The sequence below is a fragment of the Streptomyces sp. NPDC090119 genome, from assembly GCF_044747085.1.
Lineage (GTDB): Bacteria > Actinomycetota > Actinomycetes > Streptomycetales > Streptomycetaceae > Streptomyces.
In genome coordinates this window covers 1-90,114 of the sequence record NZ_JBIVDK010000009.1, presented here as the reverse complement: position 1 = coordinate 90,114, position 90,114 = coordinate 1, and the positions used below count along the sequence as shown (strand labels likewise).

73 protein-coding genes and 3 pseudogenes are annotated in these 90,114 nt (G+C 70.9%); 47 read left to right on the top strand and 29 right to left on the bottom strand.

Annotation, left to right across the window (positions count from 1 at the left end; translation table 11 throughout):
- A pseudogene (locus ACIPPM_RS30460) lies at positions 1 to 95 on the top strand (IS5/IS1182 family transposase); the annotation flags it as partial.
- A gap of 362 nt (positions 96 to 457) precedes the next feature.
- Here the strand turns inward: ACIPPM_RS30460 and ACIPPM_RS30455 are convergent.
- Both ACIPPM_RS30455 and ACIPPM_RS30450 read right to left on the bottom strand, forming a co-directional pair.
- Positions 458 to 1,147, bottom strand: a complete 690-nt coding sequence (locus ACIPPM_RS30455; protein WP_401453606.1) for a glycerophosphodiester phosphodiesterase — start codon at positions 1,145 to 1,147, stop codon at positions 458 to 460.
- Between the two features lie 165 nt (positions 1,148 to 1,312).
- A pseudogene (locus ACIPPM_RS30450) lies at positions 1,313 to 2,444 on the bottom strand (adenosine deaminase).
- A 132-nt stretch (positions 2,445 to 2,576) separates the two neighbouring features.
- On the opposite strand from ACIPPM_RS30450, the gene ACIPPM_RS30445 reads away from it, so the two are divergent.
- Positions 2,577 to 3,488, top strand: coding sequence for a DUF4190 domain-containing protein (locus ACIPPM_RS30445; protein ID WP_401453604.1), 912 nt, complete (start codon positions 2,577 to 2,579; stop codon positions 3,486 to 3,488).
- Here the strand turns inward: ACIPPM_RS30445 and ACIPPM_RS30440 are convergent.
- Entirely contained in the window at positions 3,474 to 4,037 is a 564-nt protein-coding gene (locus ACIPPM_RS30440) for an NADAR family protein (protein ID WP_401453602.1), read from the bottom strand. The two genes, ACIPPM_RS30445 and ACIPPM_RS30440, sit on opposite strands and share 15 nt — an antisense overlap.
- A 208-nt stretch (positions 4,038 to 4,245) precedes the next feature.
- On the opposite strand from ACIPPM_RS30440, the gene ACIPPM_RS30435 reads away from it, so the two are divergent.
- From ACIPPM_RS30435 to ACIPPM_RS30400, 8 genes are all read left to right on the top strand, one after another.
- Complete coding sequence (locus ACIPPM_RS30435) at positions 4,246 to 5,787, top strand: gamma-aminobutyraldehyde dehydrogenase (RefSeq protein WP_401453600.1); 1,542 nt, start codon at positions 4,246 to 4,248, stop codon at positions 5,785 to 5,787.
- 44 nt (positions 5,788 to 5,831) lie between these two features.
- Positions 5,832 to 7,079, top strand: a complete 1,248-nt coding sequence (locus tag ACIPPM_RS30430; protein ID WP_401453598.1) for a PotD/PotF family extracellular solute-binding protein — start codon at positions 5,832 to 5,834, stop codon at positions 7,077 to 7,079.
- 5 nt (positions 7,080 to 7,084) lie between these two features.
- A complete protein-coding gene (locus ACIPPM_RS30425; RefSeq protein ID WP_401453596.1) occupies positions 7,085 to 8,236 on the top strand; it encodes an ABC transporter ATP-binding protein in 1,152 nt (383 codons plus the stop codon).
- The gene (locus ACIPPM_RS30420; RefSeq protein ID WP_401453594.1) at positions 8,236 to 9,162 is read left to right on the top strand and encodes an ABC transporter permease; all 927 of its coding nucleotides are present in this window, start codon (positions 8,236 to 8,238) and stop codon (positions 9,160 to 9,162) included. The genes ACIPPM_RS30425 and ACIPPM_RS30420 overlap by 1 nt, the downstream gene beginning before the upstream one ends.
- Position 9,163: 1 nt before the next feature.
- Positions 9,164 to 9,964 carry an ABC transporter permease gene (locus ACIPPM_RS30415; protein ID WP_401453592.1) on the top strand — a complete coding sequence of 267 codons (801 nt, stop codon included), beginning with the start codon at positions 9,164 to 9,166 and terminating at the stop codon, positions 9,962 to 9,964.
- Between the two features lie 38 nt (positions 9,965 to 10,002).
- Complete coding sequence (locus ACIPPM_RS30410; protein WP_401453590.1) at positions 10,003 to 11,433, top strand: NAD(P)/FAD-dependent oxidoreductase; 1,431 nt, start codon at positions 10,003 to 10,005, stop codon at positions 11,431 to 11,433.
- Between the two features lie 120 nt (positions 11,434 to 11,553).
- On the top strand, positions 11,554 to 12,015 hold the full coding sequence (locus ACIPPM_RS30405; RefSeq protein ID WP_393599440.1) for a hypothetical protein: 462 nt from the start codon (positions 11,554 to 11,556) through the stop codon (positions 12,013 to 12,015).
- 155 nt (positions 12,016 to 12,170) lie between these two features.
- A complete protein-coding gene (locus ACIPPM_RS30400; protein WP_401453588.1) occupies positions 12,171 to 13,934 on the top strand; it encodes a chitinase in 1,764 nt (587 codons plus the stop codon).
- On the opposite strand, the pseudogene ACIPPM_RS30395 reads toward ACIPPM_RS30400, so the two are convergent.
- Both ACIPPM_RS30395 and gabT read right to left on the bottom strand, forming a co-directional pair.
- Positions 13,876 to 14,544 (bottom strand): annotated as a pseudogene (locus ACIPPM_RS30395) (phosphatase PAP2 family protein); the annotation flags it as partial. The gene ACIPPM_RS30400 and the pseudogene ACIPPM_RS30395 sit on opposite strands and share 59 nt — an antisense overlap.
- A gap of 399 nt (positions 14,545 to 14,943) precedes the next feature.
- A complete protein-coding gene (gene gabT / locus ACIPPM_RS30390) occupies positions 14,944 to 16,278 on the bottom strand; it encodes a 4-aminobutyrate--2-oxoglutarate transaminase (protein WP_393599437.1) in 1,335 nt (444 codons plus the stop codon).
- Positions 16,279 to 16,525: 247 nt separating this feature from the next.
- Here gabT and ACIPPM_RS30385 point away from each other — a divergent pair, with 247 nt between their 5' ends.
- The 3 genes from ACIPPM_RS30385 (at position 16,526) to ACIPPM_RS30375 (ending at position 21,933) form a co-directional block, all read left to right on the top strand.
- On the top strand, positions 16,526 to 18,649 hold the full coding sequence (locus ACIPPM_RS30385) for an ATP-binding protein (RefSeq protein ID WP_401453586.1): 2,124 nt from the start codon (positions 16,526 to 16,528) through the stop codon (positions 18,647 to 18,649).
- Positions 18,650 to 18,770: 121 nt separating this feature from the next.
- Complete coding sequence (locus tag ACIPPM_RS30380; RefSeq protein WP_401453584.1) at positions 18,771 to 20,354, top strand: PucR family transcriptional regulator; 1,584 nt, start codon at positions 18,771 to 18,773, stop codon at positions 20,352 to 20,354.
- A gap of 133 nt (positions 20,355 to 20,487) precedes the next feature.
- Positions 20,488 to 21,933, top strand: coding sequence for an aldehyde dehydrogenase family protein (locus ACIPPM_RS30375; RefSeq protein ID WP_401453582.1), 1,446 nt, complete (start codon positions 20,488 to 20,490; stop codon positions 21,931 to 21,933).
- Positions 21,934 to 21,997: 64 nt separating this feature from the next.
- Here ACIPPM_RS30375 and ACIPPM_RS30370 read toward each other — a convergent pair whose 3' ends face one another.
- Positions 21,998 to 22,414, bottom strand: coding sequence for a winged helix-turn-helix transcriptional regulator (locus ACIPPM_RS30370; protein WP_401453580.1), 417 nt, complete (start codon positions 22,412 to 22,414; stop codon positions 21,998 to 22,000).
- A gap of 82 nt (positions 22,415 to 22,496) precedes the next feature.
- Between ACIPPM_RS30370 and ACIPPM_RS30365 the strand changes: the two genes are divergently transcribed.
- The 3 genes from ACIPPM_RS30365 (at position 22,497) to ACIPPM_RS30355 (ending at position 27,070) form a co-directional block, all read left to right on the top strand.
- Entirely contained in the window at positions 22,497 to 23,957 is a 1,461-nt protein-coding gene (locus tag ACIPPM_RS30365) for an MFS transporter (RefSeq protein WP_401453578.1), read from the top strand.
- Between the two features lie 175 nt (positions 23,958 to 24,132).
- Positions 24,133 to 24,984: a formate/nitrite transporter family protein gene (locus ACIPPM_RS30360; protein ID WP_401453576.1), complete on the top strand. Its 852-nt coding sequence runs from the start codon at positions 24,133 to 24,135 to the stop codon at positions 24,982 to 24,984.
- 148 nt (positions 24,985 to 25,132) lie between these two features.
- Positions 25,133 to 27,070, top strand: coding sequence for an acyl-CoA dehydrogenase family protein (locus tag ACIPPM_RS30355; protein ID WP_401453574.1), 1,938 nt, complete (start codon positions 25,133 to 25,135; stop codon positions 27,068 to 27,070).
- A gap of 4 nt (positions 27,071 to 27,074) precedes the next feature.
- Here ACIPPM_RS30355 and ACIPPM_RS30350 read toward each other — a convergent pair whose 3' ends face one another.
- The 3 genes from ACIPPM_RS30350 to ACIPPM_RS30340 form a co-directional block, all read right to left on the bottom strand.
- Positions 27,075 to 27,494 carry a PIN domain nuclease gene (locus ACIPPM_RS30350; RefSeq protein ID WP_401453572.1) on the bottom strand — a complete coding sequence of 140 codons (420 nt, stop codon included), beginning with the start codon at positions 27,492 to 27,494 and terminating at the stop codon, positions 27,075 to 27,077.
- Positions 27,491 to 27,700, bottom strand: a complete 210-nt coding sequence (locus ACIPPM_RS30345; RefSeq protein ID WP_161189590.1) for a type II toxin-antitoxin system VapB family antitoxin — start codon at positions 27,698 to 27,700, stop codon at positions 27,491 to 27,493. The genes ACIPPM_RS30350 and ACIPPM_RS30345 overlap by 4 nt, the downstream gene beginning before the upstream one ends.
- 93 nt (positions 27,701 to 27,793) lie before the next feature.
- Positions 27,794 to 28,252 (bottom strand): lamin tail domain-containing protein, encoded by a 459-nt coding sequence (locus tag ACIPPM_RS30340; protein ID WP_401453570.1) that lies wholly within the window; start codon positions 28,250 to 28,252, stop codon positions 27,794 to 27,796.
- Positions 28,253 to 28,450: 198 nt separating this feature from the next.
- Between ACIPPM_RS30340 and dxr the strand changes: the two genes are divergently transcribed.
- From dxr to ispG, 3 genes are all read left to right on the top strand, one after another.
- The gene (gene dxr, locus ACIPPM_RS30335) at positions 28,451 to 29,719 is read left to right on the top strand and encodes a 1-deoxy-D-xylulose-5-phosphate reductoisomerase (protein WP_401453568.1); all 1,269 of its coding nucleotides are present in this window, start codon (positions 28,451 to 28,453) and stop codon (positions 29,717 to 29,719) included.
- Positions 29,716 to 31,020 carry a M50 family metallopeptidase gene (locus ACIPPM_RS30330; RefSeq protein WP_401453566.1) on the top strand — a complete coding sequence of 435 codons (1,305 nt, stop codon included), beginning with the start codon at positions 29,716 to 29,718 and terminating at the stop codon, positions 31,018 to 31,020. Before dxr ends, ACIPPM_RS30330 begins: the two co-directional genes overlap by 4 nt.
- Before the next feature lie 172 nt (positions 31,021 to 31,192).
- Positions 31,193 to 32,350, top strand: coding sequence for a flavodoxin-dependent (E)-4-hydroxy-3-methylbut-2-enyl-diphosphate synthase (gene ispG, locus ACIPPM_RS30325; protein ID WP_401453564.1), 1,158 nt, complete (start codon positions 31,193 to 31,195; stop codon positions 32,348 to 32,350).
- Between the two features lie 23 nt (positions 32,351 to 32,373).
- Here ispG and ACIPPM_RS30320 read toward each other — a convergent pair whose 3' ends face one another.
- Entirely contained in the window at positions 32,374 to 32,760 is a 387-nt protein-coding gene (locus ACIPPM_RS30320; protein WP_401453562.1) for an ATP-binding protein, read from the bottom strand.
- A 168-nt stretch (positions 32,761 to 32,928) separates the two neighbouring features.
- Here ACIPPM_RS30320 and ACIPPM_RS30315 point away from each other — a divergent pair, with 168 nt between their 5' ends.
- The 5 genes from ACIPPM_RS30315 (at position 32,929) to ACIPPM_RS30295 (ending at position 37,301) form a co-directional block, all read left to right on the top strand.
- Positions 32,929 to 33,759 carry a helix-turn-helix domain-containing protein gene (locus tag ACIPPM_RS30315; protein ID WP_401453560.1) on the top strand — a complete coding sequence of 277 codons (831 nt, stop codon included), beginning with the start codon at positions 32,929 to 32,931 and terminating at the stop codon, positions 33,757 to 33,759.
- On the top strand, positions 33,756 to 34,013 hold the full coding sequence (locus tag ACIPPM_RS30310; protein ID WP_401453558.1) for a DUF397 domain-containing protein: 258 nt from the start codon (positions 33,756 to 33,758) through the stop codon (positions 34,011 to 34,013). Before ACIPPM_RS30315 ends, ACIPPM_RS30310 begins: the two co-directional genes overlap by 4 nt.
- A gap of 95 nt (positions 34,014 to 34,108) precedes the next feature.
- A complete protein-coding gene (locus tag ACIPPM_RS30305; protein WP_401453556.1) occupies positions 34,109 to 34,957 on the top strand; it encodes a GNAT family N-acetyltransferase in 849 nt (282 codons plus the stop codon).
- 34 nt (positions 34,958 to 34,991) lie between these two features.
- Positions 34,992 to 35,522: a GNAT family N-acetyltransferase gene (locus tag ACIPPM_RS30300; RefSeq protein ID WP_401453554.1), complete on the top strand. Its 531-nt coding sequence runs from the start codon at positions 34,992 to 34,994 to the stop codon at positions 35,520 to 35,522.
- Positions 35,523 to 35,597: 75 nt separating this feature from the next.
- On the top strand, positions 35,598 to 37,301 hold the full coding sequence (locus ACIPPM_RS30295) for a proline--tRNA ligase (RefSeq protein WP_401453552.1): 1,704 nt from the start codon (positions 35,598 to 35,600) through the stop codon (positions 37,299 to 37,301).
- Positions 37,302 to 37,358: 57 nt separating this feature from the next.
- On the opposite strand, the gene ACIPPM_RS30290 is transcribed toward ACIPPM_RS30295, so the two are convergent.
- The 3 genes from ACIPPM_RS30290 to ACIPPM_RS30280 form a co-directional block, all read right to left on the bottom strand.
- The gene (locus tag ACIPPM_RS30290) at positions 37,359 to 38,276 is read right to left on the bottom strand and encodes an aminoglycoside phosphotransferase family protein (RefSeq protein WP_401453550.1); all 918 of its coding nucleotides are present in this window, start codon (positions 38,274 to 38,276) and stop codon (positions 37,359 to 37,361) included.
- Between the two features lie 115 nt (positions 38,277 to 38,391).
- Entirely contained in the window at positions 38,392 to 38,892 is a 501-nt protein-coding gene (locus ACIPPM_RS30285) for a ferritin-like domain-containing protein (RefSeq protein ID WP_401453548.1), read from the bottom strand.
- A complete protein-coding gene (locus tag ACIPPM_RS30280) occupies positions 38,889 to 39,407 on the bottom strand; it encodes a hypothetical protein (protein ID WP_401453546.1) in 519 nt (172 codons plus the stop codon). Before ACIPPM_RS30280 ends, ACIPPM_RS30285 begins: the two co-directional genes overlap by 4 nt.
- 305 nt (positions 39,408 to 39,712) lie before the next feature.
- On the opposite strand from ACIPPM_RS30280, the gene rimP reads away from it, so the two are divergent.
- The 9 genes from rimP (at position 39,713) to ACIPPM_RS30235 (ending at position 51,798) form a co-directional block, all read left to right on the top strand.
- Positions 39,713 to 40,222: a ribosome maturation factor RimP gene (gene rimP / locus ACIPPM_RS30275; RefSeq protein ID WP_401453544.1), complete on the top strand. Its 510-nt coding sequence runs from the start codon at positions 39,713 to 39,715 to the stop codon at positions 40,220 to 40,222.
- A gap of 2 nt (positions 40,223 to 40,224) precedes the next feature.
- Complete coding sequence (gene nusA, locus ACIPPM_RS30270; protein ID WP_401453542.1) at positions 40,225 to 41,223, top strand: transcription termination factor NusA; 999 nt, start codon at positions 40,225 to 40,227, stop codon at positions 41,221 to 41,223.
- A 124-nt stretch (positions 41,224 to 41,347) separates the two neighbouring features.
- A complete protein-coding gene (locus ACIPPM_RS30265) occupies positions 41,348 to 41,644 on the top strand; it encodes a YlxR family protein (protein ID WP_393606410.1) in 297 nt (98 codons plus the stop codon).
- A gap of 145 nt (positions 41,645 to 41,789) precedes the next feature.
- Complete coding sequence (gene infB, locus ACIPPM_RS30260; protein ID WP_401453540.1) at positions 41,790 to 44,888, top strand: translation initiation factor IF-2; 3,099 nt, start codon at positions 41,790 to 41,792, stop codon at positions 44,886 to 44,888.
- 249 nt (positions 44,889 to 45,137) lie between these two features.
- Complete coding sequence (locus tag ACIPPM_RS30255) at positions 45,138 to 45,431, top strand: DUF503 domain-containing protein (RefSeq protein WP_030817206.1); 294 nt, start codon at positions 45,138 to 45,140, stop codon at positions 45,429 to 45,431.
- 41 nt (positions 45,432 to 45,472) lie between these two features.
- Positions 45,473 to 45,925, top strand: coding sequence for a 30S ribosome-binding factor RbfA (gene rbfA / locus ACIPPM_RS30250; RefSeq protein ID WP_361652229.1), 453 nt, complete (start codon positions 45,473 to 45,475; stop codon positions 45,923 to 45,925).
- Positions 45,922 to 46,827 (top strand): tRNA pseudouridine(55) synthase TruB, encoded by a 906-nt coding sequence (gene truB, locus ACIPPM_RS30245; RefSeq protein ID WP_401453537.1) that lies wholly within the window; start codon positions 45,922 to 45,924, stop codon positions 46,825 to 46,827. Before rbfA ends, truB begins: the two co-directional genes overlap by 4 nt.
- A gap of 272 nt (positions 46,828 to 47,099) precedes the next feature.
- Positions 47,100 to 50,726 carry a trypsin-like peptidase domain-containing protein gene (locus ACIPPM_RS30240; RefSeq protein WP_401453535.1) on the top strand — a complete coding sequence of 1,209 codons (3,627 nt, stop codon included), beginning with the start codon at positions 47,100 to 47,102 and terminating at the stop codon, positions 50,724 to 50,726.
- A 124-nt stretch (positions 50,727 to 50,850) separates the two neighbouring features.
- Positions 50,851 to 51,798, top strand: coding sequence for a bifunctional riboflavin kinase/FAD synthetase (locus ACIPPM_RS30235; protein ID WP_401453533.1), 948 nt, complete (start codon positions 50,851 to 50,853; stop codon positions 51,796 to 51,798).
- A 64-nt stretch (positions 51,799 to 51,862) separates the two neighbouring features.
- On the opposite strand, the gene ACIPPM_RS30230 is transcribed toward ACIPPM_RS30235, so the two are convergent.
- The 3 genes from ACIPPM_RS30230 to eccE form a co-directional block, all read right to left on the bottom strand.
- On the bottom strand, positions 51,863 to 55,057 hold the full coding sequence (locus ACIPPM_RS30230) for an SCO5717 family growth-regulating ATPase (protein ID WP_401453531.1): 3,195 nt from the start codon (positions 55,055 to 55,057) through the stop codon (positions 51,863 to 51,865).
- A 217-nt stretch (positions 55,058 to 55,274) separates the two neighbouring features.
- Positions 55,275 to 56,069 (bottom strand): hypothetical protein, encoded by a 795-nt coding sequence (locus tag ACIPPM_RS30225; RefSeq protein WP_401453529.1) that lies wholly within the window; start codon positions 56,067 to 56,069, stop codon positions 55,275 to 55,277.
- The gene (gene eccE, locus ACIPPM_RS30220) at positions 56,066 to 57,400 is read right to left on the bottom strand and encodes a type VII secretion protein EccE (RefSeq protein WP_401453527.1); all 1,335 of its coding nucleotides are present in this window, start codon (positions 57,398 to 57,400) and stop codon (positions 56,066 to 56,068) included. Before eccE ends, ACIPPM_RS30225 begins: the two co-directional genes overlap by 4 nt.
- 185 nt (positions 57,401 to 57,585) lie before the next feature.
- Here eccE and eccB point away from each other — a divergent pair, with 185 nt between their 5' ends.
- From eccB to ACIPPM_RS30205, 3 genes are read left to right on the top strand one after another with little or no spacing between them, the layout of a single operon-like run.
- Positions 57,586 to 59,109, top strand: coding sequence for a type VII secretion protein EccB (gene eccB / locus ACIPPM_RS30215; RefSeq protein ID WP_401453525.1), 1,524 nt, complete (start codon positions 57,586 to 57,588; stop codon positions 59,107 to 59,109).
- A 29-nt stretch (positions 59,110 to 59,138) separates the two neighbouring features.
- A complete protein-coding gene (gene mycP, locus ACIPPM_RS30210; protein ID WP_401453523.1) occupies positions 59,139 to 60,365 on the top strand; it encodes a type VII secretion-associated serine protease mycosin in 1,227 nt (408 codons plus the stop codon).
- On the top strand, positions 60,362 to 61,840 hold the full coding sequence (locus ACIPPM_RS30205) for a PQQ-binding-like beta-propeller repeat protein (RefSeq protein WP_401453522.1): 1,479 nt from the start codon (positions 60,362 to 60,364) through the stop codon (positions 61,838 to 61,840). Before mycP (ACIPPM_RS30210) ends, ACIPPM_RS30205 begins: the two co-directional genes overlap by 4 nt.
- 80 nt (positions 61,841 to 61,920) lie before the next feature.
- On the opposite strand, the gene ACIPPM_RS30200 is transcribed toward ACIPPM_RS30205, so the two are convergent.
- On the bottom strand, positions 61,921 to 62,250 hold the full coding sequence (locus tag ACIPPM_RS30200) for a DUF397 domain-containing protein (protein ID WP_401453520.1): 330 nt from the start codon (positions 62,248 to 62,250) through the stop codon (positions 61,921 to 61,923).
- A gap of 284 nt (positions 62,251 to 62,534) precedes the next feature.
- Here ACIPPM_RS30200 and ACIPPM_RS30195 point away from each other — a divergent pair, with 284 nt between their 5' ends.
- Together ACIPPM_RS30195 and ACIPPM_RS30190 are read left to right on the top strand one after the other, a co-directional pair.
- The gene (locus ACIPPM_RS30195; RefSeq protein WP_384363600.1) at positions 62,535 to 62,873 is read left to right on the top strand and encodes a WXG100 family type VII secretion target; all 339 of its coding nucleotides are present in this window, start codon (positions 62,535 to 62,537) and stop codon (positions 62,871 to 62,873) included.
- 35 nt (positions 62,874 to 62,908) lie between these two features.
- Positions 62,909 to 63,220: a WXG100 family type VII secretion target gene (locus ACIPPM_RS30190; RefSeq protein WP_401453518.1), complete on the top strand. Its 312-nt coding sequence runs from the start codon at positions 62,909 to 62,911 to the stop codon at positions 63,218 to 63,220.
- A 95-nt stretch (positions 63,221 to 63,315) separates the two neighbouring features.
- Here the strand turns inward: ACIPPM_RS30190 and ACIPPM_RS30185 are convergent, their stop codons facing one another.
- The 10 genes from ACIPPM_RS30185 to eccCa all read right to left on the bottom strand — a co-directional run bounded on the left by ACIPPM_RS30185 (position 63,316) and on the right by eccCa (position 77,557).
- Positions 63,316 to 63,957, bottom strand: a complete 642-nt coding sequence (locus ACIPPM_RS30185) for a hypothetical protein (RefSeq protein ID WP_401453516.1) — start codon at positions 63,955 to 63,957, stop codon at positions 63,316 to 63,318.
- A 26-nt stretch (positions 63,958 to 63,983) separates the two neighbouring features.
- Positions 63,984 to 66,236 carry a hypothetical protein gene (locus ACIPPM_RS30180; protein ID WP_401453514.1) on the bottom strand — a complete coding sequence of 751 codons (2,253 nt, stop codon included), beginning with the start codon at positions 66,234 to 66,236 and terminating at the stop codon, positions 63,984 to 63,986.
- 10 nt (positions 66,237 to 66,246) lie between these two features.
- Complete coding sequence (locus tag ACIPPM_RS30175) at positions 66,247 to 66,675, bottom strand: hypothetical protein (protein ID WP_401453512.1); 429 nt, start codon at positions 66,673 to 66,675, stop codon at positions 66,247 to 66,249.
- 11 nt (positions 66,676 to 66,686) lie between these two features.
- On the bottom strand, positions 66,687 to 67,277 hold the full coding sequence (locus tag ACIPPM_RS30170; protein ID WP_401453510.1) for a hypothetical protein: 591 nt from the start codon (positions 67,275 to 67,277) through the stop codon (positions 66,687 to 66,689).
- Between the two features lie 32 nt (positions 67,278 to 67,309).
- The gene (locus ACIPPM_RS30165; RefSeq protein ID WP_401453508.1) at positions 67,310 to 69,580 is read right to left on the bottom strand and encodes a DUF6571 family protein; all 2,271 of its coding nucleotides are present in this window, start codon (positions 69,578 to 69,580) and stop codon (positions 67,310 to 67,312) included.
- Positions 69,581 to 69,600: 20 nt separating this feature from the next.
- Positions 69,601 to 70,017, bottom strand: coding sequence for a hypothetical protein (locus ACIPPM_RS30160; RefSeq protein WP_401453506.1), 417 nt, complete (start codon positions 70,015 to 70,017; stop codon positions 69,601 to 69,603).
- A gap of 57 nt (positions 70,018 to 70,074) precedes the next feature.
- A complete protein-coding gene (gene mycP / locus ACIPPM_RS30155) occupies positions 70,075 to 71,394 on the bottom strand; it encodes a type VII secretion-associated serine protease mycosin (protein WP_401453504.1) in 1,320 nt (439 codons plus the stop codon).
- Positions 71,395 to 71,420: 26 nt separating this feature from the next.
- The gene (locus ACIPPM_RS30150; protein WP_401453502.1) at positions 71,421 to 72,983 is read right to left on the bottom strand and encodes a WXG100 family type VII secretion target; all 1,563 of its coding nucleotides are present in this window, start codon (positions 72,981 to 72,983) and stop codon (positions 71,421 to 71,423) included.
- The gene (locus tag ACIPPM_RS30145; protein WP_401453500.1) at positions 72,983 to 73,507 is read right to left on the bottom strand and encodes a hypothetical protein; all 525 of its coding nucleotides are present in this window, start codon (positions 73,505 to 73,507) and stop codon (positions 72,983 to 72,985) included. Before ACIPPM_RS30145 ends, ACIPPM_RS30150 begins: the two co-directional genes overlap by 1 nt.
- Positions 73,508 to 73,594: 87 nt before the next feature.
- Positions 73,595 to 77,557 (bottom strand): type VII secretion protein EccCa, encoded by a 3,963-nt coding sequence (eccCa, locus tag ACIPPM_RS30140; protein WP_401453498.1) that lies wholly within the window; start codon positions 77,555 to 77,557, stop codon positions 73,595 to 73,597.
- Positions 77,558 to 77,719: 162 nt separating this feature from the next.
- On the opposite strand from eccCa, the gene eccD reads away from it, so the two are divergent.
- From eccD to ACIPPM_RS30110, 6 genes are all read left to right on the top strand, one after another.
- Positions 77,720 to 79,189 carry a type VII secretion integral membrane protein EccD gene (gene eccD / locus ACIPPM_RS30135; RefSeq protein ID WP_401453496.1) on the top strand — a complete coding sequence of 490 codons (1,470 nt, stop codon included), beginning with the start codon at positions 77,720 to 77,722 and terminating at the stop codon, positions 79,187 to 79,189.
- Positions 79,190 to 79,366: 177 nt separating this feature from the next.
- A complete protein-coding gene (gene rpsO / locus ACIPPM_RS30130; protein WP_030816847.1) occupies positions 79,367 to 79,654 on the top strand; it encodes a 30S ribosomal protein S15 in 288 nt (95 codons plus the stop codon).
- A gap of 331 nt (positions 79,655 to 79,985) precedes the next feature.
- Positions 79,986 to 82,208, top strand: coding sequence for a polyribonucleotide nucleotidyltransferase (locus tag ACIPPM_RS30125; RefSeq protein WP_401453493.1), 2,223 nt, complete (start codon positions 79,986 to 79,988; stop codon positions 82,206 to 82,208).
- Positions 82,205 to 83,584, top strand: coding sequence for a M16 family metallopeptidase (locus tag ACIPPM_RS30120; protein WP_401453491.1), 1,380 nt, complete (start codon positions 82,205 to 82,207; stop codon positions 83,582 to 83,584). Before ACIPPM_RS30125 ends, ACIPPM_RS30120 begins: the two co-directional genes overlap by 4 nt.
- A 38-nt stretch (positions 83,585 to 83,622) precedes the next feature.
- On the top strand, positions 83,623 to 84,375 hold the full coding sequence (gene dapB, locus ACIPPM_RS30115; protein WP_401453489.1) for a 4-hydroxy-tetrahydrodipicolinate reductase: 753 nt from the start codon (positions 83,623 to 83,625) through the stop codon (positions 84,373 to 84,375).
- A 13-nt stretch (positions 84,376 to 84,388) separates the two neighbouring features.
- Positions 84,389 to 84,841 carry a hypothetical protein gene (locus ACIPPM_RS30110; RefSeq protein ID WP_393599347.1) on the top strand — a complete coding sequence of 151 codons (453 nt, stop codon included), beginning with the start codon at positions 84,389 to 84,391 and terminating at the stop codon, positions 84,839 to 84,841.
- 74 nt (positions 84,842 to 84,915) lie between these two features.
- On the opposite strand, the gene ACIPPM_RS30105 is transcribed toward ACIPPM_RS30110, so the two are convergent.
- Positions 84,916 to 85,470 (bottom strand): hypothetical protein, encoded by a 555-nt coding sequence (locus tag ACIPPM_RS30105; RefSeq protein ID WP_401453487.1) that lies wholly within the window; start codon positions 85,468 to 85,470, stop codon positions 84,916 to 84,918.
- Positions 85,471 to 85,561: 91 nt separating this feature from the next.
- On the bottom strand, positions 85,562 to 85,798 hold the full coding sequence (locus tag ACIPPM_RS30100) for a hypothetical protein (RefSeq protein WP_393599343.1): 237 nt from the start codon (positions 85,796 to 85,798) through the stop codon (positions 85,562 to 85,564).
- A gap of 179 nt (positions 85,799 to 85,977) precedes the next feature.
- Between ACIPPM_RS30100 and thyX the strand changes: the two genes are divergently transcribed.
- From thyX to ACIPPM_RS30085, 3 genes are all read left to right on the top strand, one after another.
- On the top strand, positions 85,978 to 86,706 hold the full coding sequence (gene thyX, locus ACIPPM_RS30095; protein ID WP_401453484.1) for an FAD-dependent thymidylate synthase: 729 nt from the start codon (positions 85,978 to 85,980) through the stop codon (positions 86,704 to 86,706).
- Positions 86,707 to 86,939: 233 nt separating this feature from the next.
- Positions 86,940 to 87,839 (top strand): 4-hydroxy-tetrahydrodipicolinate synthase, encoded by a 900-nt coding sequence (dapA, locus tag ACIPPM_RS30090; RefSeq protein ID WP_393599339.1) that lies wholly within the window; start codon positions 86,940 to 86,942, stop codon positions 87,837 to 87,839.
- Positions 87,840 to 87,994: 155 nt separating this feature from the next.
- Complete coding sequence (locus ACIPPM_RS30085) at positions 87,995 to 89,680, top strand: ribonuclease J (protein WP_393599337.1); 1,686 nt, start codon at positions 87,995 to 87,997, stop codon at positions 89,678 to 89,680.
- Positions 89,681 to 90,114 lie beyond the last annotated feature (434 nt).

Below are 90,114 nucleotides of genomic sequence, written 5' to 3'. Positions count from 1 at the left end.
CCACGCGCTACGACAAACGAGCCATCCACTACCAGGCCATGGTCACCCTCGCCTGCCTCCGCCTCTGGCTCAACGACTTTCCGGACACCCCCTAGCCGGACACGCCTACAAGCTGACAGTGGTCTGCGCCGGGAAAGGCACACTGGAGATCACTCTCACTCCTCGAAAGACCGCGGCGAGGAAGGCCGTGTCGTGCGACCGATCGGTCGTCTCTGAACGCTTCACCGCGGGCAAGCAATTGCGTATCGACACGCAAGGCAAGCCCGAGGCGAGCGGAATGGTCGCCTGGCGACTGAACTCCGCGTGATGCACATCGCCCTGGGGCTCGGCCTCTTGCAAAAGGCCGAGTCCCCTCTCGCGTCCTTGGAATCCGGAAGGGTGGGCGAGCTCCCGCCACTTGCCGCAGTACCCCAGGCAGGAGGCAAACCTGCGACACCCGCTTTAGGAGAGCGGTGCTCTATCCCCGCTGCTGTCGCAGGGCAGTCAGGGTGTCGATCCGGTTCGTCGTGATCGAGTCCGCCCCCAGCGACAGCAGCCTCCGCATCGAGCGGCCCGTGTCCGGGGTCCAGACCGAGAGGAGGTAGCCCTCCTTGTGGACTCGGGTGGCCAGGTCTCGGTCGACCAGGGAGAAGCGGTAGTTGAGGTAGTGGGGGCGTAGGGCGGTCAGGAGGGCGGGGCGGGGGCGGGCCGTGGTGGTCCAGGTGAGGGCCAGTTCGGCCGCGGGGGCGGCTGCGCGGAGGGTCAGGAGGGACTGGGCGCCCGCGGAGTAGTAGACGCGGTCCTCTGCGCCTGCGTCGCGGATCACGCCCAGGACCTTCGCCGCCGTGCGTGGCGTCACGCCGCCGCACAGGTCCGCCATGACCCGGGTGCCCTCCGTGGCCGCCAGGGCTTCCGCCAGGGTCGGGACGCCGCCCGCCGTCAGTTCCGTCACCTGGGACGCAGTGAGGGACGAGAGCGGGCGGTCGATCTCCCACAGGCGCTTCAGGGTGTCGTCGTGCAGAAGGACGGGGACGCCGTCGCGGGTGAGGCGTACGTCGATCTCGACCGCGTCCGCTCCCCGGTCCAGCGCGGAGCGCAGCGAGGCGAGGGTGTTCTCGCGGAAGCGGTAGGGGTCGCCCCGGTGTGCGACGGCGGTCCAGGTCTGCATGGTCGTCATTCTGGCAGTCGGCGGGGCCTGCGCGGGCGAAGCCCCGCCTGGCAGACGGGGCGGTGGAGCGGCCGGGGCGTGGGGCCGTGACCGGGGCTGCGGGCGGGGCCCCGTCAGCGGTCCGGGCGGGGCGCCGGTTCAGGGTCCGGCCCCGGCGATCGTGCCTCAGCTCGCCTGCCACGCCTCCGTGTACGCGTCGATCTCCGCCGCGATCCGCTCCTTGCCCGCCGGGTCCAGGAACGACGCCTCCACCGCGTTCTTCGCCAGCGCCGCGATGCCCCGCTCGTCCAGGTCGAGCAGGCGGGCCGCGATCGCGTACTCCTTGTTCAGGTCCGTGCCGAACATCGGCGGGTCGTCGGAGTTGATGGTGACCAGGACGCCCGCGTCGACGAACTGCTTCAGCGGGTGTTCGTCCAGGGTGGGCACCGCGCGGGTGGCGATGTTGGAGGTTGGGCAGACCTCCAGGGCGATGCGGTGCTCGGCGAGGTGGGCGAGGAGCGCCGGGTCCTGGGCGGAGCTGGTGCCGTGGCCGATCCGCTCCGCGCCCAGCGTGGTGATCGCGTCCCAGACCGTCTGGGGGCCCGTCGTCTCGCCCGCGTGGGGGACCGAGTGCAGGCCCGCGGCGATCGCGCGGTCGAAGTACGGCTTGAACTGCGGGCGGGGTACGCCGATCTCCGGGCCGCCGAGCCCGAACGACACCAGGCCCTCCGGGCGGATGCGGTCGTCCGTCGCCATCCGGGCCGTCTCCTCCGCCGACTCCAGCCCCGCCTCGCCGGGGATGTCGAAGCACCAGCGCAGTACGGTCCCGAAGTCGGCCTCGGCGGACTTGCGGGCGTCCTCGATGGCCTCCATGAAGGCCCGGTCCGCTATGCCGCGCCGGGTCGAGGAGAACGGGGTGAGGGTCAGCTCGGCGTACCGCACCTGCTGCCGGGACATGTCGCGCGCGATCTCGTATGTCAGCAGCCGGACGTCCTCCGGGGTGCGGACCAGGTCCACGACCGACAGGTACACCTGGATGAAGTGCGCGAAGTCGGTGAACGTGAAGTACTGGGCCAGCGCCTCCGGGTCGGTCGGGACCTTGGAGTCGGGGTGCCGGGCGGCCAGTTCCGAGACGATGCGGGGGGAGGCGGAGCCGACGTGGTGGACGTGCAGTTCGGCCTTCGGCAGTCCGGCGATGAAAGCGTGCGGATCGCGGGCGGCGCTGCGCTCGGTCAAGGGGTCCTCCCCGGGGAAAGGCGCCCGGGGGCCAGGGGTGACGGGCCGGGCGCGGGTGATCGGCTGATCGGGTGGTGCGCAGACATCCTAGAGCGGGGCGGGAGCGGCGGCCGAGGCGCTACGGTCGGTGCAGGGAGTGGGTGGGCCCGGCCCGTGCGGCGGCTCTAACATGATCTGACGATCGATGCGGGGATCAGTGCGGGGGGATGAGGACGTGACGGAGCAGACGCAGCCCGACGGCGGACGAGGCGCGACGGGGCAGGGGCCGGGCTCCGACCCGTGGGCGCCGCCCCAGCCGCCCCAGGCAACTCAGCCGCCCCAGGCACCTCAGGCGCCCCAGCAGTCCCAGCCGCTCCAGCCGCCCCCGGGGCCTTCGCTCCAGAAGGACGCGCCGCCGCCCGCCGCGCAGCAGCCCTCGGTCCACGACCAGGCCACCATGGCCGCGATGCCCGCCGTCGGCTTCGGCCCGCACGCGGGTCCCACGGTGCCGCCCCAGTCCGGCCAGCCCACCGGCCCCGCGGTCCCGCCCCCGCCGATCGCCCCGAACGGCCCCGGCGTCCCGCCGTACGCCCCCACCGGCGCCCCCGCGCCGCCCGCGGGCTACGGCTACCCGAGCTACCCGAGCCAGCAGGGCCACTCGCCCTACCCCGGCCAGCAGGGCCCGTCGCCCTACCCCGGCCCGCAAGGCCCCTCGCCCTACCCCCAGCCCCCCGCCTACGGCTGGCCCGGCGCCCCCATGGGCCCCGTCCCGCAGAACTCCGCCGGCACCGCGGCCCTGGTCCTCGGCATCCTCTCCATCGTCCTGTTCTGCTTCTACGGCGTCCTCTCCATCATCATGGGCATCGTCGCGGTGGTCCTCGGTTTCCAGGGCCGCAAGCGGGCCGACCGCGGTGAGGCCACCAACCGCTCCCAGGCCCAGGCGGGCATCGTGTGCGGAGTGATCGGCATCGTCGTCGGCCTCATCGCGCTGGCGTTCGTGATCTTGATGTACTTCCTCGCGGTCGGCGCGGACAGGCCCGATCGCAGCCCGGACACCTACCCCGGCGACTCCTCCTACAACTCCGCGCCCTACGCCCCCGCGCCCTACGACTCGGCGCCGCGGCTCCCCGTCTCACCCCGCCTCTGAACGCAGCCGCTCCCGAGCCTCCATCAGGGCGAAGCCCAGGAGGTTCGCCCCCTTCCAGCGGGCCGGGTCCCACGCGGCCTCGTCCCGCGCGCTGAGCCCGATGCCCCACACGCGGTCCACCGGGCTCGCCTCCACCAGCACCCGCTCACCCGTGCCGAGCAGGTACGCGCGCAGCCCGGGGTCGGCGGCGAACTTGTGCACGCTGCCCTCGACGACGATCCGGAACCGCTCCCGGCGCCATATCTCCTCGTCGAACCCCCGGACCAGCCGCCCCGCCTTCTTCGCCTCGGCCGGATGCCCGGCGGCCAGGACCAGCCGCTCGGCGTCCCGGTCGGCGAAGAGGCGTGCCTTGGTCGCCATCATCCAGTGCTCGGCCGTCGCGTAGTCGACCCCGTCCACCGTGAACGGCGCCGGCCACCACTGGCTCAGACACCCCGCGCCCACGCTCCCGTCCTTCTGCGGGCGATGCCCCCAGAAGTGCAGGTACTTCACGGGCGTCCCCGCCCCGACCGCGCCGATCAGCGCTTCCACCCCGTCGATCTTCCCCATGCACGCGAGTGTGGCAGCCGCCACTGACAACCCGTCCCTCGTTTTCCACCGAGGCTCGACAGCCCGCCGACAGATTCCGTCGCGTAACCAAAAGGCAACAACGGAATCCCTTGTTGGTGTGAGTCTCCTCTGCCAGGATCGGCACTCAAATCGAGCTGGAGCCACGCCACCCGGCCCCCGAACGGGGTGTCCGGCGGAGGAGAGCGACATGCACAAGCCGGGCAGCGCCACCCCGGAACGATTTCCCGCACGCGACCACTTCACCGAGGGCGCGCAGTTCATCGCGGGCCGCCCCGCGCCGGGCACCTCGGGCCGCACTCACGCGGTGACGGACCCCGCGACCGGCGAGGAGGTGTACCGCTACGAACTCGCCGGGGAGAGCGACGTCGACGCGGCCGTGGCCGCCGCCCGCGCCGCCTTCCCCGGCTGGGCCGCCACCACGCCCGGCGAGCGCTCCGACGCGCTGAACCGTTTCGCCGCCGTGCTCGCGGACCGGGCCGAGGAGTTCGCCCGGGCCGAGTCGCTCCAGTGCGGCAAGCCGCTGAAGCTGACCCGCGAGTTCGACGTCCCCGGCACCATCGACAACACGGCCTTCTTCGCGGGCGCCGCCCGGCAGCTCCAGGGGCAGTCGGCGGGGGAGTACTCCGGCGACCACACCTCGTACGTCCGGCGCGAGCCCATCGGGGTGGTCGGGTCGATCGCGCCCTGGAACTACCCGCTCCAGATGGCCGCCTGGAAGATCCTCCCGGCCGTCGCCGCGGGCAACACCATCGTGCTCAAGCCCGCCGAGCTGACCCCGCTCACCTCGCTGCTGTTCGCGCGGGCCGCCGTCGACGCGGGCATCCCGGACGGTGTGATCAACATCGTCAGCGGGACCGGGCCGGAGGCGGGGGAGCGGCTGGTCGGGCATCCGGACGTGGCGATGACCTCGTTCACCGGCTCCACCGCCGTCGGCCGCCGGGTCGCCGAGATCGCCACCGCCACCGTGAAGCGGCTCCACCTGGAGCTGGGCGGCAAGGCGCCGTTCGTCGTGTTCGACGACGCCGACCTGGACGCCGCCGTCAACGGCGCGGTCGCGGGCGCGCTCATCAACACCGGCCAGGACTGCACGGCCGCCACCCGCGCCTATGTGCAGCGCCCGCTGTACGAGGCGTTCGTGGAGCGGACCGCCGCGCTGATGGAGACCGTGCGGCTCGGCGACCCCTTCGCCCCCGGCACCGACCTCGGCCCGCTGGTCTCGCACGCCCACCGCGACCGCGTCGCCGCCTTCGTGGACCGGGCCCGCGCCTACGCGACCGTCGTCACCGGCGGCGAGGCCCCCGGCGGCGACCTCAAGAGCGGCGCCTACTACCGGCCCACCCTGGTCACCGGCGCCGCCCAGGACAGCGAGATCGTCCAGTCGGAGCTCTTCGGGCCCGTCCTCGTCGTGCTTCCCTTCGACACCGACGACGAGGGGCTGCGGCTCGCCAACGACACCCCGTACGGGCTCGCCGCCTCCGCCTGGACCGGCAACGTCTACCGCGCCCAGCGGGCCACCCGCGACCTGCGCGCCGGGTGCGTGTGGATCAACGACCACATCCCGATCATCAGCGAGATGCCGCACGGCGGGTACAAGGCGTCCGGCTTCGGCAAGGACATGTCGGCGTACTCCTTCGAGGAGTACACGCAGGTCAAGCACGTCATGTTCGACAACACGGCGGCTGTCCGCAAGGACTGGCACCGCACGGTCTTCGGGGACCGGAGTCACTAGACCCCAGCCCCCGGCCTCCCGCTTTCCGAAAGGGCACCACGCGTATGGATCAGTACGAGCCCGACCGCCTCACCCCGCCCCAGCTGGCCGCCGTGCGGCGCAGTCTGCGGAGCGGGCGGGCAGCGCTGACCCGCCGGTCGCTGCTGCGGGCGTCGGCCGGAGGCGTGCTCACGGCAGGCGCCCTCGGCGGCCTGAGCGCCTGTGGCATCCCGGCGGCCGGACGGACGCCGGGCGGCACCTCGGCGGACGACCGCTCGGCCAAGGAGAAGACCGTGAACTTCTCCAACTGGACCGAGTACATCGACGTGGACGACAGCGGCAAGCGCCACCCCACGCTCGCCGCGTTCCAGAAGAAGACCGGGATCTCGGTGCGGTACACCGAGGACATCAACGACAACAACGAGTTCTTCGGCAAGATCAAGCCGCAGCTCGCCGCGGGCCAGGAGACCGGCCGGGACCTGATCGTCCTCACCGACTGGCTGGCCGCCCGGCTGATCCGGCTCGGCTGGGTGCAGAAGCTGGACCCGGCGCACCTCCCGCACGCCTTCGCCAACCTCTCGCCGCAGTTCCGCACCCCCGACTGGGACCCCGGCCGCGCCTACTCCTACCCCTGGCAGGGCATCTCCACGGTCATCGCCTACAACAAGAAGGCGCTGGACGGCATCGAGGTGAGATCCGTCTCCGACCTGCTCGACAACCCCAAGCTGAAGGGCCGGGTCGGCTTCCTCTCCGAGATGCGGGACAGCGTCGGGATGACCCTGCTCGACATGGGCAAGGACCCCGCCGACTTCACCGACGACGACTACGACGCGGCCATAGCCCGGCTGCAGAAGGGCGTCGACAAGGGCCAGATACGCCGCTTCACCGGCAACGACTACACCGCCGACCTCGCCAAGGGCGACTTCGCGGCCTGTGTCGCCTGGGCCGGTGACGTGGTCCAGCTCAAGGCGGACAGCCCCGATGTGGACTTCATCATTCCGGACAGCGGCTATGTCACGTCGACGGACAATATGCTGATCCCCAACAAGGCACGTCACAAGACGAACGCCGAGCGGCTGATCGACTTCTTCTACGAACCCGAGCAGGCCGCCGCGCTCGCCGCCTACATCAACTACGTCACTCCGGTCGACGACGTGAAGCCCTGGCTTGCGAAGATCGACCGGGACGCGGCGGACAACCCGCTGATCGTCCCCGACAAGGCCATGCAGGCGAAGTCCCACGCCTTCCGCTCCCTGAGCCAGAAGGAAGAGACGGCCTACGAAGAGAAGTTCGCGAAGCTCACAGGGGCGTGACGAGGATGAAGACGACGACAGACGGCAGCGGCGACGTCCGCCTCTCCGGCATCGGCAAGACGTACGGCAGCTTCACCGCCGTACACCCGCTGGACCTCACCGTGCCCCAGGGCTCCTTCTTCGCGCTGCTCGGCGCCTCCGGCTGCGGCAAGACCACCACCCTGCGCATGATCGCCGGGCTGGAGGAGCCGACCTCCGGCACCGTGCACCTCGGCGACCTGGACGTCACCGGGCTGCCCCCGTACAAGCGGCCCGTCAACACGGTGTTCCAGTCCTACGCGCTCTTCCCGCACCTCGACATCTTCGAGAACGTCGCCTTCGGTCTGCGCCGGCGTGGCATCAAGAGCGTGAAGAAGCAGGTCGGGGAGATGCTGGAGCTGGTCCAGCTCGGCGAGCAGGCCCGGAAGAAGCCGCACCAGCTCTCCGGCGGCCAGCAGCAGCGCGTCGCGGTCGCCCGCGCCCTGATCAACCACCCCAAGGTGCTGCTGCTGGACGAGCCCCTCGGCGCCCTCGACCTCAAGCTGCGCCGCCAGATGCAGCTGGAGCTGAAGCGCATCCAGACCGAGGTCGGCATCACCTTCGTCCATGTCACGCACGACCAGGAGGAGGCCATGACCATGGCCGACACGGTCGCCGTGATGAACGCGGGCCGCGTCGAGCAGCTCGGCTCGCCCGCCGAGCTGTACGAGAACCCGGGCACCACCTTCGTCGCCAACTTCCTCGGCACCTCCAACCTGATCGAGGCGGAGGTCGACTCCCGCGGCGGCGGCGACATCGTGCTGCGCGCCGGGGACGGCAAGCTGCTGCTGCCCGAGGCGCGCTGCTCCGCGCCCGCCCCGGCCGGGGGGAAGCTGCTGGTCGGCATCCGCCCCGAGAAGATCGCGCTCGCCCACGCCGACGACGCGGGCTCGGTCCCCGAGGGCCGCAACCGCCTCACCGGCACCATCGCGGACGCCAGTTTCATCGGCGTCTCCACCCAGTACGTGATCGACAGCCCCGTGGCGGGCGCGCTCGCGGTGTACGCGCAGAACGTCGAGCGGGACACCCGGTTGGTGCCCGGTGCCGAGGTCGTCCTGCACTGGAACCCGGCGCACACCTTCGCGCTCGACGCGGCCCAGGACATCGACGCCGGTACCGAGGAAGAGGCGGCCGTCTGATGCCGACCCTCGCCGAGGCGCCCCCGCCGCTCGCCCCGCCGGAGCCCGCGCAGCCACCCCGCAAGCGCGGCCGGTTCACCCCGTACTGGCTGCTGCTGCCCGGCATCCTGTGGCTGATCGTGTTCTTCGCGCTGCCGATGGTCTACCAGGCGTCGACCTCGGTGCAGACCGGGTCGCTGGAGCAGGGCTACAAGGTCACCTGGCACTTCGCCACCTACTGGCACGCGCTCGCCGAGTACTGGCCGCAGTTCGTCCGCTCGGTGCTCTACGCGGCCGCCGCCACCGTGCTCTGCCTGCTGCTGGGCTATCCGCTGGCGTATCTGATCGCGTTCCGCGCCGGGCGCTGGCGGAACCTGATCATGGTCCTGGTGATCGCGCCGTTCTTCACCAGCTTCCTGATCCGCACCCTCGCCTGGAAGACGATCCTCGCGGACAACGGGCCCGTGGTGCACGCGCTGAACACCCTGCACGTGCTGGACGTGACCGGCTGGCTCGGCTGGACCGCGGGCGACCGGGTGCTGGCCACCCCGCTGGCGGTGGTGTGCGGGCTGACGTACAACTTCCTGCCGTTCATGATCCTGCCGCTGTACAGCTCGCTGGAGCGGATCGACGGACGGCTGCACGAGGCGGCCGGGGATCTGTACGCCCGGCCCTGGACCACCTTCCGCAAGGTGACCTTCCCGCTGTCGATGCCCGGCGTGGTCTCCGGCACCCTGCTCACCTTCATCCCGGCGGCCGGTGACTACGTCAACGCCGAGCTGCTCGGCTCCACCGACACCCGCATGATCGGCAACGTCATCCAGACCCAGTTCCTGCGCGTCCTGGACTATCCGACGGCCGCCGCGCTCTCCTTCATCCTCATGGCCGCGATCCTGGCCATGGTCACGCTCTACATCCGCCGGGCCGGGACGGAGGACCTCGTCTGACATGGCCGTCTTCACCTGGCTCAAGCGCCGTCTCGTGGTCGTCGCGGGACTGCTGACGCTCGCCTATCTGCTGCTGCCGAACATCGTCGTGACGGTGTTCTCCTTCAACAAGCCCAAGGGCCGCTTCAACTACGAGTGGCAGCACTTCTCCACCGACGCCTGGCAGGACCCGTGCGGGGTCGCCGACATGTGCGGCTCGCTCGGGCTCAGCCTCCAGATCGCCCTATGGGCCACCATCGGCGCCACCGCGCTCGGCACGATGATCGCCTTCGCACTGGTCCGGTACCGGTTCCGGGCGCGCGGCGCGGTCAACTCGCTGATCTTCCTGCCGATGGCGATGCCCGAGGTCGTCATGGCCGCCTCGCTGCTCACCCTGTTCCTCAACATGGGCGCGCAGCTCGGCTTCTGGACGATCCTGATCGCCCACATCATGTTCTGCCTGAGCTTCGTCGTCACCGCGGTCAAGGCGCGCGTGATGTCGATGGACCCGCGCCTGGAGGAGGCCGCCCGCGATCTCTACGCGGGACCGGTGCAGACCTTCTGGCGGGTCACCCTGCCCATCGCGGCACCCGGGATCGCCGCGGGCGCGCTGCTGTCCTTCGCGCTCTCCTTCGACGATTTCATCATCACCAATTTCAACGCGGGCTCGACCGTCACCTTCCCCATGTTCGTCTGGGGCTCGGCACAGCGCGGAACGCCCGTTCAGATCAATGTCATCGGGACGGCCATGTTCCTCATCGCCGTACTGTTCGTGCTGGTCTCGATGCTCGTCACCAACCGACGCGGTAAGCAGAAGGCGTAACAGCCCCGTAGCCCTGTAGCTCGTAGGGAGTTGGAATCATGGCCCCTAGCGCCATGAGCCGTGGAAAAGACAACTGGATCGCTTCCCTCTCCGAAGCCCAGCCGGTCCCCTACTGGCTGGAGGACCCCGGCAAGCCGCGCTCCGAGCCCGCCCTCACCGGCACCGACACCTGCGACCTCCTCGTGGTCGGCGGCGGCTACAGCGGACTGTGGACCGCGCTCAACGCCAAGGAGCGCGACCCCGGCCGGGACGTGGTGCTGCTGGAAGGGCGCGAGGTGGGCTGGGCCGCCTCGGGCCGCAACGGCGGGTTCTGCGCCGCCTCCCTCACCCACGGCCTGGCCAACGGCCTGGCCCGCTGGCCGGACGAGATCGGCACCCTGCACGACCTCGGCGCCCGCAACCTGGACGGCATCGAGGACGCGCTCGCCCGGCACGGCATCGACTGCGACTTCGAGCGCACCGGCGAGATCGACGTGGCCACCGAGACCTACCAGGCATGGGAACTGCGCGACTGGCACCGGGAGCTCCAGGACCGGGGTCTCGCGGACGGCATGGAGTTCCTCGACCGCGACGCCCTGCGCGCCGAGGTCGGCTCGCCCACCTTCGAGGCCGGGCTGTGGGACCGCCGGGGCGTGGCCCTGCTGCACCCGGCCAAGCTGGCCTGGGGCCTCAAGCGGGCCTGCCTCGCCCTCGGGGTCCGGGTGTACGAGCACACCCCGGCCCTGACCCTGAAGCAGTACGGCGCCGGGATGGAGGCCGGTACCCCGTACGGCACCGTCCGCGCCCGCAAGGTGGCGCTCGGCACCAACATCTTCCCCAGCCTGCTGCGCCGGGTCCGCTCCTACACGGTGCCGGTCTACGACTACGCGCTGACCACCGAACCGCTCGGCGCCGAGCAACTCGACTCGCTCGGCTGGAAGAACCGCCAGGGCCTCGGCGACGCGGCCAACCAGTTCCACTACTTCCGGCTGACCCCGGACAACCGGGTGCTGTGGGGCGGCTACGACGCGATCTATCCGTACGGGGGCCGGGTGCGCGCGGAGTACGACGACCGGCCGGAGACCTACGCCAAGCTGGCCGGGCACTTCTTCACCTGCTTCCCGCAGCTGGAGGGCGTCCGCTTCACCCACGCCTGGGGCGGCGCCATCGACACCTGCTCCCGCTTCTCGGCGTTCTTCGGCACCGGCCATCAGGGCCGGGTCGCCTACGCGGCGGGCTACACCGGGCTCGGGGTGGGGGCCACCCGCTTCGGCGCCGACGTGATGCTGGACCTGCTGGACGGCGCGGACACCGAGCGCACCCGGCTGGCGATGGTCCGCCGGAAGCCGCTGCCGTTCCCGCCCGAGCCGTTCGCCTGGACCGGCATCGCGCTGACCCGCTGGTCGCTGGCACGCGCCGACGCACAGGCCGGGCGGCGCAACCTGTGGCTGCGGACCATGGACCGGCTGGGGCTCGGCTTCGACAGCTAGCACCCGGACTGTGTGACCCAGGTCACCCCAAAGAGGCTACTCAACCCGCGTAATGCGGACGGCCCCACCTCCCTCTCCTTCGCAGACGCGCGTGTCCGCGAACGAGAGGGAGGTCTTTTCATGACAGGGGCGAAGACTGCGGTGGAGTGGCTGGCGTCCGTCGCGCCGGACCCGGAAGCCTGCCGGTGGGAGTGGGAGCGCAGCCCGCTGGGGGTCGCCCTGCTGCCCGCTGGAAAGGCGTGGGACGTGCTCATCCTGCCGGGGGAGCTGGGCTATCCGACGCTGGACGTGCTCACCCGCGTCCTCGATCAACCCGGCCCGGTGCTGGTCGACTTCGGGGACAACCGGGTGGGCTTCTTCGTGCCGCCCGGCACCGCCGCCCGCTGGCTGGGCACCGGTATCCGCACGGCCGGGTCCGGCACCTGGATCGTCGTGCCGTACCCCGGCCGGGCGACCCAGGGGGTGCGCTGGCTGGTGCCGCCGGACGGGTCGGGCACGCTCACCGACCCGGCGCTGCTGGAGCTGGCGATGCACGAGGCGGCGGCGGCACTGGCGAGCGAGGAGGACGGGCGCCGCTCGTGAGTCCACGCCGGGACTCCTCGGCCGGGCTCCTTGGCGGGACTTCTTGACAACAGAATTGGTCTGGACCAAGTTGGGTGCACCCTCGACCTCCAACTTCCCCATGCCTGGAGGCATTTGTGGACCGTTCCCGACCCCTGGTCGCATTCCTCACGGTCATGGCTCTCGCCGTGCCCGGCAGTGCCGCGCTCTCGTCGGCCGCCCGTGCGGCCGACGCGGACGCCGCGGTCAACGGCGGCTTCGAATCCGGCCTGTCCCCCTGGACCTGCACCGCCGGTACCACCGTCACCTCCCCGGTGCGCAGTGGCTCCTCGGCGCTGCAAGCCACACCGCAGGGCAGCGACAACGCCCAGTGCGCCCAGACGGTAACCGTCAGACCCAACTCCCAGTACATGCTGGCCGGTTGGGTGCGCGGCTCCTACGTGTACCTCGGCGCCAGCGGCACCGGCACCACCGACGTCTCCACCTGGACCCAGTCCGCGCCCGACTGGCAGAAGCTCTCCACCACCTTCACCACCGGCGCCAACACCACCAAGGTCACCATCTACACCCACGGCTGGTACGGCACCGGCGCCTACTACGCCGACGACGTCTCCCTCATCGGCCCCGGCGGCGGCACCACCACCCAGCCGCCCACCGTACCGACCGGGCTGAGGACCGGCACCGTCACCGCCACCTCCGTCGCCCTGTCCTGGACCCCGGTGACCGGCGCGACCGGTTACGCGGTCTACCGGGACGGCGCCAAAGTCGCTTCCACGAGCGGTACTTCGACCACCATCGGCGGCCTGAACCCCTCGACCGCGTACGCCTTCCAGGTCACCGCCACCAACGACGCGGGGGAGTCCGCCCGCTCCGCCACGGTGACCGCGACCACCCCGGCCCGCAGCGACGGCGGGGGTAACACGCAACTGCCCGCCCTCGCCCTGGTCGGCTACCTGCACGCCAGCTTCGCCAACGGCTCCGGCTACACCCGCGTGGCCGACGTGCCCGACAGCTGGGACGTCATCGACCTGGCCTTCGGCGAGCCCACCTCGGTCACCTCCGGGGACATCCGCTTCAACCGCTGCCCGGTCTCGGAGTGCCCCAACGTGGAGAGCGACGCCGACTTCAAGGCGGCCATCAAGGCCAAGCAGGCCGCGGGCAAGAAGGTGCTGATCTCCATCGGCGGCCAGAACGGCCAGGTCCAGCTGACCACCACCGCCGCCCGCGACGCCTTCGTCTCCTCCGTCTCGAAGATCATCGACCAGTACGGGCTCGACGGCCTCGACATCGACTTCGAGGGCCACTCGCTCTCCCTGAACACCGGCGACACCGACTTCAAGAACCCGACCACCCCGGTGATCGTCAACCTGATCTCCGCGCTGAAGACCCTCAAGGCCAAGTACGGCACCAAGTTCGTGCTCACCATGGCCCCGGAGACCTTCTTCGTGCAGAACGGCTACCAGTTCTACGGCAGTGGCAAGTGGGGCGGGCAGGACCCGCGCTGCGGCGCCTACCTCCCGGTCATCCACGCCCTGCGCGACGACCTCACCCTGCTGCACGTCCAGGACTACAACTCGGGCCCGATCATGGGTCTGGACAACCAGTACCACTCCATGGGCGGCGCCGACTTCCACATCGCCATGACCGACATGCTGCTCACCGGCTTCCCGGTCGCGGGTGACGCGGGCAACGTCTTCCCGCCGCTGCGCCCCGACCAGGTCGCCATCGGCATGCCCGCCTCGGTCAACGCGGGCAACGGCTACGTCGCCCCGGCCGAGGTCACCAAGACCCTGGACTGCCTCACGAAGAAGACGAACTGCGGCTCGTACCCGACCCACGGAACCTGGCCCGCGCTCCGGGGCCTGATGACCTGGTCGGTGAACTGGGACCGGTTCGCGGGCTGGGAGTTCCAGCGGACCTTCGACTCCTACTTCGGCTGAGCACCAGCGCCAGACCGGTCAGCAGCACCGCGCCCAGGCACCAGGACGCCAGTACGTCCAGCGGCCAGTGGTAGCCCCGCCGCACCAGGCCGTACGACACCGCGAGCACCAGTACGGCGGGGACGACGGTCGCCGTGAGGCGGGCGGTGCGGGTGCGGCACCAGGGGAGGAGGAGCAGCGCCGAGGCGCCGTAGGCCACTGCGGCCGTCGCGGTGTGGCCGGAGGGGAAGTAGCCGGTGGCCGGGGGCACCACGGGGGTCCCCGGCCGCGCGGTCCACAGCTTCAGTGGGACGACGATCGCCGGGAGCACCGCCATTAGCAGCGCGGCCGCGGCGGGCGGCAGCCACCAGCGGGGCATCCCCGCGCTCCGGCCCCGCCAGGCGGCGTAGCCGAGGGCGAGCACCAGCACGGGTACGGCCACCGTGATCTCGCCGAGGTCGGAGAGGAGTTCGGAGAAGCGGTCCGGGTGGACCAGGTCACGGCTGAGCCGGGCGTCCAGCGCGAGCAGCGGGCCGTGTGCCAGCACCTGCCAGGTGAGCAGCGCGAACAGCAGCGCCGGGAGGCCGGTCAGGAGGGCGGCGGCGAGGGCGAGGCGGCGGGCAGCGGGCACCGGGCCAGCTTCGCACGCGCTCGCGGGGGAGAAGGAGGTCGGCCGCCCGGGAACAGGGGGGGTGGTTCCGGGGCGGCCGTCCGGACCGGGATGTCGCGCGCCCCGGGGGGTTTGGGGCGGCGACCGTCCGATCGGTGTGGAGATCCCGGAGCCCTCAGGCCCCGGTTGTGTGCGCGAGGGCACGACCAGGTCGAAGCTGGGGAGGCCCCGTCCTGCACTCACCCGCAGTTCCCTGCGAGCGGGGTGTATCTCTCATCGGGACCGAACCTACGGCAGGCGGAGGCGGTCGGACAGACGCAATCGCGTCCTGTCATCCACCTCGCACACGTTCTTCACACGGCCTGCCGCAGTCGTCCGCCAGAGGTACGGACCACTCGACAATGAGAGCGGTCCGGTCGCTCAGATGCGCGAGAAAGCCTGCTCGATGATGTCCAGGCCCTCGTTCAGCAGGTCCTCGCCGATGACCAGCGGGGGCAGGAAGCGCAGCACGTTGCCGTAGGTGCCGCAGGTCAGGACCAGCAGGCCCTCCTGGTGGCACGCCTTGGCCAGCGCGGCGGCCGCCTCGGCGTTCGGCTCCTTGGTGTCGCGGTCCTTGACCAGCTCGATGGCGATCATGGCGCCACGGCCGCGGATGTCGCCGATGATGTCGAACTTCTCGGCCATCGTCGCGAGGCGGCCCTTCATGACCTCCTCGATGTGCTTGGCCTTGCCGTTGAGGTCCTGCTCCTTCATCGTCTCGATCGCGCCGAGCGCGGCGGCGCAGGCCACCGGGTTGCCGCCGTAGGTGCCGCCCAGGCCGCCCGCGTGCGCGGCGTCCATGATCTCGGCGCGGCCCGTCACGGCGGCGAGCGGCAGACCGCCCGCGATGCCCTTGGCGGTCGTGATCAGGTCCGGGACGATGCCCTCGTCCTCGCACGCGAACCACTGGCCGGTGCGGCAGAAGCCGGACTGGATCTCGTCCGCGACGAACACGATGCCGTTGTCGTTGGCGAACTTCACGATCTCCGGCAGGAAGCCCTTGGCCGGCTCGATGAAGCCGCCCTCACCGAGCACCGGCTCGATGATGATCGCGGCCACGTTGTCCGCGCCGACCTGCTTGGTGATCTGGTCGATCGCCTGCTTGGCGGCCTCCGGGCCCGCGTTCTCCGGGCCGGTGGGCCAGCGGTAGCCGTAGGCCACCGGGACGCGGTAGACCTCGGGCGCGAACGGGCCGAAGCCGTTCTTGTACGGCATGTTCTTCGCCGTCAGCGCCATCGTGAGGTTGGTACGGCCGTGGTAGCCGTGGTCGAACACCACGACGGCCTGGCGCTTGGTGTGGGCGCGGGCGATCTTCACCGCGTTCTCCACGGCCTCGGCGCCCGAGTTGAACAGCGCCGACTTCTTCGCGTGGTCACCCGGGGTCAGCTCCGCGAGGGCCTCGGCGACCTCCACGTAGCCCTCGTACGGGGTGACCATGAAACAGGTGTGGGTGAAGTCGGCGAGCTGGGCGCTCGCGCGGCGCACCACGGCCTCGGCGGAGGCGCCCACCGAGGTCACGGCGATGCCGGAGCCGAAGTCGATCAGGCTGTTGCCGTCGACGTCCTCGATGACGCCGCCACCCGCGCGCGTGACGAACACCGGCAGCGTGGAGCCCACGCCCTGGGCGACGACCGCGGTGCGGCGGGCCTGAAGCTCCTGCGACTTCGGGCCGGGAATGGCGGTGACGACGCGGCGCTCCTGCGGAAGTGCGGTCATGCGGGGCTCCTGGGGGGTATTACGGACGCTTGCCTTGTTTTCCCGCAGGCTAAGACGGGTGCGGCGGTGTGGGCATGCTCCATGTGGGCGTTGTCGGCGCGGCCCATTGTCCGTGGTGGACATGGCGGGCCGGGCCCTCGGCACGGCCGGAGATCGGACGTCGGCCGCGTAAACGGTGAACTCCCCTTGCGGGGGCGTTAGATTGACTCGCTGACGGTGACGGACCGGCTGGTCAGGGGGCAGGGCGATGGACAGCGAAGGTACGCGGGACACGCGGGCCACCCACACCGGCCCGGTGCCGCGCCCGACGCGGCCCCCGGACGGCCCGCCACCCATGCCCACGATGCCACCCGGAGCGCCGCCCCGCCCGGACGGCTCGGCCTTCCTCACCTGGCTGCGCGCAGCCCGGCCCACCGCCGCGCCCGGCGTCTGGCGGCTCGGGCACCGGCCCCGGCCCGAGACCGAGCCCGAGCTGACCCCGGCCCGCCAACTGCTCAGCGGGGCCGTGATCGCGTTCCTGGTCGGCTGGCTGGTGTGGTCCCTGCTGTGGAACGGCTACCTCGGCGGCTGGTGGGTGCTCCCGCTGGAGCTGTTCACCCCGGACTCCTGGCGCGAGGGCAACGACCGCGTCGGCAACGCCGTCCTCTGGTACTCGTACTACACCCTCATCGCCCTCGCCATCCTCTTCGTGGTCGCCCGGATCGGGCGCTGGGGCGAGGTCTGGCGTCGCTTCGGGCCGCCCGCGTGGCTGAAGACCGCCACCCCGGCCGAACCGCCGCCGCCCGCGCCCGGCGCCGACCCCGCCGACTGGCCCGAGCTGCGCGCCCACGGCGCCCACGAGGCCGCCGAACGGCTCGCCGCCGAGGCCCGCACCGGGCTGATGCGGGACGTCGACCACGCCCGGATCGGCCGCGCCTGGCAGGGCGTGCGCACCGGCGCGAACACGCTGGCCGCGTTCACCGGCGCCGTCCTGCGCGACGGCTCCGCCGCCTGCCCGCACCCCTCCGGCGACCGCGACCTGCCCGCCCGGCAGGCCCGGCACGACCTGCTCACCGGCCAGGTCCGGCTCGGCACCGCCGCCGACGACCCGCGCAACCCCTACCAGTACCGGGGTGCCGGACTCGCCCTCGGCACCGACCTGCTCGGCACCTCCCTGGTCGCCGTCGGCCCGGCGGGCTCCGGCAAGACCGGCAGCCTCGTCCGGCCGCTCGCGGAGTCCCTCTGCCTGCACGCGCTCGCCGGACGCGCCGCCGTGGTCAGCGTCGGCGCGGCGGGCGCCGGGATCGGCCCGGCGGAGGCGTACGACGTGGTGGTCCGCGTCGGGCACCCCGACTCCGTGTACGACCTCGACCTCTACGGCGGCACCACCGACCCCGACGAGGCCGCCGCGATACTGGCCGAGGCCCTCGTCGGCGACCTCGCCGACGCGCACCCCGGCTCGGACAGCCGCCGCTCCACCACCGTCCTCGCGCAGTTGCTCGGCCCCTTCCGCGCCGTGCACCAGCGCTTCCCCTCCGTCCCCGAGCTGCGCGGACTCCTCGACGGCGCCCCCGGCCCGGTCGCCGCGCTGCGCAAGGCGCTCACCGAGACGGGGCACGCGTCCCTGCTGCGCGAACTCGACGCCCGCGAGCGGCAGCAGGCGCACCCCGGTGACGTGGCCGCCGTGCTCGCCGACCGGGTCGCGCTGCTGGACCGGCCCGCGTTCGCCGCCTTCTTCGACACCTCCGGCGCGTCGCGGCCCTTCACCCTGAAGGCCCTCGACCACCCGGTCCGCGTCCGCATCGACCTGCCCCAGCGCGGCCACGCCGACGCCTCCCGCATCCTGGCCCGGCTGGTGCTGGCCCAGTTCACGGCCGCCGTCACCGCCCGCGAGGACCGCTCCCTCTTCGCCTGCCTGCTGCTGGACGAGGCGGCCGGGGTCGTCACCCCCGAGTCCGTACGCGGCATCCAGCGGCTGCGCTCCGCCAACGCGGGCGTCGTGCTCACCCTGCGCACCCTGGACGACGTACCCCGGCCGCTGCGCGGCCCGCTGCTCGGCGCCACGGGGTGCCGGATGGCGTTCTCGGGGCTCACCCCCTGGGACGGGCAGGACTTCGCCGAGGTGTGGGGCAAGGAGTGGATCGAGACCCGCGACGTCACCGACCGGCAGATCATCGCGGAGACCCCGGCGGGCAAGGCCGTGCACATGCTCCGCCGCGTCATCACCGGCCAGGCGCCCACCGCCCGCGCGGTCACCGTCCGCCAGGTCGAACGCGAACGCTGGTCCGCCTCCGAACTCGCCCACGCCGTCCCCCCGGGGCACGCGGTCCTCTCCCTGACCACGGTCCGGGGGGAGCACGCCCCGCCCCTGCTGGTGGACCTGAGGAGCTGAACGCGGGCCCGCCATCGTACGGTGAGGCAGAATCGGGGTGGGCCGTTCATACGCGGCGGCCAAAAGATCACCGCCCCCGGTCGGCGCGACGACGCGCAGGCCGTTCCGACCTGAAGGTCCCATGCCGCCCACGCTCGCCTCGCTCGTCCACCACTCCGCGCTCAAGCTGACCGTCCGCGCGGGCGAGGACCGGCTCGACGTGCCCGTCCGCTGGGCGCACGTCAGCGAGCTGGCCGACCCCGTGCCGTACATGGAGGGCGGGGAGCTGCTGCTGATCACCGCGCTCAAGCTGGACGCGGAGGACCCCGAGGCGATGCGGCGGTACGTGAAGCGGCTGGCCGGGGCGGGTGTCGTCGGGCTCGGCTTCGCGGTCGGCGTCAACTACGACGACATCCCCGAGGCGCTGGTGCAGGCCGCCCGGCTGGAGGGGCTGCCGCTGCTGGAGGTGCCCCGGCGCACCCCGTTCCTCGCCATCAGCAAGGCCGTCTCCGCCGCGATCGCCGCCGACCAGTACCGCTCCGTCACCGCGGGCTTCGCCGCCCAGCGCGAGCTGACCCGGCAGGCGCTCACCACCGGCCCGGAGGGCCTGCTCGCCGCGCTCGCCGCCCAGGTCGACGGCTGGGCCGCGCTGTACGACGCGTCCGGCGCCGTCGTCGCCGCCGCGCCCGAGTGGGCGGGCCGCCGCGCCGCCCGGCTCACCGCGGAGGTCGAGCGGCTGCGGGAACGCCCCGCCCCCGCCTCCTCGGTGGTCGCCGCGCCCGACACCGAGGACCGGATCGAGCTGCACTCCCTGGGCACCGGCCGCCGCCCCCGCGCCGCGCTCGCCGTCGGCACCGCCGCCGCCCTGGGCACCGCCGAGCGCTACGCCGTGCACTCCGCGATCGCCCTGCTCACCCTCACCACCGAGCGCTCCCGCTCCCTGAACGCCGCCGAACAGCGGGTCGGCGCGGCCGTGCTGCGGATGCTGCTCGCCGGGGAGCCCGACCACGCCCGCGCGGTCGCCGGTGACCTGTACGGCGGGCTGCTGGACGCGCCGTTCCGGCTGCTCGTCGCCGAGGCCGTGCCGCGCCAGGGGACGGGCGGCGACCCGCTGGACGCGCTAGCGGAGGCCGCCGAGTCCGCCGCCGCCCGCTCCGGGGAATCCGTCCTGGTCGTGCCCGAGGGCGAGCGTCTGGTGGTCCTCGCCACCGACGGCGGCACGGCGGTCGCCGCCTGCACGGCCTACGCGGACACGCTGGAGGCGGCCCGCCTCGTCCCGGAGTCCGCGGGCGGCGAGGACGGTGACGTCGTCGTCGGCCTCTCCGCCCCGGCGGGCCCCATCGCGGCCGCCACCGCCTACAAGCAGGCCGAGCAGGCACTCTCCGTGGCCCGACGGCGCGGCCGGGTCCTGGTCGAGCACGAGCACGTCGCGACCGGCTCGGTCCTGCCGCTGCTGGCCGACGACGCGGTACGCGCCTTCGCGGACGGCCTGCTGCGGGCCCTGCGCGACCACGACGCCACCGGGCGCGGCGACCTCGTCGCCTCCCTGCGGGCGTGGCTGTCCCGGCACGGCCAGTGGGACGCGGCCGCCGCCGACCTCGGCGTGCACCGCCACACCCTGCGCTACCGGATGCGCCGCGTCGAGGAGATCCTCGGCCGTTCCCTGGACGACCCGGACGTGCGGATGGAGCTGTGGCTGGCCCTGAAGGCCACCTCGGGGGAGTAGCCGACCCCATTCCGCCGAACCGGCACATCGGCCACCCGTTTCCGTACGACTCGGACAAGCGACCCCCGACCCCGCCCGCCCTACCGTGGATCACGCAGATCAGACTCCCGACACGGAAGGGCCGGACCCGCACATGACCTCCACCCACGCCTTCTGGCTGGCCGGCCGCCAGGCCACCGGCGAGGACAGCTTCGACGTCACCTCCTCGTGGGACGGCCGGGTCGTCGGCCGGGCCAGCGTGCCCACCGACGCACAGGTCGAGGAGGCCGTGGCCGCCGCGTACGCCGTGCGCGACGAGTTCGCCGCCGTCCCCGCGCACGTCCGCGCCACCGCCCTGGAGCACGTCGCGAAGCGGCTGACCGAGCGCACCGAGGAGATCGCCCAGCTGATCTCCGGCGAGAACGGCAAGCCGATCAAGTGGGCGCGCGGCGAGGTCGCCCGCGCCGTCTCCGTGTTCAAGCTCGCGGCCGAGGAGGCCCGGCGGTTCAACGGCGGCGAGGCCCAGCGGCTCGACACCGACGCGGGCGGCCAGGGCCGCATGGCGCTGATCCGCCGCTTCCCCAAGGGCGTCGTCCTCGGCATCGCGCCGTTCAACTTCCCGCTGAACCTGTGCGCGCACAAGGTCGCCCCGGCCATCGCCGCCGGTGTCCCGATCATCCTGAAGCCCGCCCCGGCCACCCCGCTGTCCGGCCTGGTCATCGGTGAGCTGCTGGCCGAGACCGAGCTGCCCGCCGGGTCCTGGAGCGTCCTGCCGGTCGCCAACGACAAGATGCCCGCGCTGGTCCAGGACGACCGCCTCCCGGTGATCTCCTTCACCGGCTCCGAGCAGGTCGGCTACGCGATCATGGACTCGGTGCCCCGCAAGCACTGCACGCTGGAGCTGGGCGGCAACGGCGCGGCCGTCGTCCTCGGCGACTGGGCGAGCGACGCCGACCTGGACTGGGCCGCGACCCGCATCGCCACCTTCTCCAACTACCAGGGCGGCCAGTCCTGCATCTCGGTGCAGCGCGTGATCGTGGACGGCGCGGTGTACGAGCGGCTGCTGCCGCGCCTCGTCGCCGCCGTCGAGGCCCAGGTCACCGGTGACCCGGCCGACGACAAGACCGAGGTCGGCCCGCTGGTCAGCGAGGCCGCCGCCGAGCGCGTCGAGTCCTGGGTGAACGAGGCCGTCGAGCTGGGCGCCACCCTGCTCACCGGTGGCGAGCGCGACGGCGCCACCTACGCGCCGACCGTCCTCACCGACGTCCCCGCGGGCGCCACCCTCGCCACCGAGGAGGTCTTCGGACCCGTCCTCACCGTCACGAAGGTCGACGGCGAGGCCGAGGCGTTCGCCGCGGTCAACGACTCCAAGTACGGCCTCCAGGCAGGCGTGTTCACCCACGACCTGCAGACCGCCTTCCGCGCCCACCGCGCCCTCGAGGTCGGCGGCGTCGTCATCGGCGACGTCCCGTCCTACCGCGCCGACCAGATGCCGTACGGCGGCGTCAAGCAGTCCGGCGTCGGCCGCGAGGGCGTCCGCTCCGCGATGGACGACTACACCTACGAGCGCGTCCTGGTCCTCACGGGCCTCGCCCTCTGACCTGCCACGGACAGGTCACCCCGGAACGGCCGGAGCCCGCTGTGCGGGGGCTCCGGCCGTTCTGTCACGTCGAGAACCGGGGATGCCGGTCTGCCTTCGTTGCCGCGGCTGTGGCGTCGTACGAGGTCCGGGCCTGGGCGATCGCGCCGCGGTGCCGTTCCGCCCACTCCACGAGGCCGGTCAGGTAGGCGTACAGCTCTCGCGCCATGGGAGTGAGGCTGTACTCGACCTTCGGCGGCACGGTGGGATGGACGGTTCTCGTCAACAACCCGTCGCGTTCGAGTCTGCGCAGGTTCAGGGTGAGCATCCGTCGGCTGATGCCTTCGACGGCCCGTTCCAGCTCGGTGAACCTGATGGGGCCGCGTGCGGCGGCGACCAGGATGCTGATGCTCCACTTGCCCGCCACATGGTCGATCACCTCGACGAGCGGGCAGGCCGCGTCGGTGACCTCCTCGGACACATCCGTGTGACTGCGGGACATAAAAGTGCCTCCTTCCCTGGTCGGCCCATGGTTACAGAAGATGACCGCTGTAACACATGGTGCCCCGAAGGAAGGTTCGAGCATGCCCCTGTCCGTCACCGGAAAGAGCGCCTCGTCCTGGCTCACCGTCGTCCTGCTCTGCATCGGCCAGATGATGATCGTTCTGGACCAGAACATCGTGAACGTGGCGCTGCCCGCGGTACAGCGCGACCTCGGGCTCTCTTCCGAGAACCTCGTCTGGGTGGTCAACGCCTATGTCATCCCGTTCGGCGGGCTCCTCCTGCTCGCTGGACGACTCGGTGACCTCCTCGGGCGGAAGACCGTGTTCCTCACCGGGATCGCGCTCTTCAGCGCCTCCTCCGTGCTGTGCGGTGCCGCGGCCAGTGAGACGTGGCTGATCGCCGCCCGTTTCCTCCAGGGGATCGGCGGAGCGGTCGCCTCCGCCTGCATCCTCGGCATGGTCGCGACCGTGTTCGGCGATCGCCGTGAGCAGGCCCAGGCGATCGCCGCCTACAGCTTCGCCTCCGCGGGCGGCGGCGCGATCGGGCCCCTGCTCGGTGGTGTCCTCACCGATCTGCTCAGTTGGCACTGGATCTTCTTCATCAACGCGCCGATCGGTGCCGCCCTCGTCCTGGTCGGTATGCGGGCGCTTCCCGGCGAGCGCGGCGAGGGGATGGGCGAGGGCACCGATTTCCTGGGGGCCGTGCTGGTCACCAGCGGAATGCTGCTCTTCGTCTACACCATCGTGGACGCGGAGCGGGTCGGCTGGGGAGCGGCCCGGACCCTGCTGCTCGGCCCGGTGTCCCTGGCGTTGCTGATCGGGTTCTTCGTCCGCCAGGCCACGGCCGCGAGGCCACTGCTGCCGCTGAGCCTCCTCCGCTCACGGAGCCTGGCGGCGGCCAACATCGTCCAGTTCCTGATGATCGCAGGCATGTTCGGCCTGCTGTTCTTCGGCACGCTCTACCTCCAGCGCGTGCTGAGGTACGACTCGCTCCGGGCCGGTATGGGGTTCGTGCCCATCGCCGTGGTGATCGCAGCGGTGTCCCTCGGCCTGTCGACCCGGCTCGTCACCAGGTACGGCCCGCGCGCGATGCTCCTGCTGGGGCTCGCTCTGATCGTCGGTGCGTTCGTCATGCTGTCGTTCGCCCGCGTCGACGGTGTCTACCTGGTGGACTTCCTCCCGGCCGGGCTCGTCATGGGGCTGGGCTTCGGCCTGGCCGCGCCCGCCGTCATGGGACTCGGCATGACAGCCGTCGCACCGGCCGAGTCCGGCATCGCCTCCGGACTGTTCAACACCACCCAGCAGATCGGAGGCGCGATCGGCCTGACCGTGCTGAGCGCCCTTGTCGGCGCGCGCACCGACAGCCTCGCCGCCTCGGGGAAGACCGGGGCGGACGTGCTGGTGGGCGCGTACCACGTGGCCTTCGTGGCCGCGGCCGGGTTCACCCTGGCCGCCTTGATCATCGGCACGGTCCTGCTCAAGGCCACGCCGCCCGAAGAGGCGAGCCGACGCGGCGCGGTCCCTGCCGTACAGGCCGACTGATAGGCATCGCCGATCGCGTGATCGGTTTCGCCTCTTAAGTCCGATAAACAGTGCCTATCGAGTCATTGATTGCGCTTTTGACTTTTTCGTGCACGCGGGCGCACACTTCCCTCCGCATCGAGCCGCATCTGGAGCGGTCATTCGCGGAAAGTGAGAGGGCATCATGCCGATACCCATGGAAGACGCCCTGGACGAGCAGGTCGCCACCGCCCGGAGCAAGGCGAAGCTGCTCCGTTCCCCCGGCCGCTACCTGGTCCTCTCGGCGCTCGCCGGAGCCTTCATCGGCATGGGCGTCGTCCTGATGGTCAGCGTGTCCGGCCCGCTCAGCGCCGCGCACTCGCCCTGGGTCAAGCTGGTCCAGGGCCTGGTCTTCGGGGTCGCGCTGACGCTGGTGATCTTCGCCGGTGGCGAGCTGGCCACCAGCAACATGATGACGATGGTCCAGGGCGCGTTCCGCCGGGTCATCTCGCCCGTCAACGCGCTCGCCGTGATCGTCGGCTCCTTCGTCGGCAACCTGGTCGGCTCGGTCGCCCTCGCCTGGCTGGTCCACGCGGCCGGGGTGCTGGACGTCGTCCCCGCCCCCGGAGCGCCCGCCCCCGGCCTGGCCGGTCTGACCGGCATGCTCACCGCCAAGATGGCCGAGAGCGGCGAGGCGATGTTCTTCCGCGGCGTGCTCTGCAACTTCCTGGTCTGCCTGACCGTGTGGATGGGTGTGCGCACCCGCTCCGACGCCGCCAAGATCATGCTGGTCTTCGCGGGCATCCTGGCCTTCGTCGCCTCCGGCTTCGAGCACGTCGTCGCCAACATGACGACCTTCTCGCTCGGTCTCTTCGAGCACGTCCCCGGCGACACCCTCGCCGCCTTCGGCCACAACCTCCTCCTGGTCGGCCTCGGCAACCTCGTCGGCGGCGGACTGCTGGTCGGCGTCGCCTACGCCTTCACCGGCCGCCGCGGCACCCCGGCCACCACCCAGGACGGCCCCGCCGAGGGGCAGAAGCCCCTGGCCCCGGCCCTCGAGACGGTCTGAGCAGCCGCCGTCCCCCCGCGCGTCCGTTCACCTGAACGGACGCGCAAGGGGTGGTGGGGCGCGCCCGATTCAGGTACCAACGATCCAGTAGCAACGGGTCGGTTACCCACGGTCCGCCACCATCCCTCTTCGCGGTGAGGTGAGCCTCATGTCCGCCCCCACCACTCAACGCACCAACGTCTCCGAGCGCGAGGCCCGACAGGTGGCGGAGGCCGCCCGGGAGCAGAACTGGCGCAAGCCCAGCTTCGCCAAGGAGCTCTTCCTCGGGCGCTTCCGGCTCGACCTCATCCACCCCCACCCGCTCCCCGACGCCGAGAGCGTCCGGCGTGGCGAGACCTTCCTCGCCGAGCTGCGCGCCTTCTGCGAGACGGAGATCGACGCGGCCCGCATCGAGCGCGAGGCCCGTATCCCGGACGAGGTCGTGGCCGGACTCAAGCGGCTCGGCGCCCTCGGGATGAAGATCGACACCAAGTACGGCGGCCTCGGCCTCTCCCAGCTGTACTACAACAAGGCCCTGGCCCTGGTCGGCTCGGTCAGCCCCGCGGTCGGCGCGCTGCTCTCCGCCCACCAGTCGATCGGTGTCCCGCAGCCGCTGAAGATCTTCGGCACCCAGGAGCAGAAGGACGCCTTCCTGCCCCGCTGCGCCACCACCGCGATCTCCGCGTTCCTGCTCACCGAGCCGGACGTCGGCTCGGACCCCGCGCGCCTGGCCACCTCGGCGGTCCCGGAGGGCGACGAATACGTCCTGGACGGCGTGAAGCTGTGGACCACCAACGGTGTCGTCGCCGACCTCCTGGTGGTCATGGCACGGGTGCCGAAGTCCGAGGGGCACCCCGGCGGCATCACCGCGTTCGTGGTGGAGGCCGACGCCGAAGGCATCACCGTGGAGCACCGCAACGCCTTCATGGGCCTGCGCGGCATCGAGAACGGCGTCACCCGCTTCCACCAGGTACGGGTCCCGGCGGCCAACCGGATCGGCCCCGAGGGCGCGGGCCTGAAGATCGCGCTCACCACCCTCAACACCGGACGGCTCTCGCTGCCCGCGATGTGCGCCGGTGCGGGCAAGTGGTGCCTGAAGATCGCCCGCGAGTGGGCCGCCGAGCGCGAGCAGTGGGGCAAGCCGGTCGCGCTGCACGAGGCCGTCGGCTCCAAGATCAGCTTCATCGCGGCGACCACCTTCGCGCTGGAGGCCGTCGTCGACCTCGCCTCCCAGATGGCCGACGAGAACCGCAACGACATCCGCATCGAGGCCGCCCTCGCCAAGCTGTACGGCTCGGAGATGTCCTGGCTGATGGCGGACGAGCTGGTCCAGATCCGGGGCGGCCGGGGCTACGAGACGGCCGAGTCGCTCGCGGCGCGTGGTGAGCGCGCCGTACCGGCCGAGCAGATGCTGCGCGACCTGCGGATCAACCGCATCTTCGAGGGCTCCACCGAGATCATGCACCTGCTGATCGCGCGCGAGGCCGTCGACGCCCACCTCTCGGTCGCCGGTGACCTCATCGACCCGGAGAAGTCCCTCCAGGACAAGGCGAAGGCCGGTGCGGGCGCGGGCGCCTTCTACGCCAAGTGGCTGCCGAAGCTCGTCGCGGGTCCGGGGCAACTCCCCACCTCGTACGCCGAGTTCAAGCACGGCATCGACCTGTCCGGGCATCTGCGGTTCGTCGAGCGGCACGCCCGCAAGCTGGCCCGAGCGACCTTCTACGGCATGACCCGCTGGCAGGGCCGCATGGAGACCAAGCAGGGCTTCCTCGGCCGGATCGTGGACATCGGCGCGGAACTCTTCGCGATGAGCGCGGCCTGCGTGCGGGCCGAGCGGCTGCGGCGGGAGGGCGAGCACGGCCGCGAGGCGTACCAGCTCGCCGACGCCTTCTGCGAGCAGGCCCGCGTCCGCGTCGACGAGCTGTTCGCCCGCCTGTGGCACAACACCGACGACATCGACCGCAAGGTGGTCAAGGGCGTCCTCGGCGGTGCCTACGAGTGGCTGGAGGAAGGCATCCTCGACCCCTCGGGCGACGGCGTCTGGATCGCGGACGCCACCCCGGGCGCGAGCGAGCACGCCAACGCCCGCCGCCCGTACGGGGGATGACCGGTCAGAGGGTGCCCGGCGCCATCAGCCACTGGGTCCGCTGCCCCGTGACCGACGCGATGGTCTCGAAGTCGTTGTCGTAGTGCAGCACGGTGAGGCCCTGGAGCTCGGCGGTCGCGGCGACCAGCAGGTCGACCGCGCCCGCCGAGCGGTGCGTGCCCTTGGCGGTGAGCTCCTGCTGAACGGCCCACGCGCGGGTCAGCGCTCGGTCGTCGAGCGGGGTCCAGCCGAACAGGGCGTCCAGACGCTCGACCATCTGTTCACGATGCTCGCTGTTCTTGGCGCTGTACAGGAACTCGATGTCGGTCACCGGGCATCGGGCGATGAGGCCCTCCTCCAGTGGTTTCACCCAGCGTGAGAGGGCCGGCTGCCTGAAGATCCGGACCAGGGCGCTGGTGTCGATGAGGAACTCGGCGGCCGTCATCGACGGTAGTTCTCCTTGTTCAGAAGGATGTCGAAGTCGCCCTCATCGGCGCGCGCGGCCAGCCACGCCAGCGCCAAGGCGCGCTTCTTGCGTTCCACGCCCTCCTTCAGGGCGGCCGTCACCGTGTCCTTCTTCGTCTTGGTGCCGAACGCTATGGCCGCGTCCGCCAGGAGCTGCTCGTCGATGTCGATCAAGGTCTTGGCCATGGCTACACGCTCCGTATATCTGGCGGATCGGTTTGTATATCCATGGTAGCCCGCGCCAGGACCCGTCGTCCCTGAACCGGGACGCGCCGGGAATCAGCAGTACTTGTCGCTGCCGTCCCGGGTCGTCCACGAGCAGGTGTCGACCTTGGAGCCGTTGGACTTGGTCAGGGTCGCCGTGTCGCTGGTGTTGTTCCAGACGTAGGCGCGGCGGCCCTGGTACTTGTCCGAGGTGGTGTCCGAGCCGCTACCGGTGTGGATCTTCAGGTACTTCCCGGCGCCGAGCTTCACGTTCGGGAACGAGTACTTGTGGTTCGAGGCGTCCTTCAGGACCCACCCCTTCAGCGAGACCGCCGAGCGGCTGGTGTTCTTGAGCTGGACCCACTCGCCGTTGAGGCTGGAGTTGGAGCGGGTGTCCTTGCCGGGGCTGTCGAAGTAGACCCGGTGGATCTGGACGCTGCCGGCCGCCTGGGCCGGGGTGCTGAGCAGGGTGCCGGTGAGCAGGGCCGCGCCCGCGAGAGCGGGCAGGGCGGCGCGAAGGCGCACGGTACGCACGAAGAGATCCCCCCAAGGATGTCGTTCACAAGGCGTTGCACGGGGATGATGGTCACCCGTTCAACTGAATTGTTATCACAGGATCTTCACCTGGGATTCACAAAGGAAGAAACCTTCCGGCGCACCGCGGCCCCACTCCGGCGGCCCGCCGGGGGACGCGCGGTCCTCGTGGCCCCCGCGTGCGGCCACAATGGGGGGATGACCGACAGCCCTGCCAGCCCCGCCCCGCTCGCCGACCCGCACCTCGTGTTCGACCCCGTCGCGGGCGACGGCCCGAAGGACGTGGTGATCCTCGGCTCCACCGGGTCCATCGGCACCCAGGCCATCGACCTGGTGCTGCGCAACCCCGACCGCTTCCGGGTGACCGCCCTCTCCGCGAACGGCGGCCGGGTGGACCTCCTCGCCGAGCAGGCGCGCAAGCTGCGGGTACGCACCGTCGCGGTCGCCCGCGAGGACGCGGCGCCCGCGCTGCGCGAGGCCCTGGCCGGGCAGTACGGCACCGAGCCGCTCCCGGAGGTCCTGGTGGGCCCGGACGCGGCCGCCCAGGTCGCCGCCTCCGACTGCCACACCGTGCTGAACGGCATCACCGGCTCCATCGGCCTCGCGCCGACGCTGGCCGCGCTGGAGGCGGGCCGCACGCTGGCGCTGGCCAACAAGGAGTCTCTGATCGTCGGCGGCCCGCTGGTCAAGGCGCTGGCCAAGCCCGGCCAGATCATCCCGGTCGACTCCGAGCACGCGGCCCTCTTCCAGGCCCTCGCCTCCGGCAACCGCGCCGATGTGCGCAAGCTGGTCGTCACCGCCTCCGGGGGCCCCTTCCGCGGCCGGACCAAGGCCGAGCTGGCGGACGTCACCGTCGCCGACGCCCTCGCGCACCCCACCTGGGCGATGGGCCCGGTGATCACGGTCAACTCCGCGACCCTGGTCAACAAGGGCCTGGAGGTCATCGAGGCCCACCTGCTCTACGACATTCCCTTCGACCGCATTGAGGTGGTCGTGCATCCGCAGTCGTATGTCCACTCGATGGTCGAGTTCACCGACGGTTCCACGATCGCCCAGGCGACGCCCCCCGACATGGGTGGGCCGATCGCCATCGGCCTGGGCTGGCCCGAGCGCGTCCCGGACGCCGCCCCCGCCTTCGACTGGAGCAAGGCGTCCACCTGGGAGTTCTTCCCGCTGGACGATGACGCCTTCCCCTCGGTGAACCTCGCCCGGCACGTGGGCCGGCTCGCGGGCACCGCCCCGGCAGTGTTCAATGCGGCCAACGAGGAGTGCGTCGAAGCCTTCCTGGGCGGCGCTCTGCCCTTCAACGGGATCATGGAGACCGTCATCCGGGTGGTCGAGGAACACGGCACCCCGGTCACGGGAACTTCGCTCACGGTGTCGGACGTCCTCGAAGCGGAGACCTGGGCCCGGGCCCGGGCCCGCGAACTGACCAACCGGACGACTGACGCGGAGGCGCGTGCATGACGACCTTGATGTTCATCCTCGGCATAGTGGTCTTCGCGGTCGGCCTGCTCGTCTCGATCGCCTGGCACGAGCTGGGGCACCTGTCCACGGCCAAGCTCTTCGGCATCCGCGTCCCGCAGTACATGGTCGGTTTCGGCCCGACCATCTGGTCACGGCACAAGGGCGACACCGAGTACGGCATCAAGGCCATCCCGCTCGGCGGCTACATCCGCATGATCGGCATGTTCCCGCCGGACGACGCGGGCCGGGTCTCCGCCCGCTCCACCTCCCCGTGGCGCGGCATGATCGAGGACGCCCGCTCGGCGGCGTACGAGGAACTGCAGCCGGGCGACGAGACGCGGATGTTCTACACGCGCAAGCCGTGGAAGCGCGTCATCGTCATGTTCGCGGGCCCCTTCATGAACCTGGTGCTCGCGGTCGGCCTGTTCTTCACCGTGCTGATGGGCTTCGGCATCCAGCAGCAGACGAACTCGGTCGCCTCGGTCTCGCAGTGCGTCGTGGCGCAGAGCGAGGGCCGGGACAGCTGCCGGAAGTCGGACCCGCCCTCCCCGGCCGCGGCCGCCGGGATCAGGAACAAGGACAAGATCGTTTCCTTCGACGGCAAGCCGACGCCGGACTTCGCCACGCTGTCCGACCTCATTCGGACCAGCGCGGGCAAGAACGTCCCGATCGTGGTCGAGCGCCAGGGCGAGCGGCTCACCCTGCACGCCACCATCGCCACCAACCTGGTCGCGAAGAAGGACGCGAGTGGCGCCTACGTCCGGGGCGAGTACGTCAAGGCGGGCTTCCTCGGGTTCGGCGCCGCCAGCGGCGTCACCCAGCTCGGTTTCGGCGATTCCGTCGTCTGGATGGGCGACCAGGTCGGCAACGCCGTCCACTCCCTCGCCGCGCTGCCCGGCAAGATCCCGGCCCTGTGGAACGCCGCCTTCGGTGACGGCCCGCGCGAGCCGGACTCCCCGATGGGCATCGTCGGCGCCGCCCGCGTCACCGGCGAGATCGCCACGCTGCACATCCCGGCCTCCCAGCAGGTCGCCATGGCCGTCATGGTGGTCGCCGGGTTCAACCTGTCGCTGTTCCTCTTCAACATGCTCCCGCTGCTCCCGCTCGACGGCGGGCACATCGCGGGCGCCCTGTGGGAGTCGCTGCGGCGCCAGGTGGCCCGGCTGCTGCGCCGCCCCGACCCCGGCCCGTTCGACGTGGCGAAGCTGATGCCGGTGGCCTACGTGGTGGCCGGGATCTTCGTCTGCTTCACGGTGCTCGTGCTCATCGCGGACGTGGTCAACCCGGTACGGATCTCCTAGACGGCTCCCACCAGGAAAACGGCCCGGAACCATTTGGTTCCGGGCCGTCGTCCATCGGGTGGGTTTGCCGGGTGGGATGTGCTGCGGCCCGGCCCCGTGTCGTAATCTCAAAGTCTGGAGCCCGCCGTTCACGGGACCGGATCTTGATCCACGACTTGGGGTTGCACAGCAGATGACTGCGATTTCTCTCGGCATGCCGTCCGTACCGACCAAGATCGCCGAGCGCCGCAAGAGCCGGCAGATCCAGGTCGGCACCGTCGCGGTCGGCGGCGACGCCCCCGTCTCGGTGCAGTCGATGACGACGACGCGTACCTCGGACATCGGGTCGACGTTGCAGCAGATCGCGGAGCTGACGGCGTCGGGCTGCCAGATCGTGCGAGTCGCCTGTCCGACGCAGGACGACGCGGACGCGCTGGCGACGATCGCGCGGAAGTCGCAGCTTCCGGTGATCGCGGACATCCACTTCCAGCCGAAGTACGTGTTCGCGGCGATCGAGGCGGGCTGCGCGGCGGTCCGCGTCAATCCGGGCAACATCAAGCAGTTCGACGACAAGGTCCGCGAGATCGCGAAGGTCGCCAAGGAGCACGGCACGCCGATCCGCATCGGCGTGAACGCGGGCTCGCTGGACCGTCGTCTGCTGCAGAAGTACGGCAAGGCCACGCCGGAGGCGCTGGTGGAGTCGGCGCTGTGGGAGGCGTCGCTGTTCGAGGAGCACGATTTCCGGGACATCAAGATCTCGGTGAAGCACAACGACCCGGTCGTGATGATCGAGGCGTACCGGCAGCTCGCCGCGCAGTGCGACTACCCGCTGCACCTGGGTGTGACGGAGGCGGGTCCGGCGTTCCAGGGCACGATCAAGTCGGCGGTGGCGTTCGGTGCGCTGCTGTCCGAGGGCATCGGTGACACGATCCGGGTCTCGCTGTCGGCGCCTCCGGTGGAGGAGGTCAAGGTCGGGCTGCAGATCCTGGAGTCGCTGAACCTGAAGCAGCGCGGCCTGGAGATCGTGTCGTGTCCTTCGTGCGGCCGTGCCCAGGTGGACGTGTACAAGCTGGCCGAGGAGGTCACGGCGGGGCTGACCGGCATGGAGGTCCCGCTGCGGGTGGCCGTGATGGGCTGCGTGGTGAACGGCCCCGGTGAAGCGCGAGAAGCGGATCTCGGGGTTGCCTCCGGCAACGGCAAGGGCCAGATCTTCGTCAAGGGCGAGGTCATCAAGACCGTCCCCGAGTCGAAGATCGTGGAGACCCTCATCGAGGAGGCCATGAAGCTGGCCGAGCAGATGCAGGACGAGGGTGTTGCCTCCGGCGAGCCGACGGTCGCGGTAGCGGGCTGACCCGTACGACTGAGCGAGTCCCGTCACCCTGGGGTGGCGGGACTTGGTCGTACCTCCGCCCAGACGGTCTTGCCGGGCTGCCTCGGCGCCACCCCCCACTTGTCCGCGAGCGCGTCGACCAGGATCAGCCCCCGCCCGGACTCCCCGGACGGCACCCGAACCTCGGGCAGCCGCTCGCCCAGCGTGTCCGAGACCTCCACGCGTACGACGCCGTCCTCCCCGGCGAGCCGTAGATGAAAGTCCCGGCCGGGTACGCGTCCGTGCCGTACGGCGTTGGCGGCCAGCTCGGCCGCGATCAGCGTGACGGCCTCGTTGACCTTGCTGTCGTACGGATGCCCCCATTCGTCCAGCCGGAGCGAGACCAGCCGCCGGGCGAGCCGCGCGCCACGCGGGGTCGACGTGAAGCGCATCGCGAATTCCTGGGTGGAGATTTCTGATTTCACGCCGTTACGGTCCCGCACGCTGCGTAGCGTTTGATAGTGGCAGCACCAAGACCACCAGGCGTTGTACACGGGGGAGGTGCCGCTGTACACGAGCGCACCGTGACCGAGGGTGGCGCGCGGGCATTGGGGGTCTACATGAGCGAGGAAGCACAGGAAGACCAGGAAGCGTCGGGTGCGGGCATCCCGCTCGTCTTCGGACGGCTGCTGAAGCGGCTGCGTGTGCAAGCGGGCGTGGATCGGGCGGAGTTGGGCCGCCGTACGGGTTACTCGGCGGCCACCGTCACGTCGTACGAGGTGGGGAGGCGCATCCCGAACGCGAAGTTCATCCGGCAGGCGGATGAGGTGCTGGACGCGGGCGGGATGCTGGTCGACTTCATCGAGGACATGGAGAGGGCGCAGTATCCGGCGTTCTTCCGGGACGCGGCGAGGCTTGAGAGAGAGGCTGCCGGGTGGCACGTGTACGACGCGCTCGTGATCAATGGCCTGTTACAGACGGAGGAGTATGCGCGCGCCGTGTTCACCATGCGGCGACCTCCGCTGGACGAGGAGACCATCGAGCAGCGAGTCATCGCCCGACTGGCCCGACAGGAGATTTTCGAGCGGAAGCCCGCGCCCGTCATCAGCTTCGTGATGGAGGAAGTCCTTCTACACAAGGGGTTGGGCGGACAAGCGGTCATGCGTGGCCAGTTGGAGCAAATCCTGCTCATCGGGCAGCGGCGTAACGTGGAGATCCAGGTCATGCCGAACGACTGTGAGGAGCACGCAGCACTCTCCGGTACCTTCACCTTGATCAACACGGCTAAGGGGCGCAGGATCGGCTACGGTGACGCGCACAAGGGCAGTCGCCTCTACACCGACGATCAGACGGTCAGGGAGATGGAGGATCGGTACGGCATCCTCCGTGCCCAGGCCCTGACACCGCGCAAGTCGCTGGAATTCGTAGAGAAGTTGCTGGGAGAGACATGAACGTCGAGAAGCCGTCCGAGCTGACGTGGTTCAAGAGCAGCTACAGCCAGGGTGATGGCGGGCAGTGCCTCGAAGCTGCTCTCCTCTGGCACAAGTCCAGCTACAGCGACGGCGAAGGCGGCCAGTGCGTCGAGGTGGCCGCCTGCCCCGCCACCATTCACGTCCGTGACTCCAAGCAGAACCCCGCCACCGCCCCCACCCTCTCCGTGCCGGTCACGGCGTGGCACGCGTTCCTGGGGCTTGCGCGAGGTTGAGAGAGACTGCGCCGTAGGCGCGACGCACCGCACCGGCGGGGACGCGCGGCTATAGTGCCAGGACCAGCGCAGACCCCAGGGTGAGGCCCCCGCACGTGTTGACCCAGACCACCTCACGGGTGCTCGAACCGAGCGACCTCGACGCAGCGCTCGCGGTCCTCGACCGCGAGCCCGTCGCCAACGCCTTCGTGGCCGCGCGCGTGCGGGTGGCCGGTCTCGACCCGTGGCGCCTCGGCGGCGAGATGTGGGGCTGGTACGAGGACGGGATGCTCACGTCCCTGTGCTACGCGGGCGCCAACCTCGTCCCCGTCTGCGCCACCCCCCGCGCCGTGCGCGCCTTCGCCGACCGGGCCCGCCGGGGCGGCCGCCGCTGCTCCTCGATCGTCGGCGCCGCCGAGGCCACCGCCGAGCTGTGGCGCCTGCTGGAACCGCACTGGGGGCCCGCCCGCGAGGTCCGCGCCCACCAGCCCCTCATGGTCACCGACCAGATGCCCGCCGACATCGCCCCGGACCCGTACGTCCGGCGCGTCCGCAAGGACGAGATGGACACGATCATGCCCGCGTGCGTGGCCATGTTCACCGAGGAGGTCGGCGTCTCCCCGATGGCGGGGGACGGCGGACTCCTGTATCAGGCGAGGGTCGCCGAGCTTGTTGGCGCCGGTCGCTCCTTCGCCCGCCTGGACGCGCACGGCAACGTCGTCTTCAAGGCCGAGATCGGCGCCGCGACCTCCCTCGCCTGCCAGATCCAGGGTGTGTGGGTCGCCCCCGAGTACCGGGGCAAGGGCCTCGCCGCCCCCGGTATGGCCGCCGTACTGCGCTACGCCCTCGCCGACATCGCCCCCGTGGCCAGCCTCTACGTCAACGACTACAACACCGCCGCGCGTGCCACGTACCGCAGGGTGGGGTTCCAGGAGGTCGGCCAGTTCATGAGCGTCCTCTTCTGACGGACCTGCCGGGCGTGCCCTGTACGCTCCCCGCATGGACCTCGTGATCGGCACCCTGGACCTCGTGGACTACGTGGACGAGGCTCTCGCGGTGCAGGCCCTGGCCTTCGGGCTCGGTCCCGACGAGGTCGCCGTACGCCGCCAGATCGTCCAGCGCCACATGCGGATGCCCGGCGCCCGCGCCCTCGGCGCCACCAGCCGGGGCGCGCTGATCGGCTTCGTGTACGGCATGCCCAACTCCCGCGCCCACTGGTGGTCCACCATCGTGGAACCGTACCTGCGCGCCCAGGGCAACGACGGCTGGCTCGACGACTCCTTCGTCATCACCGAGCTGCACGTCCACCCCGGCCACCAGAACCGGGGCATCGGCCGCCGCCTGATCACCCGCATCACCGACAGCGCCGCCGAACCCCGCTCCATCCTCTCCGCCATCGACGTCGACAGCCCCGCCCGCGGCCTCTACCACGCCCTCGGCTACACCGACCTGGCCCGCCAGGTCCACTTCCCGAGCGCCCCCAAGCCGTACGCGGTGATGGGCGCCCCCCTGCCCCTGCGCCGTCGATAACCGATTTCCACCCTCGCCCGGGGCCCGGCTAACCTCCTAGCCATCACCTACATTTCCGGCAGGAGTACGAGAACAATGGCGAACGTACCGGTCCAGCGCATGTCCAAGTTGTTGGCGAAGACGCTGCGCGACGACCCGGCCGACGCCGAGGTCCTCAGCCACAAGCTCCTCGTCCGCGCCGGTTACGTCCGCCGCACCGCCGCCGGTATCTGGTCCTGGCTGCCGCTGGGCACCAAGGTCCTCGCCAACGTCGAGCGGATCGTGCGCGAGGAGATGGACGCCATCGGCGCCCAGGAGGTCGTCCTCCCCGTCCTGCTGCCCCGCGAGCCCTACGAGGCCACCGGCCGCTGGGACGAGTACGGCGCCGAGCTGTTCCGCCTCCAGGACCGCAAGGGCGGCGACTACCTCCTCGGCCCCACCCACGAGGAGATCTTCACCCTGCTGGTGAAGGACCAGACGTCCTCCTACAAGGACCTGCCGGTCATCCTGTACCAGATCCAGTCCAAGTTCCGGGACGAGGCGCGCCCCCGCGCGGGCATCCTGCGCGGCCGCGAGTTCCTCATGAAGGACTCGTACTCCTTCGACACCGAGGACGAGGGCCTGGCCTCCTCCTACGCCCTGCACCGCGCCGCCTACCAGCGGATCTACGAGCGCCTCGGCCTGGACTACCGCATCGTCGCGGCCACCGCCGGTGCCATGGGCGGCTCGCAGTCCGAGGAGTTCCTCGCCCCCGCCGAGGCGGGCGAGGACACCTTCGCGGACTGCCCCAACTGCGACTTCGCCGCGAACACCGAGGCCGTGCGCTACGAGCTGGCCCCGGTCGACGGCTCGGCCGTGCCCGCGCTGGAGGAGATCCCCACCCCGGACACCCCGACCATCGAGACCCTCGCCGCCTCCCTCGGCGTCCCCGCCTCCGCCACCCTGAAGAACCTGCTGGTCAAGGTGGACGGCGAGATCGTCGCCGTGGGCGTCCCCGGTGACCGCGAGGTCGACCTGGGCAAGGTCGAGGAGCACTTCGCCCCGGCCGCCGTCGAGCTGGTCACCGCCGAGGACTTCGTCGGCCGCCCCGACCTGGTGCGCGGCTACGTCGGCCCGCAGGGCCTGGGCGAGAAGGTCAAGTACATCGCCGACCCCCGCGTGGCCCCCGGCACCGACTGGATCACCGGCGCCAACAAGGAGCACACGCACGCGAAGAACGTCGTCGCGGGCCGTGACTTCGAGGTCGACGAGTACGTGGACGTCGTCGTGGTCCAGGAGGGCGACCCCTGCCCCAAGTGCGGCGCCGGGCTGAAGCTGGACCGGGCCATCGAGATCGGCCACATCTTCCAGCTCGGCCGCAAGTACGCCGACGCCCTCAAGCTCGACGTGCTCGGCCAGAACGGCAAGCCCGTCCGCGTCACCATGGGCTCCTACGGCATCGGCGTCTCCCGCGCCGTCGCCGCCCTCGCCGAGCAGACCGCCGACGAGCACGGCCTGTGCTGGCCCAAGGAGATCGCCCCGGCCGACGTGCACGTGGTCGCCGCGGGCAAGGCGCTCCAGACCGAGCTGGCCCTCGACGTCGCCGAGAAGCTGTCCGCCGCGGGCGTCCGCGTCCTGGTCGACGACCGGGCCGGGGTCTCCCCGGGCGTGAAGTTCACCGACGCCGAGCTGATCGGTGTCCCGCAGATCCTGGTCGCCGGCCGCCGCTCCGCCGACGGTGTGCTGGAGCTGAAGGACCGCAAGACCGGTGAGCGCGAGGAGCTGACGGTCGAGGAGGCCATCGCCCGCCTCACCGCCTGAGCGGATACGTGAGAAGGCCCGGCCGCACGACGCGGCCGGGCCTTCTCTTTCTGTCCGCTACAGCCAGGTGGCGAACTCCAGCAGCAGGTCCGCGTCCTGCTCCCGGCCCACCCGGCGGGCCCGCACCCCGGACTCCACGGCCCGGAACAGCGTCCAGCCGCGCAGCCGCTCCTGGTCCACCTCCAGCGACTCCGCGAGCCGCTTGATCCGGCGCCGGGTCACCGACGCGCCGGACGGCACCGCGATCAGGTCCTCCACCCGGTCCCGCACCAGCCGCGCCAGATCGAAGGCGCACTCGCCGACCACCGGGTCCGGGCCCACCGCCAGCCACGGCAGCCGCTCCCCGCCGAGCACCTTGCTCTGCCGGAACGTGCCGTGCAGCAGCCGGTGGTCCGGCGCGTCGGCCAGCAGCTCCTCACGGACCGCCAGCGCCGCGTCCACCAGCGGTGCCGACTCGGGGTCCTTCAAGGCGCTCGCGGCCATCGCCTCGGCCTGCCGCCCGGTGCGCTCCGCCACCGTCTCGAACCGGTGCGCGCCCTCACCGGCAGGCGGCTCCACCCACAGGCGGCGCAGCGTCCCCGCCGCCTCCAGCAACGCCTTGGCCTCCGGCAGCGAGCGCACCGACACGTCCGGATGCAGCCGCTCCAGCAGCAGCGCGCCCTCCGCCACATCCTCGGGCCCGCCGTCCAGCAGCTGCACGGCACCCAGGCCGCCCCAGTGCGCCAGCGCCGCCCGCTCGCTCTCCGGCCGGGCGCGCGAGGGCGCCAGTTTCAGCACGGCGGGGCTGCCGTCGGCGCGCCGCACCAACAGCACCAGACTGCTCCGGCCGCCCGGCACCTGCACCCGGTCCACGGTCAACTCGCGTGCGGCGACGGCCCGTTCGGCCGCCTCGGGCAGTCCCGCCAGCCAGTCGTCACCGGGCGGCGCGGTCTCCCGGCTCGCCCGGACCAGTCGCCGGGGCGGTTCCAAAGCCATGCGCGAGTCGTTCCCCTTCTCCAGTGTCCGTCCGGGTATGTCCGTCCGAGCCCCCGCGACCGGAGGCCCAGGGAAGGCTACGCCTTTCCGGCACTTGCCCCGGTCTGGCCGGTGCTCACGTCGCCGGGGACGCCGAGGGCGCGGAGTCCGCCGCTCCGGCCCGGCCGGTGGTGTCGTCGGCGCGTTCCGCGAGGCCGGGGAAGGCCGGTGACTCGCCGCTCCAGCGGACCGCGCGCACCGCCGCCTCACGCAGGGCGACGGTCGCCGCGGTGCGGCGATGACCGGTGGAGGCGCGCACCAGGTCCGCGTAGACACCGGCGAGACGTTCCTCCAGCTCGGCGGCGAGGCGCAGCGCGGCGGGGGAGTCCGCGACCGTGAACGGCAGCGCGTACGCGGGGCTCGCCGCCACCGGCTCACCGCCCAGGTCCCGCACCGAGCGGGCCAGGGTGTCGCGGGCCGCGCGGTGGGCGTCGTACGCGGAACGCGCCTCGCCCTGCCGGGGTGCCCCGATCCGGCCGCCGACGACGCCGTAGCCGTACACCGCCGCGTGCTCCGCCGCCAACGCGGCCTGCAGGGCGGTCAGTTCGGCCTTGTCCCTGTTGTCGCCGGTGCTCACTTCGCCGCCTCCGTCAGCAGATACGCGTGTGCGGAACCGGCCGCCGACACCGACGCCAGCAGCCGTGCCAGCTCACCCGGCACCTCCAGCAGTGCCCCCGCGCGCCGGTCCGCCACGGTCCGCTCGGCCGACGCCAGCGAGGTCAGCGCCTCCTTCTGGTCGGCGGGCGCGGTGGGTGCGGGAGAGGGTGACGACGTCGCCCTCTCGCCGTTCTTCGCCTTGCTGTCGTCCGTGCCGCCGAAGGCCTTCCGGTGCGCGGCCACCGCCGAGCGCAGCGGAGCGAGCCGGTCGGCGAGCGCCGGGTGCGCGTCGAGCACCGCGTCGTAGCGCGCGAGCAGGTCGGCGCTGTCCCGCGCCGCACGCGCGCGTGCGCGGGTCGCGGCCGACGCCGCGCGCTCGGCGGGCCCGGAGCCAGACGAGCAGCCCGCCAGCAGGGCACCGAAACCGGCGAGCGAGGCGAGCAGGGTTCTTCTGCGCGGCCCCGAACGGGCGCGCGGCGAGGGGGAGTACGACACGGCAGACGTCCTCGGGGACTCGTACGGGGACAGACAGGGAGAGAGCGGGCGGAGCGGAGCGGGGCGGGGGAGGGGCACCGGAAAGCGGCGCCCGGCGAACGGGCGGCCCGCCCGTGATCACCGTACCCGCGCCCCCTGCCCGCACCGCTCACCGGCACCGCCCCGTACCCCGGGCGGCCACCGGAAGGACGCGGTCGGCCCATGGCCGCCCCAGGGTGGACGGCAACACCCATCGCGACCGGATACCCTTTGACCAGACACGCGACCCATCCCACAACAGCACACGCGGCCGAGGAGTCACCCGGATGAGCACCACCCAGAGCGAGAGGCTGCGAGAGCTGCTCGAACCGCTCGTCACCTCCCAGGGGCTGGATCTCGAGGAGATCGCCGTCGACTCCGTCGGACGCAAGCGGGTGCTGCGCGTGGTCGTCGACTCCGACACCGGAGCGGACCTGGACCAGATCGCCGATGTGAGCCGCGCGCTCTCGGCGAAGCTCGACGAGACCGACGCGATGGGCGACCAGGCGTACGACCTGGAGGTCGGCACCCCCGGCGCCGAGCGCCTTCTCACCGAACCCCGTCACTACCGGCGCGCCGTGGACCGGCTGGTCAAGTTCCAGCTGGCCGACGGCGAGGAGCTGGTCGCGCGCATCCTGGGCGTCGACGACGAGGGTCTGGACCTGGAGGTCCCCGGTGTGAAGGGCCGCAAGGCCAAGGAGCGCCGCCTCGGTCTCCCGGAGATCGCCAAGGCCCGGGTGCAGGTCGAGTTCAACCGCAAGGACAAGACGGACATGAAGGAAGAGGAGGAGGCGTAGCCGTGGACATCGACATGAGCGCCCTGCGGGGCTTGGTCAGGGAGAAGGAGATCTCCTTCGACCTGCTGGTCGAGGCGATCGAGTCGGCCCTCCTCATCGCGTACCACCGCACCGAGGGAAGCCGCCGCCACGCGCGCGTGGAGCTGAACCGCCAGACCGGTCACGTGACCGTGTGGGCGAAGGAGGACCCGGAGGACGTCGAGGAGGGGCAGGAGCGCCGCGAGTTCGACGACACCCCCTCCGGGTTCGGCCGGATCGCCGCCACCACCGCCAAGCAGGTCATCCTGCAGCGGCTGCGTGACGCGGAGGACGACGCCACGCTCGGCGAGTACGCCGGGCGCGAGGGCGACATCGTCACCGGCGTGGTCCAGCAGGGCCGCGACCCGAAGAACGTGCTCGTCGACATCGGCAAGCTGGAGGCCATCCTGCCGGTGCAGGAGCAGGTCCCCGGCGAGACCTACCAGCACGGCATGCGGCTGCGTTCCTACGTGGTCCGTGTCGCCAAGGGCGTGCGCGGCCCGTCGGTCACCCTCTCCCGCACCCACCCCAGCCTGGTGAAGAAGCTCTTCGCCCTGGAGGTGCCGGAGATCGCCGACGGCTCGGTCGAGATCGCCGCGATCGCCCGCGAGGCCGGTCACCGCACCAAGATCGCCGTACGGTCCACCCGTTCGGGCCTGAACGCCAAGGGCGCCTGCATCGGCCCGATGGGCGGCCGGGTGCGCAACGTGATGGGCGAGCTGAACGGCGAGAAGATCGACATCGTCGACTGGTCGGACGACCCGGCCGAGATGGTGGCGAACGCCCTGTCACCCGCTCGGGTGAGCAAGGTCGAGGTCGTGGACCTCGCCGCCCGCTCCGCCCGGGTCACCGTGCCGGACTACCAGCTGTCGCTGGCGATCGGCAAGGAAGGGCAGAACGCCCGGCTCGCGGCCCGGCTCACCGGCTGGCGCATCGACATCCGCCCGGACACCGAGCAGGCCGACGAACAGATCGCCGACTAGGTCACCTTCTTGATCCGGTCCGGGGCACGACAGAACCGGACCGGATCGTGACCGTTCACCACACTGCAACTGTTCGATCTCTACCCCAACAGGGTGAGGTCGGTACGGGGAGGTAGACTTAACCGTGTCTGGCCGGACGCACACCCGAGCATGCCCTGAACGCACCTGTGTGGGGTGTCGGAAGCGGGCGGCCAAGAACGATCTACTGCGGATCGTGATGATCGAGGACGCCTGCGTCCCCGATCCTCGCGGTACGCTGCCCGGCCGGGGTGCTTATGTACACCCGGCACTGGTCTGTCTGGACCAGGCGGTTCGCCGCCGGGCGTTCACGCGGGCACTGCGCGCCCCGCGAGCGCTCGACACAAACGCGTTGCGCCGACACGTCGAGCAGACAACAGTTGCCGAGCAGGCAACACCGTAAGAAGTGCCGTCCGGAACACCGTGGCGGCCTGGTACCTCGCGAGTCGAAAGCAGGTCGAGATTGCGATGAGCACTCGATGAGTACGCGATGAGTACGCCCATGAACTAGCGACGGTCCGGCATCACCCGGACCTCAAAGGAGCGAAGTGGCTAAGGTCCGGGTATACGAACTCGCCAAGGAGTTCGGTGTCGAGAGCAAGGTCGTCATGGCCAAGCTCCAAGAACTCGGTGAATTCGTCCGTTCGGCGTCTTCGACGATCGAAGCGCCTGTCGTACGTAAGCTGACCGACGCCTTCGAGGGTGGCAGCGGCAAGTCCGCAGGCAAGCCCGCCCCGCGCAAGGCATCCCCCAAGCCCGCCGCGCCCGCCCCGGCGCAGGCTGGCCCCTCTCAGGCCGCCCGGGCCACCGGGGACGGTCCGTCCGCCCCGAAGCCGGGCGCCCCCAAGCCCGCCGCGCAGCAGCCCGCTGCCCCGGCGGCTTCCTCGGCTCCCGCGCCGGCCGCTCCCGGCCCGCGTCCGGTGCCGGGTCCCAAGCCCGCGCCGCGCCCGGCCCCGGCCGCCCCGGAGTTCACCGCTCCCCCGGCCGCCCAGGCTCCGCAGGCTCCCGCCGCGCAGGGTCCGCGTCCCGGTGGCGCCCGCCCCGGCGCCCCCAAGCCCGGTGGCGCCCGTCCGGCCACTCCGGGTCAGGGCCAGGGTCAGGGTCAGGGCCAGTCGGGCCGTCCCGGCCAGGGCGCTCCGCGCTCCGGTGGCCAGGCCCCGCGTCCCGGCGGTCGTCCGGCCGGTCCCCGTCCGGGTAACAACCCCTTCACGTCCGGTGGCTCCACCGGCATGGCGCGCCCGCAGGCGCCCCGTCCGCAGGGCGGTCCCCGTCCGGCCGGCGGTCCCGGTGCCCCCGGCGCCGGTCCCCGTCCGCAGGGCCCGGGTGCCCAGGGTGGCGGCCCGCGTCCGCAGGGTCCGGGCGGTCCCCGTCCCGCGCCCTCCGGCATGCCCCGTCCGCAGGGTGGCCCGCGTCCCGGCCCGGCCGGTCCGCGTCCCAACCCCGGCATGATGCCGCAGCGTCCCGCCGCGGGCCCGCGTCCCGGCGGCGGTGGCCCCGGTGGCCGCGGTCCCGGTGCCGGTGGTCGTCCTGGTGGCGGCGGCGGTCGTCCGGGTGGCGGCGGCTTCGCCGGTCGTCCCGGTGGCGGTGGCGGCGGCTTCGCCGGCCGTCCGGGTGGTCCCGGTGCCGGTGGTGGCGGCGGCTTCGCCGGTCGTCCCGGTGGTGGCGGCGGTGGCCGTCCCGGCTTCGGCGGTCGTCCCGGTGGTCCCGGTGGCCGTGGTGGCACGCAGGGCGCCTTCGGTCGTCCCGGTGGTCCCGCGCGTCGCGGTCGCAAGTCGAAGCGGCAGAGGCGCCAGGAGTACGAGGCCATGCAGGCCCCGTCGGTCGGCGGCGTGATGCTGCCTCGCGGCAACGGACAGTCCGTCCGTCTGTCCCGTGGTGCGTCCCTCACCGACTTCGCGGAGAAGATCGGTGCCAACCCGGCGTCGCTCGTCGGCGTGATGATGAACCTCGGCGAGATGGTCACTGCCACGCAGTCCGTCTCCGACGAGACGCTGAAGCTCCTCGCGGACGAGATGAACTTCGTCCTCGAGATCGTCAGCCCCGAGGAGGAGGACCGCGAGCTGCTCGAGTCCTTCGACATCGAGTTCGGCGAGGACGAGGGTGGCGAGGAGTTCCTCGTCGCGCGTCCGCCGGTCGTGACCGTCATGGGTCACGTCGACCACGGTAAGACCCGACTGCTCGACACCATCCGCAAGACGAACGTCGTCGCGGGCGAGGCCGGCGGTATCACGCAGCACATCGGTGCGTACCAGGTCACGACCGAGGTCAACGACGAAGAGCGCAAGATCACCTTCATCGACACCCCGGGTCACGAGGCGTTCACCGCCATGCGTGCCCGTGGTGCGAAGTCGACCGACATCGCGATCCTGGTCGTCGCGGCCAACGACGGCGTCATGCCGCAGACGGTCGAGGCGCTGAACCACGCCAAGGCGGCCGAGGTGCCGATCGTGGTCGCGGTCAACAAGATCGACGTCGAGGGTGCCGACCCGACCAAGGTGCGCGGTCAGCTGACCGAGTACGGCCTGGTGGCCGAGGAGTACGGCGGCGACACCATGTTCGTCGACATCTCCGCCAAGCAGGGCCTCAACATCGAGAGCCTGCTGGAGGCCGTGGTCCTCACCGCGGACGCCTCGCTCGACCTGCGGGCCAACCCGGAGCAGGACGCGCAGGGCATCGCGATCGAGTCCCACCTCGACCGCGGCCGCGGCGCCGTCGCGACCGTCCTGGTCCAGCGAGGCACCCTGCGGGTCGGCGACACCATGGTGGTCGGCGACGCGTACGGCCGTGTCCGCGCGATGCTCGACGACAAGGGCGAGAACGTGGAAGAGGCGGGTCCCTCGACCCCGGTCCTCGTCCTCGGTCTCACCAACGTCCCGGGCGCCGGCGACAACTTCCTGGTCGTCGACGAGGACCGCACGGCACGGCAGATCGCCGAGAAGCGGGCGGCGCGCGAGCGCAACGCCAACTTCGCCCGCCGTGGTGTCCGGTTCTCCCTGGAGAACCTGGACGAGGCCCTCAAGGCCGGTCTGGTGCAGGAACTCAACCTCATCATCAAGGGCGACGCGTCCGGTTCGGTGGAGGCCCTCGAGTCCTCGCTGCTCCAGCTCGACGTCGGTGAAGAGGTCGACATCCGTGTCCTGCACCGCGGTGTGGGTGCGGTCACCGAGTCCGACATCAACCTGGCGACCGGCTCCGACGCCATCGTCATCGGCTTCAACGTCCGCGCTGCGGGCCGCGCGGCGCAGATGGCGGAGCGCGAGGGCGTCGACGTCCGGTACTACTCGGTGATCTACCAGGCCATCGAGGAGATCGAGGCGGCCCTCAAGGGCATGCTCAAGCCGGAGTACGAGGAGGTCGAGCTCGGCACGGCGGAGATCCGCGAGGTCTTCAAGTCGTCCAAGCTCGGCAACATCGCCGGTGTCCTGGTCCGCTCGGGCGAGGTCAAGCGCAACACCAAGGCGCGCCTCCTCCGCGACGGCAAGGTCATCGCCGAGAGCCTCAACATCTCCGGGCTGCGTCGCTTCAAGGACGACGTCACCGAGATCCGCGAAGGCTACGAGGGTGGTATCAACCTCGGAAACTTCAACGACATCAAGGTCGACGACGTCATCGCGACGTACGAGATGCGCGAGAAGCCGCGCGCGTAACGCTGCGCTGTGCGTCGGCCGATGGGACTCCGGTTCTGTCGGCCGACGCGCCGTCCCTGGGGGCTCCGCCCCCAGACCCCCGTCTTTGCTTCACCGTTCAGCCGACAGTTTCGGGTGGTGGGTGGGCATGGGCCGGGGGTCTGGGGGCGGAGCCCCCAGGTCGCACGGAAACCCTGTCGAGCCGATGGCCCATAACGGGTACCGTGCATAGAACCACCGATCCCGAACCGGCGGGTCAACCGGTTGCACATGTACGTGGGGACTCTGTCCTTCGACCTCCTCCTCGGCGACGTCCACTCGCTGAAGGAGAAGCGCTCCGTCGTCCGCCCGATCGTCGCCGAGCTCCAGCGGAAGTACTCCGTGAGCGCGGCCGAGGTGGACCACATGGACCTGCACCGGCGAGCGCTCATCGGCCTCGCCACGGTGTCCGGCGACGCGGCGCACCTCACCGACGTACTGGACCAGTGCGAACGGCTGGTCGCCGCCCGCCCCGAAGTGGAGCTGCTGTCCGTACGGCGGCGCTTCCACGGCGACGACGACTGACCGAAGAACGCTAAGAAGAAGAAAGAACGGGAGACGGACCAGTGGCCGACAACGCTCGGGCGAAAAGGCTGGCGGACCTCATCCGCGAGGTGGTGGCCCAGAAGCTGCAGCGGGGTATCAAGGACCCGCGGCTCGGCTCGCACGTCACCATCACGGACACGCGGGTCACGGGTGACCTGCGGGAGGCGACCGTCTTCTACACGGTCTACGGCGACGACGAGGAGCGGGCGGCCGTGGCCGCGGGCCTGGAGAGCGCCAAGGGCATCCTGCGCTCCGAGGTCGGCCGCGCGGCCGGGGTGAAGTTCACGCCCACCCTGACCTTCGTCGCGGACGCCCTGCCGGACACCGCCCGCAACATCGAGGACCTCCTCGACCGGGCCCGGCAGTCCGACGCCCAGGTGCGCGAGGCGTCCTCGGGCGCCGCGTACGCCGGTGGCGCGGACCCGTACCGCAAGCCGGAGTCCGACGACGAGACGGACGACAGCACCGAATGACAGCCAAGCCCACCCCGCCCGACGGCCTTGTCATCGTCGACAAGCCGTCGGGCTTCACCTCGCACGACGTGGTCGCCAAGATGCGCGGGATCGCCCGGACCCGCCGCGTCGGCCACGCCGGCACCCTCGACCCCATGGCCACCGGTGTCCTCGTCCTCGGTCTGGAGCGCGCCACCAAGCTCCTCGGGCACCTCGCCCTGACCGAGAAGGAGTACCTGGGCACCATCCGGCTCGGGCAGAACACCCTCACCGACGACGCCGAGGGCGAGATCAGCTCCTCCGCCGACGCCTCCCGGGTGACCCGCGAGGCGATCGACGCCGGTGTCGCCAAGCTCAGCGGCGACATCATGCAGGTGCCGTCCAAGGTCAGCGCCATCAAGATCGACGGCGTGCGCTCCTACAAGCGGGCCCGCGAGGGCGAGGACTTCGAGATCCCGGCCCGCCCGGTGACCGTCTCCTCCTTCGCGGTGTACGACGTCCGGGACGCCGTCGCCGAGGACGGCACCCCCGTGCTCGACCTGGTCGTCTCCGTGGTCTGCTCCTCCGGCACCTACATCCGCGCCCTCGCCCGCGACCTGGGCGCCGACCTGGGCGTCGGCGGCCACCTCACGGCGCTGCGCCGGACGCGGGTCGGCCCGTACAAGCTGGACTCCGCGCGGACCCTGGACCAGCTCCAGGAGGAGCTGACCGTGATGCCGGTCGCGGAGGCCGCCTCAGCCGCCTTCCCGCGCTGGGACGTGGACGCCAAGCGCGGCAGGCTGCTGCTCAACGGCGTCCGGCTGGAGATGCCCGACGTGTACGCGGGCGCGGGTCCGGTCGCGGTCTTCGACCCCGAGGGCCGGTTCCTCGCGCTCGTCGAGGAGCAGAAGGGCAAGGCGAAGAGCCTCGCCGTCTTCGGCTGACCGGGCTCTTCCGGAACGCCACGGGTGTGCCCGTGGAGCGGCGGTCACGGGGTACTGCCACACCCGCCGCTCCACGGTCCCCCCTCGGTTCCCCCACCCCTGACGTCTATCCACTCCGCACCGCGTATTCACCCGTCCGGCCGGGCGCTCGGAGTGAACCGGGGGAGCGGAAGGGGGCGCTTTCCCCGTACGCCCTGTTTCCGTGATCATCGCGCCCCTACCGTCGAGATGAGACGCGGGCGCACGTGGGTGCACGGGTGGGGAGGCGGGGCATGGCGGAAGAGGGGCCGCGGACAGGGAGCGGTGACGGGACGGCGGCCGTGGTGCTCGCCCGGTCCGACCCTTTCGGGGACCGTGCGGACGCCCTGGTGCGGATCAGCGACCTCTCCGGGCGGCCGCGCGGCATCGGCTTCCTCGCCGACCACCACGGCACCCTGCTCACCAGCCACGAGGCCGTCGAGGGCCTGCCCCAGCTCGTGCTGCGCGCGGCGGACGGCCGCCCCCGCGTGGTCGACGCCGAGGCCGTGGTCCCGCTGCCCCGGCACGGGCTCGCGCTCGTCCGTACCGAGAACCTGGGCGTGGCCCCGCTGCCGCTGACCGTGCGCGAGCGCATCGAGGCGGGCACCTACGTGCGGATCGCGGCGGGGGGCTGGCGCGCGGCGCGGGTGCTCACCGCCGGACCCGCGGCCTACCCCGCCGAAGGGCGCAGCCTGGTCCTCGCCGACGCGCTGGAACTCGCGCTCGGCACCGCCGCCCGCGACACGCTCCGCCCCGGCGGCGGCCCGACCGGCGGCCCCGTCCTGGACGCCCGCACCGGCGCCGTCCTCGGCGTGCTCGGCGCCACCCTGCGCTCCGCCGTACGGGACTCCGGCTTCGCCGCCCCGGTATGCCCGCCCGGCGCGGCCGACCCCGCGCTCACCGCGCTGCTCGCCCGCAACGCGGCCACCGTCCCGGCCTACGGCGCCGACCTCAACCTCGCCGGAGTCCTCCAGCTCTGCGCCGCCTCCGTCAGCCAGGACGGGCCGCCCGGCACCCTCACCGGACTGGCGGGCATCGTCGAACGGGCGGCGGTGGAGCGGGAGTTGGCCGACTTCACGGCGGGCCCGCATCCCGTGCTCGCCCTCACCGGCGACCCCGGCAGCGGCCGTACGACCGAGCTGGCGGCGCTCGCCGCCCGGCGCCGACGCGGTGACACCCCGGCTCCCACCCTGTGGCTGCGCGGAGCCGACCTCAAGGACACCGACGACTCCGTGGCCGACGCGGTGCGCCGGGCGCTGGAGCGGGCCGCACCGGTCGCCGCCGCCTCCGGTCCCGGTCGCCCGGCCGGTCTCGGCGACCTCGACCCCGAGCGGGCGGCCACGCTCGCGGCGCGGGAGGGGCGCCCGCTCCTGCTGTGCCTGGACGCCCCCGAGGAGATGCCCGCCGCCCTGCTGCCCGCGTGGGCCAGGGAGAGCGACGCGTGGCTCCGTGCCACCGGGGCCCGGCTGGTGCTCGCCTGCCGGGACGAGTTCTGGGAGAGCGCCGCCGAAGTCCTCCCCGCCCGCCTGCGCCTCGATGGGCTCACCAGGCAGGAGGCCCGCGCGGCCCGCTCCCGGCACGGCATCCCCGACGGCGCCCTCATCGACGCCGACGCCCGGCATCCGCTCGCCCTGCGCCTGCTGTCCGAGGTCCGGGCCGCACTCCCGGCCGACGCGCCCCTGGGGCCTGTCCGCGAAGTCCCGCCCGACTCACGACGCCTGGCACGCGCGCTCGCGGCGTCGTCGGGATCGCCCGCCCCGTACGAGGGCGACCCTCCGCCCTGCGATCGCACGCAGCGGACGCCGCGAGCCCTGCCCTCCTGGCCGACCGCGCTGCTTCGCGGACACGCCCCGGGCCCGCTGGACCGGCACGACGTCTTCGCCGCCCACCTCGACCTGAAGTGCCTGCGCGTCGCCGAGCGGATCGCGGGCGCCAACGGCCTCGCCGACACCGCCGTACGACGCCTCGCCACCAGGGTCGCCGGTCAGGTGCACGAGGCCGCCCGGCGTGCCCTCGGGCACGGACAGGGCGTGCTGGACCGGGAGACCTTCGAGGCCGTCTTCCCGCACGGGCGCGCCCCGGCCCGGCTCGGCGGGGCCACCGGGTGGGCGTCCGCCGTCCTCGCCGAGGGGCTGCTGATCCACTCCGGCAGCGGCTACCGCTTCGCGCACGAGGAGTTCGCCGACTGGGTCCAGGGCACGCATCTCGACCTGGACGAGGCGCTGCACGTCCTGGTCCACCGCCCCCACGCCGAGCGTCCGCCCGGTGTGCTTCCGGTGCCGCACCACCGGATCGGGCCCGTCGTCCAGGCCCTGCTGCTCCTCGGCCGCCGCCGCGGACCCCGCCAGCTCGCCTTCCGGCTGCGGGAGCTGGCCGACGCCCTCGATCTGGACCCCGGCTCCTGGTGGGCCGCCCGGCTGCTCACCCGGACCCTGCTGCGCACCCCGGACGCGCTGCCGTACCGGGAGGTGCTGCGCTTCCTCGCCGACCGCGTGGTGGCCTGGCGGCGCGCGGGCCACACGGTGCCCGCCGAGTTCGGGCCCGCCTTCTGGACCGCGCTCGCACTCCCCGACACCGAGCGGTACGCCCTGCTGCGACGACTGGTGCTGGCCGACCCGGCCGTCCCCGAGGGCGCGGGGGAGCGGTACCTGGACGCGGTGGCCCGGCTGCTCGCCGCCGACCCGGCCGCGGGCCAGCCGCACCTCACCCGCTGGTTCGAGGACGAGTGCCCGTTGCCCGCCACCCCGCACGCCACCGTGGCCACCGCCGCCCAGGCCCTGCTGCACACCCATCGCCACGGCGCGCTCGACCACCTCACCGAGGCCCTGATCGACAGCGGCCACCGCAGAGCCGTCGAGCTGCTCGCCGTCCTCGCCGAGGACGAGCCCTCCGCCGCCTGCCGTGCCGTCGACCGCTGGGCCCGGTACGAGGACCCCGACCACCGGGCCACCGCCCTGGTCCTCGCCCGCCGCACCGCACCCCACGCCGGGACCCCCGCCGACCACACCCTGCTGCGCCGCGCCGCCCGGGCTCTGCTGGCCCGCCCCGCCGACCGGGCCCTGCACGGCGGCGCCCTCGCCCTGCTGGCCGTCGACCCGGTCAGCCGCGACCAGCACCTGCCGCGGGCGCTGCGCCACTTCACGGCGGGCGACAGCGGCCTGCCGCCGACCGCCCTCCTCCCGGCCCTGGCCACCCACCCCGACACGGTGCTCGACGCCTTCCGGACCCGGCTGCGCCGCGGCCCGGACCCGGCCAGTGCCTTGCGCGCCCTGGCCGACGTCACCGATCCGGCGCTCGCCCGCCGCGTCGCCGTCCTGGTCCGGGAGACGATCGCGTCCCGCCCGGAGACCGCGCCCCTCGTCGCCGAGTACGTCGACCGCCGCCTCGGGCACGGCCCCACCGCGCGCGCCGAGCTGCTGCCCCTGCTGACCGGGCTGCTCGGCAAGGGCTTCGAACCGGTCCGCGCCGCCCTGGCCGCCGTCCTCGTCGCCCCCGGCACCCCGGCCACCACCCCGCTGCGCCGCGAACTCCTGGACCTGCTGCTCGCCCACGAACGGGACCGGGACGTCCTGGTCGCGGTGATGGGCGCGGCCGCCGCCCTGCTCGACGGCGACGGTGACGGCGACGGCGACGGCGACCGTGACGGCGCGGGCCCGGTGCAGGAGGAGGCCCGGGGGCTCGTCCACCGCACCGCCCGGCTCCTCGGACGCACCCCCGAGGGCGCCGATCCCTGTCTGACCGGCCTCGTCCGCGAGCTGCCCGGCTTCGCCGCCCGGCTCGCCCACTGGCTGGCGGACACCCCGGACGACTGGACTCCCGTCGTCGGCCCCGGCGCCCGGCGCGCGATCGAGGGGCCCGCCGGGACGCCCGTACCGGCGTGAGCAGGGATTTCGGACGTGCGCCCGGTCACACGAGGCGTACCGATGCGAGCCCCTGTGACCGGACATGGCACTCTTGGACCTGCACAAGAGTCAGACACGGACACGGGTTCGAGGAGCGGTCACAGTGCAGCGCTGGCGTGGCTTGGAGGACATCCCCCAGGACTGGGGGCGCAGCGTCGTCACCATCGGGTCCTACGACGGTGTCCACCGCGGCCACCAGTTGATCATCGAGCATGCCGTCGACCGCGCCCGCAAGCTGGGCGTCCCGGCCGTCGTGGTCACCTTCGACCCGCACCCCAGCGAGGTCGTCCGGCCCGGCAGCCACCCCCCGCTGCTCGCCCCGCACCCCCGCCGCTGCGAACTGATGGCGGACCTCGGGGTGGACGCGGTGCTCGTACTGCCCTTCACCACCGAGTTCTCGCAGCTGTCCCCGGCCGACTTCGTCGTCAAGGTCCTGGTCGACAAGCTGCACGCCAAGGCCGTCGTGGAGGGCCCGAACTTCCGCTTCGGGCACCGCGCCGCCGGCACCGTGGACTTCCTCGCCGAGCAGGGCCGGGTCTACGACTTCGAGGTGGAGATCGTCGACCTGTACGTCACCGGTGAGGCGGGCGGCGGCAAGCCGTTCTCGTCCACGCTGACCCGCAACCTGATCGCCGAGGGCGATGTCGCCGGGGCCCGCGAGATCCTGGGCCGCCCGCACCGGGTGGAGGGCGTGGTCGTCCGGGGCGCCCAGCGCGGCCGCGAACTCGGCTTCCCCACGGCCAACGTGGAGACCCTGCCGCACACCGCCATCCCCGCCGACGGCGTCTACGCCGGGTACCTGTACGCCCAGGGCGAGACGATGCCCGCCGCGATCTCGGTCGGTACCAACCCGCAGTTCGAGGGCACCGAGCGCACGGTGGAGGCGTACGCCATCGACCGCGTCGGCCTCGACCTGTACGGGATGCACGTCGCCGTCGAGTTCCTCGCCTATGTGCGCGGCCAGGCGAAGTTCGACTCGCTGGAGGGCCTGCTGGAGCAGATGGGCGCGGACGTGGAGCGGTGCCGGGAGATCGTGGCCGCGGACGCGTAGTTCCGCCTCGCATGGAGAAGGGCGGCCGGTGCACTGAGCACCGGCCGCCCTTCGTTGTCTCCCGCTACGGCTGCGGGGGCGTTTGCGGCTGGCCGGGGTACGGCGGGTACTGCTGGGGCTGGCCGGGGGCGCCCTGCGGCGGGTAGGGCTGGCCCTGCGGCTGCTGCGGGTACGGCTGGGGCGGGTACGACTGCTGCCCCGGTACGAACGGCTGGCCGGGCTGCTGCGGCGGGTACGGCTGGCCCTGGGGCTGCTGCCCCGGCATCGGCGGAGCCGCGACCGGCGGCGGGTTGCCGTCCCGGGTCCACAGCCCGTGCGCCTGCTGATGCCGTACGAAGTCCTCGGCGACCATGGCGGCGAGCGTGAAGTACGCCTCCCGCACCTTCGGCCGCATCATGTCGAGGTTCACCTCGGCACCGGCCGACAGATGCTCGTCGAACGGCACCACGACGACACCCCGGCACCGCTGCTCGAAGTGCGACACGATGTCATCGACCTTGATCATCTTGCCGGTCTCGCGGACCCCGGAGATGACGGTGATCGACCGGGAGACCAGGTTGGCGTAGCCGTGCGCGGACAGCCAGTCCAGCGTGGTGCTGGCGCTGCTCGCGCCGTCCACCGAGGGGGTGGAGATGATGATCAGCTGGTCGGCGAGGTCCAGCACCCCGCGCATCGCGCTGTACAGCAGACCGGTGCCGGAGTCGGTCAGGATGACCGGGTACTGCCTGCCGAGCACGTCGATCGCGCGCCGGTAGTCCTCGTCGTTGAACGTGGTCGACACGGCCGGGTCGACGTCGTTGGCGATGATCTCCAGACCGGAGGGCGCCTGCGAGGTGAACCGGCGGATGTCCATGTACGAGTTCAGATGCGGGATCGCCTGCACCAGGTCCCGGATGGTGGCGCCGGTCTCCCGGCGCACTCGGCGGCCGAGCGTGCCCGCGTCCGGGTTGGCGTCGATGGCGAGGATCTTGTCCTGCCGCTCGGAGGCCAGGGTGGAACCCAGCGCGGTGGTCGTGGTCGTCTTGCCGACCCCGCCCTTGAGGCTGATCACCGCTATCCGGTAGCAGGACAGCACCGGGGTGCGGATCAGCTCCAGCTTGCGCTGCCGCTCCGCCTCCTCCTTCTTGCCGCCCAGCCTGAACCGGGCCGCGGCCGCCGCGGGACGCCCGCTGCGCGTCTTCTGCCGCTTGTTGTTCAGCAGCCGGTCGGAGGACAGCTCCACGGCCGCCGTGTAACCCAGCGGCGCGGCACCCGGATGCGTCTGCTGCCGCTGGTCGTGCTGCAACGGCTGCGGCCACGCGGCACCGGCCCGCGGATCGGGCGCCTGCCCCTCCGGGCCCTGCGGGAAGCCGTAACCGGTCGGCGGAGCGGGGGAGTTGGGGGGCTGCGGAGAGTCGGTCTGCTGCTGAGGGAAGCCGTATCCCGGGGGCGGGGTGGGCCCGGTCGGGGGCTGCTGGGGCGCGCCCTGCTGCTGCGGGAAGCCGTGCGAGGGCGGCTGGGCCGGGTTCGCCGGAGGCTGCGGGGAGGTGGTCTGCTGCTGCGGGAAGGTGGAGCCGGGGGGCGGGGTGGGTCCGGCCGGGGGCTGCTGCGGTGCGCCCTGCTGGGGCGGGAAGCCGTAACCGGTGGGCGGGGCCGGGGGGTTGGGGGGCTGCGGGGAATCGGTCTGCTGCTGGGGGAAGCCGTACCCCGGCGGCGGGGTGGGCCCGGTCGGGGGCTGCTGGGGCGTGCCCTGCTGAGGCGGGAAACCGTAACCGGGCTGCTGGGTGGGCGGGTTGGGCTGGGCCTGGTTCGGGAAGCCGTAGCCCGGCGCGGCGTTGGGGGCGGCCGGGGGTGGCTGGGGTGCGCCCTGCTGGGGCGGGAAACCGTAACCGGGCGGGGGAGTGGGCGGGTTGGCGCCCGTGGGCCGCGCGGGGGCGCCGGACTGGTCCCAGGCGGCGGGCGCGGGCTGGGGCGGGTGCGGCGGCTGCTGCGGTGGCACCGGCGCCTGGCCCTGCGCGGGCGCGTGCTGCGGCTGACCCGGCATGGGCCCCGCCTGCGCGGGCCACTGCGCCGCCGGGGCGGGCGCGGCGGGCTGGTACGACGGGGGCAGCGGGGGGACGCCCTGCTGCGGGGCGGGCGGGGGAGTCCAGGCGGCGGGAGCCTCGGCGGCCGGGGCCTCGGGGGTGGTGGGCTCGGCCTCCGGGGCCTCCGGCGCGTCCTCGCGGTCGGCTTCAGCGTCCGGGGTCTCGGCCTCCGGGGCTTCGGCCTCCTGCTCGGGGGAGGTCTCGGTGTCGGGGGCGTCGTCCTCGGTGGGCTCGTCCTGGGCGGACTCCCCCTCGGTCACGATCTCCTCGGCCTCGGCGGTGTCCTCGGCCTCAGCCTCGGCGGCGGCGCTCGACTCGTCGCCGCTGTCCTCGGCAGAGGCAGCGGCAGCGGGAGTGTCCGCGTCCGCGCCGGGCGCGCTCTCAGCGACCTCGTCGCCCCTGTCCTCGGCCGCCTCGCGCTCCGCGATCTCCCGCTTCAGCGCGGCGGCGGAGAAGCGCATGGTCGCGCCGGACTCCAAGTCCCCGTTCTCCGGCTCCGGTTCGGGAGCGGTCGCCGGAGCGTCCTCGGCCCGCTGCGCCTCGAACCCCGTGGGAAGCCCCGGCACCGGCGCCGGGTTGCCGACCGGCGGGGCGGGCGGCGCGTACGGCGCACCGGGCGCGCCCACCGGGGGAGACGGGGCGAACGGCGCACCGGGCGCGGGCGGTGTCGCGGGGAACGGGGGCATCGGTGCGGGACCGGGCTGACCGGACCCGTCGGCCCCATCGCCGCTCGCCGGAGCAGACGGAGCGTAGGGCGCACCGGGTCCGGGCGGCGTCGCGGGGAACGGGGGCATCGGTGCGGGACCGGGCTGACCGGCGCCGTCGGTCCCATCGCCGCTCGCCGGAGCGGACGGAGCGTAGGGCGCGCCGGGTGTGGGCGGCGTGGCGCGGGACGGCGGAACCGGACCGGGCTGACCGGCACCGTCCGTACCGTCACCGCGCGCCGCGGCCGGAGGCGCGAGCGGCGCACCGGGCTGGGGCGGCGTGGCTGAGAACGGCGCCGGACCGGTCGTACCGCCACCCGCCGAGCCGCCGGAGGCACCCGCGCCGGACGACGACGCGTTCTGCGTGTACCAGGCGGGCGGCGCGTAGTCGATGGTGAACTCGCCCGTGTTCTCGACGGCCGACTCCGCGTCGGGCTGGTCGTCGTCGGGTGTGGCCCAGCCCCCGCGCATACCGTCCCGATCGCTGCTCACAGTTCCTCCTGGTGTGGTCGAGCACTTTCATCGCGTGCCGGGGCCGACCGGGTAGAACGACAGCCCGGCCCACCGGTCCTCCCCCAGGGACGGCGCCCGTCCACAGGTTTCGGCAACGCGCCCGCTCCCAGCCTAATCACCACGAGCCCCACCCCGGCAGGCCCGGTTCATCCTCGGAACGCTCAGAAAGCGAACAAAGCGGGCGAGAAAGGTCGGTTCAGTCCATCCGGCGCGGGTTGCCCAGCAATCCGATCTCGGCGTCGGTGGGCTGGGTCAGCACGTACTGCCGGTCCCGGTCGGTACACCACAGGGTGACTCCGTCGGGCAGCCCCGGCAGCGACTCGACCTCGGCCCGCGACAGCCCCATCGTGCGCCCCAGCTCGGCCGCCTCGTCCGGCGAGACCCGCTGGATGCCGGTGAGCCGCGCCTGCCGCAGCAACCGGGGCGCGACCGGGGAGAGATACGGCAGCAGCGTCACCACCGACTGCCAGGGCCCCGCCGCCACCCGCCCGCGCGGCGGCCGCATCCCGCAGTCCCGCACCACCAGCACCGGCGTGCCCGCGGACGCGCCCTGCGGCGGTACCCGGCCCACGTCGTACACCGAGAGCCCGTTCTGCCCGCCGCCCATGGCATGCACCATCTGCATCCACGCCTGCGGGCGGCCGGTCTCCACCGCGACCCGCGCGCCGGTCGCCGCCGTGCGCAGCGCCAGCACCTGGGCCGTCCACAGCTCGCCGATCAGCACCACGTCGTACGGAGTGGGCCGGTTGACGCCCAGCACCGCCGGGCGCCCCTCGGTGTCCACCCCGGCCACCACCCCGTCGTCCCCGATGGGCAGTGCCAGCGCGTCCAGTTCGGCGGCGGGCAGGAGGTGGCGGCCGTGCCGGGGGCCGATCAGCCCGAACCCCCGCCGCAGCCGCTCCCCGGCCCGGCGCAGCCCGGACCCCGCACGCGTCGCCTCCGCCCGCGTCGCCTCCGCGTCCGGAGCGCCGGTCGTCCGTGTGGTCGTCATCGCGCGCCTCCCAGCGGCAACGTGGCCAGCATGCCCGGCAGTTGCTCACGGTCCAGCCGGGCGAGACCCGCACCGGCGTGCCGGGCCGCGCCCTCCAGCGAGCGGCGCGCGGCCACGAGTTCCTCGTCACTGCGCCCCGTCACCCGCAGATGACCGGTCAGCGACACCTCCTGGCGCTCCGCCCGCGCGAGCGTGACACTGAAGGTGGTGGCCAGCGCCGGAGTCGCCGTGACCAGCGCCACGAACTGCGGCAGGGTGTCGCCCCGTTCACCGCCCAGCCGGGGCCAGCGCCGTATCCAGTACGTGGTGTGCCGACGGTTGTCACAGCGCCAGCCCCGCCCCGACTCCTCGGTGCGCCGCTCGCGCCGCTCACCGCGCCCGGCCTCGGCCGTGACCAGCGGGTTGGCGCAGGCCGAGGTGGCGAGCGCGCCGATCAGCTCCTCCTCGTCGAGGATGGTCGCCCGCATGCCCGCGCCCGTCAGCCGACTCGCCAGATGGTCCGCGACCCGCGCCACGCACTTCTGCGCCCCCGCGAGCCCGCCCCCGCGCGCGGCCACCGCCTCCGCGCACAGCTCGGGGTCGAGCTTCAGCGCGATCCAGGTGATCCGCACCGCCGGAGCCCCCGTCTGCTCCTGCAGCGGAAGGTAGTTGGCGACGGCCACCGACTGCTGGGGCAGATGCAGCGCGGGCGCGGGCTGGGTGTGCAGCACGACCTGGGCCGACTCCAGCCGGATGCCGTCGACCTCCAGCGCGTCCCGCACCAGGGCCAGCGGCAGCGGCTGGCGGTCGCGGTCCGCGCGCAACGCCGTCGCGTCGGCCTCCACCTGGAGCACGGCGGTGAGGAACGTGCCGTCACCCACCATCCCGACCGGCCGCCGGTCCCGTACCCCGTACGAGTACGTCCGCAGCGCGGGCTCGCACTCGAGCGCGGGCACCAGCGCGGGCTCCGTGCCCGGCGGGACGGGTGTGTTCCGGGCGCGCTGTTGACGCGCCCTCAACGCCCGTGCGGTGAAGAGCCATTCGGGCAGCGTCCGCCCACGGCGGCGCACCACGGCCAGCAGCACCAGCGCGACCGCGACCAGCGCGGCGGGCACCAGCGCGAAGGGGGAGATCACCCAGCCGACGACCAGGACGGCGACGGCCAGCTCGAGCAGCACGAGCCGTTGCAGGCGAAACGATCCGACCTGCCCACCCGTCGTCCGGAAGTGGGTCCCGCCGGGAGTCGGCGGAGTCCGCGACTCCGCCGAGGCGCCGCCCGGCCCCGGCTCGGGCGCGCGAGGCTCTTCGGCCCGCGCCCGGCCCCGCGAGCGCGACCGCGTAACGGAAGCCATCACCGAATCCCCCCGTATCACTCACAACTCACAGGTCCCGGCATCCCATTCGGGCCCCTCGAAGGCCCCGGTACCCTACCCGCTCCACCAGCACCGGCGGCCACCATGCATAGTAGAGGGCCGGTCTGACATCGCGGCGCGGGACCGGTGCCCGCCACTGCGACAACGGGGAGAAGCAGGCACTTATGGCATCACGGCGGGATGAACTCAACGCCTACACGTTTGCGAAGAGGCGCACCCTCGCGGCCTTCCTCCAGCCCTCGCCGTCCGGGTCCGAGGAAGGCGCCCCCAAGCCGCTGCGCGCCCTCGTCCCGACCATGGTCGCGGGCGCGCTGACCCTGGCCGCGTTCGGCGCCTGGGGCATGTTCCAGCCCACCGCCCCCTCCGGCTGGGACAAGCCCGGCACCCGCGTCATCGTCGGCAAGCAGTCCACCACCCGGTACGTGGTCCTCAAGACCGGCAAGACCACCCGCCTGCACCCGGTGCTCAACCTCGCCTCCGCCCGCCTGCTGATGAACGACGCCGGCTACCAGGTCATCCAGGTCAGCGACAAGATCCTGGACTCCGGGAAGCTGTCGCGCGGCCCCATCCTCGGCATCCCCTACGCCCCCGACCGGCTCCCCGCCGCCGACGACGCGGGCACCGCCAAACGCTGGGCCGTGTGCGACCAGCCCGGCGGCAAGGGCGAGACCGTCCAGCAGGCCACCTTCGTCCTCGCCCGGCGGGACGCCCCCAGGACGGAGGGCGCGGGCCGCCTCGACGGCGGCGACGTGCTCTACGTCAAGACCCGCACCGGCGCTCGCTACCTCGTCGACGCCCACGGCACCGCGTACGCCCTCACCGGCACCGAGAACGACCCGCTGACCAACGCGCTCGTCGGCAGCCGCAGCCCCCAGCTCGTCACCAAGGAATGGCTCGCCACCCTCCACCAGGGCGCCCCCATCCGCTTCCCCCAGCTTCCCGCGAACGTCGGCACCCCCGCTCAGGTCCCCGGCCAGCTCGCCCCCGAGGAGAACAAGGTCGGCATGGTCCTGCGGACCGAGACCGGCGAAGGCACCCGGCACTACGTCGTGCTGCCCGGCAAGGTGCAGCCCATCAGCGACTTCACCGCCTGGCTGCTCATCACCTCGCCCCAGACCGCCAAGCTGGACATGAACGGCGAGGCCCGCACCGTCGGCCTCCAGGACTTCACCGCCGACCCCGCCCCCTTCGCCGGACAGCCCGCCGACTGGCCCCAGCACCGCGCCGACCAGGTCAACTCCGCCGACTCCGCCTCCGGCCGCGACACCGTGTGCAGCGTGCTCCGCGAGGTCTCCGGCGCCAACACCACCACCCTCAGCACCTGGGCGGGCAAGGACTACCCGGCCGAGATCACCGCCGACGGCACCAGCACCTACGTCACCCCCGGCACCGGCGAGCTCTACACCCAGAGCCAGGGCACCGCGACCACCGCGGGCGGACTCTTCCTGGTCACCGACACCGGGCTGCGCTACGCCGTACAGAACAACGGCGACAGCGACAGCCGCACCTCCGACATCGGCGCCCAGGACAAGAAGACCTCCGACGGCACCCCCGAGCCCAGCGAGGCCCAGGTCAAGCTCGGCTACGAGAACGTCCGGCCCGCCAAGGTGCCCGCCGCCTGGTCCGAACTGCTCGCCAAGGGACCCCGCCTCGACACCAACGGCGCCCGCCAGCCGCAGGGTTCGTGAGCGCGCACGTCCCACGCGACGACAACACGATGAGGAGCGCCGTAGGAGTGCTGCCCGCGAAGGCAACCCTGCTGACCGCCGCCGTACTGCTGACCACCCTCGGCACCGCCCCACCCGCACCCGCCCTCCACCTGGACGGCAGCGGCGAATGCACCTTCCCCGCCAAGACTGTCAAGGGCACCCCCTGGTCCCTCCAACGCGTCCTGCTGGACGAGCTGTGGCGCGGCACCGACAAGGGCAAGGGCGTCCGGGTGGCCGTCATCGACACCGGCGTCGACACCAAGAACCCCCAGCTCACCCCGGCCGTCGACAAGGCGCTCGGCCGCGACCTCCTGACCAAGGGCAAGGGCGCCGACCCCACCGACGACCAAGTGGGCCACGGCACCAAGGTCGCCGGGATCATCGCGGCCCGCCCCCGCGCGGGCACCGGCTTCGTCGGGATCGCCCCCAACGCCACCATCATCCCGATCCGGCAGAACGACGCGCAGAGCAGCGGCGACTCCGACTCGATGGCCCAGGCGATCGACCACGCCGTGGCCAAGGGCGCCGGTGTCATCAACATCTCGCAGGACACCACCAAACCGCTCTCCGGCACCTCCGCCCTCGCCGGAGCCGTACGCCGGGCCATCGCGCGCGGAGCCGTGGTGGTCGCCTCCGCGGGCAACGACGGCCTCGACGGCCAGGTCAAGAACACCTACCCGGCCGCCTTCCCCGGCGTCCTCGCCGTCGCCTCCTCGGACCGCAACAACGAACGCGCCCCCTTCTCCCAGGCAGGCTCCTTCGTCGGCGTCGCGGCCCCCGGCGTGGACATCCTGTCCACCGTCCCCGGCGGCGGCCAGTGCACCGACAACGGCACCAGCTTCTCGGCGCCCTTCGTCGCGGGCGTCGCCGCCCTCCTCAAGGAGAAGCACCGCGACTGGAGCCCGGCCCAGATCGTCACCCGCATCGAGCAGACCGCCGAACGCTCGGTCAACGGCCACGACAACTTCGTCGGCTGGGGCGTCGTCGACCCCGTGCGCGCCGTCCAGGACTCCGACCTCGCCGCCGCGCCCGCCAGCCCCACGCCCGACCCCGGCCTGTCCAAGGCCCCCGTGCCCGACGTGGCGCCCTTCTCCCTGGCCGAGTCCCCCCAGGAGCGCGACCGGCGCTACGCCACCTACGTACTCGGCATCGGCGTCATTCTCGTCGCCGTCATCGCGGGCACCGCCATCGTCACGCGCGACCTGCGCCGCCGCCGAAAGGACCCCGCAGCGTGAGCTTCGGCCCGCCCCCGTCCGTCTACACCGCGTCCGCGCAGTCCGCGGACAAGACCCGGGTCAGACGCCGTAGACGCCTGCTGGGCGGCGTGGCCGCGGCCGTGGTCGCCGGCGCCCTCGTGATCGGCGCGGTGGCCCTCTGGCCGTCCTCCGGCGACGACCAGAAGAACGCGGCGACGGTGAAGCAGGCGCCGGACGAGGTGAGCGAGACGCACGAGAAGCCCCCGGCCTCCCTCGACGGCGAGCTCGGCGTCCAGCACGACGAGGAGAAACTCACCTCGGACACCCGCTACGGCCCCGGCCTCTGGGCCACCGACACACTCGCCGTACGCGGCGTGCGCAACCGCCTGGAGGGCTACAAGTACACACCCGGCTACGACACGACGGCCTGGTCCCTCACGCTGGACGGCCACCTCTGCGCCACCAGCCGGGACATGACGGCGGACCACCGCACCGCCGTCGTCGTCCAGCCCGACCACAGCGGCGGCTCGGGCGACGACGCCGTCTGCGACGAGGTGGTCATGGTCGACCTGGACACCGGCAAGAAGCTGTGGCAGCGGACCATCCCCGGCGCCGACTTCGCCTACGTCACCAACACCAACCTCGCGCTCACCAAGGGCGTCGTCGCCATCGCGTGGGGCCACGGCTCGGCCGCCTACGACATGGCGAACGGCAAGAAGCTGTGGGGCGCCTCCACCGCCGCGGACTGCCAGGACCAGGGGTACGCGGGCGGCCGCGCGCTGCTCGCCCTGGTCAAGTGCGGCCGGTCCGGCGACGCCACCTACCGGGTGCAGAAGCTGGACGCCCGCACCGGGAAGCCCCGTTGGACCTACCAGGTCTCCAAGGGCGTCCAGGGGGTCTACCTGCCCTCCGCGGACCCGCCCGTACTGGCCGTGGAGGCCGGGGACATCGACGTCACCGACCTGATCACCCTCGACGGCACCGACGGCCACCGGGCCGCCACCATCTCGATGAGCGGCTACGAGCCCCTCTGCGGCGCCTCCGTCTCGTACTTCGGCGTACTCGACAAGTGCCCCGGCCTGGTCGTCGGGCGGGACCGGCTCTACGTCATGTCGAAGGAAAGCTTCGGGGAGGACGAGCCCGCCGACCGCATCGTCGCCTTCGACGTCGAAAAGGGCATCATGAAGGGCAAGTTCGAGGGACGCCCGTTCCAGAACGTCGTCCCGCTGCGCGCCGACGGCGACAACCTGATCCTCTACCGCCGCAGCATGGACACCATCCGGCCGGCCGCCGTGGTCGCGTGGAACTCCGGTACGGACAAGGAGACCCCGTACCTCTACTTCCACCTCCCGGAGGACGAAGAGCCTCCCCTCAGCGACCCGGAGCGGTCCCACATCGTGTACGCGCACGGGCATGTCTTCTTCGCCCCGCGCGAGATGGAACGCGACGACAAGGACGCGAAGATCCCGGTGCTCTCGGTCCTGGGCGTCGGGTCGGTGGGGCCGAAGCACTGAAGGAACCGGGATGACGAGAGAAGGCGGGAGAACCCCTGGGGCCCGCCCGCCTTCCTCCGATCCCCGTGTGGTGCGCGTCCCTACTCGGGGGCGGCCTCACGCTCCCGCTCGGCCTCCTCGATGGCCGCGAGCCCCCCGTTGCGCTCGGTGGGCTTCAGGTCGAACTCCCCGTCGCGCGCGCCGAGTACGAAGGCACGCCACTCGGCCTCGGTGTAGCGCAGCACGGTCTCGGGTTCGAGCGAGGACCGCATGGCCACGGCGCCGTCGGGGAGGTAGGCGATCTCCACCCGCTCCTCGTGCTCCTCGGCACCGGGCGCGCAGTGCCACGCGACGCCGGAGATGTCGAGGGCGTACAGCTCGTCGCGCTCACGATCCTTGCGCGCCTTCATCTCCTCAGCCGTCTCCGTCATGACGCGGCGACCCCTTTCAACGCTCCGTGGTGACAGTAGCCGTCACGGTACCGGTAGCCGGAACTCCCGTATCTTGACTTTGCAGTTGGAAGGGCCACGCGAAATGACTAGAGTGGCTGCGGGTGCCACGACTGTGGTACCGCACGGGGGCGGTGCGACGCTGCGATCACGCGGCGCGTGAACACGCAGCAGGTCTTGCCCGCCAGGAGGGCCGGAACTTCGGTTCCGGCGGACCCGTCGCGGTGGTGAAGGTCACCGTCGCAGCAAGAGGAGGGCAAGCAGGTATGGCTTCGGGCGTTGACCTCAGCGCACATGCGCTCACCGGACTCGCGAACGACATCCGGGACTTCCACCACCAGGTGAGCGAGCGCGTGACGTCCCTCAACCGGGTCGTCGACATGATCCAGGCCGGCTGGAAGGGCGCGGCGGGCAAGGAGTTCGACACCGTCCAGCAGGGTGTGAACAAGAACCTCAGGAAGCTCCAGGACGACCTCGTCGACCTGGAGGAGGCGATGCGGGCGAGCGTCGGCGGATTCACCGACCAGGAGCAGGAGCGGATCTCCGACATCCGCAAGGTCGACAACTCCTACCAGGTCACCAGCCGCATCACGGACCTCGCCTGATCCTCAGGCCCGCATCCACGAGGGAGAGACGCATCATGAGCTACGCAGGAGACCGCACCGCGGTCAATTACGACACCGTCACCCAGGCCGCCAGTGACGTCCGCAGCACGGCCAAGAACCTGTCCGAGCAGCTGGAGACCCTCATGCGCCGGGTCAAGGCCGTCGCCGAGACCTGGGAGGGCGAGGCGAAGACCGCCTACGCCGACATCCAGCGCGACAGCAACGAGCAGATGGAGCAGATGACCCAGAAGCTCGCCCGCATCGCCCGCCTCCTCGACGACTCCGTCACCGGCTACCAGGACACCGACCAGGGCAACGCGGCCCGGTTCCGGATGCTGATGGGCTGAGCCCGACCAGGACTGCCAGAGGGGCGCCACGCTTCATGCGTGGCGCCCCTTCGGCTTTCACTCGAAAGGAGGCGGGCTCAGTGCCGCCCGCTTCCTCAACTCCACTTGATGGGGCCAGTGGGCAGACGCTCCGCATCTTCACAGTGCGCCCCCGACTGCGCATGAACGGCAAGTGCCCGAGCCACCTGAGCGGCATCGGACCGGTTGGCGTCCGCGTCGCCTTCTCTGTCGAGCTTCGTGACTTCCACACTCAGATTGGGCTCGACGAACAGCTTCGAACCAACGGGCTTGCACGGTACGTAGATGGCGGCAGAGAAGGACGAGGCCACGCCGTGTCCTGTCTTACCGAGCGCGAACGACTTGTAGTCGTTCTTGCTCCCGATGTCGCCGTTCCTCTCCAGATTGGTCTTCCAGTCGCTGACAGAACCGCTCTTCACCAGATCGGCAGTCAGCAGAATCCTGCCGCCTCCATCGACCTGAACGGTGCACCCGTAGTGGTAGGTGTCAGTGCTCTGTCCCTTTTCGGTCACGGTGGAGCCGACATCTCCACCGGAACCGACAAGGCGACTGAAAGCGTCTGAGACGCTGTCGCTCGTACTGATATCCGGACAGGTGCTGTCTGCTGAGACCCGCTTCTCGGTTCCGTCGGGAGCCAGAAGATAGCCTGCGGTGCCACCGATCACCAGAGCCAGGGCTGCTGAGGCGGCCAGATGAGTTGTCGTGAATTGTCTGGGCATGAAAACGGTCCTGCCTCTAGATGGTGCTACTGGCCGCTGCTCTGCACTTCGCCCTTGAGGTACTTCTGTACGTTGTTCTGCCCCGCGCGGAAACCATCATCGACCGCAGAGTCGGAGATCTCCTTGTACAGGCGGAAACTGGGATCGTGCCGTAGAGCCGTGGCTGCGAGAGAATCCCTCGTGGTCTGGGCGGTGTCTTCTTTGAGCACTTCCCAGTGGTGACCATCGCGGTAGATCTGACCCTCGAGTCTGTCCCGGTTGGCGCCCTGCACGATACCGTTGATGATCTCGCCGCTGGCGGTGCCGGTCAGACCACTCGCAATGGCTCCCCCCGGCCCGCTGAAGGCGGACGCACCCAGGCCGATGCCAATCCCGGCCAGGCTTCCTGCCCAGGTTCCCGCTTTTCCGAGAGCCTTGTTGTAATCACCGTCATTCTCGACCAGTTTGTGTTCCAGGGCGTAATCACGGCCGGAACCGATGATGCCTTCAATTTCTCCGGCATCTGTGCTGATCGACGTGATGGTCTGCGTGAGTGCCTCGTGGCGGTCCGGCGAGAGAGTGTTCACGTAAACATCTGGGTGTTTCATGTGGTATTCGAGAATGCTCGCCGTGTACTGATGTTGCCCGAGGTTCACGGCTGCGTAGCCATCAGGGTCCTGACCGACGGTGTGCAGGAATCGCGTCACATCGAACTCTTGGAGATGGGCGTCCGACCCCTTGTGCGGGAACAGCGCATCGATGTCGCCCTTGTGCGGATCGATGGCACGGTGGATGTCCGGCATGTACTCGGCTGAGATCTGCCCGAGGCTCTCCGCCATGCCGTCACGTGCCAGATCCGGATGCTTGGACACGTTGGTGACCAGGCGTTTCATGATGTCGGCCTGCTCCGCGGAGTGAACCGAGGTGGCAGCGGACGGGCCGACTTCGTAGCTGTGGCCGGTCGTGGCCGATTCCAGGGCGTGCCCCAGGGAGACAAAACCAGGCAATTGCTGCTTCTGATCCGGGCTCGGAACGAAACTCGCGCTGTCCTGAGGCCAGATCCTGGGTTCTGGGCCCTTCTTGGTCTCCACACCGGTCAGGTAGTTGAAGTGCTCCTTGTCGTGGAGGAACTCGGTGGAGGCGTGCGGGTTGTGGCCCAGGGCCTCGAGGAACCCTGTCATGGGGTCCTTACCGCTGTCGTTCTTACCCGCTCCGAAGTTCAGTGCGTCGTAGTACTGGCCGCCGTGCGACCACAACTGCGGGGCGTTGGTGTTCTTCTCGTAGTCGATCAGTTTGTCGCCATAGTCGTTCAGGAACTTCTGGTCGAACTCCCCATGGCGCATGAGGCTGCTCGTGAGCTGGAAGCCGAACGGCCCGGTCGTGTCCTTCGTCCGGTCGGTGATGAACTGCTGATCACCGAGCTCGATCACGTCCTTCTTCCACTTCCGCATCCCCGCACTGTCCGTGTGGGTGGCCTCGGCCAGAGTGAGACCGAGGTTCTTCTGTAGATCCTTGAGCGTGGCGAGTTCCTTCTTCGGCATGTTGCCCTGGTGCGAGTCGACGATCGCGGCCCAGTAGCTCATGGTGCCCTTGCCACCCATGCCGGTCGCCACCTTCTCGGCGAACAGCTTCTCCCCGGTGTGCTCCCTGAGCAGCTGGTTCGCGTGGGCGAGTTCACTGGGCGAGGCGTGGGCGCCCTTCCTGGAGAGGGCGACGAACTCCTGCGCGTCCTGGACCGCCTTCGCGTCCTTCAAGGAGTGGTAGTCGGTACCGGAGAAGTTGTTCTCATCCTTGCCGACCAGCGCGCCCAACGCGCGGGAAGCGACTTCGTCCGACTCGGTGGCCTTGTCGAGGGCGGCCTTGATGTCGGCTCGTACCTTGTCGAAGTCGGCTTCCTTCGGATCGGGGCCGTCGTAATCCTTCCCGCGGCGGTCGGGGCCGACCAGATAGCTCACAGACCCGTCGGTGCCGATTCGGATTCCCTTGCCGGGAGCGGCGTCGACGATCTCCCCGAGCCGCTTCTTCGACGCCTTGAAGTCGGCCAGCGCGTCCCGAAGGATGTTCCGGATGCTCTCCGCTTCCTTCGCGGCGTCGCCGAACTCCTTGGCGGTCTTCTTGATGAAGGGGCGGGTGACGCCTGCGTTCTGGCCCTTCCAGTCCGCCTTCTCCGCCTTGCGCTGCATGCCGTTCTCGGCCTTCTCCTGCAGCGTCCGCAGTTTCTTGACGGTCTCCGTCCAGTCGTTCACGGATTCCTGCAGGCCGCCCAGGCGGGCATGGAGGAGATCGTCGAACGCGACCATGCTCAGTTCCTTACTTGAAGTGCTTGTCGATTGCCTCGACGGAAAGGTTGGTCACGAGGGTCTCTTCGTGGTTCTTGTGCGTCCACACCGTGTCCTCGAGGTGGTTGTGGATATGCGCACAGGCGCTGAGCAGCGCCTCGGCCTGCGAACACCAGGTGGACCACGCCGAGGACAGCGCGAGGCCGGTCTTGAAGCCGTCGTCGATCAGTTGGTCCGAGGCGGTGCCGGTCGTCGCACCGGCATGGAACGCGTCGGTCTCGAGGTGGTGGTACAACTCCTGCGCGTCGTTCCCGACCGCCTTCAGGTCCGGGGAGGTGACGGTGTAGTCGGAGGCGCCACCGGTGGTGATGCCGGGGTCCACATGATTGAGCTGCATACTGCTCTGCTGCCGGGCCGCGGCAGTACTGCGCGCCTGACCCCACATCGCGTCGAATGACATGGCTGGGCCTTCTAGTTCTTCTTGAGCGGCAGGTACTTCATTTTCGCGGGATCGGGGAACTTGATGTCGTTCTCGCACTTGAGGAGCTTCGCTACCTTGAGCGAGGAGCGGAACAGAGGTCGGAAACGCACTTCGAAGTCCATGTAGACGTCACTGTAAAGAGTTCCAGTGACAGAAAGCGGGCGCATCCGGTCCTTCGTTTTGCACTGAAAGTAGACGCTGACAGTGTTAGGTTCGGCACCGGCCTGCATGCCGTTGTCCAGCTTGGATGCCCTGTACCCGCCGTAGCTTTGCGTCTCGTTCGGAGAAAACAAGGGGCCTAGCCCTGGAATGAACTTGATGGAAAGTGCCCCGGCGTCGGATTTGGACGAATCCTTGTCGTCGATGATGCAGGCATAAGCCGCATGATCCTCGTCCAGCATGGTTTTTACGGCAGAGGCGTGGGATCTTGCCCCGTCCGCCACGTGAAGATCGTCAAAATTTTCACCTTTTCGCGCTTCGGTGATCGTTTTGGTGTCGAAGACCCCTTCGCACGCACTCTTCAGCGCCGCCTCGCCGTGAGGTTTCGTTCCACCGCAGCCAGCGCACACCAATACGGCCAAGGCCGCCCCAAGCGTGAGCGAAATATGCCGACTCAACTGCTGCCTCCGTGCGTACGCTTCTGGACATTCGCCCCGCGGTCGTATGCGTTGAGCACGTCTTCAGTCATGTCTTTTCCGTCGTGCTCTCGCATGTAGAGCAACGCGGGTTGCGTCGCCCGGAGCGTGCCAAGGTCGCTGAATCGCTGGGACGTCATTCTGTTCTTGTCGGACAGATCCGCTTCTTGTTCCTTAACTTCTCTGCCGATCTCGATGCCCCACTGGGTCTGTGCGGCACCGGTCGCACCTTGCACCAGTGTGGGCACCACGAACGCCGCGGCCGCTGACACGGCGGGCCCTCCTACGGGGAGCAGGACAACGGCAGTCGCGACGCCTACGCCCTGGCTGATGCCGAACTTCTTCCACTCCGCTGATTCGGCGAGCTTGTCATTGATCTTTTCGGTCGCGTCCTTGTATTCCTTGTCGACAGCCGAGATGCGCGCCTGGTCCAGGATGCCGTGGACGTAACCGCCGTTCATGACGACCTTTTGGGCTTCTTCCGGCGCGTCCCGGTAAGCCTCCAGACCGCCCAATGTGAAGGCATGCTGAGCGGACGAGAGGATTTTGTAGCCGTCTTCTTCTTGAGCGACGTTGTACATGAAGTTGCTCGCGGTCGTGCTGCGGAGATCGAGATGACCGACACCGTCATGGTGGAACAGGTGATCGCGACCGAGGGCGGCTCCGCGTCCGCCCTCGTCGATTGCGGACCAGTTGAGGTCGTCCATGTAGCCTGCCCCCATTCGGGCCAAGCTGTCGCTGAGTCCAGGCTTGTGCTCGAGCAGGTCGCTCGTCTCGCCGACCGTGTGTGCGACCTGCTCCATGATGTTCGCCGCTCTGTCGTTCCGGTGCAGACTGCCATCCGGTGCGTCGTAGGGCGTTCCCAGGGTCGCGGCTTCCAGCGCGTGTCCGAGCTCGTCGTAACCGTAACCCGCCTGATCTTTGGCGAAAGGGTTTCCGTTGACCCATTCGCGCTTGTCGAGCAGGTATTCCAGGTCGGGATCGACCTTCGTCTTGGCGTCCCAGTCCTTCGAGTAGAAAAGATCCCTCGCGGCTTCCGGATTATGCCCCAGCGCCTCCATGTACCCCGCCATCGGATCGACCCCCTGATCATTCTTGGAGTCGAAATTCAGGTAAGGAGACGGATCCCCCTCGGCCCGCCACAGCTCGTTCGGCTTGTCGTCCTTGTGGGACTTCTCGAAGCCGATGAGCTTCTGGCCGTAGTCGTTGAGGAACTCGCGGTCGTAGGTGCCGTAGCGCATCAGGCTGCTCATGACCTGGAACCCGAAGGGACCCTTCTGGGTCGTGCCCCTCGCCATGTCCAGGTAGTCGATCTGTTTGCCGCCCTGGGCGAGGACGTCACGCTTCCAGTGGTCCATGCCGGGGCTGTCGACGTGCGAGGCGGTGGCCAGCGTGAAGCTCAGGGACTTCTGGATGTCGGCGGACGCCTTGGTCTGGGCGTCCCCCGTCTGGACCCGGTCCGCGATCCGCGTCCAGAGTTCGAGCGTGCCCTTGCCGCCCAGGTGCGTGGCGAACTTCTCCGCGAAGTACGGGTCGCCCTCGTGCTTGCTGAGAAGGGAGTTGATACGTCGGAGCTCGGCCGGGTCGAGGGAATCCAGAGCCGAGGCCTGCCCCAGCTTGCTGTCCCTGCCGGTCAGCTTCTCCAGTTCCTTGAGATCCCGGTCCGCCTGCGCACGGCCCTTCTTGGCCGCGTCGATACTGCTGGACGTGTTCGGGTTGAAGCCCTTGGAGCGGCCGTTCTGGTCCTGGGTCAAGGCCCAGTGCAACGCCTCGTCGGCCTCGTTGGCGGTGTCGAGCGCCGAACGGATGCCGCTGCGATACGCCTGAATCGATTCCTGGTACCCCTTGTTCAGGGCCGCGAGGTGCTCGTTCGGCGTGTCCTTGGGAGGGTCGAAGTACACCTCGCCGGACGGCTTGATCGAGAGGTACTTGTCGCTCTCGATGTCATGCGTCAGGTTCTTGAGCTTCTTCTGCGCGGCGGCGAAGATCTCGTGGGCGTCGTCCAGCAGCTTGTAGACGTCCTGCGCCTCGTCGGCCGCGGCCGTTATCTGCTTGCCGACGTACTGCACCTTGCCGAGTGCGGCCGTGGCGCCCTCGCCCTTCCAGTCCGAGCCCTCCAGGTCCTTCTCCACCGTGTTGGCGTACTGGGTGTGGACCTTCTTGAAGCCCTCGGGCAGTTTGCGCCACTTGTTCACCGCCTCCGACAGTTCGGTGAAGTCGGCGTGGAGCAGCGTCTGGTAGTCCAACATGTCGTCCCCGTTCGGTCCCGCTACTTGAGTCGTTCGCTGCTGTGGCGGGCCTTCTCCTGCTGCTCGCGGGCCGCGTACTCGTTGGCGCTGGTGCGCAGTGCGCCTGCGACGTCGTTCTTGAGCAGGCTCTCCACGTAGTCGACCTGGCCGCGCCACCTAGTCATGAACGTGGTGAACGCGGGGCCGGACTTGAAGCCCTTGAGGCTGCCGGCCACCTGACCGGTCTCCTTGCTCGCCGCGTCGTCCGTCTTCACGAAGTCGGTGCGCGCGGTGTCGGCCTTCGTCGCCCGGTGGCGGAGGAAGCCCGCGTCCGCGACGAGCTTCTTGCCGGACGCGTCCCCGCCCGGGTCGGCGGGGACCTGGTTCAACCGCATGCTGCTGTGCTGTCGGGTGGCCGCGGTGGTCCGGGCCTGTCCCCACATCTCATCGAACGACATCTGCGTCTTCTCTTTCCGCGGACGAGACGAGCGAGTGAGCCGACCCGACTCGCTCGCTCACGGGTGCTGCTCCGAGTCCACCGACGGGTGGTGCGGGCCCTGGGCGGGGACGTACGGGGGATGGGCGGGAGGGGGTGGGGCCGCTGCCGTGCGGCGGCGGGAGCGGCGTACCGCGAGGATGCCCGCCGCGCCGATCAGCAGCCCGGCTGCCACCCCTCCGCCGACCCAGCGAAGGGTTCCGCCACCGTCGTCCGGCTTCGGCGCCGCCTTCTCGTGCTTCGCGGGTGCGGTGGGCTTCGGCGCCTTGGGGGAGGGCGACTTGGCTGCCGCCGCGGCCAGGTCGGGGAGCGGGTACACGTCCGCGGGGCCGGGGTTCACGGTCTGCGTGAACGCGCGGCGGGGGCGGACGACGCCGTAGCCGAGAGAGTCGTTCCTGTTCGCGCCGTCCGTGGACTTGCCCAGCGTGTCCAACATGACCCGCAGGACCTGGTTGTTGGTCCAGTCGGGATGCGCGGACCATATGAGTGCGGCGGAGGCCGAGGCGATCGCACTGGCGTGGCTGGTGCCACTCGCGACGCAGACACCGGCCCCTCCCTTACAGGGGTAGACCATCTCAACCCCCGGAGCGGTTACGTCCACTTCAGGGCCCTGCTCCGAGAAGTCCGCCACCTCGGCGTGCTTGTCGATAGCGCCCACGGCGACCACACCTGGCGTCGCGCTCGGGTACTGGACGGGATTGCCCTTGTCTCCGTCATTACCGGCGGATGCGAAGAGCAGCTTTCCCTTGGACAGCGCATACCGGACAGCGGCTCTAAGCTCTGGGGTGTCCACGTCATGCAGACCAGGCTGGTTCGCCCTGCCTATGGACATGTTGATGATCTGAGCCTTGGAGTCGGCGGCGTAACGGATCGCCTGCGTCAGAGTTTCGCTGTACTCCACACCTGCGTCGAAGCGGTCAGCCACCTCCTCGGCATACAGCATGCGGATGGGAAGGATCTTCGCCCCGGGAGCCAGGCCGCGACCACCGTTCGTGGAGCCGCTGGCACCGCTGCCCGCGATCAGCAGGGCCATGGAGGTTCCGTGGCCTGCGGAGTCGGTGTGTTCATCGCCGCGATTGCCGGAGAAGTCCTCTCCATCCAGGACCTGCCCCTTGAGGTCGGGCATGGAGGGGTCGACACCCGAGTCGATGACGGCCACCGTGATGCCACGGCCTGTGCTCGTCTTCCAGATCTCGGGCGCGTGCATGGCGTTGAGGAACCACTGCTGCGGAATGGGGGCTGCCTGAGCGGGAGGGGCCGAAAATCCCGCCAGAAGCAGGCCGAGTGTGGCCGACGACACTGACAGGGGCCGCAGGCGCTGCTTGCCTCTGGTACGCATATGCCTTCCTGGGTTGAAGCGCGGGCTTAGTCGACCACAGGGGGAAGCGACCGGCGTCGCTCCACGGTCCAGGTCTCCTCGTCTTCCACGAGGTAGTCCGGGCGCTGGTCCTGCTGGTCCTGCTGGTCCTGTGCCTTGCGAGAGCCGGCGGCGCCGGTGGCTCCCGTACGGCCGGCCTGCGCGCCATGCGCCTCGCCGGTGGCCGAGGGGCGGACGAGGCCGGAGCCCCCCGTGGTGAAGGGGCGACCGCCCGCGCGCATCGGTTGTCCGGCGCGTGCGCCGCCGACGACTCCGCCCGTTTCCGAGGCGAGACGACGGCCGGAGCCGAGACCGCCTCCGAGGCGGCCACCCTCACCTGCCGCGGCGCCGGGAGACATGGTGCGGCCCAAGGGGGTGCGGTTCTGCCCGTTCTCGTTTCCGATGACGGTTCCGCGGGGGATGCCGTTCGGCGGTCGGCCAGAAGCACTGACTTGCCGACCTCCGACGATTCCCGTCTCCCGTGGCACACGTGGCATGCCTTCGAGCGGCTTGATCGGCCCGGAGACCTGCGGAAGTCTGTTGATGCCGGGAAGACCTGTCGGCAGCGGAGATCCTAGGGCCTTGCCGCCACTGGCGAACGTCGGAGGCAGCCCTACCGGCAGGCCGAACTGAGCCGCTTCACGCGGGGGTACGACCGGCACCGCGGGAGGTGTTGCGACCGGCGAGGACGGGACGCGCGGAAGCGTGTCCGCGCTGTCGATGCCCAGGGACACCGGCTCGGTTGTGGCAGGTGCATGGACCGTCGGCCGGGAGGGGGTAGCGATGACGCCGGATTCGTCCGAGAAGCGGTGCGGCACGGCGGCCCGGGTGCCGGTGCCGGATCCGGCTGAATGAACCGACGTGCCCGAGTAGGTGCTCCCGGCTGCTCGAGTCGCCCCGGCTCCGGATGGCGGCAGGTACTTGACCTCCCATTCCCACCAGGTGGCGTCGCCCGTCCGCCCCGCCGCAGGCGCGAACGTAGGTGGCGTGATGCCGTTTATCTGTGTGGCCGAATGCTCGTACGTGTCCGCCAGCTTCCGCATCTGCTGGATGGCGTCCTGGCGGGTCGCGTCGATGTGGAACTGGGCGGCGGTCGCGTCGGAATGGGCTGTCGCGGCTGCCTTGCGGGCGTCGGGGTCGTTCCGGGCGCCCGGCTGCTTCGCCGCGTCGATCGTCTTGTGGGCGTCGGCCAGTACGGCCTTCGCGTTTGCCGTCTCCGACGTGTCCGGCATGGCCTTCTTCGCGTCGGCGATGGCGGCGGAGACCCTGCTCATCCACTCGGACGCCTCGCCCGCGTAGGTGCTCAGCCGGAGGGTGGCGCTCGCGGTGTGGCCGCCCCAGTCGCGGAAGGAATCACCGGCCTTGCCCTGCCACTCCAGGTTCTTGACGTGCTTCATCAAGTCCTCGCCGATCTTATGGATCGTCTCGGCGGCGTTGGACAGCTTCGACGCGATATGGGCCGCGGACTCCCGGTTGGCGGAGTCCAGCATGGCCGCAAGCTGCTCGTGCGTCATGGACTCGAAGTCCGTACGGCTGAGCTTCGGCTCGGGCTGTTTCGGCTGCTCACTCATCAAAGGGCTCCCTTGGCCTTCGGCGCGTCGGGATTCCGCTTGTGCCGCGCGTACGGGTCCCGCTCCGCGTCGTAGTACTTCTCCGCCTCCGCGTTCACCGCCCGCATCCGCGCCTTGATGTCCTCGTCGAGGTTCGCGTACCCCACGCGGGAGGCGTGGACCGCGAGGCTCATGCTCTCGATCTGGGCGCTGAGGGCCTTGGAGAGGTTCTCCAACTCGTCGTGCACGATGGTGTACGAGTCGTGGAGGAACTGCGCCTCCTTGAAGGCGGACGTCCCGAGCCGCGCCCGCGGCAGGCGGTCCTCGCCGACCTTGTCCGGTGCCGCCTCCGACTTGTCGAGCTCGACGAGCAGCGCGTCGACCCGCTTCTTGAAGCTCTTCATGGCGTTGTGCTGGATGTCCAGCGCCAGGTTCGGATTGACCCCCGCCAGGGTGTCGAAGCTCGTCCCCGTGTCGGGCACCTGCCGGCCACCCGTACCGTCGCCGCCCGAACCCGCGGCCACGCCGCCCCCGTCCGAACTCACCTCAGCCGCCTCCCCGTTCTCCCCGTGTCATCCCCGTTCCTTCGCTCGTTCGAACGTGGGAACGGGTGTGGTTCTCCATCGGTCACTCTAATGCCGTTGCGGAAGCAACCCCAGCTGAATAAGGGACGTTCCGCGCTTGCGGGAAACGAACACGCCACGGCCCGGCGGCATGGGACGCGCCCGTACCGTGCCGAGGATGTCGCCCTCGCTGGGGTCGCCCGAAAGGACGATGCCCTGTGCACCCAGCTCCTTCACCCGCTGCATGAAGGACTCGTACATGGCACGCGAGGCACCGGCCTGGCTGCGGGCGATGATGAACTTCACGCCGACGTCCCGCGCGAACGGCAGGTGCTCGACCAACTGGGCAAGCGGATTGCCGGAGTTGGTCGCCACCAGCTCGTAGTCGTCGATGATGACGAAGAGTTGAGGGCCGCTCCACCAGCTGCGGTCACGCAACTGCTGCGGGGTGATGTCCGGCTTCGGCGCCCGCATCTCCATGAACTGCCGGATCGCGTCCATGTGGACCTGCATGGCCGAGGCCATCGGCGCGTACTCGAGGAGGTGCTCCTCCGGGACCGCCTCCAGCATGGTGCGCCGGTAGTCACCGACGACGATGCGGGCCTCGGCCGGGGTGTACCGCTCCGCGATCTGCTTGGCGATCAGCCGCAGCAGGTTGGTCTTGCCGGACTCGCTCTCACCGAAGACCAGGAAGAACGGGTCGGTGTCCAGGTCGACGAAGACCGGCTCCAGGTTGGCCTCGTCGATGCCGATCGCGATGCCCGCCTGCGGGAACTCGAAGCCCTTGGGCAGCTGGTCGGCCGGCAGCTTGCGCGGCAGCAGACGCACCGTGGGAGCGGCGGGCCCCTGCCAGTCCGCCTTGACCCGCTGGACCAGCGCGGCCGTCGCCTCGGACAGGTCGCCCGCCGACGAGGAGCCGTCGATACGCGGCAGCGCGGTCATGAAGTGCAGCTTCTCCGAGACCTGGCCGCGGCCCGGCACGCCCGCCGGGACGTTCACCGCGACCTTGCGGTCGAACTCGGAGTCCATCGGGTCACCGAGCCGCAGCTCGAGCCGGCTCAGGATCTGGTCCTTGAGGGCCGCGCGGACCTCCATGTAGCGCGAGGCGGAGACGACGACATGGACGCCGTAGCCGAGACCCCGGCCCGCGATGTCGTTGACGACACCCTCCAGGCCCTCGTACTCCGTCTTGAAATTGCCCCAGCCGTCGATGACCAGGAACACGTCCCCCCACGCCTCGCCCGGCAGCTCGCCCGCGGCGCGGCGCCTGCGGTACGTGGCGACGGAGTCGATGCCGTTGGTGCGGAAGAACTGCTCACGCCGGTTGAGGATGCCCGCGACCTCCGCGACCGTACGCCGCACCCGCTCCGGGTCCAGCCGGGACGCCACCCCGCCCACGTGCGGGAGGTCCGCCAGCGAGACCAGGCCCCCGCCGCCGAAGTCCAGGCAGTAGAACTGCGTCTCCAGCGGGGTGTGGGTCAGGGCGAACGACGTGACCAGCGAGCGCAGCAGCGTCGACTTGCCCGACTGCGGGCCGCCCACGACCATCATGTGCCCGGCCGCGCCGGAGAAGTCCCGGTACAGCACCTCGCGCTTCTGCTCGAAGGGCTTGTCGATCAGGCCCAGCGGCACGGTCAGCGCGCCCGCGCGCGGGTACTCCGGCGCGTGCAGACCCCGCTCGGGCGACACCGACAGCGCGGGCAGCAGCTGGTCCAGCGCGGGCGCCTCCTCCAGCGGGGGCAGCCACACCTGGTGCGCGGGCACGCCCTGGCCGTCCAGCCGCTGCACGACCACGTCCAGCACCGTGTCCGCCAGCGCGTCGTCCTCCGCGCGGGCGGCCCGCTTCCGCTCCTCGGCCGGATCGGGCGCCGCGTACGCCATCGGCACCGGCAGCGCCGTGAACCGCGCCGGACGGCGCTCGACGGGCGCGCTGCCCTGCGTGACCTCGGCCCCGCCCGCGCGGTACGTGCCCGAGACGTACGCCGCCTTGAAGCGCACCATTTCGTCCGTGCCGAACTTCAGATAACCGGAGCCGGGGACCGAAGGCAGGTGATACGCGTCCGGGACGCCCAGCGCCGCCCGCGACTCGGCCGCGGAGAACGTCCGCAGACCGACCCGGTACGACAGATACGTGTCCAGACCGCGCAGCCGCCCCTCCTCCAGCCGCTGCGAGGCGAGCAGCAGATGCACACCCAGGGAGCGGCCGATCCGGCCGATCTGGATGAACATGTCGATGAAGTCGGGCTTGGCGGTGAGGAGTTCACTGAACTCGTCGATCACCAGGACGAGCGAGGCCAGCGGCTCCAGCGGGGCACCCGCCGCACGCGCCTTCTCGTAGTCGTGGATGTTGGCGTAGTTGCCCGCCGCCCGCAGCAGCTCCTGACGGCGCTGGAGTTCACCCCGGATCGCGTCGCCCATGCGGTCGACCAGGGTGAGGTCGTCGGAGAGGTTGGTGATGACGGCCGCGACGTGCGGCATCTGGGACATGCCCGCGAAGGTCGCGCCGCCCTTGAAGTCCGCGAGGACGAAGTTCAGCGTCTCCGAGGAGTGGGTGACCGCCAGCCCCAGCACCAGGGTGCGCAGCAGCTCCGACTTGCCGGAGCCGGTCGCGCCCACGCACAGGCCGTGCGGGCCCATGCCGTCCTGCGCGGCCTCCTTCAGGTCCAGCATCACCGGCTGGCCGTCCTCGCCGACACCGATCGGCACCCGCAGCCGCTCCGACATGGAGCGCGGCCGCCAGGTGCGCCGTACGTCCACCGAGGCGGCGTCCCCGAGACCGAGCAGGTCGGTGAAGTCGAGGTTGGAGAGCAGCGGTTCGTCGTCGTCCCCGCCGCCCATCCGCAAGGGGGCGAGCTGGCGGGCCAGCGCCTCGGCGCCGGGCAGCGACAGCCCGTCGGGCGTGCCCTCGAAGGCGATGTCGCCACCGGAGTCCAGCCGCAGCCGCTCCGGACGCACCACGATGGAGAGGTCACCGCGCGGGGTGTCCAGCTCGCCCGCGACGACCTCCACGATCGTCACGCCCTGCAGGCCCTCAGCCGCCGCGAACACCGACGACGGCGGCACCATGCCGCCGTCCAGCACCACCAGGATGTGCGGCTGGTCCAGCAGCGGCTGCCCGCCCCGGCTGAACCGGGGCCGCTCCGCCAGCCGCCCGGCCAGCAACTGCTCCAGCTCACCGAGGTCGTCGCTGAACAGCCTGCGGGTGCCCGCACCGTCGAACTGGCCCGGCAACTGGCAGTGCGGCAGCCACTTCGTCCAGTCCCAGCGCTCCGCAGCGCCCCGCGAGGCCACCACGGCCACGATCAGGTCGTCGGGGGAGTGCAGGGTCGTCGCCTGCGCCACCAGGGCGCGCGCGGCGGACTGGGCGCGCTCCTGATCGCCGGAGACCGTCACGTGGTAGAAGGCGCGCAGCGACAGTGCCACCGGCAGCCCGTCCAACTGGCCGTGCACCGACAGGAAGCGCTGCATGGCACCGGCGCACAGCGGCTCCAGCTCGTCCACCGGCGCGGTCTGCGGCGCCATCAGGGGAGTGGCGAGCTGCTGCGGGCCCAGCCCGATCCGCACCTGCCCGAAGTCCTCGTCCGCCACCCGCCGTTCCCACACCCGGCTGCCCTCGGCGACCAGCGACCACAACTGCTCCGGAGCGGGGTGCAGATAGAGCTGCGCGTTCCGCTGGCGCAGGGCGGTCTTGCGCACCGTGCGCCGCGTCTGGGCCAGGTAACGGAGGTAGTCACGGCGAACGTCGGCCATTTGCCCTTGCGTACCGCGACGGTGCCGGACGATCTGCGAGACCACCATCGCGGCCGTGGACATCAGCATGACCACACCCATGATCCGCATGAACGGATGGGCGTTCGGGGATGCGAAGTAGAACACCACGGAGGAGCCCATGCCGAGGGTCGGCAGGACCTGCATCAGCATGCCCTCCTGCTGCCCGCGCGGCAGCTCGGGAGGAGCCTCCAAGTGGACCTCGTCCGCGGACACTTCGGGCGGCAGCGCACGAGGCGGGCGCTTGATGACGAGCTGGCTCACCGGAGCGTCAGTCCTCCTGCGCGGACGATCGGTTGATCACCGGCACCCCCGTGGCGACGGTCGTCCTCCGCTTGCCGGGGATCCTACTGGTCACCACTGACACCGGGTCCCGGTAGGGTGACGCCCGCAGCGTGCGCATCCGCGAACAGGGGGTCTGTGAAGGTGAGTACGACAGCGGCTACGGGATTCAGCAGGGTCACGGTCGTGGCACCCGACAGCCGTATCGACGTGGCACTCCCGGTCGACATCGCCGTGGCCGACATCTACCCGGAGATACTGCGCCTGACCGGCCAGACCCAGGAGGTCGGCACCCCGGCCGGCTACCACCTGGTCCGCCGAGACGGCCGGGTACTCGACAGCGCCCGCACCCTCGCCGACGAAGGCGTCCTGGACGGCGAGGTGCTGAGCCTGCGCCCCTTCGCCGACTCCCTGCCGCCCGCCGTCTACGACGACGTCTCCGACGCCGTCGCCTCCGCCGTCGTCCGCGACCGGCACCTGTGGAGCGAGGACCTGCTGCGCGTCGCGGGCCTCGCGGGCGGCGCCCTGCTCGTCCTGCTGACCGGCTTCGTCCTCTGGTACGCCGACCCCGTACGCCACGACATGCACGGCCTGCCCGGCGTCATCGCGGGCGGACTCGGCGTACTGCTCACCGCCTTCGCCGGGGTCCGCGCCCGGGTGTACGGCGACCGGGGCGCGGCCGTCGCCGTGGGCCTCGGCGCGCTGCCGCTGCTGATGATCGCGGGCTCCGGGATCATCGGGGCACCGGCGGCCCAGGGACCGGGCAAGCTCCAGTTCATGCTCGGCTGCGTGACCGTACTGATCGCCTCGGTCGCCCTGGTGGCGGTCACGCCCGGCGGGGACGCCCCGTTCGTCGCCGCGTCCTTCCTGGCCACCGTCGGCACCCTCGCCACCTTCGTGGCCCTCCTCGCCGACGCCTCCGCCACCGCGACCGCCGCCGTGTGCGCCCCCGTCGCCATCGGCCTGGTCGCCTTCCTGCCCGGCCTCTCCGCCCGCTTCGCCCGGCTGCCCATCGGCTACGCCTCGCCGCACTCCGCCACCGACGACGCCTTCGACCCCGACACCGCGCAGGGCGCCGACGCCGCACCGCTCGACGCCGACCTCGTCGCCGCTCAGGCCCGGCGCGGGCACGAGATGCTGCTCGGCCTCGTCGGCGGCACCGCGGCCCTGGTCGTCGCCTCCGCCGCCGTCCTCGGCTTCTGCGACAACGTCTGGGGCCAGCTCCTCGCGCTCACCACCGGCCTCGCCATGCTGATCCGCGCGCGCCTCTTCCGCTACACCGCCCAGGTGTCCTGCGTCCTGGTCGCCGGTCTCGCCGCCATCGCACTGCTGCTGCTCGGCCTCGCCCTGAACCCGCCGCACGACGCCCTCACCGACTTCGTGCTCCACCAGGACCGCGGCGCCCTCGACCTGCGCACCGCCTGGCTGACGGCGGCCGTCGCCGCGGGCGCCATCCTGATCACCGCGATCGGCCTGATCGTCCCGAGCAAGGGGCTGTCACCCTTCTGGGGCCGCTTCCTCGACCTCGCCGAGGGCGCCGTCCTGCTCGCCCTGGCCCCCCTCTGCCTGGCCACCCTGGGTGTCCTCGCGGACGTACGCTCGATGGTGGGTTAGGGGACGTGAAGAGGCCCCGGACGGCCCTGGTACCCTGAGTGACGGCCGTTCGTGTACGCACCCCCGGAGCCCAGGCTCTGGAGGCCGCGCTCAGCGAGTCCCCGCCTCCCGAGTAACGGAAGCTCCCCCGAGATTCAGACCGGGGGCACTCGGCGGCAACCATCATGAGGAGTACGCGTGTCTCTCGACGCCGCTACGAAGAAGCAGATCATCGCCGAGTTCGGCCAGAAGGAGGGCGACACCGGCTCCCCCGAGGTCCAGGTCGCCATGCTGTCGCGCCGGATCTCCGACCTGACCGAGCACCTCAAGGCCCACAAGCACGACCACCACTCCCGCCGTGGTCTGCTCATCCTGGTCGGTCAGCGCCGCCGCCTGCTGCAGTACCTGGCCAAGAAGGACATCCAGCGCTTCCGTGCCCTGGTCGACCGCCTCGGCATCCGCCGCGGTGCGGCCGGCGCCAAGTAAGTCGCCATGAGGGAGCGGTTCCCGAGTCAGTCGGGAGCCGCTCCTTTTTTGCTGTTTTCGCGGTACGTGCCTGCCTCCCGCACTCGCGGCAGGTGCGGAAACATGCGGACTGTCACTCCCCCTTTGTAGGGTGTTAGCACAACGCATCACGTACGACACAGAACGAGGAGACGCGCACCGCACCGCCGCCGGTCCTCGGTAGTGGCCCCCAGGGAAGAGACGAACCCCTGGGTGCTTCGATCGAAGACCGGCCCGCACCAGCCGGAGCGCTTCTCCACCACCGTCCCCCCGCCACACGGGCGAGCGGGACGAAGACGAGGAGAAAACGCTAGTGGAGAACGAGACCCACTACGCCGAGGCCGTCATCGACAACGGTTCCTTCGGCACCCGCACCATCCGCTTCGAGACGGGCCGCCTGGCCAAGCAGGCCGCCGGTTCCGCCGTGGCGTACCTGGACGACGACACCATGGTGATGTCGGCGACCACCGCCTCCAAGGCCCCCAAGGACCAGCTCGACTTCTTCCCCCTCACGGTGGACGTCGAGGAGCGGATGTACGCCGCCGGCAAGATCCCCGGCAGCTTCTTCCGCCGTGAGGGTCGCCCCTCCGAGGACGCGATCCTCACCTGCCGCCTGATCGACCGCCCGCTGCGCCCGTCCTTCAAGAAGGGCCTGCGCAACGAGATCCAGGTCGTCGCCACGATCATGGCGCTCAACCCCGACCACCTGTACGACGTCGTGGCGATCAACGCCGCGTCCGCGTCGACGCAGCTGGCCGGCCTGCCCTTCTCCGGCCCGATCGGCGGCGTCCGCGTCGCGCTGATCCGCGGCCAGTGGGTCGCGTTCCCGACGCACACCGAGCTCGAGGACGCCGTCTTCGACATGGTGGTCGCCGGTCGCGTCCTGGAGGACGGCGACGTGGCGATCATGATGGTCGAGGCCGAGGCCACCGACCAGACGATCAAGCTGGTCGAGGGCGGCGCCGAGGCGCCGACCGAGGAGGTCGTCGCCGCCGGTCTCGAGGCCGCCAAGCCCTTCATCAAGGTGCTGTGCCGCGCCCAGGCCGACCTCGCCTCCAAGGCCGCGAAGCCCGAGGGCGAGTTCCCGATCTTCCTGGACTACCAGGACGACGTGTACGAGGCGCTGAAGAAGGCCGTCCAGCCGGAGCTGGCCCAGGCCCTCACCATCGCGGGCAAGCAGGAGCGCGAGGCCGAGCTGGACCGCGTCAAGGGTCTGGCCGCCGAGAAGCTGCTGCCGAAGTTCGAGGGCCGCGAGAAGGAGATCTCCGCCGCTTACCGTTCGCTGACCAAGCAGCTGGTCCGCGAGCGTGTGATCAAGGAGAAGAAGCGCATCGACGGCCGCGGCGTCACGGACATCCGTACGCTCGCCGCCGAGGTCGAGGCCATCCCGCGCGTGCACGGCTCGGCGCTGTTCGAGCGTGGCGAGACCCAGATCCTGGGCATCACCACCCTGAACATGCTCCGCATGGAGCAGCAGCTGGACACCCTCTCCCCGGTGACCCGCAAGCGCTACATGCACAACTACAACTTCCCGCCGTACTCCGTCGGTGAGACCGGCCGCGTCGGTTCCCCGAAGCGCCGCGAGATCGGCCACGGCGCCCTCGCCGAGCGCGCGCTCGTGCCGGTGCTGCCGACGCGCGAGGAGTTCCCCTACGCGATCCGTCAGGTGTCCGAGGCCCTCGGCTCCAACGGCTCGACGTCCATGGGCTCGGTCTGCGCCTCCACCATGTCGATGCTGAACGCCGGTGTGCCGCTCAAGGCCCCCGTCGCCGGTATCGCCATGGGCCTGATCTCCGAGCAGGCCGACGGCGAGACGCACTACGTCACCCTCACCGACATCCTCGGTGCGGAGGACGCCTTCGGCGACATGGACTTCAAGGTCGCCGGCACGAAGGACTTCGTGACCGCCCTCCAGCTCGACACCAAGCTGGACGGCATCCCGGCCTCCGTCCTGGCCGCGGCCCTCAAGCAGGCCCGCGACGCCCGTCTCCACATCCTCGACGTGATGATGGAGGCCATCGACCGGCCCGACGAGATGTCCCCGAACGCCCCGCGGATCATCACCGTCAAGATCCCGGTCGACAAGATCGGTGAGGTCATCGGCCCCAAGGGCAAGATGATCAACCAGATCCAGGAGGACACGGGCGCCGACATCACGATCGAGGACGACGGCACGATCTACATCGGCGCGGTGGACGGTCCGTCCGCCGAGGCCGCCCGCGCCACGATCAACGGCATCGCCAACCCGACGATGCCCGAGGTCGGCGAGCGCTACCTGGGTACGGTCGTGAAGACCACCACCTTCGGTGCGTTCGTCTCCCTGCTCCCCGGCAAGGACGGTCTGCTGCACATCTCGCAGATCCGCAAGCTCGCCGGTGGCAAGCGCGTGGAGAACGTCGAGGACGTCCTCGGTGTGGGCCAGAAGGTCCAGGTCGAGATCGCCGAGATCGACTCCCGCGGCAAGCTCTCCCTGATCCCCGTGGTCGAGGGCGAGGACGGTTCGGACGAGACGAAGAAGGACGACGCCGACCAGTGACGTCCCGTAGCTTCAAGGCGACGGCCCGCACCTCCTCGGAGGCGCGGGCCGTCGCCCGTACCCAAACCCTCATCAAGGGCCGGGACGGCGTCGGTACCGTCCGCCGGACCACCCTCCCCGGTGGTCTGCGCGTCGTCACCGAGACGCTGCCCTCCGTGCGCTCGGCCACCTTCGGCATCTGGGCGCACGTCGGCTCCCGTGACGAGACCCCGGCGCTGAACGGCGCCACCCACTACCTGGAGCACCTGCTCTTCAAGGGCACCGAGAAGCGCTCCGCCCTCGACATCTCCGCCGCGGTCGACGCCGTCGGCGGCGAGATGAACGCGTTCACGGCCAAGGAGTACACGTGCTACTACGCACGCGTGCTCGACACCGATCTGCCGCTCGCCATCGACGTGGTGTGCGACATGCTGACCGGTTCGCTGATCCGCGAGGAGGACGTCGACGTCGAACGCGGCGCGATCCTCGAAGAGATCGCCATGACCGAGGACGACGCCGGCGACTGTGTGCACGACCTGTTCGCGCACACCATGTTCGGCGACAACGCGCTCGGCCGCCCGGTCCTCGGCACGGTCGACACCGTCAACGCCCTCACCGCCGACCGCATCCGCCGCTTCTACAAGAAGCACTACGACCCGACCCACCTCGTGGTCGCGGCCGCGGGCAACATCGACCACGCCAAGGTCGTCCGCCAGGTCCGCGCCGCCTTCGAGAAGTCGGGCGCCCTGCGCGACACCGGAGCCCTGCCCATCGCCCCGCGCGAAGGCAGCCGCACCCTGCGCACCGCGGGCCGCGTCGAACTGGTCGGCCGCAAGACCGAGCAGGCGCACGTCGTCCTCGGCATGCCCGGCCTCGCCCGCACCGACGACCGCCGCTGGGCCATGAGCGTGCTCAACACCGCCCTCGGCGGCGGCATGTCCTCCCGCCTCTTCCAGGAGGTCCGGGAGAAGCGCGGCCTGGCCTACAGCGTGTACTCCTACACCTCCGGCTTCGCCGACTGCGGCCTGTTCGGGGTGTACGCGGGCTGCCGCCCGAGCCAGGTCACGGACGTACTGAAGCTCTGCCGGGACGAACTCGACCAGGTCGCCGAGCACGGCCTCACCGACGACGAGGTCACCCGCGCCATCGGCCAGCTCCGGGGCTCCACCGTGCTCGGCCTGGAGGACACCGGCGCGCTGATGAACCGTATCGGCAAGAGCGAGCTGTGCTGGGGCGACCACATGTCCGTGGACGACATGCTGGCCCGGATCGCCGCGGTGACCCCGGACGAGGTCCGTTCCGTCGCCCGCGACATCCTGGGACAGCGCCCGTCGCTGTCGGTCATAGGCCCGCTGAAGGACAAGCAGGCCGCCCGGCTCCACGACGCGGTCGCCTGACCCACCCGGCCCCTCAACTGCGGTAAGGAAACGAAGAGATGAGCAAGCTGCGCGTGGCGGTCCTCGGCGGAGGCGGCCGCATCGGGTCCGAGGCGGTACGGGCCGTCGAGGCCGCCGAGGACATGGAGCTGGTCGCGTCCCTCGGCCGGGGCGACAAGCTGGAGACGCTGGTGGACGCCGGTGCCCAGGTCGCCGTCGACCTCACCACCCCCGCCTCGGTCATGGGCAACCTCGACTTCTGCGTGCGCCACGGCATCCACGCGGTCGTCGGCACCACCGGCTGGACCGACGAGCGCCTGGCACAACTCAAGGGCTGGCTCGAGCTGTCCCCGGAGACGGGCGTGCTCATCGCCCCGAACTTCTCCATCGGCGCCGTCCTCACCATGAAGTTCGCGCAGATCGCCGCGCCGTACTTCGAGTCCGTCGAGGTCGTCGAGCTGCACCACCCGAACAAGGTGGACGCCCCCTCCGGCACCGCCACCCGCACCGCCCAGCTCATCGCCGAGGCCCGCCGCGAGGCCGGTCTCGCCCCGGCGCCGGACGCCACGGTCACCGCGCTGGACGGGGCGCGCGGCGCCGACGTGGACGGTGTGCCCGTGCACGCGGTCCGGCTGCGGGGCCTCCTGGCCCACCAGGAGGTGCTGCTCGGCGGCGAGGGCGAGACCCTCACCCTGCGCCACGACTCGCTGCACCACAGCAGCTTCATGCCGGGCATCCTGCTCGGTGTGCGCCGCGTGGGGTCCGCTCCGGGCCTCACCTTCGGGCTCGAACACTTCCTCGACCTGGGCTGAGTACCTCTATCTCATGCGCGCGAAGATCACCTACCTCGTCACGGCCGCCGTCCTGGTCTTCTATTTCGTCCTGGTCGGCAGCCGGGGCGTGATGCTCATCCAGTCCGGCACGCTCCTCACCGTCACCTTCGGCGTGGCCGTGCTGATCCTGCCGGTCATCGGCGTCTGGTTCCTCTGGAAGAACACCCAGTTCGTCCGCCGGGCCAACCAGCTCGCCGCCGAGCTGGAGGCCGAGGGCGGCCTGCCCGTCGACGAACTGCGCCGCACCCCGGACGGCCGCATCGACCGCGACTCGGCCGACGAGGTGTTCGCCCGCCGCAAGGCCGAGACCGAGGCCGCCCCCGACGACTGGCGCAGCTGGTTCCGGCTCGCCGTCGCCTACCACGACGCCCGCGACACCCCGCGCGCCCGTAAGACGATGCAGCGCGCCATCGCCCTGCACGACGGCCGGAACGTCCCGGCCTGACCCGCGACGCACATGAAGAAGGGGCCGCTCCGCGACAGCGCGGGGCGGCCCCTTCTCCCATACGAGGTACGTCCTCAGCCGCGCCGGAACTCCGCGGCCCACGCCTCGATCGTGTCCGAGGCCCGGTCGAACCCGGCGGGACGATTGAGGAAATCCAGGGTGTGCGTGGTCAGCAGCGGAGGAGTGTCGTCCGGGGCCATGTCGTCGCGGACCAGCGTCAGCGCCTGACCCTGCACCGTGCGGGGCAGCCCCAGCCAGCGCACCGGCTGCTGCGCCGTCCGCAGCGAGACGACCCGGTGCCAGGGCACCGTACGCGTCACCAGGAAGCCGACCTGGCGCAGGCCGCGCGGGCTGACCCAGACGCCCATGCGCAGCACCCGCAGCGCGCCGAGCACGATCGCCGCGGCGAGCACGAAGGTGACCCCGGCGGAGGTGGTGGTGCCGGTCAGGGCGGTGAGCACGGCCCCGAACAGCACGAACGAGGAGAACAGCAGCCCCAGCGCGGCCCCGCCCACCCGCCACGGGCCAGGGCGGTACGGGCGCCGCCAGCGGTCCCGGTCGTGGTACGGCAGCGAGCTCTCGTCGGCCGCCTCGAAAGTGCGGTCGGCCGTCAGGAAGGGCAGGGGCACGGCTGTTCCTCGCAAGGTCCTCGCACGGGCTTGTGCCCGGTGAGGCTATCCGCCTGTGGCGGGGCTCACCAGCCGTGGGCCGCCACAAGGGTCAGTGACCCTGTGCCGCCTGCGACTGACCGGCCGGCGGCGCGGACGGAGTGGACAGCGCGGGCATGCCGACCATCAGCGCGCCCACTATCCCGGCGACCAGGGTCAGCATGAGCAGCGAACGCCCGGCCCGCTCGGCGCGGGACGCGCGCTCGCGGGGCGGGGGAGTGACATTGCCGCGGAACCTGTCGGCCTCGGCGACGAAGGCGAAGGGTACGGGCTCACGACGACGGAACATCTGGGGTGGGTCTCCTTCCGGGGGTCTGACGACCTCACCCCTTCAGACGTCGGAACGATACGAAAGGTGCCCATGTCCGGAAAACCGCTGGATGCGATTTTTGAGGTGAGGTGTTGCTCTGACCGGTGCGCGTGCCCCGTATGGTGGGCGCAAACCGCAGAAGTGATGGAAGGACCTTTGTGACCACCCCCGAGCCGCTCACGCTCCGTAGCGATGTGACCGTCGAGCTGGTGAAATCCAGCGCGTCGGACAGCGATGTCCTCTTCGCCGCCCGAGTCTCCACCGTGGGCGAGCAGTCCCTGGACGAGCTGGGCAAGGACCCCGAGCGCTCCAAGGGCCTGATCAACTACCTGGTGCGGGACCGGCACGGCAGCCCGTTCGAGCACAACTCGATGACCTTCCTCATCAGCGCCCCGATCTTCGTGTTCCGCGAGTTCATGCGGCACCGCGTCGGCTGGTCGTACAACGAGGAATCGGGCCGCTACCGGGAGCTCCAGCCGGTCTTCTACGTCCCCGACACCTCCCGCAAACTGGTCCAGGAGGGCCGCCCGGGCAAGTACGTCTTCGTCGAGGGCAGCCCCGCGCAGTACGACGCGGTGCGCGACACCCTGACGGAGTCCTACGAGCAGGCGTACGGCGCCTACCAGAAGCTGCTCGCCGAGGGCGTCGCCCGCGAGGTCGCCCGTGCGGCCCTCCCGGTCGGCCTGTACTCCTCGATGTACGCCACCTGCAACGCGCGCTCCCTGATGCACTTCCTGGGCCTGCGCACCCAGCACGAGCTGGCCAAGGTGCCGTCCTTCCCGCAGCGGGAGATCGAGATGGTGGGCGAGAAGCTGGAGGCCGAGTGGGCCCGGCTGATGCCGCTCACGCACGCCGCCTTCAATGCCAACGGCCGGGTGGCCCCGTAGCGAAGCCCTGTTCCCCGCGCGGAACGGATGTACGGATCAACCTCCCGAAGTGTCCGTATTGCGGCATTTAGAGAAGTTCATCTAGCCTGATCAAACGGACCCGGCACTGCTTGAACCCCCGAGCAGGCAGTGCCGGGCTCCTTCTTCCTCGCGAGGTTCATCGCGAGTTTGTCCTGACTTTCCCGCCACCCCACGGGCAGACCATGGATCGAGTACCGAGTAGCGTGTCACTCATGGCTCCGACCTCGACTCCGCAGACCCCCTTCGGGCGGGTCCTCACCGCCATGGTCACGCCCTTCACGGCGGACGGCGCACTCGACCTCGACGGCGCGCAGCGGCTCGCCGCCCACCTGGTGGACGCAGGCAACGACGGCCTGATCGTCAACGGCACCACCGGCGAGTCACCCACCACCAGCGACGCGGAGAAATCGGACCTCGTACGAGCCGTCGTGGAAGCGGTCGGCGACCGCGCCCGCGTCGTGGCAGGCGTCGGCACCAACGACACCCTCCACACCCTCGCCCTGGCCCACCAGGCCGAACGCGACGGCGCGCACGGCCTGCTGGTCGTCACGCCGTACTACAACAAGCCCCCGCAGGAGGGCCTGTACCGCCACTTCACGGCCGTCGCCGACAACACCGGTCTCCCGGTCATGCTCTACGACATCCCCGGCCGCAGCGGCGTCCCGATCAGCACCGAGACCCTGGTCCGCCTCGCGGAGCACCCCCGGATCGTCGCCAACAAGGACGCCAAGGGCGACCTCGGCCGCGCCAGCTGGGCCATCGCCCGCTCCGGCCTCGCCTGGTACTCCGGCGACGACATGCTGAACCTCCCCCTGCTCTCCGTCGGCGCCGTCGGCTTCGTCTCGGTCGTCGGCCACCTCGTCGCCCCCGACCTGCGCGCCCTCGTGGACGCCTATACCTCGGGTGATGTCGTCAAGGCCGCCGAGATCCACCAGAAGCTGCTCCCGGTCTACACCGGCATGTTCCGCACGCAGGGCGTCATGACCACCAAGGCCGCGCTCGCCCTCCAGGGCCTGCCCGCGGGCCCCCTGCGCGCCCCCATGGTCGAGTGCTCCCCGGAGGAGATCGCCCAGCTCAAGATCGATCTTGCTGCCGGCGGGGTACAGCTCTGACAACAGACTTCAGCACCATCCGAGCCACACAACTGAATCCACAACTGCACAGCGGGGCGCCATCGCCCGCACCCCTGTAACGACAACCGCACGCACTGAACGTCACGCGCGCCACGTGCCCCCGGGTATGTGGCGTGTGTGGTCAGGAGAGTCTTTTGAGTCATCCGCACCCTGAACTGGCCCCCCCGCCGCCGCTCGCCAAGGGCGCCATGCGGGTCACCCCTCTCGGCGGTCTCGGCGAGATCGGCCGCAACATGACGGTCTTCGAGTACGACGGCCGTCTGCTGATCGTCGACTGCGGCGTGCTCTTCCCCGAGGAGGAGCAGCCCGGCGTCGACCTGATCCTGCCGGACTTCTCGTCCATCCGGGACCGCCTCGACGACATCGACGGCATCGTCCTCACGCACGGTCACGAGGACCACATCGGCGCGGTCCCCTACCTGCTGCGCGAGAAGCCGGACATCCCGCTGATCGGCTCCAAGCTGACCCTCGCGCTGATCGAGGCCAAGCTCCAGGAGCACCGCATCCGGCCCTACACCCTGGAGGTGGAGGCGGGCGACCGTGAGCGGATCGGCCCCTTCGACCTCGAGTTCGTCGCGGTCAACCACTCCATCCCGGACGCCCTCGCGGTCGCCATCCGCACTCCGGCCGGCATGGTCGTGCACACCGGCGACTTCAAGATGGACCAGCTCCCGCTGGACGGCCGTCTCACCGACCTGCACGCCTTCGCGCGTCTCAGCGAGGAGGGCATCGACCTCCTCCTCTCGGACTCCACGAACGCCGAGGTACCCGGCTTCGTCCCGCCCGAGCGCGACATCTCCAACGTGCTGGACAACGTCTTCGCCGGTGCGCACAGCCGCATCATCGTGGCGAGCTTCGCCAGCCATGTGCACCGCATCCAGCAGATCCTGGACACCGCCCAGAAGTACGGCCGCAAGGTCGCCTTCGTCGGCCGCTCCATGGTCCGCAACATGGGCATCGCGCGGGACCTCGGCTACCTGAAGGTCCCGCCGGGCCTCGTCGTCGACGTCAAGCAGCTCGACGACCTCCCGGCCGACAAGGTCGTCCTGGTCTGCACGGGTTCCCAGGGCGAGCCGATGGCGGCCCTGTCCCGCATGGCCAACCGGGACCACCAGATCCGCATCGTCGAGGGCGACACGGTCATCCTGGCCTCGTCCCTCATCCCCGGCAACGAGAACGCGGTCTACCGCGTGATCAACGGCCTGACCCGCTGGGGCGCCAACGTCGTGCACAAGGGCAACGCCAAGGTGCACGTCTCGGGCCACGCGTCCGCGGGCGAGCTGCTGTACTTCTACAACATCTGCCGGCCGAAGAACCTGATGCCGGTCCACGGCGAATGGCGCCACCTGCGCGCCAACGCCGAGCTGGGCGCCGCGACCGGCGTCCCGCACGACCGGATCGTCATCGCCGAGGACGGCGTGGTCGTCGACCTGGTCGAGGGCAAGGCGAAGATCGCGGGCAAGGTCCAGGCCGGCTACGTCTACGTCGACGGCCTCTCGGTCGGCGATGTGCGCGAGCCCGCGCTGAAGGACCGCAAGATCCTCGGCGACGAGGGCATCATCTCGGTCTTCGTCGTGATGGACGCGTCCACCGGCAAGATCACGGGCGGCCCGCACATCCAGGCCCGCGGCTCGGGAATCGAGGACGCCAAGTTCTCGGAGGTCCTCCCGAAGATCACGGAATCGCTGGAGCGGTCGGCCCAGGACGGCGTCGTGGAGCCCCACCAGCTCCAGCAGCTGATCCGCCGGACGCTCGGCAAGTGGGTCTCGGACACCTACCGCAGGCGCCCCATGATCCTCCCGGTCGTCGTCGAGGTCTGATCCACGACGCTCTGACCTGCACTGGGGCCCCTCGGCATCGGTCGAGGGGCCCCAGTGCGTCGCCAGGGGGAACACCCGCTCGAAAAAATCTTGACAGCACGGGTTGACACCCCCATGGCCGATCCGTAGAGTTCTTGGTCTGCCCCGGAGCCGTGACGGTTCTGTGGCAGCACCTCCGCCGCGAAAGCGGCACTCAACCACCAGCTCGACTCTCCCGTTCGGGATTGCTTTCGGCGCGTCCGAATTCAATTCGAATGGGGCTCGGCAGCCCGATTAGGAACTGCCGGGGTTGATCGGCTAGAGTTTGAGACGTCGGAACGGCCCAGCGGGCCGGGAAGGCAACCCCCTCTGACTGGGAATCAGACGCCGAAAGGATCTGATAGAGTCGGAACCGCCGGAAAGGGAAACGCGAAAGCGAAGAACTGGAAAGCACC

What these genes read in the sequence shown, in the direction of transcription:
- ACIPPM_RS30455 (WP_401453606.1), bottom strand. Translation starts at nt 1,147, where the DNA reads ATGCAGACCTGGACCGCCGTCGCACACCGGGGCGACCCCTACCGCTTC.
- ACIPPM_RS30185 (WP_401453516.1), bottom strand. Translation starts at nt 63,957, where the DNA reads ATGCCCAGACAATTCACGACAACTCATCTGGCCGCCTCAGCAGCCCTG.
- dxr (WP_401453568.1), top strand. Translation starts at nt 28,451, where the DNA reads ATGACCGACAGCCCTGCCAGCCCCGCCCCGCTCGCCGACCCGCACCTC.
- ACIPPM_RS30240 (WP_401453535.1), top strand. Translation starts at nt 47,100, where the DNA reads ATGGCGGAAGAGGGGCCGCGGACAGGGAGCGGTGACGGGACGGCGGCC.
- ACIPPM_RS30330 (WP_401453566.1), top strand. Translation starts at nt 29,716, where the DNA reads ATGACGACCTTGATGTTCATCCTCGGCATAGTGGTCTTCGCGGTCGGC.
- dapA (WP_393599339.1), top strand. Translation starts at nt 86,940, where the DNA reads ATGGCTCCGACCTCGACTCCGCAGACCCCCTTCGGGCGGGTCCTCACC.
- ACIPPM_RS30435 (WP_401453600.1), top strand. Translation starts at nt 4,246, where the DNA reads ATGCACAAGCCGGGCAGCGCCACCCCGGAACGATTTCCCGCACGCGAC.
- ACIPPM_RS30100 (WP_393599343.1), bottom strand. Translation starts at nt 85,798, where the DNA reads ATGTTCCGTCGTCGTGAGCCCGTACCCTTCGCCTTCGTCGCCGAGGCC.
- ACIPPM_RS30350 (WP_401453572.1), bottom strand. Translation starts at nt 27,494, where the DNA reads ATGACGGCCGCCGAGTTCCTCATCGACACCAGCGCCCTGGTCCGGATC.
- ACIPPM_RS30310 (WP_401453558.1), top strand. Translation starts at nt 33,756, where the DNA reads ATGAACGTCGAGAAGCCGTCCGAGCTGACGTGGTTCAAGAGCAGCTAC.
- rimP (WP_401453544.1), top strand. Translation starts at nt 39,713, where the DNA reads ATGAGCACCACCCAGAGCGAGAGGCTGCGAGAGCTGCTCGAACCGCTC.
- ACIPPM_RS30425 (WP_401453596.1), top strand. Translation starts at nt 7,085, where the DNA reads ATGAAGACGACGACAGACGGCAGCGGCGACGTCCGCCTCTCCGGCATC.
- ACIPPM_RS30255 (WP_030817206.1), top strand. Translation starts at nt 45,138, where the DNA reads ATGTACGTGGGGACTCTGTCCTTCGACCTCCTCCTCGGCGACGTCCAC.
- ACIPPM_RS30345 (WP_161189590.1), bottom strand. Translation starts at nt 27,700, where the DNA reads ATGGCCAAGACCTTGATCGACATCGACGAGCAGCTCCTGGCGGACGCG.
- ACIPPM_RS30315 (WP_401453560.1), top strand. Translation starts at nt 32,929, where the DNA reads ATGAGCGAGGAAGCACAGGAAGACCAGGAAGCGTCGGGTGCGGGCATC.
- ACIPPM_RS30400 (WP_401453588.1), top strand. Translation starts at nt 12,171, where the DNA reads ATGGCTCTCGCCGTGCCCGGCAGTGCCGCGCTCTCGTCGGCCGCCCGT.
- ACIPPM_RS30175 (WP_401453512.1), bottom strand. Translation starts at nt 66,675, where the DNA reads ATGTCATTCGACGCGATGTGGGGTCAGGCGCGCAGTACTGCCGCGGCC.
- eccE (WP_401453527.1), bottom strand. Translation starts at nt 57,400, where the DNA reads ATGGCTTCCGTTACGCGGTCGCGCTCGCGGGGCCGGGCGCGGGCCGAA.
- ACIPPM_RS30300 (WP_401453554.1), top strand. Translation starts at nt 34,992, where the DNA reads ATGGACCTCGTGATCGGCACCCTGGACCTCGTGGACTACGTGGACGAG.
- eccB (WP_401453525.1), top strand. Translation starts at nt 57,586, where the DNA reads ATGGCATCACGGCGGGATGAACTCAACGCCTACACGTTTGCGAAGAGG.
- ACIPPM_RS30290 (WP_401453550.1), bottom strand. Translation starts at nt 38,276, where the DNA reads ATGGCTTTGGAACCGCCCCGGCGACTGGTCCGGGCGAGCCGGGAGACC.
- gabT (WP_393599437.1), bottom strand. Translation starts at nt 16,278, where the DNA reads ATGACCGCACTTCCGCAGGAGCGCCGCGTCGTCACCGCCATTCCCGGC.
- ACIPPM_RS30380 (WP_401453584.1), top strand. Translation starts at nt 18,771, where the DNA reads ATGCCGCCCACGCTCGCCTCGCTCGTCCACCACTCCGCGCTCAAGCTG.
- ACIPPM_RS30370 (WP_401453580.1), bottom strand. Translation starts at nt 22,414, where the DNA reads ATGTCCCGCAGTCACACGGATGTGTCCGAGGAGGTCACCGACGCGGCC.
- ACIPPM_RS30320 (WP_401453562.1), bottom strand. Translation starts at nt 32,760, where the DNA reads ATGCGCTTCACGTCGACCCCGCGTGGCGCGCGGCTCGCCCGGCGGCTG.
- ACIPPM_RS30375 (WP_401453582.1), top strand. Translation starts at nt 20,488, where the DNA reads ATGACCTCCACCCACGCCTTCTGGCTGGCCGGCCGCCAGGCCACCGGC.
- ACIPPM_RS30295 (WP_401453552.1), top strand. Translation starts at nt 35,598, where the DNA reads ATGGCGAACGTACCGGTCCAGCGCATGTCCAAGTTGTTGGCGAAGACG.
- mycP (WP_401453504.1), bottom strand. Translation starts at nt 71,394, where the DNA reads ATGCGTACCAGAGGCAAGCAGCGCCTGCGGCCCCTGTCAGTGTCGTCG.
- ACIPPM_RS30200 (WP_401453520.1), bottom strand. Translation starts at nt 62,250, where the DNA reads ATGACGGAGACGGCTGAGGAGATGAAGGCGCGCAAGGATCGTGAGCGC.
- ACIPPM_RS30190 (WP_401453518.1), top strand. Translation starts at nt 62,909, where the DNA reads ATGAGCTACGCAGGAGACCGCACCGCGGTCAATTACGACACCGTCACC.
- ACIPPM_RS30195 (WP_384363600.1), top strand. Translation starts at nt 62,535, where the DNA reads ATGGCTTCGGGCGTTGACCTCAGCGCACATGCGCTCACCGGACTCGCG.
- ACIPPM_RS30410 (WP_401453590.1), top strand. Translation starts at nt 10,003, where the DNA reads ATGGCCCCTAGCGCCATGAGCCGTGGAAAAGACAACTGGATCGCTTCC.
- ACIPPM_RS30150 (WP_401453502.1), bottom strand. Translation starts at nt 72,983, where the DNA reads ATGAGTGAGCAGCCGAAACAGCCCGAGCCGAAGCTCAGCCGTACGGAC.
- ACIPPM_RS30165 (WP_401453508.1), bottom strand. Translation starts at nt 69,580, where the DNA reads ATGTTGGACTACCAGACGCTGCTCCACGCCGACTTCACCGAACTGTCG.
- ACIPPM_RS30110 (WP_393599347.1), top strand. Translation starts at nt 84,389, where the DNA reads ATGCGCGCGAAGATCACCTACCTCGTCACGGCCGCCGTCCTGGTCTTC.
- ACIPPM_RS30405 (WP_393599440.1), top strand. Translation starts at nt 11,554, where the DNA reads ATGACAGGGGCGAAGACTGCGGTGGAGTGGCTGGCGTCCGTCGCGCCG.
- ACIPPM_RS30440 (WP_401453602.1), bottom strand. Translation starts at nt 4,037, where the DNA reads ATGGGGAAGATCGACGGGGTGGAAGCGCTGATCGGCGCGGTCGGGGCG.
- dapB (WP_401453489.1), top strand. Translation starts at nt 83,623, where the DNA reads ATGAGCAAGCTGCGCGTGGCGGTCCTCGGCGGAGGCGGCCGCATCGGG.
- ACIPPM_RS30365 (WP_401453578.1), top strand. Translation starts at nt 22,497, where the DNA reads ATGCCCCTGTCCGTCACCGGAAAGAGCGCCTCGTCCTGGCTCACCGTC.
- ACIPPM_RS30430 (WP_401453598.1), top strand. Translation starts at nt 5,832, where the DNA reads ATGGATCAGTACGAGCCCGACCGCCTCACCCCGCCCCAGCTGGCCGCC.
- ACIPPM_RS30415 (WP_401453592.1), top strand. Translation starts at nt 9,164, where the DNA reads ATGGCCGTCTTCACCTGGCTCAAGCGCCGTCTCGTGGTCGTCGCGGGA.
- ACIPPM_RS30420 (WP_401453594.1), top strand. Translation starts at nt 8,236, where the DNA reads ATGCCGACCCTCGCCGAGGCGCCCCCGCCGCTCGCCCCGCCGGAGCCC.
- ACIPPM_RS30385 (WP_401453586.1), top strand. Translation starts at nt 16,526, where the DNA reads ATGGACAGCGAAGGTACGCGGGACACGCGGGCCACCCACACCGGCCCG.
- ACIPPM_RS30180 (WP_401453514.1), bottom strand. Translation starts at nt 66,236, where the DNA reads ATGGTCGCGTTCGACGATCTCCTCCATGCCCGCCTGGGCGGCCTGCAG.
- ACIPPM_RS30160 (WP_401453506.1), bottom strand. Translation starts at nt 70,017, where the DNA reads ATGTCGTTCGATGAGATGTGGGGACAGGCCCGGACCACCGCGGCCACC.
- ispG (WP_401453564.1), top strand. Translation starts at nt 31,193, where the DNA reads ATGACTGCGATTTCTCTCGGCATGCCGTCCGTACCGACCAAGATCGCC.
- ACIPPM_RS30225 (WP_401453529.1), bottom strand. Translation starts at nt 56,069, where the DNA reads ATGACGACCACACGGACGACCGGCGCTCCGGACGCGGAGGCGACGCGG.
- ACIPPM_RS30360 (WP_401453576.1), top strand. Translation starts at nt 24,133, where the DNA reads ATGGAAGACGCCCTGGACGAGCAGGTCGCCACCGCCCGGAGCAAGGCG.
- ACIPPM_RS30355 (WP_401453574.1), top strand. Translation starts at nt 25,133, where the DNA reads ATGTCCGCCCCCACCACTCAACGCACCAACGTCTCCGAGCGCGAGGCC.
- truB (WP_401453537.1), top strand. Translation starts at nt 45,922, where the DNA reads ATGACAGCCAAGCCCACCCCGCCCGACGGCCTTGTCATCGTCGACAAG.
- mycP (WP_401453523.1), top strand. Translation starts at nt 59,139, where the DNA reads ATGAGGAGCGCCGTAGGAGTGCTGCCCGCGAAGGCAACCCTGCTGACC.